Origin of the sequence: Actinomadura fibrosa (assembly GCF_900659615.1) — a bacterium.
In the GTDB taxonomy this organism is placed as follows: Bacteria; Actinomycetota; Actinomycetes; order Streptosporangiales; family Streptosporangiaceae; genus Spirillospora; species Spirillospora fibrosa.
Genome location: NZ_CAACUY010000007.1, coordinates 1 through 115343, shown reverse-complemented (window position 1 = coordinate 115343; position 115343 = coordinate 1). Strand labels below are relative to the sequence as shown.

Genomic DNA, 115343 nt, shown 5'->3' with positions numbered 1-115343 from the left:
TACACCACTTTCGCCTACAGCGACCTGCGCGCCGAGGTCGAGGGTGAAGGCGAGGACACTCTCGTGCGCGTCCGGCTCACTGTGGCCAACACTGGCTCGGCGGCGGGCAAGGAGGTCGTCCAGATATACGTGGACGACCTCGAATGCTCCCTCGACCGTCCGGTCCGCGAGCTCAAGGCATTCAGCAAGGTCGAACTCGCGCCGGGTGCGTCCACGACCGTCTCCTTCGACCTGCACGCACGCGACCTGTCGTTCTACAGCGCCGCCCGGAAGCGCTGGGTACTGGAGTCCGGCGACTTCGAGATCACCGTCGGCGCGTCGTCACGTGACCTGCGCCTGCGCACCACCGTGACGGTCACCTCCCCCGGAACCGCGCAGCCGCTCACCGAGGACTCCTCGGTCGGCGAGTGGCTGGCCCATCCGCTCGGCGGCCCCGCCCTCCTGCGCGCGATGAGCGAAGGCCAGGGTGTGGCGGTCGCAAGCGACCCGGAGATCCTCCGCATGGTCGAGTCGCTCCCGTTGAAGCGGCTGGCCTCGATGAGCGGTGGCCGCCTTGACCTCGGCGACGTCACCCGATTGATCGATCAGGACGGCTGATCCGCGAGACCGGTCGCCGGCCCGTCCATCGGGTCGAGGCCCAGCAGACGAGAGGCAATGATGGCATCCAGCGCGTCGACCGGCAGCACGGTCGTGAGTCCCGCCTTCCTCTGGGGGGCGGCCACTTCACCGCACCAGGTCGAGGGCAACAACATCGGCAGTGACTGGTGGGTGCGCGAGCAGCTCGTCCCCGGCATGCAGCCGAGCGGCGACGCCTGCGACAGCTACCACCGCTACCGCGAGGACATGCGGCTGCTCGCCGACGCCGGTCTGAACGCCTACCGGTTCGGCATCGAGTGGGCACGGATCGAACCGCGCCCCGGGCAGATCTCCCGCGCCGAGCTCGCCCACTACCGGCGCATGATCGATGCCGCCTTCGAGTACGGGCTGACCCCGGTCGTGACCCTCCACCACTTCTCCAACCCCCGCTGGTTCGCCGAGGAGGGCGGCTGGACGGGCGAGACCGCCGTCGGCCGCTTCGCCGCCTACGTCGAAGCGGCCACGCGCATCCTCGACGGCGTCGAGTGGGTGGCCACGATCAACGAGCCGAACATGATGGCGATGATGGCCATGCTCCAGGAGGCCATGCGCGACGGCGGCCTGAAGGAGTGGCAGAGCCCGACCGTCGACGGCGAGGCCGAACGTGAGCGCATCGCCGCCAACCTGCCGGTACCGAAACCCGAGTACGGGCACCGGTTCGTCGAAGCGCACCACGCGGTACGCGACATCGTCAAGCGGCGGACCGGGGCCAAGGTCGGATGGACCATCGCCAACCCCGCCCTGACCGCGACGCCGGGGAACGAGGGCAAGCTCACGGAAGTGCGCTACGCGGCGGAAGACCTGTACCTGGAGGGCTCGGCCGGTGACGACTTCGTCGGCGTGCAGGCGTACTCCTCGCAGGCGGTGGACGAGAACGGCCTCGTGCCGCATCCGGATCATCCCGGCAACACGCTGACCGGGGCCGCCTACCGGCCCGACGCGCTCGGCATCGCCGTCCGCCACGTCTGGGAGGTCACCCGCACGCCCATCCTGGTCACCGAGAACGGCATCGCCACCGCCGACGACGAGCGCCGCGTCCGCTACACCCGCGAAGCGCTCGGCGGCCTGATCGCCGCGATGCGGGACGGCGCCGACGTCCGCGGCTACCTCCATTGGAGCGCGCTGGACAACTACGAGTGGGGGCACTGGGAGCCGACCTTCGGGCTCATCGCGGTGGACCGCGAGACCTTCGAGCGCCGCCCCAAGCCCAGCCTCGGCTGGCTCGGCGACGTCGCCCGCTCCAATGGCGCGTCGCTCACCGCCACCGGCACGACCACAGACAAGGAGACCACGGATGCCCGCATCGACGCTTGACGACGACATTCGGACGCTGCTCAGCCGGTTGAGCCTTGAGCAGAAGGTGGCCCAGCTCGGCGGCCTGATGCTCCCAGATCTTCTCGCGCCCGCCAGCGACGGCGGTGAGGTCACGTACGGGATCGACATCGGCCGTCTGGACGTGCTGCGACCGCATGGGGTCGGGCACCTGTCCCTCGCCTGGTTCGCCGGAGGCGACGAGGCGTCGCTGCGGAGGAATCTCGCCGACGTCCAGACCGGTGTGCGCGAGCGGAGCGAGGGCATCGGGGCGATGGTCCACTTCGAAGCGGCCAACGGCCCCATGCACGACGCCGCCCCGCAGTTCCCGACCCCCTGGGCGCAGGCGGCCTCCTGGGATCCCGGCCTGATCCGGGCGATGAACGAGGTCACCGCCTCGTTCATGGAGTCCGTCGGCGTCCACGTCGTGTTCGCCCCGGTCATGGACGTCGCCCGCGATCCGCGGTGGGGCCGCACCCATGAGACCTACGGCGAGGACCCCGAACTCGTCGCCCGCTGCTCGATCGCCTTCGTGCGGGGCATCCAGGGCGACGACGACACCGCCCCGCTGCTGGCGACGGGGAAGCACTTCCTCGGATACGCGGTCACGGAAGGCGGCTTGAACCGGGCGGCGACGCAACTCGGACGGCGCGCGCTGGCCGACGAGTACGCCGAGCCGTTCCGGCGCGCCATCGCCGAAGCCGGGCTCGCGCTGGTCATGAACTCCTACAGCGAGATCGACGGCGTGCCCGCCGCGGCGAACCGGTGGCTGCTCACCGACCTGCTCCGGACGGAGCTGGGCTTCACCGGCACCGTGGTCAGCGACTACGACTCGGTGAAGATGCTCCAGACCGTCCATCGCACCGCGGCGACCACGGCCGAGGCGGCCGTGCAGGCGGTGACGGCCGGAGTCGACGTCGAGCTTCCCGGCTCGGAGACCTACCCGGCCCTCGCGCAGGAGGTGCGCGAGGGCCGGCTCGACGAAAGCGTCATCGACGAAGCCGCCGCCCGGGTGCTCCAGACCAAGGCACGGCTCGGGCTACTGCCGCCGCGGACGCCCTCGTCCGCGCCCTCACGGCCGGAACCCACGGTCGATCGGGAAGCCGCCGCGGCCGTGCGGCGCACGATGGCCGAACGTGCGGTGGTCCTGCTCACCAACGACGGCACCCTTCCCCTGACCGCCGGACGGCGGCGGATCGTCGTCACCGGTCCGGCCGCCGACGAGCTGCGCATCCATTTCGGCGCCTACAGCGCCGTCTCGACCGCCGAGATGCGGCTCGGAGCGACGGCCCTCCGCAGCGGGGAGATCCCGGGCATCGACCCGAAGAACTACGTCTTCACCGACATCTTCACCACACGGATGCCCGGCCTCGAACCGCGCTTCGAGGCCGAGGCGCGCCGCCTGCACCCGGAGGCGCCGACGCTGCTCGATGCGCTCCGCGACGAACAGGCTCACGTCACCCATCTTCCCTTCGGCGGCTTCGGTGACGACGCCGTACTGGACGCCGCGGCCGTCCGGGCCGAGGTGACGCCGGACGACCTCGTGATCGTCGCGGTCGGCGAGCGCACGGGCTGGGTCGGCCCCAACACCGCCGGGGAAGGGCAGTCGACGGCCGAGCCCCGGCTCCGCGGCGATCAAGAGGACCTCGTGCGCGTTCTGGCCGAGACGGGCGCGACGGTCGTCACCGTGGTCGTCTCCGGGCGCCCGCTGCTGCTCGGGCCCGTGGTGGAGGCGTCCAGCGCGGTCGTGCTCGCGCCGCTTCTCGGCGAGGAGGCCGCCGCCGCGGTCACGGCGGTGCTGTTCGGACGGGTGAACCCGAGCGGGAAACTGCCGAGCACGTTCCCCCGGAGCCACGGCCAGGTGCCGCTCTACCACGGTCAGCACCACGGCAGCGGTCTCGGCCACCATGCCGGCTACAACGACCTCGACCAGCAGACCCCCCTGTTCGCGTTCAGTCACGGCCTCTCGTACACCACGTTCGACCTGAAGCTCCACACCATGACGAGCACTTTCGACGCCAGCGGCCGCATCACCGCGACGGTGGACGTCAGCAACACCGGCTCCGTGGCCGGGAGCACGGTGGTGCAGTTGTACGCCAGGGACGAGGTCTCCCGCGTGGTCCGTCCCGCGCGCCAGTTGCTCGACTTCGCCCGCGTCACCCTCGAACCGGGCGCGTCGGCGACGGTCGAGCTCTCGGCACCGGCGGCCCGGCTGGCCTACACCGGCATCGACGATGTGCGGCGCGTCGAGGCAGGCGACGTGACGCTGATGGCCGGCTTCGCGTCCGACGACGTCCGCGCGGAGACCCGGATCACCATCAACGACGACGCGAAGGAGAAGGTGTCGTGACCGACCTCCTCCTCCCGCCGCCCGACCGGACCGGTCTCATCGCGGTCGGCCGCCTGCCCATGCGCGCGATCACCCGGGCCGCCGAGATCGACCTCGACGGCGACTGGGACTTCCAGCTCGCCGACGGCTGGGACGCCAAGCTCGGCTCCGACTGGCGACGCGTCCAGGTTCCGTCGCTGTGGACGATGAGTTCCGAGGTCGACCGGCCCCACTACACCAACGTGGCGATGCCGTTCCGCGAGACGCCGCCCGACGTCCCGGAGCACAACCCGGTGGGCGTCTACCGGCGGAGCGTCGACCTCGCACCGCAGCCGGATCGGCGGATCATCCTGCACGTCGGCGCGGCCGAGGGACACTTGCGCGCCGCCGTCAACGGCATGGTCGCCGGGACGAGCACCGACTCGCACCTGGCCGCCGAGTTCGACATCACCGGCCTCGTCCGAGCGGGAGGCAACGTCGTCGAGCTGGCGGTCGCCAAATGGTCCGCCGCCGCGTACATCGAGGACCAGGACCACTGGTGGCAGTCCGGGCTCAGCCGGTCCATATGGATCTACTCGCTCCCCGAGATCGCCCTGGCGGACGTGGTCGCCCACGCCGACTTCGACCCGGCGACGCGCCAGGGCACCCTGACCGTCACCGCCTCGACGACCGGACTCGACCAACTGGACGAGCACCGGCACACCGTCCGGGTCACCGTGCTCGACGAGGAGCACGAGGCACCGGTCAGCGCGCGAGCCGACCATCCCGTCATGCCGGAGAACGGCGGCGACCGCAGCCGTCGCCCCGAGCCCCAGATGCCCGAGGACTTCTGGGACTCGGTCGGCCTCACGGCCGCGGGCGCCCAGATCCCCGCCCGGTTCGCCGACCTCGCCCAGCGCCTGGCGGACGCCGTCCTCCCCGGCCCGGCCGCCGGCACCACCACCATCAGCCTGGACGGCCTCGATGTACCGCCCTGGTCGGCCGAGCGGCCGCATCTGACACGGATCCGGGTGCAGTTGCTCGACGGCGACGGAACCGTGGTCGACGAGACGGAGCCCCGTGTCGGCTTCCGCCGCGTCGAGGTCACCGGACGCGACCTGCTGGTCAACGGCGAGCGCGTCCTCATCCAGGGCGTCAACCGCCACGACTTCGACCCCCGCACCGGCCGGGTCATGTCCCGGCAGCGGATGCGGGACGAGGTCTCGCTGCTCAAGCGGTTCAACTTCAACGCCATCCGGACCTCGCACTACCCCAACGACCCCTACCTGCTGGACCTGTGCGACGAGATGGGCCTGTACGTCGTCGACGAGGCCGACGTGGAGGGCCACGGGTTCTCCTCGACCCTCGCCGACGACCCGCGGTTCCGGGAGCAGATCGTCGGGCGCGTCGCGCGGATGGTCCAGCGCGACCGCAACCACCCGTCCGTCATCGCCTGGTCGCTGGGCAACGAGACCGGGTACGGCGCGTCCCACGACGCCGCCGCCGCGTGGGTGCGCCGCGCCGATCCCACCCGTCCGCTGCACTACGAGGGCGCGATCATGTTCGACTGGCACGGCGGGCACGCGGCGACCGACATCGTCTGCCCGATGTACCCGTCGTTCCCGGCGCTGGAGGCCTTCGTGCGGGACGAGCGGGCCGACCGTCCGCTCATCGCCTGCGAGTACGCCTACTCCCAGGGCAACTCCACCGGCGGCCTCGCCGAGTACTGGAAGCTGTTCGAGAGCCGGCCCGGCCTTCAAGGCGGCTTCATCTGGGAGTTCATGGACCACACGCTGGATCCGAACGGAGACGGACGGTATCGCTACGGCGGCGACTTCGGCGACGAACCCAACGACGGCGCGACCGTCGCCAACGGCCTGGTCTTCCCCGACCTCACCCCGAAGCCGGCGATGTACGAAGCGCGCGGGATCTTCAGCCCCGTCCGCATCGTCTCGGACGCGACCGCCGCCTCGATCGGCCGGATCCGCCTGCGCAACCGCCGCCACTTCGCGGACCTGTCCGATCTCCGGCTGAAGGCGCGGGTCGAGACGCGCGACGGCGCGACCGACGCGGTTCCGCTCGCTCTCGCCGACCTCGGCCCGCAGTCGGAACGGACGATCGAGCTCCCCGCGGACATCGTCGACCGGCTACGCCGCACCGACGCGCTCGCGCTCTCCCTCGCCGTCACGACCGCCGAGGATTCACCCTGGGCACCGGCGGGCACGGAGCTCGCGGTTCACCAGGTCGTCCTGCCCCGGCCCTCGCGCGTACTGCCGGCCGTCTGGGGACGGGTCCGAGTGGACGACCACGGCGACCTCCGCCACCCGCTCCTCGCCGCGCCGCCACGGCTCGCGCTGTGGCGGGCGCTGACCGACAACGACGGCTCGTTCATGCTCGACCAGCGTTTCGTCCGGTCCGGCTTCTTCCATCTGGAAGTGAAGGACGTGCGGGTTCGGCAGCGCGACAGCGCCACCGCCGTCACGCTGCACTACCGCACGGCGTTCGACGAACCGGTCGAGCATCGCCGGACGATCACCGGCACCGGGGCAGGCCGCTACATGTTCACCGAACACGTCACGTTACCCGAAGGCACGAACGACGGCCTGCGTGTCGGCATGCGCCTCGATCTCGCCGAGGGCTTCGACCACGCGCAGTGGGTCGGACTCGGGCCCTGGGAGAACTACCCGGACCGCGATTCATCGGCCCTGCTCGGACGATGGTCGGCCGCGATCGACGACCTCGCCGTGCCCTATACGCTGCCGCAGGAGAACGGCACCCGCGGCGGCGTGGACACCCTCGAACTCGGCGGACCGGCCGGCACCGCGCGGTTCGACTCCCGGGAACCGCTGTTCGCCAACGTCTCCCGCTACACCGTCGACCAGCTGGAGGCGGCCGACCACTGGTGGCGGCTGCCCGCGAGCACGGCGACGATCGTCCACCTCGACATCGCCCACCGCGGTGCCGGCACCGCCAAGCTCGGGCCCGACACACGGCCCGCCCACCGGCTGACCGGCCGTACCTACTCCTGGACATGGCACATGGCCCTGGACCGACGCTCGCACATCGGCCGGCGGGCGGACCCGTGACCGCGCCCATCACCGGTCTCGCGCGCGCAACGGAGCCACTCGCAGTCACCCGGACGGCCGTGACCTGCACGCGGCGTACGATCGGCACGTGACCAGCGGGCGGAAGCGCGGTCCCTACCGCAAAGGTCTGGAACGCCGCGAGCAGATCCTCCAGACGGCCTTGGAGGTCTTCGCCGAGCAGGGCGACCGCGGAACCTCCTTCCAGGAGATCGCCGACCGGATCGGCGTCACGCAGCCGGCACTGCTGTACTACTTCGGCACTCGCGAAGAACTCCTTCTGGCGGTACTGCGGCGGCGCGACGAGATCGACAGGGCCCTGGCCGAGCAGGAGAGGGACCCGGTCACCGCCGTAACCGACGCCGTCAGGCACAACGCCGAGGTACCGGGACTGGTCAAGCTCCACGTCGCCCTCTCGGCGGCGGCGACCGACCCCGACCACCACGCGCACCAGTACTTCACCGACCGCTACCGGCGCTTCGGAAGGGAGATCGCCGAAGGGTTGGCCGAAGGGCAGCGCTCGGGCTGGATCCGTGACGACGAGTCCCCTGAGCGGCTGGCCCGCCTGCTCTTGGCGGCCATCGACGGCCTCCAGACCCAATGGCTCATGGACTCCTCGATCGACATGCCGAAGTTGGTGGAGACGTTCATCCGCCTCTGCATGCCTCCAAGCGACGCCCACTAAGGCGCTGATCAGTCACGTCCTCGACTTCAAGGTCTCGCTAAGCGGGGTGTCCGTCGACTCTGCGGGGCAGTCGCAGGGGGTTGTCCTCGCGTAGCTCGGGCGGGAGCAGGGCGTCGGGGGTGTTCTGGTAGACGACCGGGCGTAGCCAGCGCTCGACGGCCGTCTCGCCGACGGAGGTGGAGGTGGAGGTGGAGGCTGGATAGGGGCCGCCGTGGTGCTGGGCGGGGGCGACCGCGACCCCTGTCGGCCAGGCGTTGACGACCACGCGTCCGGCCAGCGCCGTCAGCCGTGGCAGCAGCCGTGCGGCCGTGCCCGCCACTTCCCGCGTGCCGGGCTCTGCCTCCTCGCGGGAGATCTGGAGGGTCGCGGTGAGGTTGCCGGGCAGGCGGGCCAGGATCGCGTCGACCTCCTCCGGGCCGGTGTACCGGACCACTACGGCGGCCGGGCCGAAGCACTCCTCGATCAGCAGGTCGTGCCCGTCGCCTTCGGCGAGCAGGGCGGCGGGCAGGCTGAGCAGACCGGCGCGCACCTCGTGGGCGCCGTCGGCGGCCGCGGGAACGTCCGCGTGGACGCCGGGCAGGGCTCCGCGGGCGGCCATGCCGTCCAGGTAGGCCCGCCGCATGCGCTCGTCGAGCAGGACACCGGACGGAACCTTCTCCAGAGCACCGGCCAAGGCGGTCACCAGGCGGTCACCATGCCTCCCGGCAGGGACGAGGACCAGACCCGGTTTGACGCAGAACTGGCCGTGGCCCAGGGACACGGACTGGGCGAGCGTGGTGCCGATCTCCTCGGCCCGCTCGGCCGCGGCGGCCTCGGTGACCACGACCGGGTTGAGGGAGCCGAGTTCGCCGTGGAAGGGAATGGGGGTCGGACGGGCCGCGGCCTCGTCGAACAGGGCTCGCCCGCCGCGGATGGATCCGGTGAACCCGGCGGCGGCGACGAGAGGGTGGCGGACGAGGTGCAGTCCGGCGTCGAAGCCGTGCACGAGCTGGACGACGTCCTCGGGCAGGCCAGCGCGCGGGGCGGCCCGGCGCAGCGCGGCGGCGGCGCGTTCGGAGGTGGCGGGATGGTCGGGATGGGCTTTGACCACGACGGGGCAGCCGGCGGCCAGGGCGCTGGCGGTGTCGCCGCCGGGAATCGAGAACGCGAAGGGGAAGTTCGAGGCGGCGTAGACGGCGACGACACCGATCGGGATCTTGTAGCGGCGCAGATCCGGCACCGGAGGCGTGACCGTGTCGTTCGGATGGTCGATGATGACGTCGAGGAAGCGGCCGGCGTCGACGGTGTCGGCGAACGCCCGCAGTTGCGTGACGGTGCGGGCCAGTTCGCCGTCCAGCCTGGTCGGCCCGAGGGCGGTCTCGGCGTCCGCGAGCGCGATCAGCTCGGCCCTGTCGTCCTCCAGCTCCGCGGCCGCGGCGCGCAGGAACGCCGCCCGCGCGGTCCGGTCCGCCAAGGCGCCGCGGACCGCCTCGGCGCTCCGCACCGCGGCGTCGACGTGCGCGGCCGTCGCTTCGACGGCGACCTGACCGCGGCGCGTGCCATCGCGCGGGTCCACGCTCCACACCGGTACCGCCGCCACGACCACTCCTCGTGTTCGAAATTTCGAACATAGTTCCAGAAACCGAACGATACGAGAAGATAGGTCCTCTCCAAGACGCGGTCAACCACGGCCGGACAAGGCGTCGGCCGAGGCCACGGCCGGACTTGACACCGGTTCACGGCGACCCTCCATACTGGTTTGGAATTTCGTACATCGTTCGATATTTCGAACAAGGAGGTTCCGGTTGCGCATCACGAGAGTGGAGCCGATCGTCGTCGGCACGCCGTGGCGGAACTTGACCTACGTGCTGGTCCACACCGACGAGGGCCTCACCGGGGTCGGCGAGACACGGATGCTGGGCCACACCGACGCGCTCCTCGGCTACCTGAAGGAGGCCGAGGTCAACCACATCCTCGGCTCCGACCCGTTCGCCGCCGAGGATCTGGTGCGCCGCATGAAGTACGGCGACTACGGGCGTGCGGGAGAGATCGTCATGTCCGGCATCGCGTGTGTCGAGACCGCGTGCTGGGACATCAAGGGCAAGGCGCTGGGCGTGCCGGTGTGGCAGCTGCTCGGCGGGAAGGTCACCGACCGCGTCAAGGCCTACGCCAACGGCTGGTACACCACCGAGCGCACGCCCGACGACTACGCCGCCGCCGCACGCGAGGTCGTCGCCCGCGGCTACCGGGCGCTCAAGATCGATCCGTTCGGCAGCGGGCACTTCGAGCTGTCCCACGCGGAGACGCTCTACTCCGTCTCGCTCATCGAGGCCGTGCGCGACGCCATCGGCCCGGACGTCGAGCTGATGCTGGAGATGCACGGCCGGTTCAGCCCGTCCACGGCGGTGCGCCTGGCCGCGGAGATGGCGCCGTTCCGCCCGGCGTGGATCGAGGAGCCCGTTCCGCCGGAGAACCTCAAGGCGCTGCGCAAGGTCGCCGGCAAGGTCGACGCGCCGATCGCCACCGGCGAGCGCATCCACGACCGGATCGAGTTCCGGGAGCTGTTCGAGACCCAGGCCGCCGACGTCATCCAGCCCGACCTCGGTCATATCGGCGGCATCGGGGAGACGCGCAAGCTGGCGGCCACCGCCGAGACCCACTACATGCTCGTCGCCCCGCACAACGTCGGCGGGCCGGTGCTGACCGCCGCCTCGCTCCAGGTCGGCTTCTGCACGCCCAACTTCAAGATCCTCGAACACTTCAACGACTTCGCCGACGCGCAGATCAAGGACGTCGTCAAGGGCGCCCCGCAGGTCGTCGACGGCCACTTCGCCCTCAGCGACGCGCCCGGGCTGGGAGTGGAGCTCGACCTCGACGCGGCGGCCGAGTTCCCCCAGCAGCAGGCACGCTTCGACCTGTGGGCGGACGGCTGGGAGAAGCGCGCGCCGAAGAGCACCGGCCCGTGAGCGGTCCCGGGTCGCAGGCGCTCGTGATCGACCGTCCCGGGACCTACCGCCTGGTCCCGCATCGGGAACGGCCGCCGGGGCCGGGCGAGGCCTTGGTCCGCGTGCACGCGGTCGGCGTGTGCGGCAGCGACCGCGAACTGCTGAACGGCACCCGTCCGGCGGGGTACGCGCGATATCCGGTCGTCCCCGGACACGAATGGTCCGGCACCGTCGAGGCGGTCGGCCCGGACGTGCCGGCGGCTCTGACCGGCCGCAAGGTGGTCGGCGAGGGATTCCGCAACTGCCAGGTGTGCGAACGCTGCCACACAGGTGAACCCACCCTGTGCACCGCCGGATACGAGGAGACCGGGTTCACCGTCCCCGGCGCCATGGCCCCCACCCTCACTCTGCCCTCCCGTCTGCTGCACCCTCTGCCGGAGGACGCCGATCTGACCGCGGCCGCACTGCTGGAACCGGCGGCGTGCGCCGCGGCGGCCGCGCTGCGCGCCGGAGCGCGTCCCGGGGACCGGGTCGCCGTGGTCGGTACCGGAGCCCTCGGCCTGCTCACGGCCCAGTTGCTCGCCGCCGTCTCGCCGCGCCTGCTGACGGTGATCGGCCGCCACCCGGAGCGCGCCGGGCAGGCCCGCGCCTGCGGCGCGCACGAGTACCGCACCAGCGACCGGCTGGACGGCACCGGCGGTTTCGACGTCGTCGTGGAGGCGGCAGGGGCACCGGACAGCGCCCGCACGGCCGCGGCCCTGCTGCGCCGCGGCGGACGGCTGGTACTCACCGGCATCCCCGCTCCCGGCGCCGCCGGGCCGGGCCCGGCGGAGCTGGTGGTCCGGCAACTGGACGTGCGGACCGTCTTCGGCGCCCCGCCGGCGGCCTGGGCGCACGCCGTGCGCGCGTTCGCTGCCGGGCTGCTCGACCCGCTGCCCCTGATCACCCACCGCCTCCCACTGACCGCCTTCGAGGAGGCGATCGCCCTCGTCCGCGACGATCCGGCCGTCGGCAAGGTGGTCCTGCACCCGGACGGTGTCCCCACCTGTCGGCCCGTTCTCGAACCCTGACTCGACCTCGCCCTGTCCCGCTTCGTTCCTGAGGAGTCCCATGTCCCCGTCCGTGCCCCTGCCCGACGGCACCGCGGTCCGGCGTCCCGGCGAACCGGCGCTCGCCCGGCTGGGCCTGGCCGCGCCGGCCTCCGACCCCGCCGACGCCTCTCCGCACGCGTTCCCCGACGGTGGCGCCTGGCGCACCGAGATCCCCTCGGTCGAAGGCCCCGAGGCACTGGAGGCGGTCCTGGACGAGGCACGGCGGCTCGACGTCCCCGTGCACCGGGTCAGCCAGGGCAGCGGCATATGGATGCTCACCGACGCCGAGATCGCCGACATGGCCGGCGCGTGCGCCGCGCGGAACGTCGAACTGTGCCTGTTCACCGGTCCGCGCGGCACCTGGGACATCGGTGCCGCCACCCGCACCGGCTCGGGCGGGGCCGGTCTGCGCGCCCGCGGCCATGACGGGCTCGCCGGCTGCGTCGAGGACGCCCTGCGCGCCGCGGAACTGGGCGTGCGCTGCCTGCTGGTCGCCGACGAGGGCGTGCTGTGGACGCTGCACCGGCTCCGCGCGGACGGCACGCTGCCCGCCGACACCACCTTCAAGGTCTCCGCGCTGATCGGCCCGGTCAACCCGGCCTCGTTCGCACTCTTCGAACGGCTGGGCGCCGACTCGGTGAACGTCCCGTCCGACCTGACGCCGCAGCACCTCACCGAGATCCGCCGGGTCAGCCGCGCCCCCATGGACCTGTACCTGGAGGCCCCCGACGACCTGGGCGGCTACGTGCGCATGTACGAGGCGGCCGAGCTCATCCGGCGCGGTGCCCCGCTGTATCTGAAGTTCGGCCTGCGCAACGCCCCCGCCGTCTACCCGTCCGGCCGCCATCTGCGCGAGACCGTCCTGGCGAGCGCCCGCGAGAGGGTGCGGCGCGGCCGCCTGGTCCTCGACCTGCTGGCCCGCCACGGCGCGGCCGGCGGCATGTCCCCGCTGGGCTCCCGCCTACCCGGACATCTGCGACGCTTCCCCCTGACAGAGGACGAGGGCACCGCTGTGGCGGCGGCAGCGTCCGCCTGACGCGTTGCCCGTCCCGACCGCTCGCCGCACTACGGCGGGCCGCGACACACGAAAGGAGACGCCGGATGAAACGGCTGGTGCCGGCGGTGACCAGGGCGATGGACATCCTGGAGCTCTTCCTCGATCGGGACGGCCCGCTGACCGCCCCGGACATCGTCCGCGAACTGGGCCTGCCGCGTACCACCGTGCATGAGCTGACGGCCACCCTGGTCGCTCGCGGCTACCTCGTCCCAGAACAGGTGGGCGGCTACCGGCTGGGGGTGCGCCTCTACCAGCTCGGCAGCCGCTATGCCGAGCAGCTCGACCTGGCCGCGGAGGGACGGGCCGTCGCCCAGCAGGTCGCGGCCAAGTGCCAGGAGACCGTGCACGTGGCCGTGCTGGAGGACACCGACGTCATCTACATCGCCAAGATCGACTCCACCCAGGCGGTCCGCCTGGTCTCCGCGGCCGGGCGCCGGCTGCCCGCGCACTGCACCGCGGTCGGCAAGATGCTGCTCGCCTCACTGCCCGAGGAGGAACTGCGCAGGCGCATCCCCGACGGCACCGCCCTGGCGGCGATGACCGCCCGCAGCATCACCGACACCGCCGCCCTCCGCACCGAGCTGGCCGCCACGCGCGAGCGCGGGACCGCGATCGAGGAGAGCGAGTCCAACGCCGATGTCGCCTGCGTCGCGGCGCCGGTCCGCGACCGCGCCGGGCAGGTCGTCGCGGCGCTGTCCATCTCGGTGCCCGGCATCCGGTGGAGCCCGGAGCGGCGCGCCGAACTGGAGGAGCTGGCCGCCGCGGGCGCCGCCGAACTGTCCGCCAGGCTCGGCCACCGGCGGGCGCGGGCATGACCGCCGTCCCGGAGCAGGCGGTCGCCGCCCGCGCCGAGCTGGGCGAAGGCCCGACCTGGGACCCGGATGCCCGGCGGCTGATCTGGGTGGACATCCTCGGTTCCCGGGTGCACACCCTCGACCCGGCCACCGGCACGCGCACCGAACTGGTCACCCCGCAGCACGTCGGGGCCGCCAAGCCGCGCGCGGGCGGCGGCCTGGTGGTCAACCTGCGAGACGGCATCGGACTGTACGACCGCGGCGGTGCCTTCAGCTGGCTGCACCACGACCCGGTGCCCGGCCGGCGCGGCAACGACGCCGTCGTCGCCCCCGACGGCTCCCTGTGGGCCGGGACGATGCGCTACGACGAGGCACCCGGCGGCGGCACCCTGTCGCGCATCGCCCCGGACGGCACCGTTCGGACGGTCCTCGACGACGTGGCGGTGAGCAACGGCACCGCTTTCAGTCCCGACGGCACCCGGATGTACTACGTCGACTCTCCCACCTGCCGCATCGATGTGTTCGACCACGACGCCGGGCAGGTACGCGACCGGCGCCCCTGGGCGGAGATCGAACCCGGCGCGGGCTGGCCGGACGGCATCACCGTCGACGCGGACGGCGCGGTATGGGTCGTCCTGTGGGACGGCGCCGCCGTACGCCGCTACTCCCCCGCCGGACGCCTCGACCGCGTCATCGACCTGCCGGTGCCAAGGCCCACCGCCTGTGCCTTCGGGGGAACGGAACTGGCGGACCTCTACATCACCACCGCCCGCACCGGCCTCGTCCGGCCGGACCCGCTCTCTGGGTCCCTGCTGGTCTTGCCCGGCCTCGGCCGCGGCCTTCCGCAACCGGCCTTCGCCGGCTGACACCCGCTCTCCGCGCCGGCGTAGGCACCGTCAGCTGGGAGTGCCCGTGCTTTCCCGAACAACCAGTTCGGGTTCGACGAGGTCGCGCCCGCGACAGCGGCCAAATCCCGGGGGGGCGATGCTGTCGAGCATCAGCATGAAGGCACGCCGTCCCACCTCGCCGAAGTCCTGCCGGACGGTGGTCAGGGGCGGGGAGAAGTAGGACGACTCGGGGACATCGTCGAAGCCGACCACGCTCACCTCCTCTGGGACGCGGCGCCCGGCCTCGTCCAGCGCGCGCAGCAGTCCCAGCGCCATGGTGTCGCTGGCGGCGAACACGGCGGTGACGGAGGGATCGCGGGCGATCCGCCTGCCCAGCTCGTAGCCGGAGCGGGCGGACCAGTCGCCCTGCAAGACCTCGGGTATCTCGCGTCCCTCGGCTGCGAGGGTCGCCCGCCACCCGCCGGCCCGGGTGCGGGCGCCCACCCAGCCGGCGGGGCCCGACACGTGCCAGACCGTGGGGTGCCCGAGACTCAGCAGGTACCGCGTCGCGCGCACGGCGCCGTCCTGCTGGTCGACCGCGGCGAGCGGGACCGGCAGGTCCTCGGCCGCGTCGACCACCACCACCGGCAGGTCCGGCGGCAGGTCGAGCAGGGCTTCGGCGACCGGCTCGTGCGGCGCCATGATGATGACTCCATCGACGTCCTGGCCGCGCAGCCGGTTCACGCCCTCGCTGATCGCCCCGCGCCCGAGGCCGCCGGAGCCGGCGATGCCGATCCGGTAGTCGTGCTCGCGGGCAGCGCGCTCGATCCCGGCCAGGATCGAGGCGGGGCCGTAGCGCGTGGTGTCGAGGCCGACCACGCCCAGCAGTCGCGAGCGCCCCGTAGCCAGGACGCGGGCGGCGAGGTTCGGGTGGTAGTCGAGCCGCCTCATCGCCGCCAGGACCCGGGCCCGCGTCGCGGGACGCACCCTGTCGGGGACGTTGAGCACGCGGGAGACCGTCATGGCCGAGACTCCGGCCAGTTCGGCCACGTCCGCCATGACCGTCGTGCGACGTCCGTCCTGGCGAGCGGGCCTGGTCTCGGCCGGGCCGGCGGAGTGCCGGGGGCTCACTCCAGTGCGGCGATGTCACTCGCCCGGACGGCGCGCAGGGCCATGAACTCCCTGCCGGGCAAGGTCACGCGGAGGAACCCGTCGCATGGCACCTCGCGCGGAGCTCCGCCGCTCGCACCGGACCCCAGGGTGGTCTTCACCGGCGCCCCGGCCGCGCCGCGACATCCTCCATCACCGGCCGCTCGTCCGCCGGGCTGGATGGAGGACGTCGCGGACCCCACATGATCTACTCCTTCGTGTCGGTCGACGTTCGTGCGATGGCCCTGTGGGCGGAGTGCGTCGTTCTGGTGGGCACCGGAGCGGATCGCTCAGCCGGTCCCGGAACCGACGTTCTGGATGATCGGCTGGAACTCGGTCCAGGTCGGTACGAGCGGGGTCGACTCCCAGGTCTTCTGGGCCATGACCCGGAGCCGCGGGAAGATCGACGCCGCGGCGTCGGCCTCGGTCCAGGTGCCGCCGCTGTTCCAGAGGTGGACCAGCGAGCCGCGGTTGCGCGGCTCGGCCGGATCGACCGTGTAGAAGGGCAGGCCGGAGCCCTGGTCGTCCCGGTAGCCGGGGCCGTGGAAGGTGTTGACCGTCCAGTTCTCGTAGGTCCACTGGATGGACGGCTTGACCGGGGGGCCCGATGGATAGTCGTAGGTGGGGAAGAAGCCGGCGTTGAGGACGGCGTGTCCCTGGTCCAGGACCTCCTGGGGCGGCTTCGGGTTGATCGGGCTCGGGTACGGGAAGTGCATGTCCGTCCACCACTCGACGATGACGTCGGGGTCGACCTGGACGGTGTTGCCGGGGGCGAGGTTGTCGTTCCAGATGCGCAGTGTCCTGCCGTGGGAGCGGACGTAGGCGTTCATCTCGTTGATCAGGCCGAGGACGCCGTCGACGGCCACGGCCTGGGGGCCGTACTTCTCCTTGGCGTAGCGCTCCAACTGCGGATAGTTGGCGTACTCCGGGTCGGGCAGGAACTCGTCGGTTCCCATGTGGAAGTAGCGGGCCGGGAAGAGTGGCAGGTACTCGGCGATGAGGTCGCGCAGCAGCTTCCGCGCTTCGGGGATCGTGTAGTCAATCCTGTTCGGGGCGGCGACGCCGTCCTTGTCCCTGAGCTGGAATTGCGGGTAGTGCGCCAGGAGCGCGCCCATGTGGCCGGGCATGTCGATCTCGGGCACGACCGTGACGTGGTAGCGCTTCCCGAGCTCGACGAGGCCGCGGACCTGCTTCTTGGTGAGGAACTGCTCGGACTGGACTCCGGTGCGGCTCTCGATGCGCCAGCCTTCGTCGTCGGTGAAGTGCAGGTGGAGATAGTTGAGCTTCAGGTAGGCCATGTCCCGGATGCGCGCGGCGAGCCATTCGTAGGTGAAGTGCATGCGTGCGGTGTCCACCATGAGCCCGCGTTCGGGGTAGCGAGGCCAGTCGCGGGCGACGCCCGCGGGGATCGAGGTGTCCTGGCGCAGCAGTTGGAGGAGGGTGCGGGTTCCGTAGAAGGCGCCCGCCTCGGCCCTCGCCTTGATCGAGACGGATGCCGGGTCGACGGTCAGGACGTAGCCCTCGTCGCCGATCCGCTCGTCGGCCGCACCGAGCGCCAGGACGACGTCGCCCTTGTGGGCGGCCCGGTCGGTGACCTCGACGCGGACGGCATGGCGGGACAGCGCGCGCAGGTCGGCGGCGAAGACCTCGGCGGTCCCGCGCAGCCTGCGGGCGTCCGCGGGGCGGAGGATGATCCGGCTCGCCGCGCCGAGCCGGAAGGCGCCCGATCCGGGCGACCATTCCCGCAGCGCGGGGATGGTCTGCGGCCGCGTGGGCGCGGGGGCGGTTTCGGCCGATGCCGGACCGGCGCAGGCGATCGGCGCCATGGCCAGGCCGCCGAGCGCGGCGGCCGTTCCGATGAAGGTCCGGCGGGACAGGGGGGTGGGGTTGGGCATGGTCATCTTCTCCTTGGGGGCGCTCATCCCTTCACACCGCCGGTGGCCAGGCCCGACTGCCAGTAGCGCTGGAGGAAGAGGAAAGCGATCATGAGGGGCACGATGGAGACGAGCGAGCCGGTGAGCACGGTGGAGAAGAGGACCTGGGAGCCGCCTCCGGCGGCCGCGGCGTTCTGCCAGTGCGCCAGGCCCACGGTGACCGGGAACAGCGACTCGGAGTTGAGCATGATCAGCGGAAGGAAGTAGTTGTTCCAGGTGGCCACGAGCTGGAACAGCAGGACGGTCACGATGCCGGGCACGAGCAGGCGCAGCGAGACCGTCTAGAAGATGCGGAACTCGCCCGCCCCGTCGATGCGGGCCGCCTCCAGAAGGCTGTCGTCGACGGCGTCGGCGGCGTAGACGCGCATGAGGTACACGCCGAACGGGCTGACCAGCGACGGCAGGACGACCGCGAACGGGGTGTCGGTGAGGTTGCCGGCCGCGAACAGCAGGTAGGTGGGGATGGCCAGCGCGGTGAGCGGGACCATGATGGAGCCGAGGATGATGGTGAAGACGGCGCCGGCGCCGCGGAAGGCGTACTTCGCGAGGGCGTAGCCGCACATCGTCGCCAGCAGTGCGGCTCCGATCGAGCCGATGAGCGCGTAGGCGATCGTGTTGGCGAGCCATCGGACGAAGATGCCGTCCTGGAACCGGAAGAGCGCTTCGATGTTGTGGAACAGCTGGAAGGAGTCGCCGAACCACAGTCCGAAGGAGCTGAACAGGCCGGCGTTGTCCTTGGTGGCCGACAGCACCAGCCAGACCAGCGGCACCAGGAAGTAGAGCACCGTCATCCAGATCATGACCGTGAGGACCCAGTTGCGCCGCTTGTCACGCGGGGGCCTGCGGCTCCGCCGGACGGGCCGCGTCGCGGCGGCCGGGGGCTTGGGCTCGGTGCTCAGAGAGGTCGCGGTCATGCCGGCCGTCCCTTCCGGTTGGCGGCGATCTGGACCGCGAACGAGACGATCATGATGACCATGCCGAGCAGGAACGCGATCGCGGCCGCGTAGTTGATCTCCTGGTTCTTGAAGGCGACGTTGTAGGCGTACAGGTTCGGGGTGAAGTCGGTGCCCACCGCGTCCGGTGCGATGTTGAACAGCAGGTTGGGCTCGTTGAAGAGCTGGAACGACCCGATGATCGAGAAGATCACGGTGAGGAGGATCGCCGGGCGCAGGGCGGGCAGCTTGATCCGCAGCGCGATCCGCCACTGCCCGGCCCCGTCGACCTCGGCGGCCTCGTAGATCTCGTTGGGGATCGTGCGCAGGGCCGCGTAGAGGACGATCATGTTGTAGCCGATGAACTCCCAGCAGACGATGTTCATCGTGGAGCCGAGAACGGTGTGCTCCGACAGGAGGTTCGGGGCGTCCAGCCCCGCCTTGTCGAACAGCTGGGTGATGAGCCCGTTGTCGACTCCGTAGAGGTAGCCCCACATCAGCGTCGCCACGACGCTGGGCACCGCGTACGGCACGAAGATCAGCATCCGGACGACCCTGCCGCCGCGCACCCGTCCGCTGTCGAGTGCCAGGGCGAGGGCGATGGAGAAGCCGAGCATGATCGGAACCTGCACGAGCAGGAATATCACCACGCGGCGCATGCCCGCCCAGAAGGCCGGGTCGTGGAGCGCCCGCGTGTAGTTGTCGAACCCGCTGAACACCTCGCCGCCGACCAGTTTCGAGGTGAACATGCTCAGGTAGGCCGAGTAGCCCAGCGGCACGATGAAGAACGCCGTGAAGACCACGAGGAACGGGATGACCAGGATCCACGCCGTCCGGGTCTGACCGGCGCGCACGCTGCTGCGGCGCCGGCGTGACGTCGCGGTGCGGGCTGTCGGCGCCGTAAGGCGCGTTGGTGAGGCTCTCATAGCTGCTCTCGCGGTGCGGTGGGTCGGCGGCGCCTACCCGGACGGCTACTTGACGGTGAATCCCTGCTGCTTGGCGTAGTCCACGAGCTTCTTCTGCCAGGCAGTCAGGGCCGCCTTCAGATCACCGTGGTCGGAGATCGCCTTGCCGAGCGTCTCGTCGAAGCTGGAGTTGGCGTAGTCCATGAACGGAAGCCACTGCTGGTTCTGGGCGACCGTGCCGGTGACGTCGGCGAAGAACTTGTTGACCTGCTGCCCGCCGTAGAAGGGGGCCTTCGCGTCGGTGAACTTCGGGTCGGCCAGGGTGGCCTTCGTGGTGGGGAACAGGAACTGGTCGTTGGCGAGCTTCAGCGTCGAGGCGGGGTCGCCGTTGATGAACTTGGCGAGCATGTAGGCCTGGATGGGGTGCTGCGAGCCGGCCATGACGGCGTCGGACGAACCGCCCCAGTTGGCGGAGACGTTCTGTCCGGCCGCCCACTGCGGGAGCCCGGCGACCGACCACTTCCCGCTGGTGTTCTTCGCGGTGCCCTGCAGGAACACCGGGCCCCAGGCCGCGGTGAGCCACGAGGCGTACTTGCCGCGGGAGAGCCCTTGGTACCAGGCGTCGGTGAAGTCGGGGTCGGTGGACACCAGACCCTTGGAGATCAGGTCCTGCCAGTACCCGACGACCTTCTGCGGGATCTCCGAGTCGACGCTCACGCCGACGGTCTGCTTGCCGTCGTAGGAGAAGGGCGAGGCTCCGGCCTGCGAGAAGTAGGCGAGGAGCTGGGGCATGTCGTTGCCGGGCAGGTTCGTGATGTATGCGCCGGTCTGCGACTTGATCTTCTGGGCGGCGGCGCCGAAGTTCGCCCACGTCTTCGGCGACTCGACGCCGGCCTTCTTGAAGATGTCGTTGCGGTAGAGCGTCGCGACCGGTCCGGAGTCCTGCGGGATCGCCCAGACTCCCCCGTTCTGCTCGACCTGGCTCCAGATGCCCTCGACGTACTGCGACTTCAGGTTCGCGCCGCCGTACGGGGTCAGATCGAGCAGGCTCTTGGTCTGGGTGAACGACGGGATGCGGTCGTAGCCGATCTGCGCGACGTCGGGGACGCCCTTACGGGCCTTCAGGGCGGCGCGCAGCTTGACGTACTGCTGGGACGCGTCGGCGTTGTTGATGACGTTGACCTTGATCTTCGGGTACTTCTGCTCGAAGAGCTTGATCTCGTCCTTGATCGGCACCCAGGTCCAGAAGTCGAGCGTGGTGGGCGTGTCCATCGCCGCGTCGATCTCCGCCTGCGAGACGGCCTTGGACGCGGCGGGCTTGTCGGTGTCCTTGGACGAACCGCACCCGGCGGCGACGAGGGTCACGCTGAGCGCCAGCGCTCCCGCTGCCATTGCGCTTGTGCGAAGCCTTCTCATTCGATTCCTTCGTTCTCTGAGGAGTGGGGATCTACCCGATCGGGTTGTCCTGGACCTCGAGCACGACTGCTGCGCGTGGCTCGAAGGGTATGGGGTCGCCCGCGGCGTAGCGGACGCCGGAGACCAGGTCGCAGGCCTTGGCCGGGGCGGTCACGCTGACCGGTTCGGCCGACCAGTTGGACAGGAACGCGATGGTCCGGCCGCCGGAGCGTCCGGTGGCGACGGTGACGGCCTCGGGCGCCCGCCAGCGCCGCTTGGCGGTCTCCGGGACGGCCCACCGGGCGATGCTGCGCGCGAGCGGTGTATTGGGGACGGTGCCGAGGTAGCTGATCCGGCCGACCTCGAACTTCCGCGTGGTGAGGGCGGCCGAGGCGCCCATCTCGGTGGGCGGATAGGTGGCGAGGACGTCCGCGCCGTCGACCTGGAGGACGTCCACCCATCGGGTTCCCGCCGAGCCGGGTTCGAGGCTGAGCGCGTCCGTGGTCGCCGACACCGGCAGCGGCCGGCTGAGGTTGTTGTACTCGTCGTAGTGGACGCCCGCTGGCTCGCCGAGTAGAGCCGGTGCCACCGCGGCGCGCGGACGGGCGAGGTCGTCGCCGTAGCCCGTGCGGATGCCGACGACGAGGTGGCCCCCCGCGGCGGCGTAGTCGCGCAACCTGGTCAGTACGGCGTCGCCCGCCACGTACAGCGCCGGAGCCACGAGAACGGGGAAGCGGCGCGCGAGATCCGCCGGGTCCGAGGTCAGGAACTGGCTCAGGTGCTGCACGCGGATCTGGGCGCCGGCTTCGAAGAAGCCACGGTAGAAGGCGTCGAAGATGTCCAGGTAAGCGTTGCTGTCCGGGGAGCCGTCCGGCCTGGCCAGCGGCGGCTCGACCTCGAAGGCCCACTTGGTGTCGGTGGAGTACAGCAGCAGGACGTCCGCGTCCGGCACGAAGTCGTCCACGGCGGACCCGAGGGCCTTGAGCGCGCCGCCCAGCTCGGCGACCTCCCGGTAGATGCGGCCGGGCCGCTGGCTGTGCGGGAGGACCCCGCCCCAGTAGGTCTCGCCGCCGAAGTGGAGCGTCTGCCAGTGCCAGTACTCCACCATCCGGCAGCCGCGGGCCAGGAGCGCGAACGCCGCCTGCTTGAGCTGCCCGGGGTAGGGCGGGTGGTTCTGCCAGGCGTCGCCGATGGACTGGGCGTTGGTCTCGGTGACCAGGTAGGGCGCCTGCGCCGAGGACCAGGCGCGGTCCCCCCACTGGAACAGCGCCCAGACGCCGGTGTGCCACCATTCCTGCTCTCGCGGGACCTCCTGGAACCAGTCCAGGCCGTCCTGCATCTTGTAGTACGGGTTGCCCGAGGCGACGTCCAACGACCGCACCAGCTCGTCGTCGGCGATCTGCGGCCGCGAGTAGGAGATGCAGGTGGTGACGAACTGGTCGTCGCGCGCGTACTCGCGCACCACCGCCGCCTGCCAGTCGATCAGCTCGTTCGCCAGCGTGGACTGGAAGCGCCGCCATTCCAGCTGGTACTGCGGCATCCGGTTGCCGTCCGGCCGCCACAGGTCCGCCCAGTCCGAGAGGCGGTGCGACCAGTACACGAGCCCCCATGCCTTGTTGACGGCCTCGACGGTGCCGTACCGGTCCTTGAGCCACTCCAGGAAGCGCTGGAAGGTGTGCTCGTTGTGGGGCAGCTGCTGGCCCGGCTCGTTGTCGACCTGGTAGCCGATCACGGCCGGGTGCCCGGCGTAGCGCGCCACGACCTTGCGCACGATCCGCTCGGCGTAGAAGCGGTAGGCCGGATGGCTCTGGTCCATCTCCTGCCGCCCGCCGAAACGGTTCGGCCGGCCGGTCTCCGGCTCCGCCGCGATCTCCGGGTGCAGACGCTGGAGCCACGGCGGCACCGCGTAGGTGGGCGTCCCGAGGATGACCCCGATGCCCCGCGCGTGCGCCCCGTCCAGCACCGGCTCAAGCCAATCGAGGTCGAACTCCCCCTCGCGGGGCTCCCACGTCGACCACACCGACTCCCCCACGCGGATGACGGTGAAGCCCGCCTCCCGCATCAGGTCAAGATCACGGTCGAGGCGATCGCCGACCTGGTACTCGGCGTAGTAGGCGGCACCGAACAGAACGCCGGAGAACCGGGGAGTGGCAACCATGAGTAGCTGAAAACCTCCGATGTTGTCGACAACATTTCGCCGAACGTATCGCCGGAGGTCGACACGGACAACCGAAACGTTGGTTACGTTCCGATAACGAGCCGCGTAGTGGAGGTGCGGGCGATGAGGTGCGGCGCGGCCGGAAGCGCGTCCTCGGGCACCGCCGTGCCCTCGATCCTGGCGAGGAGCTTCTCGATCAGGAAGCGGCCCTCGGCCTCGAAATCCATGGCGACCGTCGACAGGGCCGGGAGCACGTAGCGGGCCTCCGGCAGGTCGTCGGTTCCCACCACGCTGAGGTCGTCCGGGACCCGGACGCCCGAGTCGGCGGCGGCGGAGATCAACCCGATCGCCATGCTGTCGTTGGCCACGCCCACGGCCGTCACCGCCCGCTCAGCATCCTCCAGGGCGCTCCAGACGGCATGCCCGGAGGCCGCGGACCAGTCGCCCTGCCGGACCCAGACGACCCGGCCGCCCCGCTCGGCCACACGCCGGGTGAAGCCCGAGGTCCGTCCGCGGGCGGCGATCCACACCTCGGGTCCGGCCAGATATCCGATGTCGCGATGCCCGAGGTCGAGCAGGTGATCCGCCGCGCACCGGCCGGCCAGCTCGTTGACCGCGGGCCGGTCCGCCTCACCGCCGGGTTCCACGTCGATCACCAGCGGAGTGGCGGTCGCCTGCCGCCGCAGCTCCTCCAGGACGACGTCCGTCTGGGCGGTGGCGAGGATCCCGGCCACCTGATGCTCGATGATCGTGGCGAGCGAGGCGGCGACCGAACCCGCGCTGGTGCCGTCGGCGACGACCACGTCGAGGACGTATCCGCGCAGGTGCGCCAGCTCTCCGGCGCCGGTGAGGATGCGCGCCGGACCACTCTGGTCGATCCGGTCGGCGAGCACGCCGATGCGGTTCGTGCGCTGCGACCGCAGAAGCCGCGCCGCCGAGTTCGGCCGGTAGTCGAGCGCGGCGAGCGCCGCCTCGACACGCTGCCGGGTCTCCGGCCGGATGCCCTGGAAGCCCTTGAGGTAGCGGGTCACGGTCTGGTGGGAGACGCCCGCGTGCTTGGCGACGTCGTAGATTGTGGGAGGCTTCACAACCCCCCTTTCTATCGCTTCCCCGGGCCAGGGCAGGCAGGCGGCGGCGTGAGGGGGTTTGTCCGCCGGCCCGTGATGTCGTACGGTCCGCTAGCGCCCGGAAGCCAGACGGCGCCCCGAGGTCTCCCCCCGTCGTTCTACCGCGGAGCTTCCATGCTGATCGCCCAGAACCCCGTCATCCCCGGCTTCCACCCCGATCCCAGCATCTGCCGTGTCGGGTCCGAGTTCTACCTGGTCAACTCCAGCTTCGAATACGCGCCCGGCGTACCGATCTTCCGGTCGAGCGACCTGCGCCGCTGGTCCCCGGTCGGGCACGTACTCGACCGTCCGGACCAGCTCGACATCGTCGGCTGCCGGCACTCCGGGGGCGTCTACGCCCCCACACTGCGCTACCACCAGGGCCGCTTCTGGATGATCACGACCAACGTCAGCGACGGGCCGGGACAGCTGCTGGTGACCGCCAGCGATCCGGCCGGCCCCTGGTCCCGGCCGATCCGCGTCCCGGACGCGCACGGCATCGACCCCGATCTGGCCTGGGACGACGCCGGAACGTGCTGGCTGAGCTGGTCGGGTGAGCTGCCGCCGGGCAGACAGGGCATCCTTCAGGCCGCTCTCAACACTGAGACCGGCGCACTCCTGACCGAACCCGCCGTAATCTGGCGAGGCACCGGCGGCCAGTTCCCCGAAGGCCCCCACCTCGTCCAGCGGGGATCATCCTGGTACCTGTTCATCGCCGAAGGCGGCACCGAACGCGGCCACGCCGTCACCGTCGCCCGAGCCCCCCGGCCCAACGGCCCCTTTGAGCCCTGCCCGGACAACCCGCTGCTCACCGCACGCGGAACGGACTGGCCAACGCAGAACACCGGCCACGCCGACGTCGTGCAACGCCCGGACGGGAGCTGGGCGATGGTGTTCCTCGGCGTCCGACCGCGCGGCTCCACTCCCGCCTGGCACGTCCTCGGACGCGAGACCTTCGCCGCCGAGCTCGACTGGGAGGACGGATGGCCCCGCCTGGGCAGGCCGATCGAGGGGAGCGCGACCGGCCCGGTCGTCGAACATCTCACCGGTCCCGTGCCACCACATTCATGGGTGGCCCCATCGCATCACCGCGCGGACCTGCTCACCTTCGCGCCCGAAGGGCACTGGCGCCTGACCGCACCCTCGCGCGAGGAGGCGTTCGTCGGACGCCGTCAGGAGCACTTCTTCATCAGCGCGCGAGCCGAGGTCGACCCGGGCGCCGGGCGCGCCGGCCTGGAAGTCCGCATCGACCCCTTCCACCGCCTGACGCTGTCCATCGAGGACGGCCGGGTGCGCGCGAGCACGCGCATCGGTGACCTGCGGGTCGTTCTCGGCGAGATGGCCGTCGCCGCCCCACCGGTGCTGGAGCTGCGGACCCAGCCGTCCGAGGGGGCGGTAGGTACCCCGCACCAGGGGCCCGATCTGATCGTGGTGGGCGTGCGGGGGGCCACCGGCTTCCGGGAACTGGGCCGGCTGGACGGCCGCTACCTGTCCACCGAGGTGGCCGGTGGCTTCACCGGTCGCATGATCGGGCTGGTCGGCGAAGGCCCCGGCGCCGTCGTGAAGTCGTTTGTCTATCGCGGATGTGACGATCCGACCCGCTTGAACGATTAGGCGTGCACGGGCGGCGCGGTCGACTCCCGGACGGCGAGCACGAACTCGACCGGATGCAATCGGCGTCCCGTCGGGGTGGGCGCGGCGATCTCTTCGGCCAGCAACTCGACACCCTCCGTGGCCATGGCCTCGAAGTCCTGAGCGATCGTGGTGAGCGCTGGATTCAGGAAGCGGGCCGCGGGGATGTCGTCCATCCCGACGACGCTCACCTCGTCCGGTACCCGCCGGCCGGCTTCGTGCAGTGCACGGATCACCCCGATCGCCATGTCGTCGTTGGCGACGAAGACGGCGGTCATCCCGGCGTCCTGGGCGAGCCGGACTCCCGCGGCGTAACCGCTCTCGCACGACCAGTCGCCCTCCACCGGTTCCACCGGCGGCAGCCCCGCGCCGGTCAGCGCCGTCCGCCAGCCGTCGGCGCGGTCGCGCGCCGCCCACCAGCGCCGGGGCCCGGAAACGTGCCGGATCTCGGTGTGGCCCAGATCGATGAGGTGCCTGGTCGCCAGATACCCGCTGCGGTCGGCCCGTTCCGCGGCCTGGATGCGGCGCGTGGCCGTGACACCGTGGAAGCGGCCCATGGTCAGGACCGGAACGTCTATCGCGACCGGGATAGGGCCCTCGTCGATGTCCTCGGGCAGGACGAGGCCGTCGACTCCCTGATCGAGCAGCCGCTCGATCAGGCCGGCGAGGGAATGCCCGTCGTCCGGGCTGGTGTGCGCGACGCTCGTCGCGTAACCCAGCCGCCGCGCCGCCGTCTCCACCGCGATCAGCAGCGTCGTGGGGCCGTACAGTCCGGCGCCGTACGCGACCACTCCCAGACGGCCGGTCCGGCCGGACATCAGGCTGCGTGCCGCCGCGTTGGGCCGGTACCGGAGTTGCTCGGCGGCGCGGAGCACCTTCGCCCGCACCTCGGGACGGACATGCGGCTCACCCCTCATCACCCGCGACACCGTCTTCTGTGAAACGCCGGCCAGGCGAGCCACGTCGGTACTCGCAGGTCGCGGTGCCGGTTTCTCACCACCGGTGATCGTCACGGCTCCGGTTCCCCTTCCGCAGGCTTCGGCCTGAGCCCCCTGAGTACCGCCCAAGCTCATCGTACCGATGACTACGTAGTCAATCCGGATGAGGTCAGCGCGATGCAGGTGCCATTCGTACGCCGGACCGCTGCCCGGCCCGTCCTCTCCGCAGCGCTCGCCGTCGGCCTGGTCCTGACGGCTGTCTTCTCCGCTCGCGCCTCCACCACCGATCCCGAACCCGGACGGCTCGAACTCGCCAACTCCGCCCTGGCCAGGCGAGCCGCGAGCCAGGGCATGGTGCTGCTCGACAATCCCGGCGCCGCGCTGCCCATGGCCCGCTCCGGGAACGTGGCGCTGTTCGGCGTCGGCGCCTACAAGACCGTCAAGGGAGGCACCGGCTCCGGCGACGTCAACAACCGCTCCACCGTGACGGCGCGGCAGGGACTGGAGAACGCCGGCTACCGCGTCACCACTGGTTCGGCCTACTGGAAGGCGATGACGGCCGCCTACGACACCAAGTATCCGGAGACCGACGCCGGCTACTCGTTCGGCCCTGCCATCGACTATTCCTCGGTCGAGCAGTTGCTCACCGCAGATACCGTGCAGCCGACCGCGCCGACCGACACGGCCATCTACGTGGTGGCGCGCAACTCCGGCGAAGGCTTCGACCGCTCGCCCGGAGCGGGCGACTATCAGCTCACCGACACCGAGAAGGCCGACATCCGGCTCATCGGCCGTACCTACGTCCACGTCGTCATCGTGCTCAATGTCGGCGGGGTCATCGACACGTCGTTCTTCAAGGCGATCAACGCCTCGGCGAAGGATCCCTCCAACGGTCCGGCACTCGACTCGCTGCTCCTCATGAGCCAATCCGGGCAGCAGGGCGGCAACGCCCTGGTGGACGTGCTCAACGGCACCGTGAACCCATCGGGACATCTCACCGACACCTGGGCCTCGAAGTACTCCCACTACCCGGCGTCCGGAACGTTCGGCGGCAATGACGGCGACACCGGGACCGAGCCCTATCGCGAGGGCATCTACGTCGGTTACCGCTACTTCGACTCGTTCTACAAGACGATCGACCCCTCGAACCCGGCGAGCGTGGTGACCTACCCCTTCGGCTGGGGCTTGTCGTACACCGGCTTCAGGATCTCCGCCCCCTCCGTGCGGGCCACTGCCGCGAAGACCACGGTGAAGGTCAGGGTGACCAACACCGGTGCCCGCAGCGGCAAGGAGGTCGTGCAGGTCTACTTCTCCGCTCCGCAGACCGGAGTCGACAAGGCCTACCAGGAGCTCGCGGCGTTCGCGAAGACCGACGAGCTCCCACCGGGCGCGAGCCAGGACCTCACCATCTCCTACGACACGACGCAGATGTCCTCGTTCGACACGGCCCGATCGGCGTACGTCCTGGATCCCGGCACGTACGTCATCCGCGTCGGCGACTCCTCGCGCAGCACCCACGTCGCGGCGAAGCTGACCCTGTCCTCCAGGGTGACCACCGAGTCGGTCGATCACGAACTCGACGGGCGCACCCCGGACGGTGAGCTGGCCGGCGACCCGGCGAACTTCTATACCTACGCCGGTGAGGACCGCGAGATCGCCGCCGCTCCGTCCGTCGCGCTGAACCCCGCATCGTTCAGGAAGCTGTTCAAGGACTCCCGCTCCTCCTTCGAGCAGGACGTCCCGGTTCCCTCGACGTCGCCGTACTACGCGATCGACAAGAGCCCGATCTCCAGCACCACCGCCTACATCGACCCTAGGCAGACGAACTGGGAGGGCACCGGCGCACCCTACCCGCGCAAGACCGGCGAGACGCTGAACAAGGCCGCCCCCATCCGAGGCGCCACCCTCTACGACGTCGCCAAAGGCAAGATGCCGCTCACTCAGTTCGTCGCCGGCCTCAGTCTCGACCAGCTCGCCAACATCGTCGAAGGCAGCGCCACGCCGGGCTCGACTCCGGCCGCCGTCGGCGCCGGCGGGTACACGACCGGCAAGTACGAGAACATCGGCATCCCCGCCATGACACTCGCGGACGGCCCCGCGGGCCTGCGCATCACCCGGCGGCTCCCCACGACGCCACCGACCTACCAGTGGGCCACCGCCTGGCCCGTCGGCACGCTCCTCGCCCAGACCTGGGACAGCGACCTGGTCCTCCGGGTCGGCCGCGCCGTCGGCGAAGAGATGCTCTACTACGGCGCGACCCTGTGGCTGGCGCCGGGCATGAACATCCACCGCGACCCTCTCAACGGCCGCAACTTCGAGTACTACTCGGAGGATCCACTGCTCACCGGGATGACCGCGGTCGCGGCGACCCGGGGCGTCCAGTCCAAACCGGGCGTGGGCGTCACGCTCAAGCACCTCGCCGGGAACAACCAGGAGGCCAACCGCGACGGCGACGACGCCGTCGTCAGCGAGCGCGCGCTGCGCGAGATCGAGCTCAAGAGCTTCGAGTACGCGGTCAAGACCGGCCGTCCCATGGCCGTCATGAGCTCCTACAACAAGATTAACGGAACATGGTCCTCGAAGAACTACGACCTGCTCACCGACGTGCTGCGCGGCGAGTGGGGCTTCCAAGGCCTGGTCATGACCGACTGGGGCGGCGCGCACGGGGCGACCGACACCATGTACTCCGGCAACGACCTCATCGAGCCCGGAACGAACCCGGACGAGGTCGTCACCGCGAGCAAGAAGGTACTCCCGACCATCGACGTCGCGGGACTGCCCGCCTACACCAAGTACCAGGTCGACCTAGGCGGCGGCAGGCTCTACACGCTCCGGTACGCCTGGAAGAACGGCAGCCTCGTTCCGAGCCCCAGCGGAAGCGAATCCGTCACCACCACCGTGGACTCCCGGACGGACCTGTCCAAGACTCCTCTCTCGTCCGCTTCGATCCAGGTCCTGGCCACCGGGCAGACCAAGACGGTCGCGAATCCCCCGCTCCACTCCGTCGACGAAGCGTACAAAGCGATCACGGCGGTTCTGGCCGACGGCGCGGTCGACACCACGACCAAGGCGTCCATCGCCATCTCGAACGTCGTGCACGCCGTCCCGGGAGACAACGCCAGCCCGGTGACCGCCTACACCGTCACGCTCAAGGGCGACTACCAGGTCAACATGCGCCTCGGCGACCTGCAACGCAGCGCACGACGGATCCTCGCGACCATCATGCAAACCCAGCCGTTCGCCCAGCTGGCGAAGCTCAACCACGTGCGCGGCATCACCGTCCACCCCTACGGCAACCGCTTCGGGAAGCCACAGGACATCGTCGAGGTCGACAAGAACGAGATCCGAGGCCGATGAGGACGACGCCGAACAGGTACGGGTGAGATCCCGCGACGGGAGCCGCGCTGGATGCCGAGCACCACCTCGCTCGCCCGCTCACGGGATGTGACAGGAAGGTCTGCCACAATGTCCGTGCAGGGTGAGAGTGAGGTCGGGCATGGCATCCCCACGGCGCGTGGGCACCGAGACGTCGAAGACGCGGGATCTCCTGCTCGACTGCGTCGAGCGGCTGATGCTGGAGAAGGGCTACGCCGGCGTCACCTACCGCGCGATCGCGGCGAAGGCCGGGGTGACTCCGGGTCTGGTCCAGTACTACTTCCCGACCACGGACGAGGTGTTCGTCGCGGCAATCCGGCGCAGGTCGCAGCAGAATCTGGAGAGGCTGGCCGAGGCGCTGCGCTCCCGAGCCGACCAGCCGCTGCACGTTTTGTGGGACTACAGCCGGGACGAGTCCACGGCGGCTCTCACCACGGAGTTCCTGGCGCTGGGCAACCACCGCACGTCGATCCGGGCGGAGATCGCCGACTGGACCGAACGGGTGCGGCGGCTTCAGGTCGAGGCGCTCGACGCGGCGATCCGGCGGCGCCCGGTCGCCCTCGGGCCCCTGTCACCGGGCACGCTGCTGTTCCTGGTGACGGGGATTCCGAAGCTGGTCCGGCTGGAGGAGGGCGTCGGCATCGCGTCCGCGCACGCCGAGGTGGTCAAGGAGTTCGAGGAGTACCTCGACTCGGTGGAGCCGGAGGGCGGGCAGGGCTGAGCGCGCGTCCTCAGCGGGTGTGCTGGATGAGTTCGATCCGGACGCCGTCGGGGTCGGCGAGGAACAGCACGTCCATGGCGCCGTCGCGCATGGGGATGTGGCTGCGCATGCTCTCGATCGCGGTGGCTCCGAGCTTCAGGAGCCGTTCTTCGACGGCTCGCAGGTCGTCCACGTATACCGACAGGTGCGTGAAGCCGAGCCCTTCGGTGTAGGAGCGCAGGGAGCGGCCGAAGTCGGAGACGCACAGGCCGATGTGGGACACGGCCACGACGCTGCCGGTCGTCTGCCGGGACGTCATGGGTCACCTCTGGTCGATGATCGCGGGCATCGTGTCCCAGCCGCGGACCGTCGTGGTGGGCGAGCGGCGGGCGCCGGTCATGTCGATCTCCCATTCGGGGAAGCGGTTCAGCACCTCGTCGAGGGCGACGCGTCCCTCCATGCGGGCCAGCGCCGCGCCCAGGCAGTAGTGCGCGCCGTGGCCGAAGGTGACGTGCGTTCCTATGTCGCGGTGGATGTCGTAGCGGTCGGGGTCGGTGAAGCGGCGTTCGTCGTGGTTGGCCGAGGCGACCATGAGCAGCATCGCCGAACCGGCCGGCACCTTGGTGCCGTGGTACTCGACGTCCTCGGTGACGTAGCGGGCCACGTGCGGGCCGGGAGGTTCGTAGCGCAGCAGCTCCTCGATCGCGTTGGGGATGAGTGAGCGGTCGGCGGCCAGTTCGCGGCGCTGGCCGGGGTGCTCGGCGAGCACCTTGCCCATCCAGCCGAACAGCCGTCCGGTGGTCTCCACCCCGGCGCCGGTGATGACGGTCAGGAACGTGACGATCTCGTCGGTGGTCAGCCGGCGGACGGTGCCGTCCACGTCCTCGAACTCCACGGCCAGCAACTCGGTGATCAGGTCGTCGGAGGAGTTCTTCTTCCGCCAGTTGACGTACTCGGCGTACATGCCGCCGTCGAAGTACTGCTCCTTGTCGATCGGCAGGGGCCGGCCGGGCTGGTTGCGAAGGTTGCTTTGCGCGAAGTCGCGCACCTTGGGCTGCTCGGCGTCAGGGATGCCGACCAGCATGCCGATCGCGCGCATCGGCAGCTCGTCCCCGAGGTCGGTGACGAAGTCGAACCGGTCGGCGCCGGTGAAGGGGTCCAGGCATGCGACGCAGAAGGCGCGCACCTTCTCCTCCACCATCCGCATCCGCCGCGGGGTGAAGGCCCGCGAGACCAGGGCGCGGTGGACGGTGTGCTGCGGCGGGTCCTCGTGGATGAAGACTCCGGGCGGCATGACCGGGTCGGCCTTGACGACCTCCAGGATGTCGCCCTTGGCGGAGCTGAGCCGCTTGACGTCCTTGAGGGCGGCATCGACGTCGGCGAAGCGGCTCAGCCCCCAGAAGTCGAGGCGCTCGTTGTAGTACAGCGGCGCCTCGTCGCGCAGCCGCCGGTAGATCGGATACGGGTCGCGGTCGATCTCGATGTCGTAGGGGTCGTAGTACAGGCCGTTCCCGCTCACCGTTTCTCCTCGGGCCGGTGTTGTACGGTCGTATAGCGTGCTGCTATACGTTCGTATAGCACAGATGATCCGGCTCCGGGAAGGCCGGCCGATCGACCGGAGGATGTCTTGAGTCGTACAGCGGTGGTGACCGGCGGTGCCTCCGGGCTGGGGTTGGCGGTCTGTGAGCATCTCGCCCGCCAGGACCGGCACGTCGCCGTCCTCGACCTTGACGGCGACGCGGCCGAACGCCTGGCCGGCGATCTGCGGGCGAAGGGGCACCGGGCGGTCGCGGTCAAGGTCGACGTGGCGGACCGGGGGGCGGTCGACAGGGCCTTCGACGAGGTGCGCGCCGAACTGGGGCCGATCGAGGTCCTGGTCACCAGCGCGGCCGTCTCCGGATTCCTGCCCTTCGAGGACGTCGGTTCCGGCGACTGGGCCCGCACGATCGCCGTCAACCTCACCGGCACCTTCAACTGCCTCCAGTCGGCGATCCCGGACATGGTGGCCGCCCGCTGGGGACGGATCGTCACGATCTCGTCCGCGGCGGGCCAGACCGGTTCGCCGCGCCAGGCGCACTACGCGGCGTCCAAGGGCGGCGTCATCGCCCTGACCAAGACGGTCGCGCTCGAGTACGCCGCCAAGGGGATCACCGCCAACACCGTCCCGCCGTTCACCGTCGACACGCCGCTGCTGCGCGCCGCGCAGGAGGCGCGACTGCTGCCGGGCCCGGACGTGCTGGCCCGGATGATCCCGGCGCGGCGGCTCGGTACCGGTGATGACATCGCGGCGATGTGCGCGTTCCTGTGCTCGGACGAGGCCGGTTACGTCACCGGCCAGGTCATCGGCGTCAACGGAGGTGCGGTGACATGAGCGACCGGTTCCGCCTGGACGGCCGGGTGGCCCTCATCACCGGTGGAGGCACCGGCATCGGACGCGGCACGGCGCTGGTGCTCGCCGAGCACGGCGCCGACGTCGTGCTCGCGGCCCGGCGCCCGCAACCGCTGGAAGCCACCGCGAAGGAGATCCGGGCACTGGGCAGGCGTGCCCTCGCCGTACCGACCGACGTCAGCGACCCCGACCGGTGCTGGCGGCTCGTCGACACCGTCCTTCACGAGATGGGACGCCTCGACATCCTGGTCAACAATGCCGGCGGGGCGCAGACCAAGTCGCCGATGAAATGGACCGAGGAGGAGTGGCACCAGGTCCTGGCGCTCAATCTCGGCAGCGTGTTCTTCCTGTCCCGGGCCGCGGCCGAGCCCATGCTGGCCCAGGGCAAGGGGGCGATCGTGAACATCTCCTCGGGCGCGAGCCTGCTCGCCATGCCCCGGGCCGCACCGTACGGCGCCGCGAAGGCCGGGGTGAACAATCTCACCGGCTCCCTGGCCGCGGCCTGGACCCGCAAAGGGGTCCGCGTGAACACCATCGCCGTGGGAGCCGTCCGAGCGGCGACACTGCTGGACGAGGCCGAACGGCACGACCTCGACCCCGAGGCCATCGGCATGACCAACGGCTCGGGACGGCTCGGCGAGCCCGACGAGATCGGATACGGCGTCCTGTTCTTCGCCTCCGACGCCTCCAGCTTCTGCTCGGGCCAGACCCTCTACGTCCACGGAGGACCGGGGCCCGCCGGCATCTGACAAGAATCAACCTCTCTTGATAGATAAGTATCATTCTTATACGGTCGTATAAACAGCCTTGGAGGTGCGATGACCGCCGCGTTCACCCCGCTCAACCCGTTCGGCATCGAGATCACCGGCGCCTCCGGCGACCACCTGGTGCGCCCGGAAGCCGCGGACCGCTGCCAGGAACTGCTCGCCGAGCACGGAGTGGTGATCTACCGCGAGCTCAACATCGGCGACGACGACCTCGTCGCGTTCACCCGCCTGCTGGGCGAACCGGAGGTCGCCCGGACCAGCGAGCACCGCCATCCCGAGATCGACACCATCACACTCGATCCGGCCAAGACCAACGCCACCCTCGCGGTCTACCGGCGGGGGAACTTCCACTGGCACATCGACGGCGCCACCATCGAGGTCCCGCAGAAGGCCACCCTGCTCACCGCCCGGGAAGTCGACCCCGCCGGCGGCGACACCGAGTTCGCCAGCACCTTCCTGGCCTACCAGGCGCTGCCCGAGGAGGAGAAGGCGCGCCTGGAGGGGCTGACGGTGGTGCACAGCTTCGCCGCCGCGCAGGCGCGGGCCAATCCCGACGCCTCCGAAGAGGAACGCGCCGCCTGGGAGCGAGTGCCCTCCAGAGTTCACCCGCTCGTCTGGACGCGGCGCAACGGGCGCAAATCCCTGCTCGTGGGAGCCACCGCCGGCCAGGTCGTGGAACTCCCCGAAGACGAGGGCCGGACGCTGCTCGAACGGCTCCTGGAATGGGCGACCCAGCCGCGATTCGTGCTACGCCACCGGTGGCGACGCGGCGACCTGGTCATCTGGGACAACACCGGGATGCTGCACCGCGCCATGCCCTTCGAGCCCACGTCCCGCAGGCTGATGCACCGCACCACTCTCATCGGCGAAGAGGCGGTCGCCTGAGATGACCGCCGACGACCTCGACACCCTGCGGCGCGACGTCCGATACCTCAAGGACCGTGCCGACATCCTCGACTGCATCGCCCGCCACGCGCGCGGCTGCGACCGCCACGACGACGACCTGATCAGCGCCGCCTACCACCCCGACGCCACCGACGAGCACGGCTTCGCCACCAATTCCGGCGCCGACTACGCCGCCTGGGTCAATCCCGCGCACGCCGCGACGTCGCAGGTCCACACGCACAACGTCACGACCCACTCCTGCGACATCGACGGCGACACCGCCCACTGCGACAGCTACGTCATCGTCGTCCTGCTCGGCAAGGACGGGCGCACCGCCCAGTTCATCAGCGGCCGCTACCTCGACCGCCTCGAACGCCGCGACGGCCGCTGGCGGATCGCGCTGCGCCGCTCGACCGTCGAGGTGATGTTCACCGCCGACGCCTCGGTCATGACATCGTCGTTCTTCACCAAGCAGGGCTACCTGAAAGGCACCCGCGACACCGGCGACCTGACCTACCAGCGTCCCCTCGGCCTGGAGCAGACCGGATCCCGCTGGACGGCCCCGACACAGACCGGATCCCGATGAACGGTCGCAGCGCACTCGCCGCAGGCGGCTGCATCCTCCTCGGCATGACGACGGTGCCGGGCATGCCCGCATCGGCCGCGCCGTCACCGCAGTGCGTCCAACCGCAGCCCAATGGCCCCATGCAAGTCACGGCCGACTGCGACGACCCGCTCTACGGCCACCCCGTCATCGACGGCGAGAAGGACCCGACCACTCCCGTCCCGCACCACCAGGTGTCCGGCCATTTCGAAGGCACCGGCGTCAAGTTCACCCTCTACCTCCCGCCCGCGAGCCGATGGGACGGCAGATTCTTCCAGCTCGTCTACCCGCTGCAGACCGCGAACGCCGACCCGCAGTCCATCGCCTTCGGAGCCTCCAGCGGCGCCTACACCGTGCGGACCTCCGGAACCGAGGGCTACCGCGCCGACGCGGCCGCAGCCAAGTTCTCCCGCACCGTCGCCGCGAGGTACTACCGCTCCTCCCGCCGGATCCACGGCTACGTCTACGGCGGCAGCGGCGGCTCCTACATGACGATCGGCGCGATGGAGAACACCACCGGCGTATGGGACGGCGCCGTGCCGTTCATCCCCGGGGTGCCCACCTCCATCCCGACCAACTTCTTCGTCCGGGCCTTCGCCCGGCTGGTGCTGCGCGGCAGGGCACCGCAGATCGCCGACGCGGTGCGCCCCGGCGGTTCCGGAGACCCCTACGCGGACCTCACCGGCACGCAGAAGGCGGTGCTGCGCGAGGTCACCCGGATGGGCATCCCGCTGCGGACCTGGGAGAACTACTCCTACGTGCTCGGACTTGACGATCCCCGAGGCCTGCTCGGCTTCGCCGGCACCGTCCGCGCCATGGACCCGACCTACGCCGACGACTTCTGGAGCGAGCCCGGCTACCTGGGCACCGAGCGATCACCGCTCGGCGACCTGATCCGCGCCGCGCGGATCGACCAGACCTCCACCATCACCAGAGTCGAGCGGGACGCACAGAACGTCCCGACGAAGCTCGTCCTCGACAGGGCACCAGCGGACCCGGACAGGACCGGCTTCGACTTCACCGCGCACCGCCCCGACGGCTCGGCGATCGGCGCGCTCACCGGTTCGCTCGACCCCGCCACCAAGACCTTCACGATCGGCTCCGGCAACCCGTCCGAGACGCTGAACGCGCTCGGCGCGGACGGCAGGCTGCGCATCGACAACCGGTGGAACGTGGCGCTGCTGACCTACCACCGCCACCAGGTCCCCGCCCGGCCCGGCTTCACCTCCTGGGACCAGTTCCGCGACGCAGCCGGCGAGCCGATCCACCCGCAGCGCGGCATCGAGGTCGGCCCGGTCATCTCCACCGAGGTCAGCGGCGGGGGCACCCACACCGGCAAGATCACCGGCAAGGTCATCGAGGTCGCCAACCTGCTCGACGCCGACGCCTTCCCCTGGGACGCCGACTGGTACGCCCAGCAGGTGAAGCAGGCACTGGGCGCCCGCTACGACGACACCTTCCGCGTCCTGTACAACGACGCAGCCGACCACATCGGGGCGCACGAGCCCAACCTGCTCGACTACACCGGCATCCTCCAGCGGGCCCTGCGCGACGTCAGCGCCTGGGCCGAGAGGGGCGTCCCGCCCCCGCCATCGACCCGCTACGGCATCACCGGCGGCCAGGTCACCGTCCCGGCAACGGCGGCCCGGCGGCGCGGCGTCCAGCCCGTGGTGGACCTGGCCGTCGACGGCCGCCGCCGGATCGACGTCATCGCAGGCAAGCCCGTCACCTTCACCGCCGCCATCCGGATCCCACCCGGAACCGGGAAGATCGTCGCCACCGACTGGGACTTCACCGGAACCGGCACCTTCACCCCTTCGGCGTTCGGCTCCCCCCGGCCCAGCGTCCAGGTCCGGCGGACCTACGCCTACCGCACACCCGGCACCTACTTCCCCGCTCTGCGCGCCGCCTCCCAACGCGACGGCGACACCGCCTCCCCCTTCGCCAGGATTCCCGACCTCGGACGCGTACGGGTCGTCGTCCACTGACCGCTATCCGAGAGGAAATCCATGCGCATCGGCCTGACCGGCGGCGCGTCGACCCCCGACAAGATCGTCCAGCAAGCGCAGCGGGCCGAGGCCGACGGCTTCACCTCGCTCTGGTACGCCAGTACCGTCACCGGCGACCCGCTGACCCCCATGGCCCTCGCCGGCCGCCAGACCACGACGATCGAACTCGGCACCGCCGTCCTGCAGACCTACCCCTGCCACCCGCTCCTCCAGGCCAACCGTGCCGCCTCCGTCGCCGCCACCATGGGACGCCCAGGCCTCACGCTCGGCATCGGCCCCTCCCACGAGTCGATCGTCCGCGACGTCTACGGCATGTCCTACGACCGCCCCGGCCGCAGCACCGAGGAGTACACCCAGATTCTCACCGAACTCCTACGCGGTCACGACGTGGATTTCGAAGGCGAAAGACTGGACGGCCCGCAGCGCCGGCCGAATGGCCTCACTCCCCCACTCCATTCCCGTCCTGCTGTCGGCCCTCTCCCCCCGGATGCTGAGCATCGCAGGCCGGTACGCCGACGGCACGGTTCTGTGGATGGCACCGGCCAAGGCCATCGACACCCACATCGCCCCCCGCATCCACGCCGCCGCGTCCGCCGCCGACCGGCCGCCGCCCCGCATCGTCGCCGGCCTCCCCATCGTCGTCCATGACGACATCACCGAAGCCCGCGCAGCCGTGGCAGCGACGTCCATCTCGTACACCGGCATGCCCAACTACCAGCGCATCCTCGACATCGGCGGCGCCTCCACCCCGGCCGACGCCGCCATCGTCGGTGACGAGGCGTCCGTCCGAGCACAGCTCCGATCCCTCGTCGATGCCGGGACGACCGACTTCTGGGCCGCCATCGTCCCCGCCGGCCCCGATCCCGTCTCCTCTCGGAAGCGAACCCGAGAACTCCTCCGCGACCTCGCCACAACGCCGGCCCCCTAGCCGCCAAACCCCAGACAGAACGACGGCCTCTCCTCTCCGGAGGCGCAAGATGCCGCTCTGCTCGCGGCAACACCGACGGCGCAGGGGTCGGCCCGGTCAGCCTCGGATCTGGTCGCTGGGTGTGGCCGCCAGGTGGTCGATGATGTCGGCGAAGGCCGAGGCGACAGGGGCCAGGTCGGGCTTGTAGACCTTGTCGATGGTGTCGGCCTTGTCGTAGAGGTACAGGGGGCCGCTGATGAAGCTGATGGTGGGAACTCCGGCCTGGTAGACGAGGTCCGCGTCGGTGGGCAGCTCACCCATCAGCGGGACGAGCTTGTCGCTGGGCAGGCGGACGGTCCGCTGTAGATCGTGACTTGTGACGGCGTCCTCGATGACGTTCTTCAGGGGGACGCTGACGTTCTCGAAGACACCGCGGTATTCGGGCAGGTCGTGAAGCTGGAGCTGTCCGTCCGGACCGATCTCGGCTTGCCTGGCGATGTGCTCGAGGGTGACGTTGGCGACGATCCGGTGAGGGGTGGCCGGGCGGGTGATGAAGGTTTCGACGAAGTGCTCGTGGGCCTGGTAGCCGGTCCAGTGGCTGTCCATCAGGACGAACATCAGGGTCTTGGGCCGGTGCCGTTGCGGGATCTGGCTGTAGTAACTGGCCAGGGCCAGGACTTCGGCGGTGCCCGAGGCGTCTTCCACGCCGCCGTCCCATGCCGCGTCATGGTGGGACTGGATCATGATGGTGTCGGTACTGCCGCCGGGCAGGTACCCGATCACGGTGCGGGCGGTCGCGGGGACCCGCGAGCCTTCCAGCCGCATGGTCGCGAGGGCGGTGCCGGACGCGGTCAGGGCGCGGATCCGGGCACCGGCGGCCTTGGTGACCCACAGGCCGGGAATGGTGATGCCCTCGGCGTGTTCGGGGTGGATGTCGTGGGAGTCGAAATAGTCGGCCAGGACGCCGACGAAGCCGACCGCGCCCGCGTTGATCGCCCGTTCCAGGACGTCCTCGTAGTTGTTCACGTAGGGGTTGGCGGTGTCCAGGTCGGCCGCGTCCACGCTGTCGTGGGGATCGTAGACGAACTCGCCGCCGGCCAGGAGCAGGCTGCGAGGCATGAGAAAACGCAGGTTGAACAGCACGAGCTTGCCGCTGACGTCGACCCGGGCGAAGTCGTCCTCCTCGCCGTCCCCCACATCGGCGAGCAGTGTGGACAGGCCGTTCGGGCCGGTGGAGAACGGGCCGTTGGCGTCGTGGGTGTCGAAGGAGAACACCGCGGGCGAGTGCGGGATCGGCGTGGCGTCGACGGTCAGCTCGGAGCGGGAGGCGTGCCAGGCGAAGGACTCGGTCTCCTGCACCTGGACGTCGGTGAGCCCGAACTGGCGGAAGCGGTCGAGCAGGTAGTCGACGGACCGGCGGTCACCGGGGGCGTTGGTGCCACGCCTGCCGAAAGCCGCCAGGTCGCGCACCCACGAGAAGATCGCCTCGTTGTCCGGCATGGTCGCCTCCCAAGCCCGGTCGCCGGCCTGGACGTCCTGATTGCGCAAGGTCACTGCCCTCGTTCCTCGTCGAGCCGTCCCGTTGAGGACCGGCGGTGGTCGCGTGTCGCGCGGGCAGCCTTCGGCCCCGTTGCGACCGTGCGGCCGTCTCCTGTCGAGTCTTGATGTCGAGCACAATTTATAACATCTGTCATACAAAAACGGCCCTGGACGGAATCGCACCGCGGGCCGCCGTCAGCGCGTCCCCTCCCGAACACCACGGGCGAGTCCGGCGCCAGAGTCAGACGTGGATCCGGGCCGGTAGAGCCGCACGGGTCGGGCGGCACACTTGCGGGCCGTGGAGCACGTGCCCTATAAAGATGTGTGAAGTGTTATAAGACGATGACTATATAACCTTGTCCAAGGTCACGCCTCCGTGGCGGGCGTGCTGGACGCTGACGACGTCGCGTGAAGAGCTTCCAATCGGCAGGGGCCCGCCTCGGTCGTGATCACACGTTGGCAGCCGTCTGATGTCCCGGTTCCGGGCAGATGCCCGGCGCGTGCGAGAGAGGGTTCCCCATGCTCGAACAGCGGCGGCGGCCGGTGCGCCGAGTCCGCCTCACCCGGGTCGTCGAGCGCGGGCGTTGCCGGTGAGCAGCGTGGCGCCGGTCCGCGCGATCAGCATCGGCGTGGGCGCGGCCCTGGTGACGGGAGCCACGCTCGGCAACATCGGTTCGAACCTGATGCCCGTCCTGCTGCCGAGCATGGCCGACCGGTTCCACCTCTCCAACACCACCGCCGGGGTGGTCGCGACGGTGCAGTTGCTCGCCACGGCGCTGGCGGCACTCGCGCTCGCGCCCCAGGCGGCCCGTCCCGGCCGCACCACCATGGCCAGAGCCGGGCTCGTCGCCACCGTGGCGGGCTTCGCGCTGGCGTCGGTGGCGCCGGGCCTCGCGCTGCTCGTCGTCGGCAACGCGATCGCCGGCGTCGGTCTCGGCGCGGTCTACGCCGCGGGCATGGCGGCCATCGCCGCGACCGGCGATACCGACAAGGCCTCGACCGTCACGGTGCTGGGCGGGACCGTCGTCATCGCGACCCTCATCATCCTCATCCCCGAGGCCGATGACGCATGGGGCGGTGCCGCGGCCTTCGTGATCCTCGCCGCCCTGTGCCTTCCCGCGTACTGGCTGGTCCGCGCGCTGCCCGACGCGCCGGAACGCAGTCTCGGCCCATCCTCCGGCAGGCCGCTGCCACGCCTGTTCCTGCTCGCGCTGGTGCTCCTCGGAGCGGTCGAGCAGGGTGCCTGGTCCTACTGCGAGGTCATCGGCGAGGACTACGCGGGGATGTCGGCCGGCGCCGTCTCGATCGTGCTGTCGGTCGTCGCCGTGGTGTCGCTGGCGGGCGCGGTCCTGGGGCCGATCGCGTGCAACCGGTTCGGGCGGGTCACCGTCATGGCGGCGTTCTTCGGGGTCGAGGTCGTCGCGAAACTGGTGATCACTGTCGTGCCCTGGGCGGCCTCCTACACCGCCGCCGCGATCATCTGGCAGATCAGCTATATGGGCCTGCTCGTCCTGGTGCTCGCGGTGGCGGCGTCCGCCGACCCCAGCGGCCGGTGGATCGCCGCCACGTCCGGGGCGACGGCGATCGGCACCGGCCTGGGGTCGGCCCCCGTCGGCTGGATCCTGGACGTCTGGGGCGCCTCCGGGCTCGGCGCGGTCCTCGCCCTGGCCACCCTGCTGGCCGCGATCCCCATCATGCGCACGACCAGGACGGTGAGCACCGGTTTCGCCGAGCCGCTCGAACTCGCGGACGTCAGGACGTGACCAGCGCGGGCGAGAGGAAGGGGCATGACCGGCCACTCCAGGAGGCCGGCGTCTCGGGAACCAGGCAGCACGGCCGCTGGCTGGCGCTGTCGGTACTCGTTCTGGCCGTTCTCCTGGTGGCCGTCGACTCGACCGTCCTGAGCCTGGCGACGCCCTACATCAGTGAGGACCTGAAGCCGTCGGGCGCCGAGTTGCTGTGGATCGGCGACGTCTACTCCTTCGTCCTGGCCGGGCTCCTGGTGTCCATGGGCAGCCTGGGCGACCGCATCGGCCGCAAGCGCATCCTGCTGCTGGGCGCGGGGTGCTTCGGCGCGGTATCGGTGCTCAACGCCTATGCCTCGACGCCCGAGATGATGATCCTTGCGCGGGCGCTGCTCGGGGTCGCCGGTGCGCCCCTCATGCCCGCGACGCTCGCGCTGATCCGCAACCTCTTCGACGATCCGCGCGAGCGCAGCGTCGCCGTCGGCGTATGGGCCGCCACCGCTTCGGCGGGGATGGCGGTGGGCCCGATACTGGGCGGTTTCCTGCTGGAGCACTTCTGGTGGGGCTCGGTCTTCCTGATCAACCTGCCCGTGATGGCCGTGCTGATCGTCGTGGGCGCCAGGCTGCTGCCCGAGTCCCGCGACCCCGCTCCGGGCCCATGGGACCTGGTGAGCGTCGGCCTGTCCATGGCCGGGATGTTCGGTCTCGTGTACGCCCTCAAGAAGGCCGCCGCGGACGGCTTCGGCTGGACTCCGCTCGCCGCGGCGGTGCTGGGCACCGCCGCCCTCTACCTGTTCGTCCGCCGCCAGCGGACCCTCGCCGTCCCGCTGCTGGACGTGCGCCTGTTCCGCAACCGGGGCTTCAGCGGCGCCGTGCTGGCGGACCTGCTGACCATCCTCGGGCTGTCGGGCCTCATCTTCTTCCTCTCGCAGTTCCTCCAGCTCGTCCAGGGACGGGGACCATTCGAAGCCGGGCTCGCCGAGCTGCCCACCGCCGCGGGAGCGATCGCGGCCGGACTGGTCGCCGGACGCGTGGCACGCCGCTTCTCGGTCCGGGCCGCGGTCTCCGGCGGACTCGCCGTCATCGGCTTCGCGCTCGCGCTGCTCACCGTCATCGACGGGTCCACCGGCTATCCGCTGCTGTTCACCGCGCTGCTGCTGGTCGGCCTCGGCGCCGGATGCTCCTTCACCGTGACCGCCGACGTCATCCTGTCCAGCGTCCCGAAGCACCAGGCAGGCACCGCGTCCGGGGTCTCCGAGACCGCCTACGAGCTGGGCGCCGCCCTCGGCATCGCGCTGCTCGGCTCCATCGTGACGGGCGTCTACCAGGGCTTCGCGGCGCCCGCGGGAACGCCGGCCGCGGCGCACGAGTCCCTGGGCGGCGCGGTCGAGGTCGCCTCCCGGCTGCCTCCCGGCACCGCGGCCGCCCTTCTGGAGGCCGCCCGGAAGTCCTTCATCGACGGCATCGTCATCGCCTGCGCCGCGGGCGCGGTGATCCTGCTGGCTGCGGCCGTCGCCGCCTGGTTCCTGCTGCGCGGACACGAGCTCGACCGGCAAGGCGCCGAGCACTGACGAGGACCGCCCAGCCTGCCTCTGACAAGGGGCGGGCTCGGCGGTGCGCGGACTTCGGCCTGCTCCGGATCCTCAGCGGGCGGCGACCGGGAGGTCGATCAGGTTCATGAAGTGGTGCAGGGCCTGGGTCTGGCGTTCGGGGGTCCACAGATCGGGATGCTCGATCGTGGAGAGCACGACTCCGCTGGTCCACAGGCGGATCAGATCGACGGTGGCCTCAAGCCTGTGGCGGCCGATGAAGTCCTGGATGGCGGCCCTGATCAGCTCTCGCATCACCGGATCGATGAGGTCCAGATACTGCTGGATGGAGGGCTCGACTTCTCGATGGCTGGCCAGGGCGACGCGGGCGCGTTCGATGGCCAGTGCCTCTTCGTCGATGGGCAGGAAGTACCGCACGGCGGCCTCCAGCCGATCGTGCGGGTCCTCGATCGCCGCCAGCTCCTGCTGGGTCGAGCGAGCGTCCTCCAGCGTCAGTTCGAGCATCCTCACCAGCAGCGCTTCGCGGCTGGGAAAGTAGTGGGTGACCAGCGTGACCGACCCCCCGAGCCGGTCGCTGACCGCGCGGAGGGAGAAGTTGGCGAAACCGCGCTCCCCCAGGACCCTGATCGCCGCGTTCACGATCTTCTCGCGCCGCTCGTCGTGATCGACCTGGATCGGCACCCGCGCCTCCTCGCGAAACGTTATGCAACGGTAATTACATTCTAGAGGACAGGAAACCTCGGGTCTGCGCTCGGCGCTGCCCGGCTCCGGCCGGTGGCAGGGTCAGCTGTCGAACCCCAGGCCGAGGGTGTCCATGGTGCGGAGCCAGAGGTTGCGGCGCCCGCCGTCGCGGTCGGCGCGGGCCATCGAGCGACGCGTGAGCTCGATGCCGAGCCAGCGCAGAGGTTCGGGCGGGAACGGGACGGGCTTGCCGCGCACCATCGTGAGTCGGGTACGGGGAGTGTCCAGACCGTCGAGCCGGTCCAGGACGACCTGTGCGGCGAACCGGGTCGCGCCCACGCCCAGGCCGGTGAAGCCGAGGGCGTAGCCGACCCTGCCTTGCGCGGCCGTTCCGAAGAACGCCGAGAACCGGGTGCAGGTGTCGATCACCCCACCCCATGTGTGAGTGAACTGGACGCCCTCCAGCTGCGGAAAGGTGTGGAAGAAGTTGGCTGCCAGCTTCTGGAAGGTCGCCGGACGCTGGTCGAAGTCGCCCGACAGCCGCGAGCCGTAGTGGTAGACGGCGTCGTAGCCGCCCCACAGGATCCGGTCGTCAGCGGTGAGCCGGTAGTAGTGGAACTGGTTCCCGCTGTCGGACATGCCGTAGCGGTTGCGCCAACCGATGGAGTCCAGCCGCTCCCTGCTCAGCGGCTCGGTGACCATCGCGTAGTCGTAGACGGGGACGACGAACGGGCGGATCTTGCGCAGCAGCGGCGGGAAGGCGTTGGTGGCCAGCGCGACTCTGCGGGCCACCACGCGCCCGTAGCCCGTGGTGAGGACCATGCGCCCGCCACGAGTGCTCAGACCGCTCGCCGGGGTGCGCTCGTAGATCCGCACGCCGAGCCGGACGCAGGCGTCGCGCAGCCCCCAGGCGAGCTTGGCCGGGTGGACCAGTGCCGTACCCTGCCGGTCGAGGACTCCCGCAAGATAGGTCGGCGAGTCGACCTCGGCCCTGACCTCCTCGGCCCCGAGGAACTCGGCCGAGACGCCGAAGCGCGGTGCTACCTCAGCGTAAGCGCGCAGCTCGTCCACCTGGTGGGGCTGCGTGGCGACGTCGATCGCGCCGGTGCGCTCCCAGTCGCAGTCGATGCCATGCCGCCGCACCGCCTCCTCGATGCCGTCCAGGTTCTCCAAGCCGAGGTCTTCCAGCTCGGCGAGCTCGTCCGGCCACCTGGCCAGCCCGTTGCCGAAACCGTGCGTGAGCGAGGACGCGCAGAAACCGCCGTTGCGACCGGACGCCGCCCAGCCCACCTCCCGCGCCTCGATGAGAACGACGTCCCGGCCCGGGTCGCGCTCCTTGGCCAGCAACGCCGTCCACAGCCCGCAGTATCCGCCGCCCACCACCAGGAGGTCGCACTGCTCCTCCCCTGCCAGCGCCGGGAACGGCGCCGGCCGTGCCGAATCCTGCAACCAGAACGGCGCGGGCTCGGCATTGACCAGCGAACGTGTCGGATTGATCGTCGAAAACGAGGTCATGACCGCTCCCGGGCGCGCTCGACCGTGCCGCGCGGGAAAGCGAGGCTCCACCAGTCGGCGACCATCGCGGGACGGTCCTGGCCCTCGACGGTGAAGGTGCAGCGGCGCAGCACCTTGTAGCCGTTGTCCTTCGGCTCGACCGCGAGGATCTCGTAGGTCGACAGCACGCGCTGGCCCATGTGCACCGGCGCGATGAACCGCACGCGGTCCAGCCCGTAGTTGAGGCCCCACATCGTCGATGACGAGGCGGGCGATGCGAGTTTGGCGGCGGCGTCGAGCATGCTCAGCAGCAGGAAGCCCTCCACGAGGGTCTCCGGGAACTCGGGGATGTCGTCGAGATAGGCCTTGTCGAGCCAGGTGGCCTTGGCGAAGGCATCGAGTTCCTCCTCCCCCAGCGCGAAGGGGGCGCCCTGCGTGATGTGGCCCACCGATTGGGGGAGATCGTCGAACGTCATCTCGGTCATGCGGATCCTCCGGTGTGCTGGGTGCGGTCCCAGGCGTGGGTGGTGGTGTGCGCGCCGTCGACCATCAGTTCCTTCTTCGGGATGCGCTGGGAGGGCGTGCGGGGGAACGGGGTGGTGCGGTGCTCGATGTAGCGGGGCACCTTCGGGCCGGTCAGCCGCTCGGCGCAGAACCGCGCGAGCTCGGCTGGGGCGAACGTGGCGCCGGGGACGAGTTCGACGTAGGCCTTGATCTCCTCGCCCATCACCTCGTCCGGGACGGGCACCACCGCCGCGTCCAGGACATCGGGGTGGCGGCGCAGGACGGCTTCGACCTCGGCCGGTGCCACGTTGACCCCGCTGCGCCGGATGATCTCCTTGCGGCGCCCCTCGAAGTAGTAGACGCCGCGCTCGTCGCGGCGCATCAGGTCGCCGGTGCGCAGCCAGCCGTCGTGCAGGACCTCGGCGGTCGCCTCGGGAGCGTTGAGGTAGCCGCGGAAGGTGACCTCGCCGGCGAGTTCGAGTTCTCCCGAGCCGGGGCCGTCGACGACGCGACCGTCCAGGTCGACCAGCCGCGCCTGGACGTCGGGCAGCGGGATGCCCAGCGCGCCGGTGCCGAGGAACTCGTGGGCGACGTGCGGCGGCATGGAGATCGCGGGCCCGGACTCCGAGGAGCCGTAGGCCTCGGTCCAGGGGAAGCCGAAGCGGCGTTCGAGTTCGGCGTGCCGGTCGGGCGGGATGGCCAGCGCGACCGCGTGCCGGATCGAGTGCTCCCGGTCGGCCGGGCTCTCGGGCCTGCTGAGCAGCATCTGCGGGACCGACCCGATGGTAAAAATCGTGGTGGCGCCCGAGGAGCGGGCCACGTCCCAGAACCGGGTCGCGCTGAACCGGCGCATCAGGACGAGCGAGGCGCCCGAGCACATCGCCGCGAACAGGAAGGTCAGCGGGTCGCCGTAGTGCAGTTGCAGCGGCATCAGCATGCGCTCCGCCTCCGGGGAGGACCGCGAGCGACGCAGGTGCACGTCGATGTAGCGCAGGGTCTCGACGTGGTCGCCGGCCAGCGCCTTCGGCAGGCCGGTCGTACCGGACGTGTAGCCGATGTCGACCAGGTCGTCAAGGCGAGCTTCGACGTCGGCGAACCTGATCGGCTCGATCCCGTCCAGCAGGTGGTCGAAGCCCGCCGGTTCGGGCCCGTCGACCTTGATCGCCGCGCGCAGCGCCGGAGCCTGGTCCGCGAGGGCGGCGAGGACGTCGTGGGAGTCGTCATCGGTGATCGCCAGGACGCAGCCGGAGTCCTCGACCGCGTACCGGGCGTCGTCCGGCCCGATCCGCGGAGACAGCGAGACGATCACCGCGCGGTTGGCGAGGACGGCGAGGTAGGCGATGACGTACTCGGCGCGGTTGCCCACCGCGAGAGCGACCCGGTCGCCGACGCCGATGTGCCGGGCGAGCAGGCCCGCGAACCGCTCGGCCCGTCCGCGCAGCTGCCGTCCGGTGATCGTAAAGCCGTCCTCGAACAGCAGCACGGGCCGGTCTCCGTAGGTATCGATGCCGCGCCCGAGGACCGTCAGCAGCGGCTCGCGCGGGCAGCCCTCCCAGGTGCCGGGGAAGTCCTCGGGCCAGGTGACGGGCGTGGTGGACAGGACCGACATGCGTCTCCTCCGAGACAGGCGGGAAGGGCCCCGATCGGACGGATCGGACCTTACCACTGAAATATCTATAACGTTACACAACGTGCGTTACGTTAAAGTGACCACACCCGCGTCGACCGCGACCCTCCGCGAGTTCTTTGTATATGTTGTGTTACACGACGCGCGTCACACATACTCTCGGTCATCCACGACCTGGACCTCCTGGAGGCGGCATGCCGGACGACGAGCTGTACTGGAAGAGCGCCGCGGAGCTCGGCGAGCTGTATCGAAGCGGGGCCGTCTCGCCGGTCGAGGTGGTCGACGCCGTGCTCGACCGGATGAACCGAGTGGATCCGGCGCTTAACATCATGGTCACCGTCACCGCCGACCAGGCGCGGGCGGACGCCAAGGCGGCCGAGCAGAGGCTGCGGTCCGGGGAGGAGCTGCCGCCCCTGTTCGGCGTGCCGATGACGGTCAAGGACCTCGCGGAGACGGCCGGCGTGCGGACCACCTACGGGTGCACGGCCTTCGCCGAGTACGTGCCCGAAGAGGACGCGATCGGGTGGGGGCGGTTGAAGGAGCAGGGGGTCATCCTGCTCGGCAAGACCACCACGCCGGAATTCGGGCTGCTGGGCGTCACCGAGAGCAAGCTCACCGGGTCCACCAGTACTCCCTGGCGGCCGGGCTACAACGCGGGCGGTTCCAGCGGCGGCGCGGCCGCTGCGGTCGTCGCGGGCGTCGGCCCGGTCGCCTGGGGCTCGGACGGCGGCGGGTCCATCCGCGTGCCGTCGTCGCTGTGCGGCGCGGTGGGGATCAAGCCGTCCATCGGCAGGATCCCCACCGCCGAGAGCACCGACGGCGACTCCACCGACGGCCCCATCGCGCGTACCGTGCTGGACGCCGCGCTGGTGTTCGAGGCGACCAACGGTCACCACCCGTCCGACCGCTTCTCGGTGCCGCGCGACACCCGCAGCTACGTCGAGGCCGCCCAGGCGCCGGGCGATCTGACGGGCGTGCGGATCGCCGCCTGCTACGACCTGGGCCAGAAGGTCCTCGACCCGGACGTGCGCAGGTTGTTCACGCAGGCCCTGGAGGACATGCGCGCGGCGGGCGCCACCGTGACGGAGGTCGGGATCGAGCTGCCGGACACGTCGGTGTTCTTCGACCACATCAACGGTTACGAGTACCTGGCGGCCGTGGAGGAGGCACGGGCCTGGAACGTCGAGCTGTGGCCCATGATCGAGGAGATGGCCGAGCGCGCCAAGGGCGTCACCGGGCGGCAGGTGAACGCGGCCTTCCGGCAGGGCAAGACCGACATCTACAACGCCTTCGCGACCGCGATGACCGGCGCCGACGTCATGGTGACGCCGACGACGGCGGTCACGGCCTTCCCGCATGGCGGCGACCGCGGTCCCACCCGCCCGGTCGACGGCCAGGAGGTTCCCCCGCTGGGCATGCTCATCCACGCGATGACCGAGCCGCCCAGCCACGCCGGGCTCCCCGCGATCAGCGTGCCGGGCGGCTTCGACTCCGACGGGCTGCCGATCGGGCTCCAGTTCATCGGCCCCCTGTGGGCCGACGCCGATGTGGTGTCGGTGGCCGCGCGCTACCAGCGCGCGACCGACTGGCACACCCGCCACCCCGAGCTCTGAGCCTCCGTTCCGGCTCCAGGACCCCGGCAGGCCCGTCGATCCGATCGGCGGGCCTGCCCTGTTTCGGCTGATCGGACCGGAACCGTGTTTCCGTCCCGTAAATCCGGCCGACATGCATTGCATGTTTTATATCGGCGGTTATATCTTCACCGTCACACGTTGGCATGACGTGGGTCACAGGCCGCGCAGCGGCGCTTGACGGAGGAGAAACGTATGGAACTCGCCCCCAGGGCAGCGCGCGGACTGGCCTCGGCCGCCATCGCGCTGCTCGCGAGCAGCACCCTCGCGGCATGCAGCGGCGGAAACGGCAAGGGATCCACGCCGGTCGGCGCGTCCGACCTCGTCTCGGCACTGCCGGCGGCCAAGGCTGAGGTCGGCAAGGTCACCTGGAACGTCGGCGGTGAGCCCGACACCCTCGACCCGCGCAACGCCGTGAACTATGGCTCCGGCCAGATCGTGCGCAACATGTGCGAGGGCCTGCTGAAGATGGACGCCGCGTTCAACGTCACCCCGAACCTGGCGACCTACGAGCAGGTGTCGCCCACCGAGCTGAGGCTGACGGTCCGCGACGGCGTGAAATTCTGGGACGGCAAGCCCCTCACCGCCGCGGACGTCGTCTACAGCCTGCGGCGTTCGGCCGCCGAGGACTCGGTCGTCAGCTTCGGCTTCGTCTTCGTCAAGGACATCGAGGCCACCGGCGACCGTCAGGTCACCGTGACGTTCAGCAGGCCGGACTCGACGTTCGTGCAGGGCCTGGCGACCCTGTCCGGCGTCGTGGTCGAGAAGGCCTGGGCGGAGAAGACCGGGGACAAGGTCGGGACCTCGACCGGCGGCCTGATGTGCACCGGCCCCTACAAGTTCGCCTCGTGGCGATCCGGCAGCGGAATCACGATGACCCGGAATGACGGGTACTGGGACACCGCGCTGAAGCCCAAGGCCAAGCAGGTCGACTTCACGTTCGTCTCCGACGGCACGGCGCTGGCGCAGGCGCTGGAGGCCGGGGAGATCGACGGCTCGTACGAGGTGCCGGTGTCGGCGCTGGCGAAGCTGTCGAAGTCCAAGGCCGGCCGGCTGGTGTTCGGCCCGTCCACGCAGAGCACGATGATCGCCGTGGCGCGTCCGGACGGGCCGCTGAAGGACCAGAAGCTCCGGGACGCTTTCCAGCGGGCCGTCGACCGGGCGGCGATCGCCAAGATCGTCTTCAACGGCGCCGCGCAGCCCAACTACACCGTGCTGACGCCGGAGACCTGGCCCACCGCCGAGCGCGGCCTCTACCAGCCCGACTATGACAAATGGCGCAGCGCGCGGTCCTACGACGTCGAGGCCGCCAAGCACCTGGTCGAGCAGTCCTCGTACAAGGGGCAGGAACTGGTGCTGGCGATCCAGGCCGGTGACGAGGCGTCCTCGCGGATCGCCCAGCTGTTCCAGCAGCAGGCCAAGGCGATCGGTGTCAACGTCAAGATCCAGTCGATGCAGCCGCTGGTGTTCGACCAGGCCGGCTACGACGCGAGCAAGCGCAAGGGCATCGACCTGATCTACGACGCGAGCTTCAACTCCGGGCAGAACCCCCTCGAACCCCTCGGCTTCGACCTGCTGCCCGGCCAGCCCTACAACTACGACAACTACGACAACCCGCAGGTCACCAAGCTCCTGAACGACGCGCGATCCTCCTTCGACGCCAAGCAGCGCGCGCAGCTGATCGTCCAGGCGCAGCAGGTCTACGAGCCCCAGACCGGCACGATCTCGCTCGTCTCGACCAACACTGCGACCTTCCTCAACAACCGGCTGACCGGTGCCGTCACCTCGTTCGCCTACTGGTCGATGCCGCAGATGGCCTACATCGGCGCCGCCAAGTGAAGGACCCGGAACCTCGCCGCGGGCCTGTCCCACGCAAGGGTGCGGCCAGGCGGATCGTCACGACGGTGCTGGGGGCAGCCGCGACGATCCTGGCCGCCTCGTTCGTCATCTTCGCCGGCCTGTCGGCGGCACCGGGCGATCCCGTCGCGCAGATCCTGGGCGCGAAGGCCACCGACCAGGCGCGCGCGAGCATGCGACAGCGACTGGGGCTGGACGACCCGTTCCTGGAGCGATACTGGCACTGGCTCACAGGCGCCCTGCACGGCGACTTCGGAGTCTCGTTCACCTCGCGCCAGGACGTCACCGCGCTGATCGGGCCGCGTCTGGCGACGACGTTCCTGCTGGTGGCCATGGCGGCGCTGCTGGTCGTCGTGGTCGGCGTCGGGCTCGGTGTGGTCGGCGGCGTCAGCGCGCGCGGGCGGGCCGTGGTGTCCACGCTCGTCGGGCTGGGCGTCGCGGTGCCGGGCTTCGTGGCCGCCAACGCGCTGATCGGGATCTTCGCGGTCGAGCTCGGCTGGTTCCCCACCTACGGCAGCGGCCACGGCTTCGGCGACCGGGTGTGGCACCTGACGCTCCCGGCGATCGCCCTGTCGATCGGCTACGGCGCCTACGTGTCGCAACTGACGTCCGCCGCCGTCTCTGAGGAGTCGGAGAAGGAATACGTGATGACCGCGCGCGGACGCGGCGTGCCCAGCGGCATCGTGCTGCGCCACCACACCCTGCGCAACGCCGCCATGCCGGTGCTCACCGCCTCGGGCCTGGCGGTCGCCGGGCTGGTGGCCGGCACGGTGGTGGTCGAGCAGATCTTCGCCGTGGACGGCATCGGGGCGCTGCTGATCCGCAGCATCTCCAGCAAGGACTACCCGGTCGTGACGGCGGTCAGCCTCATCATCGTCACGGTGTTCGTGCTGGTCACCACCGTCATCGACCTGATCCAGACCGCCCTGGACCCGCGAGAGAGGGCCAAAGCCTGATGGCCGTCACCTGGGCAGCCGCCGGGATCGCCACCCGGCGCAGATTCGCCGCGATGGGCCGGCCCGCGCTGATCGCCTCCGCGGCGGCCGCGGGCGCGCTGGCGCTCGTCGCGGTCATCGGGCCGTGGATCGCCCCCTACGACCCGAACGCCACCGACGTGCTGGCGGCCGGGCAGGACCCGAGCGCCCAGCACCTGCTGGGGACCGACTCCCTCGGCCGCGACATCCTCTCGCGCGCCCTGGCCGGAGCCCGACTCAGCTTCGCCGGCCCCGCAATGATCGTCCTGATCAGCACCGTCCTCGGCACCGCATTGGCGATCTTCAGCGCCTGGCATGGCGGCTGGATCGATCGCATGGCCAACCGCCTGCTCAACGTCATGTTCGCGGTGCCCGGCGTGCTGGTCGCGGTCCTGTCCTCGGCCGTGTTCGGCGCGGGCTTCTGGGCTCCCGTCCTGGCCCTCGGCGTCGTGTACACGCCCTACATGGCGCGGGTCGTGCGCAGCATGGCGATCCGCGAACGCCACCAGGGCTATGTCGAGAGCCTCCAGCTCGCCGGGATGTCGTCCTGGCGGATCGGCGTGCGGCACCTGGCGCCCAACGTCATGCCGATCGTCGTCGCGCAGGCGACCTACGGGTTCGGCTCGGCGCTGGCGGACTTCGCCGCGGTGTCCTTCATCGGCCTCGGCATCCAGCCACCGCAGGCCGAGTGGGGCGTCATGGTCTCCGACGGCCGCTCGGAACTGCTCGACGGCGCCCCGCAGCAGACCCTCGTGGCCGGGACGCTGATCGTCGTCACGGTCATCGCCTTCAACATCCTCGGAGCGCAGCTGTCCACCCGATCCGGAGGCCGCCGATGACCCCGAAACCCGTCCTCGACCTCCAGGACCTGCACGTCAGCGTGCGTCACCGCGGCACACGACGCATACTCGTCCGCGACGTCTCCTTGAAGATCGGTGCCGCCGAGTCCGTCGGCCTCGTCGGCGAGTCCGGCTCGGGCAAGTCGATGACGATCAAGGCCGCGATGCGGCTGCTGCCGTCCAGCGCCACCGCCGAAGGCCACGTGCGGTTCGAGGACCGCGACGTCCTGGACTTCAACCGCCGCGACCTGGCCCGCTACCGGTCGCGCGAGGTGGGGCTGATCCATCAGGACCCCCGCGCGCACGTCAACCCCACCCGCACCATCGCCCAGTTCCTCGCCGAAGGCGTCGTGCACACCGGCCAGATGCCCCAGGACGAGGCGATCCGGCGAGCCTGCGACCTGATGGCCGACGTCGGCATCCCCGACGCCGAGCGGCGCCTGGGCCAGTTCCCGCACCAGCTCTCGGGTGGCCTGCTCCAGCGCGTCATGATCGTCGCCGCGCTGCTCCCGGAACCCCGACTGATCTTCGCCGACGAGCCCACGACCGCACTGGACGTCACCGTCTAGTCCGACGTCATGGCGATCCTCCTGGAGCAGATCCGCGACCGGAACGTGTCGATGCTGTTCGTGACGCACGACCTGGACCTCGCCGCCGCCGTCACCGACCGCCTCGCCGTCATGTACGCCGGGACGATCGTCGAGTCCGGGACGTCCGCCGAGATCTACCAGCGGCCCCTGCACCCCTACACCGCGGGCCTGCTGCAGTCGCGTCCCTCCACCGCCGAGGTCCGTCGTCCGATCGCGATCCCCGGACGGCCCATCGCCGCCTACGAGGCGGAGCAAGGCTGCCCCTTCGCACCCCGCTGCCCCTTCGCCGTCGACCGCTGCCGCGCCGAGCGGCCGGACCGCCGGACCGTCGAAGGCCGGTCGGTCGGCTGCCACCGCGTCGAGGAGATCGCGGACCAGCTGATGGAGCGCGCCACATGACCGCCGACACCCGCTCTGATCTCGTCCTGGACGTCAAGGGTCTGAGCAAGATCTTCCATAGCCGCACCGGCGGCGCACGGGAGGCGCTGCGCGACGTCAGCTTCTCGGTCGAGCGAGGCTCGTGCTTGGCGGTCGTCGGCGAATCCGGCTCCGGCAAGACCACCGCAGCCCGGATCGTCGCCGGGCTGGAGACGGCCTCGGGGGGCACCGTCGAGCTGAACGCCCCGCGGCCCGCGGGGGCGCGTCACCGCGGCGTGCAGATGGTCTTCCAGGACCCCTACGGCTCCCTCGACCCGCGCCAGGCGATCGGATCGGGCCTGCACGAACTGCTGAAACTGCACGGGATGCGCCGCAAGGCCGACCGCACGTCCCGGGTCACCGAGCTGCTGGAGTCGGTGGGCCTGGACGAACGGCACGCCGGCCAGCACCCCGAGTCCCTGTCGGGCGGGCAGCGCCAGCGCGTCGCCATCGCCCGCGCCCTCGCACTGGAACCCGCGCTGCTGATCCTCGACGAGGCCGTCTCCGCACTCGACGTCAGCGTCCAGGCCCAGGTCCTCAACCTGCTCGCCGACATCCGCGAGCAGACCGCGATCAGCTACCTGTTCGTCTCCCACGACCTGGGGGTCGTCCGCCAGGTCAGTGACACCTGCATCGTCCTCCAGGACGGACGCCTCGTCGAAGCCGGACGCACCGCCGACATCCTCGACTCACCCCAGCAGCCCTACACCCAGGCCCTGATCGACGCGGTCCCGCGACCCGGCTGGCGCCCGCGCCGCCGCACGGCCTGAACCGGCCGCCGATCGATTCCCTGCCTCCTCCGACACAAGGACCACTGATGACGCATATCGACGCCCGCTTGACGCCCCACCAGCAGTCACTGCGCGGCAAGACCATTCCCGACGCCCTCGACGCCGCCGCGGAGGCCTGGCCGGAGCACCTGGCGCTCCATGAGATCGAGGGGGCTCAGCGTTCGCTGACCTGGAGCGAGTTCCGGGCCGCCGTCACCGGACTGCGCTCCGGCCTGGAGTCGGCGGGCGTCCGGCCCGGCGACAAGGTCGGCGTGCTCATCCGCAACCAGATCGAGTTCCCGGTCGCCTGGCTCGCCATCGTCGAGGCCGGCGCGGCGATCGTCCCCCTCAACCCGAAGTACACCGCCCGCGAACTCGACTTCGTGCTCGGCGACGCTGGCGCCACCTGGCTCGTCGGCACTCACGACCTGATCGAGAACCACACCGGGAGCGGACGCGTCGGCCCCGTCGCCCTCGACCACGTCATCTCCATCGGAGGCGGCGAGCCGGCCACGCTCAGCTACGACAAGCTCCTGGCCACGCCCCCGACCCCCCGCCGCACCGACATCGACCCCCTCGAAGTCACCAACATCCAGTTCACCTCCGGTACGACGGGCCTGCCCAAAGGCTGCCTGCTGACCCACGAGTACTGGACGGAACTCGGCATCTACGGCGCGGCACTCGACCCCGAGGCCGTCCGGATCCTGGCCGACCACCCCTTCTACTACATGCAGAACCAGGCCTACCTGATGATGGCGCTGTTCAAGGGCGGCGCGCTGTTCATCACGCCGGGCCTCAGCCGCCGCAAGTTCATGGACTGGCTGCACGACCACCGCATCGACTTCGTCTGGATCGACGAGGACATCCTGCTGTTCCCCGAGGACTCGCGCGACACGTCGCTGGCCCTGCGGCGGGCGCCCGTCGCCGGCATGCCCGGCGAGGCGTACGCGCCGATCCTCGAAAGGTTCGGGATCCGGGCCCGCGAGTGCTACGCCAGCACCGAGATCGGCTCGGGCACCGCGGTCCCCTACGACCGCGACGACCTCGCGGGCACCGGGTCGATGGGATTCTGCTTCCCCAACCGCGAATCCAAGGTCGTCGACGAGCGGTTCAACGAGGTCCCGGCCGGCACGCCGGGCGAGCTGTGCTTCCGCGGCCCCGGGATGATGCTGGGCTACCACAACCGTCCCGATGTCAACGCCGAGCTGTTCCTTCCGGGCGGCTGGTTCCGGACCGGCGACATCGCCGTCAAGGACTCCGACGGCCAGCACTTCTACCGCGGCCGCCTCCGCGACATGATCCGCCGCAGCGGTGAGAACATCTCCGCCGCCGAGCTCGAACTCCACATCGGCGGCATGCCGGGCGTCTACGACATCGCCGCGGTCCCCGTGCCCGACCCCGACCGCGAGGAAGAGGTCAAGGTCATCATCGTCCCCGAGCCGGGCGCGAACCTCACCGCCGACCAGGTCACTGCCTGGGCCGGGGAAGGACTAGCTCCGTTCAAGGTTCCCCGGTACGTGGAGTTCCGCGATGAACTGCCCTACACCGCCAGCGGCAAGGTTCACAAAGCGGCGCTCAAGGACGAGCCCGAGCCGCTGCACCCGGGCGTCGTCGACACGAGATCCTGAGGCGCCGCTGCGGCGGACGGCAACGGCGCGTCCGCCGCGAGCACGGGCCGGTCCCGGCCCGTACCGTACGGCGTGGTCCCCCAGCACGTACCAACCACTCTCTACTATGTAACTACTGTTGTATAACGAGCCGCCGCAGGAGGGTGCAGTGCCGATCCACGTCGACCATGACGAGCGGCGCCAGAAGATCGTGAACGCGGCCGTCCGGGTGCTGGGGGACGCCGGCTTCGCCAACTTCACCCTCCGCGCGGTGAGCGACCGGCTCGGCGGCTCCGTGACAGTGGTCACCCACTACTTCCCCAGCCGCGAGGCGCTGCTCACCAGGATGATCGAGCAGACCCTGGAGGACGCCCGCACCGTCCAGACGGGGCTGACCGCGATCGAGGACCCGCACGACCGTCTCGAGGCCGTCGTCCGCTACTTCCTCCCCATCGACGACGAGGCGATGGCCATCGAGCGGGCCCGCGTCGCGCTGGTCAGCCACCGCAACGTCGAGCCGGCCATCGAGGAGTACCTGACGCGCATGGAGCCCGGCATGCGGAACCTCATCAGGACCGCCATCCGGGACTTCATCAGCCCGTACGAGATGGAGGCCACCGTGGATCTGATCCGCCTGTGGACGAGCGGAGTCGTCCTCTCCGCGATCGAGCACCCGGAGCTGTGGACTCCCGAACGGCAGACCGAGGCGCTGCACCACTTCATGAGACTGATGGAATTCCCGGTCACCGCCGCCTGACGCGTCCCGTCGTGCTCAGTAGTGGGCGCTCATGACGTGCTTGATCCGCGTGTAGTCGTCGAACCCGTAACCCGACAGGTCCTTGCCGTACCCGGAAGCACCGAATCCGCCGTGGGGCATCTCGGAGACGAACGGGATGTGGGTGTTGACCCATACGCAGCCGAAGTCCAGCTCGCGGGTCAGCCGGTCGGCCGTGCCGTGGTCGCGCGTCCACGCGCTCGCGGCGAGACCGTACGGCGGACGTCGGTGACGATCGTCGGAGCGAAGAAGCCCCGCGTCACCGTGGCGGCGGCCCCCGATGACGACCTCCGCGTGCTCGGGCAGGTCGGCGAAGAACGTTTCGACCTTGCGCAGGTGATTCGCGTTGTTCAGCGGCCCGTAGTCCGCTTCCGCGTCGAAAGGGCCGCCCGGCCGGGTGGCCGCACACCTCATCCGCCGTTCCGCGAGCTTCTTGTAGCAGATCAGAGCGGCGGCCAGGGTGAGGAAGGCGGTGAACAGGCGGCCGTGGCGTTCGTAACGGATGGTCAAGCGGCGGTAGCAGCGCAGCCAGGCCAGGATCCGCTCGATCTCCCACCTGTGTCGTCCCAGACATTCGCTGGACCGATGCCCGGGCCATGCGTGAGAAGCTGTTCAACCGGCACCGCGCCAAGAAGGCTGCCGGTCCGCGCGGTTTCGGCGACGAGCGCCGGATTGCGGACGCACACTGGGCCGGTGCGTATGCGTCTTGCGACGGCCGTCGACCAGGGTCAGGTCGCCCGACTGGTGGAGTCTCGCTGTGCCTGGATGGAGCGGCGTGGCCAGGCGACCTGGCGTGAGGCGGCTGATGATCTGGTCGCCCAGTGTCTGAACCCGGATGGCGACGTGTGGGTCTTGGACGATCCTGAACTCGGAGTGATCGGGCAGATGGTGGTTCAGGATGTCGGTCCGCCCTGGGGGTGGACCGACGCCGAGCGCGCCGAGGCCGCTTTGTACCTGTCGGGGTCGATTACCGATCCGGCGGTGCGGCACCGCCGGCCCGGAACGGCCATGGCGCTGTGGGCGGTCGATCGCGCCGCCCGGCTGGGGGTGCCCTGGGTGCGGCGCCACTGCCAGGTCGCCGAGGTGGCCCGCTACAACCTCACGCAAGGGTTCACGCTGGTGCGCAAGGAGCAGCGAAGCCATGCCCGGCTGTACATGATGGCGCGGCCGGCCGAGCGGCTGGATCTGTCGGCCTGGTTCGGGAACGCGGTCAGGCAAGGAACGCCCGGGCCGCCCGGTCGAGGGTGATGACCTCCAGCAGCTTGGAGTGGACGTCCTCCCGGTAGGAGGTGCTGTCCAGCTGTGCGGCTGCGATCTTGAGGCCGTCAGGATCCACAAGACCCTCCTCGATCAACGGCGATCCGTCTCGCAGGATGCGCTGCAACAGCGGCAGCCCGTTGACGGTGAGCGATTCCTCGACGAACTCGGCGAAGCTCTCCCGGACGGCCGGGTTGCAGGCGTCGCGGCTGAGCCCGAAGGAGGCCAAGTGACGACGCTGCAGTTGCTTGAGCTCGCGCCAATGGAACGGGAGCTGGTCACCCAGCTCGATCAGCGCTCGGTGCGTGAACGGATGCACCGGCCACTGTCGGGCGCGTAGCAGCGGCGGCGCGACCGTCTCGGCCGCCAGCAGAGTGATCCCTCCGGCCATGGCGGGCGGAGCGATCCCGACGTCGCCGTACTCGATCGCGGCCCGCGCCCGGGGTCCCAGCCACGGCAGGTCGAAGTTCTGGGCCTTGTCGAGGGCGGCCCGCGCCGATTCGGCCGATCCGACAGCGACCATCTCGTCCCCGCCCAACCCGGTGATGACCGTGTTCGCGCCCAGTGCGGCGATCTGCGCGTTCAGCTCGCTGAACAGCTCGTACAGGGGCTCGTCGTAGGGGCTGACCAGCTCACCGCGGACGCGGTCGCAGCCCGGTCCGAACAGCAGCCGCTCGCCGATGTCCAAGGCGAGATCGCGGGGGCCGAAGGGGATCTGTTCGCGCATCTCGTCGCGGCGTCTGATCTGGTGCGGGCGTCCTGGCCCGGTCACGATCAGCGTGGCGGTGTTGAGCTGCCCCGGCCAGCGGTAGGCGGCACGTGCCCCGATCGAGCCGGAGTCCAATCCACCGGTCAGGTGACAGACGGTCGCGGCGGGATCGATCGGCCGGGCGTCCAGTGCGGTGTCGATGCCGGCGACGAACGCGGCGAGCACGTCCGCCCCATTGGCGTCGCCTCGTGCTAGGTCGCGGGGTTCGGCGTGGACGACCGGATCGGGGTAGGAGATGACCAGGTCGCCGCCGAAGCTGGCGGTGGCGCGTTCGGTGAGTCGGCGTATGCCTGTGAACGGGGTGTCGGTGCTGTAGCGGGGCCGGTAGATCAGCAGGCGGGTGGCCTCCAGCGGATCGATGCCGCCGGCGTGCGGGGTCAGGTCCGCCATGTCCCACGATCCGTGCAGGACACCGTCGTGGTGGGCCAGGAACAGCGGGCTCGATCGGACGGCTCCGGCGGTGACCCGTACCGGGCGGTGCGGGATGAGTTCGATCAGGGCGTAGTCGACGGGCCACCGCCGCGCTTGAGCGATGATGGCATCGAGGTCACATGCCGTGACAGGTTCGGCGGGGGTGCGGGCGCGACCGGGCACGCGTTCGCGGACGATGATGACGGTGCGGGTGCCGTCGGTCGCGGCGAGCTGCTCCACCATCGGGTGCGGGTAGGGGGTCACCCGGCTGGCACCGTCGTCGGTCACCCAACAGGCGCCATCCCATCGCCACGTCGCAGAGGTGTACGGGTCGATCTGCAGGGTCAACACAACAGACTCCTTTCACCGCGAGGGAGCTCATGAAGGGCCCGGCCGTCGGCGGCCGGGCCCGGGTCGGTGTGGGCTCCAGCGGGTCAGGTGGCGGTGGTGTCGTAGGTCCTGGCGCCGTCCGACGAACCGGACGCCTTCTTGTAGTCGTTACGGACCGGCGGCGTCTGCACGATGTAGCGGGCCTCGCCGTCGAACAGCCCGGCGATGTCCGGTACCAGTTCCGGCGGCGCCCAGAACGCCGCGAGCGGAGACGGAACGCGGTCGGCCGCGGTGACGGTCATGGTGGGTTCCCTTCCTTGCATGGGGTGCCGATGGCTTCACCGTCTCCCGCTGCCAAGCCACCGCCCAGCAGGGCGTGCAGGTCTGGCACACGGTGTGCGATTCATGCACGCGGCCTCGCCTCACGCCGATGCCTGTGGTTGCGTAAGACGGTTGGGCGGCTCAGCGGATGCGGCAGCGAGCGGCCAGCCCGCGCAGCTGCGCGGAGGTTCGACCGGACACCAGCAACTGCGACACCATCTCCCGGACGGCGGGCCGGGCGCGGGTCTCATCGGGCGCGATGCGCTCGGCGGCCAGCAGCGCCTGCAAGCACTGGTCCCGGCGCTCCCACATGCCATAGGCGCGGGCCAGGTCGGTGTAGTAGCGGGCCTGCCGCTCCACCGTCGGCAGCGACCGCGGCGACAACGCGCGGGCGGCAGCGACCGCGGCCGCGGGGTCCCCGGCGGTGTACTCGGCAGAGATCAGATGCAACTGCACCGCGGCCGGGCCGAACCCGCCGCCGTGCTCGCGCAGCAGCACCCGCTCCCCCAACCCGGCGGCGATCGCGGCAGCCTGCCTGGTCAGCTCACGCATCCCCGCACGGTCGCCGGCGTGCGCCGCAGTGTAGGCCGCCGACATCACCAGCAGCCCACGCTCGGCGGACCGCCCCGGGTCATCCCCGTGCAGCATCTCGTCCTCGGCGGCACTGACCGCGACCTGCGCCGCCTGGTCGTGCCAGCCCGCACGGCGTGCCAGCACCGCCAGATTCCGTGCGGCCTCCCCCGCCGCCAGCGCGGCACCGGTGGTCTCGGCCAGAGCACGGGCACGGTCGGCGGCGACCCAGCCCAGCCGCTCATCCCCAAGCTTGATCATGATGCGGGTCACCAGGTTGTAGGCCTCGGCCAGCGTGACGGCCCCCACCTCCCCGAGCGCGTGCCCAGCGCCGATGACGCCAGGCAGGGTGTCGGCGAGCCGGTCATACCTGCAGGCGTCATAGTCCTTCACCGCACGAACCAGCGCCGCCCGCATCCCGGCAGGCGGTGGCACAGTGCCGACGGGACCGGTACCGAGCATGGCGTCCCGGAGCCGACCCACCAGCAGCACGCTCGGCAAGTGCAGCCCCTCGGCCGCCCCAACAGGCCGGACGGGCACAGCAGCGGCCGCCGCAGTGACGGCGAGACTGCTCAACAGCTGGCGACGCCGCACATCATCTCCCACCTGGATCCCACCAGCCACCGTAGCCGCGATGCCCAGCTCCTCAGGAGCGACCCGCAGAGCAGCCGCCACCCTCCGCAACGTCGACACATCCACCGCTTGCCGGACGCCGGTCTCCAGACGCGACACCGTCGAGGGCGAGCAATGCAAACGGTCCGCCAACTGCCGCTGCGTCCAGCCCCGAGCGACCCGAGCCGTCCGCACCACCTGACCTACCGCGCTGCTCGGCTGCTCCGCCAACACCTTCTCCACGACGATGCCTCACCAGCACGAGGAAACGGGGCCTCCCAGCATGCACCCACGAACAACCGAGGCTGTAGACCGGTTGAGGAACGTGTCCGCGGAGTGCTGCGAGTCTCTCAGCAAGATAAGGTCGCGCTTCCTGAAGGGCGTGACCTCGTCGTGGGAGCCGGGCATCTGCGCGAGAATGACACTTCGTCCCCGTTCCAGTACGCCTATTACCTCGGTGCTCACATGGGGGTTCAGAATGCTGCTGCGGCATCCCGCTGGGGCCGTTCGAAGGGACGTCCATCGAGGCGTATGCCACCAGGAGTTCGACCGCCCGGCTGCACGCTCGGCATTCCAACGAGTACCGGCATCCCGCCTAACCTGCCCGAACGAGGTTTTCAGCAGGGGCAGGGCTCAGCGCGGCGACGGCCGATGTCGTTGGTCGAGTCCATGACGATGCCCAAGCCGGCTCCTCGCAAGCGCATGAGGTGACGGCCAGGACTCCTACCGTGAACGGCCCAGAGGTTCTCTGCTCCGCACCGCGAGGCCTTGCGCAGGCCAGCTACCAGCGGCACGTCGCCATCGAACGACCATTTCGGACGGGATACCTATAGCCCCTTCGAAGGATCTTCGGACCACCTTGCCCCATTGCGTCGTTCTTCCGCATGAAGGCGTCATCCCTCGCTCTAGGCTTGACGCCGCTCCCGCATGTCATCACGAGCTCCCTTGCGGACTCGGCAGGTGGCTACTTGTCATCCGCACTCGGCTTGGGAGTCGACGTTGTTCATCTCCGAGATCCAGATCAAGAATTTCCGATCATTTGTGGACGTCCGAGTACCGCTCCGCCCTTATGTCACCGTCCTGACGGGGGAGAACAACGCCGGGAAGACGACTGTGATGGAGGCGCTGCGCCATCTCACCGAACCTCTTGACGGACGTCGCCCCGCCCCGGTTGAGGAGACCGACCGGAACCGCTTCGCCGCTGACGACGATGTGCACCTGACGGCCCGGCTGGAGGACATCTTGCCCGGGCAGGCTGGCACTTATCTCCAGGGGCTTCTTGAGGGCGCCTCCGAGGAGGGCGCACGGGCCGCATCCTGGTCCCTGACTTCAGAGCCGCCGCTGCTGGGACGGCGGCGCGGCCGGATCAGCTGGACGGCCGGTGCGGGACGGGAACTGGCGGGAGAACCGGACTTCCGTCAGGCGGTCCGTCATGTCCACATGCCTGCCCTGCGAGATGCCGTACGGGAGCTTGGCGAGGGCGCCGGTACCCGGCTACGGGTGATCCTGGAGGCCCTGCTCGGGAGCAAGGAGAAGGTCGCGGAGTTCGTCGAGCGCGTCCACGGGCACTTGGCGCCGGTTATCGAGGACGCCGCACTGGTCTCGATGCGCGACCACGTGACCGGGCCGCTCAGCGACATCACCGCCGGGGCGCATCGCCAGCGGACAGAGTTGGTGCCCAGCGATTCCAACCTGGCGTCGATCGCCCGCTCGCTGCGGATGCTTCTGGGCGACGCCAGGGCACAGGAGTTGAATCCGGTGCGCTCGTCCGGGCTCGGTTACGCCAACGTACTGTTCATCGCGACCGTGCTGGCCGAGTTGGAGACCGCTGCCGAGGCCGATCTCACTTTGCTTCTGGTCGAGGAGCCTGAAGCGCACCTGCATCCTCAACTGCAGACCCTGCTTCTGCGGTACTTGAAGCGCCGGGCGGACATGTCCCGCGCTGCCAATCCCGATCCAGCGCTTCCGGCCGGCCACATCCAGGCCGTCATCACCACGCACTCACCGGTGCTGTCGGCGGCGGTCAGTGTGGAGGACGTCGTGGTGATGACGCGTCAGCGAGCGACCGCAGCGGCGGTATGGGCAGGGAAGGCAGTTCCTATTGCCAAGCTCGGGCTGCAGCGCAAGCAGGTGCGCGAACTCGATCGCTACCTGGACGTCACGAAGAACACCCTGTTGTTCGGGCCCCGCGCCATGCTGGTGGAGGGGATGTCTGAGGCCCTGCTCCTGCCAGCTCTGGCCGAGTTCCTCCTAACGCCCGAAGAAGGTGCGGACGAAGAGGATGCACGACATGCCCGCGAGGCGATCGAACGGTTCCACGGAACGACGCTCATCCAGGTGGACGGGGTGAACTTCGACCCTTACCTGAAGGTTCTGATCAAGCCCGTTGAGGGCGTTCGGGTGGCCCGGCGGGTCGCGGTCATCACCGACACTGACCTAGCACCGGGAGCAGGTGAGCCGTCACGCATCAGCGAAGCGCGCCAGATGGCCAAGGATGCAGGCATGACCGATTTCGGGGTTTTCGCCGCCGCCCCCACGCTTGAGCCGGCGCTGGTGCTGCCCGGAAACGAGGAACTCCTCAAGCATGCCTTCCTGGAATGCGCCCCCCATTCCAGCGGTCGCTGGGACGAAGTCCGGCAGACCCCGGACGCTGAGCGGCCTACCGCGTTCGGCCAGTTGTTCAGCCAGAAGGCCAAAGGCTCCACGATCTCGAAGCCGGAATTTGCGCACGCACTGGCCGACCTGCTGGTCCCCGGCTGTGGTTTCGTCGTGCCCGACTACCTGGTCAAGGCGATCGAGTTCATCACCGGGCCGGACGCAGACGACGAGGGCGCCCGATGACTGGGGAGCAGCAGGCGGCCCAGGTCCAGCAGGAAAGAGCGATCACTGCGCTGGCTCCGCTGTACGTCCCGGCATGCCCTGGAGCCGGCAAGACCCACGTGATCGTCTCCCGGCACTTCGCGCTTCCCTCCGGGACGCTGCGGCAAGGACGAGCCTTGATCTCGTTCACCCGGACGGCCCGCGATCAGATGGCCGAACGCTGCCGTGCCGAGGGACGCCCCGACCTGGTGGGCTTCCCTCACTTCATCGGGACGATGGACGCCTTCATCTGGGACTTCCTCGTGTGCCCGTACCTTGCCGCCGATCGAGCCTGGCAGCTGTCCGACTCCTGGTCGGCGGTACGCGCTACGGTCGAACTGGATCGGAAGGTGCCGCTCGATGCCTTCGTCTTCACCTTCGATCCCAGCACCGGAGTAGAGAGCATCCCCGAACACGCGCTCGATCGTTCAACACAGCGGATGCTCTCTGGCTCCAAGAAGCCATGGCGGCACTGGGAGAACGAGGCGAAGCGGGTCCGGAACCAGCTCAAGACCCAGGGCTACCTCACCTGCCATGAGAGCCGCGTCCTTGCATGGCAGCACCTACAGAAACGCCCGGATGACGTTCTGGTTCCGTTGCGTTCCCGGTTCTCTGAGATCGTGGTCGATGAGGCACAGGACTGCTCCACCACCGAGATCGCGATCCTGGACGTCCTCCACACGGCCGGATTGAAGCTCACCGTGGTCGGCGATCCCGACCAAATGATCTACGGGTGGCGAGACGCGGACCCGCAGGCCCTCGCCGACTTCACCGCCAAATTCGACACCACGGTCCAGCTCACCGGCAACCGCCGGAGCACACCGACGATCTGCGCCCTCGCAGCTACGCTTCGGACGGGCGCGCGTCCACCGGATGTGTCCGTCGCCGGGCACCATGACAACCCACCTGTGCTCATCCTCCCGACCGCGTTCAGCACAGGCGCCAAGGCCCTCCACACCAGCGGCGTCCCCACCGCAATGGTCTTCTGCGAGCACGCGAACCAGATCGGCATACCGGCCACGTCCTGCCTGCTCACGGCCCGGCGCCGGTCGACGCTGCCCATCCCTTCCTCAGAGCGCGGTGGTAACCCCATCACCCGTCTTGCCAGGGCTCATCAGGTGATCGCCTCCGGCACCGCGGACGCCGACAAGCTCGACCAGGCTTGCCGCGTGGCCGCCTCCACCCTGCTCGCCTACTGGTTTCCGCACTCGGCGGGCAGCGTTTCGACCATCTGCAAGGCACACGATCTTTATGTCGGCACCCTTCTCCGAAAGAGCTACGCCTTTCTGGCCGCACTCCCCCACCCCCATCCGAAGTGGAGCAGCGACGTCAACGCGGCCATGAAGAACCTGCCCCGACCAGCGAGCGCTGCTCCTGAGGGTACTCGCGGCTACCTCCGTGGGGCACCGTCCGTCCCGAGAAGGCACCACCCGCAGGAGACCGGCTTGAGAATGGACAACGTCCACCAGGTCAAGGGCGATCAAGCCGACGCCGTCCTCCTGATGCTTCCTGAGCCGGGTACCGCCACCCGGTGGCACCGCGGGGACCCCGCGAAGGACGAGGAACTCCGGATCATGTACGTCGCGGTCACCCGCGCGCGGCGACTACTGGGACTGGCCATCCGCGAGGACGAGACCGACCAGATCACCGCTCTGCTGACGCAGTTCAAGATCAGCCACAACGTGATCAGCTAGGGCGATGTAATGCCCGTCCTCGGGGCGGTGTCCCTGCCGAAGACCTCGTCCGTCCAGGTCAAGCGCCATGCTCGTACTCGTTGAGGCTACTGAAGCGCCCCGGGTCGAATTGAGGCTCTGGAAGGCCTTCAGGGGTGCCTGTCGGAGCATGGTCCAGCATTGCGGCCCTGGGTCGTCCGCTGGGAAGCCGCCCCAACGCCTTCGACATCCACTTCGACGGACGCCTGTCGCCGGACGCATCTGAACCGTACGACAACCCCGGTTACACGACTTTCCCGCAGCATCGTCCACCAGCGTGAGCCTGGAGCCTCGGGAGGAAGCTACGCTCCCCGTGCCCGCCACCGGGCTCAGCGCAGTATGGCGGAGGTGGCCACGTGGAAGACGATGACTGGGGAACCCGGCCGGAGCCGACACCCCTTTCGCAGGAGTGTCGGCCCGGTAGCGGGGGCGTGTCACACGTCCTGTTCAAGCATGCCAAAAACGGTCGTCACCTGCGCGCGGTTCGTCCACCATTGTCCGGGACCCGCCAGGGACACCACGAAACGCAGTTGAGTCGGAGCCGTTCCATCCGATCGCGAGCCCGGCCGGTCACCCGCTCCCCCACCACCCGGGAGCACACTCCATGCGCAGCCACCTGCACCACTACCGCACCATCCTCACGCGGCTCACCCGCGAGGTCGTGCCCAGCGCCGTAGTCAGCGGCACCGCCGCCGGTACCTCCGGCTGGCTGCTCACCCCTCCTGCTCCGCCACCTGTAAGCACCACCAAGGCTCGGTGCAGGTGTGTCTCGTCGGATGCACCGGCACCCCCGGATCACCCCTGCCGATCGCCGCGGCCGTCTGGCACGTGCCGCGCGAGGGGGGGCTGGAGGCGGGCACGTCCGGCGACGATGACTTCGTCGGGGCGATGGAGGAAGCGGTCAAGGAACCGGCGGTGGCCGCTGGCCGCAGCCCGGTTCCAAGGAGCTACCTCATTGCAGGTCTTCCCAGGACCAGCGCGCGGTTGCCCGCCCATCGGTGTCACGCCCGAATCGGAATCGTTGTCCCCGGTCGACGTTCTCGATGAACTGAGGGAACAGACCAGCCGCAGGCAGCCGTTCGGTGAGCGCGACGACCTGTTTATCGGCCTTCACCGCGCGCAGGCCATCCAGCAACCACGCTGCGTCGGAGGGATGGTTGAGGGGGCTGTGTGCGGCGGGGTCGCGGGCCAGCAGCACGGCGATCTGCTCGTCCGCTCCCACCTCGCGCAGCCCGTGCAGCAACTCCGCTACATCGCACGGGTTGTCGAGGGGAATGTGCGCGGCGATGCGTGCGGCGAGCTTAAGGAGTTGTTCGTCCGCTTTCACCTTGCGCAGCCTGTTCAGCAGATCCGTCACATCGCGCAGGTTGTCCAGGGGGATGTGTGCGGCGGGGACGCGGGCCAGTAGAACGGCGAGTTGCTCGTCCGCCCCTGCCTCGTGCAGCAATTGCAGCAGGAACGCCGTGCCGCGCGGGTCGTTCAGGGGGGCATGTGCGGCAGCGCGCTCGGCCAGTATGGAGAAGTGTCCGCCCATCCCCGCATCGCGCAGCGCCTCCAGCAGGGACCACAGGCCGATCGAGTCGTTGAGGGGGACGTGCACGGCGGCGCGCTGGGCGAGCGCGAGGACTTGGTCGTCCGCCCCCAGCGTGCGGAGTTGGTACAGCAGGAACCCTACGCCGTGAGGGTCACCGAGGGCGACGTGCGCGGCGGGGTCGCGGCCCAGCAGCACGGCGATCTGTTCGTCCGCTCCTGCCTCGCGCAGCCTGCACAGCAGGACCTCCAGGTCCCTTGCGTTGTCGAGGGGGATGTGCGCGGCGGCGTGCTCGGCCAACGCGACGACCTGCTCGTCCGCCCCCACCTCGCGCAGCTGGTACAGCAAGATCGCCACTTGGTCGGGGCTGTCGAGACAGATCTGCTTGGTGACCCGCTCGGCAAGCGTGCCGACCTGTTGCTTCATCCCCAGCCGGCGTAGCCCTTTCAGCAGGTTCATGATGTGGCGCGAGTCGTTGAGGGGGACGTGTGCAGCGGCGCGTCCGGCCAGCGCGACGACCTGCTCGTCCGCCCCCACCTCGCGCAGCCCGCGTAGCAGCGAGACCAGGCCGAGCGGGCCGTGGATGGGGGCGTGTGCGGCGGGGTCGCGGGCCAGCAGCACCGCGATCTGCTCCCGTGCCCCCACCTCCCGCAGCTCCCCCAGCAGGGCCGCCACTCCGAACGGGTCGTCGAGATCGGCGTGCGCGGTGCCTCGCTCGGCCAGTGCGAAAACTTGCTTCTCCACCTCGACATGGCCGTCAGCCCTCACCTGACCCAGACCGCTCAGTAACCTCGCCACGGCGTGCGGGCCGTGGATGGGGGCGTGTGCGGCGGGGTCGCGGGCCAGCAGCACCGCGATCTGCTCCCGTGCCCCCACCTCCCGCAGCTCCCCCAGCAGGATCGCCACGGCGTACGGATCGTCGATGGGGACGTGTGCGGCGGGATCGCGGGCCAGCAGCATGGTGATCTGCTCCTTCGCCCCCACTCCTCGTAGCACTCTCAGCAGGTCCGCTACGCCGCGCGGATCGTCAACGGGTACGTGCGCGACGACCCGCTTGGCAAAGGCGCCGACCTGCTCGTCCAACCCCATCTGGTGCAGATCATTCAGCAGGTGCGCCACGCCGCGCGGGTCGTCGAGGGCGGTGTGCGCGGCGGCGAGGTCGGCGGGGCGGGAATCGGTCGGGTGGATCTGGCGTAAGAGCTCGACCAGGTCTGCAGCGGCGGCGTGGTCCCCGTGCTGGGTGGCGTTCTTCCAGAGTTGGGCGGCGTGGCGGTACAGGCCGCGGTTGTGGGCGGCTTGGCCGAGGGGGTGGAGATCCGTGGGGTGGGCGTGGGTGGCGGCGGCGGTCCAGAAACTGTCCGGGGGGATCTGGTCAGCGCGGGTGGTGCGGGCGTGCTGGTCGAGGTAGTCGGCCAGCTGGTAGCCGGTGATGGCGCCCATGGTCATGCCGTCGCCGGTGGGGGCCAGGGCTGCTGCGGCGCCCGCCAGCGGCTGCGTGACGTAGTCAAGCGCCTCCTCGAACCAGTTCACCGGCGCCTGCGCCCGCTCGACCCGGCTGCAGTAGCCAGGGGCTGCGGCGCGCAGGAACTCTACCGGCAGCGGGGAGCAGACACCGAACCGAGCACCGAACCGGCCATCGAACCGAGCACCAAGCCGGCCACCGAGCCAGGCACCGAGCCGGGCGGCGTCGGCTGCGGCCATTAAGAGCGCGCGAGTGTAGGGGGTGCCGTTGCGCCAGCGGTCCAGTAGTTGCGGTGCGGCCGCGATGATCTGGGTCAGCCCTGCGTCGGTTGAGCGCAGCGCCGCCCGCAGCCACGGGTCCCCGGCCCCGCCGTTGACGGTGTCGGCTAGACGGCGGGCGTGGTCGGTCTCGCCTGGACTGCACCGCTCGGCCAGATGGATGCGGTGAGCGAGCTTGAGCAACGTCCGCTCGAACCGGTACCGGTCGGCTCGGCTGATGCCATCACCGGTGATGTTCTGCAGGACCGGAGCGGACGCGGTCAGGTGGGCGTCATGGTAGGCGGGCCACACGGTGGCCACCAGAACCGCTCCGGCCTGAATGAGCCGATCCGCGGTGGCAGCGGTCAGGCCGTCGGCGCCGCCCAGGTAGTTCTGCAGTTCGTCCAGCCAGATCACCAGCCGGCCGGGCGGCTGGTCGGCCAGCGTGTGTAGCTCCGCGGTGTCGCGCGGGTGCAGCAGCCACCAGTCCGGCAGCACATCCTGGACGGCGGCAAGCAGGCAGCGGGTCTTACCGGTGGACGAGCCACCGACCAGCACCACCATCCCGCCGCGGCCAGCGGCGGCGCGCAGCCAGGAACGCAGCCCCGTGCCAGGCCGCTCGTCGATATCGCGCGGCACATAGGTGGGCAGGGCATCGGGGTCGGCGCCGGGCACCTCGATCGGCACATGCACCCCCAGCGCCCGCCAGCTGGCGTCGCGGACCCGAACCGCGCCGGGCACCGGCGCAGTCGCGGTTCGGGTGCGCTCCCAGGCCGCCAGCCAACGTTCATGCTGATCGCGCGGCACCCCGCACACCGCCAGGAACGTCTCCAAAGTCTCGCGTTCGCAGCGGCCCTTGGTGACCAGACCGCCCACCGTGCTGCGCGGCAACGCCCTACCGCCCGGCAGCGTCTGCGCCGCGCCGCCGAGCTCGGCGTAGGTACGGCGACCACGTAGCGCGTTCAGTGCCACGGCCAGCTCCGCAGCGGTCTGCACCCGCTCCGGATTCGCGCTCGCCGCGCCATCACCGCTCGCCCCCGCCACCCCGCCTCCTCCCGACCACGGCTCCACGACGCCACTTCGGAGTCCCTCAGACTCCAAGACCCGATAAGGCACGTCTACGGTTCAGCCTGCCCGCCAAGCTCGGACCCGCGCGGTGTTTGTCCGAATCGCTCCGCGACTCCGGCCGGATCCGGCCGCCACCGGCAGCCTCAAATCACCACATCCGCACGCGGGCCCGGCCGGCCACCCGCTCCCCAAACCGGAAGCACACCATGCGCAAGCACCTGCTTCAGTACCGCATCACCCTCGCGCGGCTCGCCCGCAAAGTCCTGCGCCAGATCCTGCCCGGCGCCATCGTCAGCGGCGCCAGCGCCGGCGCCACCGGCTGGCTGCTCACTCTCGTGCTCCACCACCTATAGGAGCACCACCGGCACCGGCTACGTCACCTGCGGCTTTACTGCACGGTTCTTGACGCGTGCACGTGGCGGCGGTGGTCGGCGCCGACACCGGCCAGGCGCAGCAGCACCCTCGTGCAGCCGTTCGGGGCCGCCGTCGCCGCTCGCCACGATCTGGCCGTCCCGGCCGACCACTGTGGCGACCAGGGCGTCCGGCGTCGACTCGTGGGCCGCTACATCCGCCTGATTTCTACCGAGTACTCGGCGGCCCCGACTCTTTCACTGAGCGCGGCGAAGGCGTCCGTCCGGTGAGTTGTGGTGGCCGGCTTGCATTCGGTTGCATTCGGGATCCGGGCGCACCCAGCTGATCGGCGTACTAGAGCTAGTCGCCGACCGCGTGTTTTGGGCGATGCCGCCCCGCCGAGCAAAGCGGCGCGGGAGCAGGCCGCTCTGCTCGATCCGGGGGCGGTGATCGACACGCTGCCGGAGCGGGAGAAACAGCGGGTCCAGGAGATGGAAGGCCATCTCCTGGAAGCCACGACCGGCTACCGGGCAGGACGGGCGCTCTGAGCTGGGAATGCCTCAGCATCCGAACGTGCCGATTGCGTCATCAGATGCAACTCCGCTCGTTCCTCCCCTGGCCGCATGCCGGTCAGGTAGGCGCAGACGATGAACGCCGCCGTCTTCAGGTGGCGTATCAGCGTGTGCGCCTCGTTGTAGTTCAGCCGGTCCCGCCAGGGCCGCGTCCAGCCCGTCCATCACGACGACCTCCGCGCCCAGCTTGGCCAGCACGCCCAGCTTCGCCGCGCTCGTCATCGTGGCCCTCGCCTCGTGCCTCCGCGCGACCAACCGCGGCACCAGCCGCCGCCCGAGGATCCCGGCCTCACTCGGCAACGAAAGCCCGCATGACCCTTCACCTTCTCGCCTCTCGAACCCTTCTCTGCCCCTGAGACGAGGCAGCCGAGCGCACTGTGGCATCCCGGCCGGGAGGTGCCTGTGACAGGCCTTGCTTCAGCGTCTGAACCGGCGCTGCGAGATCTGGCGGTCCTGACCCATGACCTCACGCACCAAGGCCCTGCTGATGTCGTGCCGCCCTTGGCGGTAGCGGATATGCCGGTAAACATCCGCCGCTTTGGCTCCGGGGGAAAGCTTCGCGGCGACATCGCGGATGTATTGGACCTTGGCGTCGTCGAGGCCGGCTTTTCCCCCTCGGGTACGGCGTGGGATCGGCAGATACATGCGCCGGCCCGGTTTTTCGGAAATCATGCGGACCTCCAAGCATCCGATTACTCGACGCTAGGAATGAGAAGCACCGCAGGTCCATGACGAATGGTGCGGAACCATGACCGCCCAACGACAGGTTCCTGTCGACCTAAGCTGTCGGCTGCCGTTCCAGCCAGAAGCCGATAGTCACAGGGAGGTGCGGGTGACCGTTCATGTCGCGGTCGTGGACCCCGTGCCACTGTTCCGGCATGGCGTCGTGGCTGCTCTGTCCAGCGCCGGTCACCTTGTCGAAGAACCCGCCGACGCGTTGGCGTGGGTGCGCGAACGGCCGGGTGGAACGGTACTGCTGACCCTGGATTCAGCCGAGGAACTCGACCGGTTGACCGCGATGTGCCGGGTGCGGCCCCGGCCGCTCATCGTCGCGCTGCTCACCGGCGCGAACTCGTCGCTCGGGGCGCAGGCGGTGCGGGCCGGTGCCCGGTCGGTGGTGGCTCGGACGGCGACGGTGACGACGCTGCGACGGGCGGTGGACGCCACACTCGACGGCGAGGCGGTGATGCCGGCCGGGGTCGCCGACCTCCTCGTGACCGGCCGGGGCGGGCAGCCGCCGCGTCGACCGGCTCCCTCCGCGCAACAGGTCGCCTGGCTGCGGCAACTGGCCGAGGGCTGGACTGTCGCCCGCCTGGCCGCCGAGGCAGGCTACTCCGAGCGAGCGATGTACCGGATGCTCAAGCAGCTCTACCGGCAGCTCGGCGCCGCCACCCGACTGGAAGCCATGATCCTGGCTCACGAGGAGGGCTGGTTCCAGACCTAGCGGGCACGGCCCGGTCTGATTCGTGCCAGCTCGGTGAGCACGGGCTCCAACCTGGGGTCGCCGTCGGCGAGCGTCTCCACCAGGAACCTCAAGCGGTCGTCAAGCCCCGGTGTCGGATCGGCCTCTCCCTCCGGCCGTGCACGACGGAACGCGGCAAGCGCCTCTCCTGGCTCGGCGTCACCGAGGAGGACCGAGTGACACAGAGCGATCCCCTTGTAATCCCACGCGGTGAGATCGTTCTCGTCTGCCCCGAGGCGTTTGCTCGTCTCGTCGTGAAGCTGCTTGAACAGGTCTCTTGCGGCGGCCGGGAGGTCGCGACGGTGCGCGATGACGCCCCGCAGCGCCAGCTCGACGGTTTCCCGGCCGGCCACCCGGTAGCGAGCCGACTCTTCGATCGCCTTCCGGGCCGCCGGGAAGTCGTTCACGTGCACGTAGGCGAGGGCCAGCGTGGTGAGCGACCGCCGCAGATTGTCGGGGTCGCGGTGGGTGCGTGCGGTCTCGACCGCTTGTTGCGCCTTCCTCAGGGCCCCCTCGTACAGCCCTTGGTAGAGGTCGAGCTCGGCGGTCGCGTCGTCCAGTTCCCCTTGCACCGAGGGAGCAGGGTGGGTGTAGACGAGGTCGGCGCATTCGGCCAGCATCATCCTCGCGTCGGGGAGCCGGTCCAGTTCCCCGTACCACCGGACGAGGCGCAGCGCGGCCTCAGACGCGAGCCCAGAGTCGATTCCGCGCAGAATGCGGTAGGCCTCCCAAGTGTCCTCGATCGCGCCGCCCCACCCGCCGTGCTGTTGTCCACAGTCGGCCAGTCCCATCAGCGCGGTGGCGCGGACACGGCCGTCCTCCTCGTCCTCACCGGCCAGTGCGAGCGCCGAGCGGTAGTGATCCACGGCCTTCGCGAGGTGGTTGTGCTCCCAGAACATGGAGCCCATGAGGACGTGGATCCGGCGGATCGCCTCGCGATTATGGTCCTTCTTGGCGCGGTCGAGCGCGGCCTCGTAGGCCACTCGCGCCGAGGGGAGATCGCCGCTATGGGAGTAAATGTCCCCGAGGGCGGCGAGGTTCTTCATCTCGCCGTCCGGATCGTCGTGGAGTCGCCCTCGCACGGCCTCCCGCTGGCTGCGCAGCTCGACGCCGCTGCCCCAGAGGCGCACCAGGTGGTCCATCGAATCGATCTGGTCGTGCGCGTCCTCATACATCTCGGCCCGCAGCCAGGCGTCGACGCGCGCGAAGTGCATGTCGAGGTCGGCGATCCCCTGAACGTCCTCATCGCTCTTCTGCATCGCCCGCAAAGCCTCGTCCGCCCGCAACACCAGGTCGAGGCGGGTCGGCGACTCACCCGCGGCCGCCAGTCGCTCACCAGCGGCGAGGCGCCCGAAGATCGCGTCGACCTCGTTCTTCCGTAGGTATCTGCGGCCGTCCTCGCGCTCCAGGACGAGGCGGGCCACGACGAGCGCGCGCAGGGCGGGCTCGACCCACTCCCTTCCCACGTACGGCTCCAGGACGCTGATGACCGCGTCGGTCTCAACCGGGATGCCGAACGCCGCGAGCGCCTCAGCCGCTCGCTGCTGTTCGGCGGGCAGATGGTCGACGAAGAGGCGCACCAGGCTTTGGTGCACCTCGCCCGTCGTGGCGGTCAGCCACGGTGCGACCTCGCGAGGCAGGAGCGCGGGCGGGTCGCCGCTGAGGCACGCATTGAGAAGCTCGGCGAGCCGGGGGTTGCCCGCCAGACAGCCGTGAATGCTCCGCAGATGGTCCTCTGGAAGATCCGCAAGGCCGTATCGATTGCCGGGGTCGAGCCTGGCGAAATACTCGCGCAAGGACGGCGGCTCCAGGCCGTCGAGACCGAGAAGGAGCGCCGCTTTCGTCCACGTCACGCTCGTGGTCGCCGTGGGTGCGTGCTGCGTCACGAAGACGATCTTGACGACGGGTCGCGGTCGGCTTTGCACGGCGTCCAGTGCCAGATCGAGCTGCGAGTCACGCAGGAGATGCCCTTCTTTGAGCAGGTTCTCCGCCGAGTCCAGCACGATCACCGGCCGCATCCCGCCGCCCTGCCCAAGTCGGTCCAGAGCGAGCTCCAGGCGTGCGGCCGCGGACGGGCCTGGCACCTGGCCCCACCCGGGCGGCTCGATGTCCTTGATGAGCGCCTGCACCCCGATCTCGCCGTAACGAGTGGCATCGTGCCAGCGCACCGGCGAGGTCTCCTCGTCGGGATCGCCCAGGCCCAGGTCGGCGAGGACCTCGCGTACCAGCGCGGTCTTGCCGATCCCGGGCGGTCCGCTCACTACGATGACGGAGGTGAGCTGATCCTCCAGCGCCGCGCGAAGGCGACCGCGCTGCCCCTCCCGGTCGATGAAGACCGACCCGGTCCTCGTCGGTGACCGGGCCGGCGTGACCGTCCCGGTCACCGACGATCCGGCCTGATCGAAACTCTCCCCGGCGTCGAAACGCAGCGTCGTGCCCGCCCGCGGGTCCACCGGCGCCAGCTCCCTGGCGAGCCGGCCCGCCAGCCGAGAGCACCACTGGGCAGCGCTCGCCGTGCTGGCGGCGTAGGCGGTGTGCAGCATCGCCTGCGCGAGCAGAGACACCCTCAGCTGCTTGTGCCACTCCGACTCAAAGCCCTTCTTGCGCGCGAACTCCGACGTCGGCTCGCGGATCACATCGATGACGCGCCGTACGTGGGGCGTCATGCCGTCGTCAAGGGATTCGTCGCGGCGGCCAGACTCCAGATACGCCAGAAACGTGTCGCGACCGGACGGGCTGGAAGCCCCGATCTCGCGGGAGCAGAGCGAGAGCAGCAGTTCGGCGGCATCCCGGCTCAAGGGCCCTTGCCGGTCGTAGGTGGCCAGGTCGATGAGCCGGAACTCGTCCGGGAACACCCGGCCGTCCTGCATCGGTACGAGGACGTTGTCTCCGTGCAGGTCACCATGGGTCCGGCCGACCAGATAGTGGATCTTCTTCTGGTCGGCGGGGACGTCACCGCCGAGGATCCGCCATGGGTTCGGCAGCGGCTTTTCCTCACCCGGCAGTTCCAGGAGGGCGGGCACGAGCAGGCCACGCGCTTCCGCCCACTCGTAGATCCAGGTACGAATCGCATCGTTGTGGCCCAACTCGCTCTCCAGCAGGCCGGCTACCGTCGTTTCCTTGCGTTCGAACGTGTCGCTGGTACATGCCCATTCACGAAGAATTTTTCCCCACACCTGCCCGCAGACCTTCGCGAGCTCACTTAGCTCCACCTTCGCGAGCGGTTCGCCGTCCGCCATTGACAGGCCCAACACGAAATCGCCCCCGGTACAGCGAATGGGCGCAAAGGCGGTGTCCACAAGATGGTCTTCGCGAAACTCCGGGGGCGCATCGTCAAGGGCCTTTCTGTGCCGCTCGCTTTCCTGCCTCTTCGCCCCCAAGTCTTTCGGTCGACGGCTCGCCACCTCCGGCGGGCAATACTTGATCACACATGGGCGGGGGTCGGGGCTCCGCTCGCTGAGGTTGGCCAGCGTCACCATGGCCAGCCGGGCCCCGGAATAGCCCTCTCGGACGGTCGTCACGTCCCTGATCTCGACCCGGTTCGCGAGCAGCGTCTCGATGATCTCCAAGGCGACCGCTGGATCGCGGAGAACGTCGGCCAGTTCGTCCGAGACCGTCATGACCGGGGGTGCTCCGATTCCAGTAGTTGCCTCCTGACCTCGAAGTCGGCCTCGTCCTGGTCGTGATATTCGTCGAAGAACCAACTCGGCAGGCGCGGCTGGAGTTGGCGTACGTGAAAGAGCGTGTCCTGCACTTGGCGGGCGAAGAGCGTCCGCGCGGCGGGTCTTGAGATCACTTCTGACGAGGGCTCCTCCATGGCGGCGCGCACCAGGTCCAGTACGCGCATCCGTTCCCGGATGCTCCCCATCTGTGTTCGATACATCTCCAGACACACGAGCAGCAGACCGAGCGAAGGCAGGAACCACCGGGTGAGCAGCCGGCTCACGGTCGCGCCTGTGGCGAGTGTGAACACGATTCCCGCCACGGACCACAGCACCAGGACGCCGAGCATCACCTGGGCGAAGCGGAGCCGGATGCGCGAACCCCAGGCCAGATTCTGCTCCAGGCAGAAGAAAACGTCATAGGGCTCTGCGACGTTGGCCACGATGTAGTAGCTCGGCAGCCTCTCCTCGTTGCCGCGAAAGCGGCGGCTGAGCCGACTCACCTCGTCGTCGCCGATGCGCTTCCCGACCGTGACGCCGTTCCAGGGCAATCCGAGCACTTCCGCGTCGTACATCTCCTGAAGCGTCGCGGCGGTCCGTAGATACCGTTCGGCCAAGGGCACAAGAGCGGCCTTGTAGAGCGCGGCCCACATCGCGCCGACGAGGGTGGCCGCGGCTCTGTACCGCGACCCCGATCCGCCTAGGAGGCCTGTTATGGCCAGGACCGTCGAGACGGCCAGGCTCAAGGCGTGCACACGCTGGTTGTAGAGGTGGGTCACGCGGACGGCCTTGAGCAGCCGTACGGCCGTGGCGCTGGCCTGCCTTTCGGCGATCGGGGTGGTGGTCGCCAATGCCCCTCCCACGCGAGCGAGCCGCTTCACTGAGTGACACAAGCTCGGCTTCACCGCGTTACCGCAGTTTCTCTCACGCGCATCAAGGTGTCCACGGGTAACAGGGTGGTCACTTCCGGCCACCGGTCACGCTCGCGACCGTCAGCGCCGCCCGATCGGCCACAATCCCGCCGCGCGTTCCCGCTCCAGCCGCTCCAGCGCGGCGACTCCTTCCGAACCACCGTCGGATTGCTTCCGGTGCCGCTCGTCTCGCCGTCTGCCCTGTCACCCACAGGCCGAAGCTACGGACCGAGCCATATGCTTCACCCGCCCCCCGGGCGATTGCCCACATCCGGGGTCCGTCCCGAACCGGACAACGACGAGTTCTTCTCGGGAACCCTTGCCCGGGCGCTACACCCGTTCTCAGCTACCAAGGCGGATACACGAAGTGCCCGTGAATGCTTCTGTCAGACCCTCGTGTTCTACTCACACAGAGATGATCGGTTCCAGTTAGGGGGGCAAGTGCAATCTTCCGGACAGATTAGGGGAAAGCTCGCAGACCTCGCCAAAGAGCGCGCGAAGCACGAAGGGAAACTGGCCACAGCCCAGTCCAAGCAGCAAAAGAAGCTCACTGAGGCCAACTCCTACCAGGAGCGCGCCCGCAAAGCGTCTTCGCCGTCCCGGGCCTCGTCGTACCAGCGCAACGCCGACAGCGCCAACAAGGCAGCGCTCTCGGAGGGCAAGAAGATCGAGACCGAGCGCAAGGCCATCGCCAAGTGCGCGGACAAAGAAGCCACCCTCAACAAGGACCTGCAGGCGGCCCTGGCCCGTGAGGCCAAGGACGACCAGCGCCAGCGTGAGCGGCAGCACAAGGAGCAAGAGCGCCGCCGGCAGCAACTGGCGGCCGCCGAACGCACCCGCACCGAAGCGCTCGTCGCGGCCAGCGAGGAAAGAATGTCCGTGGTCATCAGCAGGCTGCAGCCCCCCAAGGTCGAGCCGTTGCGGATCCTCTACCTGACCGCCGCCGCAGCCGGTGACCTGCGGGTGGGGGAAGAGATCCGCCGCGTCAAGGCGGCGGTGCGTGCAGCCACGCTCCGCGACCTGGTCCAAATCGAGCACATGTCCTCGGCGACGGCCTCCGACCTGCTGGATGGACTGACCCGATTCCGGCCTCACGTCGTTCACTTCTCCGGGCACGCCAACAAGGACTTCCTGGAGTTCGACTCCGGGCTCACCCAACGAGGCCCAGGACAGACCGTCGCCGCTGCAGCGTTCGCCGAGGCGATCGACGCCGTCGATCTGAAGCCGAAGATGATCGTGCTGAACGCCTGCCACTCCCACGCCCATGTCGATGGCCTGCTGGACGTCGTCCCGCTGGCCGTCGGGATGACCGACCGGATCGGCGACATCGATGCCATCACGTTCGCCACGCGCTTCTATGCGGCCGTCGCCGAAGGGCAGTCGGTCGAGGCGGCCTGCAAGCTCGCCAAGGCAGAGATGAGGCTCACCGGCCTTCCCGACGCCGACCTGCCGGTCCTCTCCCACATCCCCGAGGTGGATCCCTCAGCCACCATGCTGATCATCCCGCCGCAGCAGCCCTGAGAGGTGCTGCTAGTCGAACGCAAGTTCGACTTCAAGGGCTGACGTGGTCGCCATGGAAGTGATCGTTCGTATCGCACCGGGCGGGGGGTGAACACCATGGAGACCAACATCCAGCAGATGGCCGCCTGGCTCGCAGCGGCCTGGGTCCGCAGCGCCGCCTACACCTGGCTGCTCCGCCAGGGAGTCGCGCACTGGCTCGCGCACGGCCTGGCCCTCATCGCCGGCGGCGCCGCCCAGCGCGCCATCGCCACCGCGTAGGACAAACGCTCCGAGCGGATCCCGGGGCCCCCGCGATTCCCGGGATCCAGCACCCCTCGGCAGCCGACGACCTCGCCGCAGCCATGGACGCGCTGCAGGCCGTCTCGGGAATCTTCATCCCGTGCGCGGTGCTCATCTGGATCGCGATCGGGACCGCTGGTGCCGCGAGCACCGCGCTGGCACTTCTTCTCCCGGCGGCCGGGATGCCCTTAGGAGTCGGCGTAGGGGTGACCGGCCTGCTGCACGCCTTCTACACCGGACTAAGTGAGCCCCTGCAGCGGTCCCGCTCCCGGCCCGGACCGACCGCACGGGACGCCCATCCTCCTGGTACTCCAAGTCGTGCCGGCAGCGGCCTACCGCGCGCCGCGCCCGGTCCCGCTGCGCAGCGGCCGCGCCCACGACCTGCGTCCGCGTTCGGCCACCATCTTCCCAAGTCCTGCGGCGAGGCGGCTGCGCGCCTCTAATTAGCGTCGCGGTCGTGGAGAACGAACTCCAGACCGTGACCGCGCGCCTGGTCGCCGAGACCGTCGGGACCTTGTGGGAAGTTCTCTACTACAGCCACGCGCCCACCGATTAGGGATGGCCTCGGATGCTGCTCTATCGGCTCACCGATACCCAAGACACCCTCGGCATGCTCGTCGGCTTCCATGCTGCTCACGGTGCACCAGGCAGGCTTCGAGGCCGAAGCGCTCACCAAGTACATACAGATCAAGCAGCAGCGCGACCGTGCTGAGCTGCCGCAGCAACAAGACGTCGACTTCCTCGACGGCCTCCTAGGCTGGCCTGCCGGAGAATCACGGTCAGACTGGTATGCCCACGGCAAGTCACACCGCACCCACGGCAAATGCGCCCCCACCAGGAGTGGACGCTCGCCTGCATCCACGCCCTGCACGCATATACCTGCGAGGACGCGGACGAACCCAGTCGTCGACGTCGAGGACCAGGGCGGCCCCTTCCCGCGCCCCGGCGGGGTGGCCGTCTACCTGTACGGGCCGGACCCCGTCCTCCAGCCCGCCGAAGGAGACGGCAAGCGAAACGACGGAAGGCCGACGGGGCCGGGGAGGCCGACACCGGTGTAACTGCGGCACCGGCGGCCGACCGGACGGCCGACCTTGATTGCGGGCCTTTGCGGATCAGGATCGTCGCCGATTCGGTGGCCTGTCCCGCCGTCGCCGACCGCCTTGCGAAGGTCCTGATCGTCCAACGGAGCAGCAGGGCCGTGCCGCGCCGCAACGGACTCGGCGTGACGCTCTATCTGACCGCCCGGCTTCCGCTCCTCACCCGCGGCCCTCAAGGAGGTGCTTCGTGACGACGCCTGACAGCTCGACCGGCAACTCGACCGGGGACTCTAAGCCCGTCGGCGGCGGCTTGGAGGTGGTGTCGCTGGCTGACCTGGTGGCACGTGCCGCGCGCTGGACCGCTGGCACCCGTCGCGCTGCCGCGCAGCGCACGGTCGTCGCCGACGTCTGGGACCGGATGGAGTGGGCCGACATCCGCGCCAATCTGGAGGAGGTCGGTGACCTGATCGAGGACCTGGCGGCCGAGCACGACTACGCAGACGACCTGATCGCCGACCTGTGGACCGTCCTGTTCCAGGACACGCCCGTCCAGCTCGACCGGGACCGGGTGACGCCGTCGCGGTGGGTCAACCACCAGATTGTCGCGTCGCTGCTGGGCTGCCCGCAGTTCATGCGCCTGCGCGCCGCCACCGTCGGCGACGCCTTCATGGCCGCGCACGCCCTGACCGGCCAGTTTGTCCGCCTGGACGACCTGCTGTGGGCGGCGACCGCCGCCCAGCAGGACGCCGCCCAGGCCGACCGCGCTCACGCCGCTGCCGCTCGCGCCGCCGACCAGGTCCTGCACGCGGTCTGGGAGGCCGCCGACAGCACCGACGACCACGACCACCTTCCCGCCGATGCCCTGGCGGCGGCTCAGGCCGCCATCACCGCCGCTGAGAACGCCGACACCCTCGCCGCCGCCGCGGCGGCCGCCGCCGACCGCGCCCTGGACCAGGCCGCCCGCAGCGGCCTCGCCCGGGGCGTCTGGACCTTGGTGACGGAAGCGGTCGACCGGCTGGAGGCCCAGCAGCGGCTGCTGGATGTGTGGGGCATCGGCGCCGACCAGCTGCGGCGCATGGACGCCGCTGACCGGGCAGTACTGGCCGAGCGGCTGCGCGGCAACCGGATGAGCGAGTTCGCCGACCTCATCGGACGCTTCCGGGCCTTCGCCCACGCCGAAGCCGCCCAGAAGATCATTGGCGGGCACGGGGAACTCGTCGGCACCACCCTGGGCAGCGACATCGCCCGCGCCATCCCTCCGAAATCGCCGCCCTCGGCGTCCCGGCGCTGCGCCCGGTGTTCCTGGCCCGCCTCGCCGAGGGACGCCTGCTGTCCTACGAAACGCGCGGCGAGGAACACCTCGGCCGCGGCCCCCTGATCATCTGCCTGGACGCCTCTCCCTCCATGTGGGAAACCGTCGCTGGCCACCACGCCTCCCAAGCAGCGTCGGCCGTCGACCCGACCCGGGAGACATGGGCCAAGGCCGTCACGCTGGTTCTGCTGGATCACACCGCCAACGCCGTCCCGCCGCGCCAGGTCACCGTCGTGCGGTTCTCCGTCGACATCGACAGCACCCACCACTTCCCCGCCGGCCGACCTCCCGCGCCTGATGAGATCCTCGCGCTCGCCGGAGCCTGGAAGGCCGAGGGCGGCACCGACTACTGGCCACCGCTGCACAACGCCCTGACCCTCATCGCCGACGCCCGGCACCACCCGCGCCAGGACGGCGCCGCCGACGTCGTCTTCCTCACCGACGGTGAACACCACGGCCACACCGCCTGGCTGAAGACCTTCCGGGCGCGCAAAGCCGAGCTCGGCTTCCGGGTGTTCGGCGTCGCGATCGCCGGCCAACCCAGCCCGGAGCTGACGGCCATCAGCGACACCGTCCACACCATCGACGATCTCACCGATCCCAGCGACGCCCGCGCCCTGTTCCGCCTCTGAGTTCCGCCTCTGAGTTCCGCCTCCGAGTTCCGCTGACCCTCAGCCGCTGTTCCCGGCCGTCTACACCGCCGCACCTCCAGGAGTGAACGCCCATGACGAAGGCCCAGCAGCAGGCCCTCGCCACCTGGCAGGCCCTCCCCGCACAGCACGCCACCTGCCTGACGGTGATCTACCGGGCCGACCAGGCCGCCGAGGCCGAACAGCGCGGGGCCTGGACCACCGGGGGCCGCACCGAGAAGGCGTCGGTCTGGCGCTGGCGTCCCTACCGGCCCGTCCGCACCCCGCCCGCCGACAGCCTCGCCGCCCAGCTCCGTGCGCACGGCCTGAACCACGCCGCGGCCCTCGCCGCGTTCACCGCCCTGGACGACCACGGTCTCATCGAGGTGCGCCCCTGCGGCACCCAAGGCCGGGACATCAAGCTCACCACCGCGGGCCGCAAGGTCGCCCGCGCCGGCGGCGTCGACCCCGCCCACACCGGCACCAAAGACCTGCTCAGCGAAGGTCTGTGGGAGATGCTCGTCTCGGTCTGGCAAGCCCACCCCGACGCCTACCCCGCCAGCGACTCTGGCGCCTGGGACCGGCTCCTGCACGCAGACCCCAACCCCCTCGTCCGCGTCGCCGACACCCCCTACCGCCTCGACCAGTACCGCCTCCGGCGCGCCATGCTGCTCACCGACGCCGGAGCCGACCACTACCGCCGCAACTGGCACACCTACGCCCGCGCCTACCCCGACGTCAACGCCCCCCACCCCGATGCCGCCACCGTGGCGTGGCCACCGCACGTCGACGAAACCCTCGCCCGCCTGCGCCACCAGTGCCAGCAGCTCCGCGACCTGATCACCGCCCTCCCCGCAGCGGCCGACGCGCTCTCCTCACCCGCCGCCGCACCGCCGCCCCCGATCGAACTCCCCCACCTGCCACCTGCCGGCACCGCCCCCGCCGACCTGGCCTCCAGCCTGGAGCGCCTCCACCGGGCCGCCAGGCACACCCAGGCCGCGATCGACCGCGCAACCGCCCGCTACAACGGCGCGATCCGCGACGCCCTCACCGGCTACGCCGCCGTCCTGGCCGACCACACCGCCGACGCCCACACCCCCTACCGCGACGCCTGCCTGCACTACGCCCACACCGCCGCCGCCGTCCTCGACGCCGCCGTCACCGGCCACGACCCGGACCGGGCCCTGCGCACCCAGCCGCCCGCCGACGCCGACTGGCCGTGGGCCCCACCGCCATCACCGGCTACCGGTCTGCCCGATCTGGACGCCAAACTCCGCACCGCCCACCAGGCCGCCACCCCGCCCCGGCGCCGCACCACCGGCGACCCCGACCTGCTCACCACCGCGGCTCTCCTCACCGACTACGCCGACACCCTCACCACCCTCCTGGCCGACGGGCACCTCCTGCGGCTCCTGCTTCGCCGAGCCCCCGCCACCGAACAGTCCTAGCCACCACAAGGGCACAACGCGACGCTGGGCAGGAGGCGCCGGGGCGGCTGTCTGAGACACTCTGGTGGTGTCCGGCCCGGGTCATCCCCCCGTTTCGGGAAGGCAGGAGCTGCCCCGTGCATCCGGTAGAGGCGCTGCTACGCGACCATGCGGCAGCACGCGAGCGGGTCGTCGACGACCACATGTTCAGCGTGGCGACCGGCTTCGCGCTCCCCGCCACGTTCCGCCTGCAGGTCTTCACCGCCCCGGACGCGCTGCCGGTGATGGTCGCCATCCAGGCCACCGGCGAAGGCCCGTCCCTGACGAACGCGGCGGAGAAGTACTTCACCGCCGCCTGGCGTCAGACCTGCCCCGACGAGCAGCGCCCACCTATCTGGATCCAGCGGCAGATCCTGCCCAGCGGCCGCTTCGACTCCTTCAACCTGGTGACCTTCAAGGACGCCACCCCCTACACCGGGACCGAACCGGCATGGTCGCGCATCACCGACGCGGCACTCGCCCGCCTGGTCGGCGCCCCGGTCGACCGCAGCCGCGGCGAGGGCTACGCGCCACGGCCGACCGAACCGGAGCCGGTGGAGCAGTTCCGGCTGATCTGGGCGGCGCGCCTGCCACGTCCGCACCCATTCCGCCAGAACGCCTGCATGCCGCAAGGAATCAGCTGGAGCCGCCGCCTGCTCCGCCAGGTCCGCCCGGACCGCACTGCGCGGAGCTGCTGCTGGTATCACGGCGGAGACTGGGCGGCCGCCACCCGCCACGCCGCCGCCCTCGTGCGCCAGGCCGAAGCCGAGGACGTCCCCGCCGACGAGCTCGCCGGCCGAGTGATCACGCTCGCCGCCAAGATCCAAGCGCTACCCGCATGGCAGCGCGAAGCGATCGGAGCGCTGGTGATGGACCCGATCATCGTGGAGCGCGATGGTCGCGGCTACGTCAACGGCCAGCACCGCGCCCAAGCCCTGCTGGACCAGGGCGCCCGCCGCGTCCTGGTGCTGAGGTACCTCGACCCGCCGAACCAGACCGAGGCCAAGGCCGCCCTGGCGGCGTGGGCGGCCCAACATGCGCCCAGGGAACCATGACCACTTGTTCTCTACCTAGGGGCTAGGTAGAGTTATTGCATGGTTAGGCGCAAGCGGGAGGCCTCCGGGCCCCGGATGACGTTGCCGACGCAGCTGGTGCTGCGGGCGCTGCTGGCGGAGCCGACGCACGAGTTCTACGGGTTGCAGATCGGCCAGCAGGCGGGACTGCCCTCGGGCACGGTGCACCCCATCCTCGCCCGGCTGGAGGGACTGGGCTGGCTGGAGTCGCGCTGGGAGGAGGTCGACCCCGCCCAGCAGGGCCGGCCCCGCCGCCGCTACTACCACCTGACCAACGACGGCGCCGAGCGCGCCCGAATCGCCCTGGCCCAAGCCCGCACCCAGGTCACCGACCTGCCAGTACTCCGACCCCGCCCGGCGGGCGGCACCGCATGACCACCCCGCCCCCCGACCCCGCCGCCGCACTGACTCAGTCCGATCACCTCCTCACGTATCTTGACCGCATCCTCGTCCGCGTCCGCAACCTCGACCGCGATCTTGACCGCATCCTCGCCCGCGCCCGCGACCTTGACCGCGATCTCGTCCGCTCCCACGTCGTCGACTTCGACCTCGACCTCGACCTCGTCAGCGATCTCGTCCGCGATTTCGTCCGCGCCCTCGACCTCGACCACGCTCTTCACCGCGACCTCGACCGCGCCTTCAAGCTCAACCGCGGCCTTTCTCGCGCTCTCGTCCGCTCCCTCGCCCGCGTCCGCTTTCGCGTCCTCGTCCGCGACCTTGACCGCGCCCTCAGCCTCGACCTCGACCTCGACCTCGTCCACGTCTGCCTTGGTAAGTTGACTAGGGCGGTGGCGCAAGCGCGTGAGCGGCTGGCGGAAGTGCAGGAGGCTCTGCCGTCGGTCACGAACGCAGCTGTCGGCCGATCGGGGAAACGGGCGGGCGCGCTGCTGGCGAGCACGGCGGTGCGGGCGGCGGGGTGGGCGGTGCGGATGCTGCCGTCCGCCGACCGGCCCCGGTACGCCGAGGAGTTCCGCAGCGAGCTGTGGGAGCTGGCCGCGGCCGACGCTGGCCGCTGGCGCCAGGTCCGCCATGCCGTCCGGCTGCTCGTCCGCGCTCCGCTGCTGCGCCGCGAACTCACCCGCCCTCGTGCCCGGCGGGCGCTGTCATGAGGCCGCCCGCCAAGGCCGCGGCGAAACTGGCCGCAGCGGTGAGCATGATGTCGGTGCTGGCGTCGGCCATGGCGATGGCGGGCGGCCCTGCCGCGGCCGGGCTGGCCGCGATGCTCGGCGTGCCGCTGGCCGCGCTGTGCTGGGTGCTCAACGACCCCGGCCGATCAGAACGCCTGGTCCAGGTGATCCACGCCATCCGCGCCACCACCCCACCGCCACCCGGCGACTCCGATCAACACGCCATTTCGCCCGCCTCTCGGTCACGCAGCACCGCATGACCGGAGCCGATCACCGGCCGTTGTGACCCGCGCCGTCCAGTTCCCTCCCCCGCTCTCGTTTGCGGCGGGTGGCGTCTCCGGTAGACGGGCCTACGATGGCAGGGTGACTGCACAACCGATCGAGGAAGACGACCCGCTCGACCCGGAGCGGATCCTGAACGATCTTCCGGAGCGTGAGCGCGGAGCCTTCCTCGACGCCTACCGGGCGGCCCTCGCGGATGCCCGCGACCCGGCCGGGTGGAAGAACCTGCGCCGAACGCTGCGGCTGTGGAGCCTCATGGCAATCGCCACCAACCGGCCCGGTCACTACCATGCGCGCGAACGCGCCCGCGCCGGCACCGGTGAGGGGATGCTCCTGGACGACGCGGTCAAGCGCTTTCGCACCGCGTGAGCTACCGGCCCTGGCTAGACGGCGGAGTCCTACGCCGGATGCAGGGGCTTCCCCCCGAAGCCCTCGATCTGCTCGTCCGCCTAATGGTGCGGGTCTGCGAAGACCCCTTCGACCGGGTGATCAGCCTCCCGACCGGCAAAGACCCACACGAGCGGATGGCCGAACTCGGCGAGGCCGGATTCGTCACCTTCATCGTTGATGAAGACGCAGGCCTCGTCCGCGTCTACGACCTGGTGTGGATCGGCTGATCTTCTGGCGAGGCCCTTGGCGAGATGAACGTCTTCTTCACGACGCTCAGTGTCGTGCCCTCGGTCACGAGTTCGTTGGGGACTGTCGGACGGGGATCGGGCTCACAGGCAGGGACCCCCGTCCGGTGAGGGAGACGACCTTGTCGCGCCTCGTCCAAGAGGCAGATCAGCCTATTGACCTGGGGAAGTGCGTTACGAAAAGCGCGTCAGTGGACATGAGGCTCTGACCAGGCTAAACGTGGGTCGCAGTATGCTACGATCGCACTCAGATCGGGCCGTAGTGTGCCCCGACGACAGGAGCCCTTGATTCCCTTGCGGGAGTCGAGGGCTTTTTTGTTTGTCGTTTCGATCGCCCCACCTCAGACGGTCCCACCAGATGGTGGGGCCGTTTTTCGTTCCCTGGGAGAGAGACACGATGCCCCTCGAAAGCCCAGAGTCGCCCCTACTACCTTCTTGGTGGCCGGTGCTTGGACTCGGCGCATGGTTGATCATCCGCATGGTCACCGAAGCCATGCGCTACCTGATCGCCAAGGCGGCGATAAACAAGACCGACGCACGTGACCTGCACAAAGTCCTCCACGCCCTCGCGCCGTGGCTTGCCCGTACAGCACGATCGGACGAGCTGCCTCGGCCGGTGCCCAACCAACTTGCCGATCCTGCGGCGTCGGCAGTGCAGCCGCCGCAAGATGGCGACCAGACACCTCGCAGCGAAGGGGGGACACAATGAGCCGGCGCCGCCGCGGCGAGTTCCGCGACCCGACGCCCCGCCTGGCCGTCCATGAAGATCACCTTCTATGGAAGGCCCTTGAGAGCATGCCTCAGCTCGAAAGGGAAGTCCTCATGGCTCGATACGGTCTCGCTGACGGTGAACCCAAGACGCTGTCCGAGATCGCCCGGCTGTTCGGAGTCAGCCGCGGACACGCCGAGCATCTGCTTCTCACGGCATACGACGATTTCACGGACTGGCCCATCATGATGGTGGATGACGGCCGTGACGATGAGGACTACGAAGACCGGTACTTCGACGTCATCGACGTCCGCAAGCGGACTGTCGTTCCCCCAGACGAACAGCTCGGAATCATCCGGTGCGGCTTCTGCCGACGTCGCTTCCAGCCTGCTCCCAAGGGGCGCCCCCCAACGTTCTGCGCTGGCAAATGCCGTCAAGCCGCCCACCGGCTCCGCAATAGACGAGCCAGAAGCCAGGAACAGGACCGGCCGCCGTCCTGACGCAGCAACGCCACTGGCCAGTCATCCCGCAGACCCGGGGCGGGGCAAGTCAACTGCAGGGCGGGTTTGGGGTCGTGCCAGGCTGCCAAGGCGCGGGCCTCCCGGTTCGCCCCAACGGGTGCAGCCCGCCGGCCAGGTCGTCGACGTCCTCCTCGACGAGGTCACGGGCGAGGTCACTGACTTCGGCGAAGGCCCCAGCTGTCGTTTTCCGAAGTCGTCTGCACGAATCTCTGAAGCCCTCTGCACTGCCCCCGCGCCGGGGTGAGTGGTGGGTCCGAGGCGGGCCCGGCCGGTGCGCGGTGAGCCGGGCCCGCCGCTTGGGGTTAGTTGGTGATGTGGTCGAGCAGCCAGCTGGTGATCGCGTGGGCGGCTCCAGCGAGCGTGCCGCGGAGGACGGCTGCGGCCAGGAGGAGCCGTTCGGTGCGGGTCAGAGCGGGTGTGTGCGCCATCGCGTGTCTCCGCGTATCAGGTCGGGGGTGTGTGCCGGCCGGCTGATATCCAGCGTGTGACCGCCTTGGAGCCCGGTGCCGAGTTGCGATGAGTACGCCGCTACGCCCTGGCGTGTGGGCATTTCAGCACACGCGGTGGCCAGGTGGCGTGATGATGGTCTGCGATGAGTGGCGACGACAAAGGCCGGCCGGTCACCAGGAGACCGCGCCTGATCGCGCGTCCCCAGGTCCCGCCGGGGCCGCTGCAGGATCTCAAAGCGTTGATCTATGAGCTGTATGTGGAGGCCGGGGCTCCTTCTCTGGAGACGATGGCCGCCGTGGTCGCCGCCGACGATGATCTGCCGGGGGCTCCGGAGAAGGACACGATCCACCGGATCATCCGAGACACCGCACTGCCGCCTTCGCAGGCCGATGTCGTCGCGGTGGTCACCGTGCTGGCCCGCGCCACCACCACGTGGGACAGCCATGACGCGGCGCAACGGGCCCGGGACCTGTGGGTCGCCGCGCGGATGAGCTCGGCGGTGGGTGTGCCACTGGGCGAGGCGAGCGACCCGTTCGTGCTGGAGGTGCACCGGCCGATCGCCGCGGAGCAGGCGGGCACCCTCCCACCGTTGCCGCCCTATCTACCCCGGCCTCACGACCAGCAGCTCGCCGCGGTCGTCCAGCGGGCCGCCGAGGGTGCCAGCATGATGACGGTGCTGGTGGCGGGGTCGTCGGCGGGCAAGACCCGCGCCTGCTGGCAGGCCCTGGAGCCACTGCGCAAGGCGGGCGGGTGGCGGCTGTGGCACCCCTTCGACCCGACCCGCCCGCAGGCGGCCCTGCAGGACCTGGACCGGGTCGGGCCACGCACCGTGGTGTGGTTAAACGAAACCCAGGACTACCTGGGCGGCGGGGAGGCCGGCGAGCGGGTCGCCGCCGGGCTGCGCACCCTGCTGGCCGACCGGGCGCGGGCCCCGGTGCTGGTGCTGGGCACGCTGTGGCCCGAGCATCACACCGACCTGACCCGGCGGCCCGAGTCACAGGTGCGGCAACTGCTGGACGGCACGATCATCGAGGTGCCCGAAACCTTCACCGGCACCGACCCGGCCGTCCTGCGGCAGGCCGCCACCACCGACCCGCGGCTGGCCGAGGCGATCGAGCACGCCGAGGACGGGCAGATCACCCAGTACCTGGCCGGCGGACCGGAGCTCCTGGCCCGGTTCACCGCCGCGGAGCCGGCGGCCAAGGCGATGATCTGGGCGGCGATGGACGCTCGCCGGATGGGACACCGCAACGCCCTGCCGTTGTCGCTGCTAGAGGAAGCCGTACCGGCCTACCTGACCGCCACCCAGTACGACCAGCTGGGCGAGGACTGGCTGGAACGCGCACTGGCCTACACCGCCCAACCCTGCAAAGGAGCCCGGGGGCCGGTCACCCGCATCCGCGCCGAACGTCCCCACCGCGGCCGCAGGCGCCACACACCCCACGCATCAGGCCACGACGGTGGGCCGGTGTACCAGCTGGCCGACTACCTCGACCAGCACGGCCGCGCAACCCGCGCCGACCAGATCCCACCGATCGGTTTCTGGGAGGCAGCAGCCGCTCACGCCCACCCCTCTGACCAGCGTGCTCTCGGCGATGCCGCTTGGAACCGCGGCCTGTACCGCGACGCCACCCAGCTACACAAGAACGCCACCACCCACGGCGACCCGTGGGCTGCTCGATCACTCGTCGCCCACCTGCACCGACTCCACCCCACCGACCATCGACCCGCCGCCCACGCCGCCGCCCACATCGCCCTCGACAACCCGTACGGCGTCGCCGCCCTGTTGGGCGGGTTGCGGGAGGCCGGGGCCGGTGACCAGGTGACCGCACTGGCCGACCGGGCCACTGCCCACGCCGCTCTCGACGACCCGGCCGGCGTCGCCGCCCTGCTGGACCGGTTGCGGGCGGCCGGGGCCGACGACCAGGTGACCGCACTGGCCGACCGGGCCGCAGCCCAGGTCGCTCTCGACGACCCGCGCGGCGTCGCCGTCCTGCTGGACCGGTTGCGGGCGGCCGGGGCCGGTGACCAGGTGACCGCGCTGCTGGCCCGCAATCCCGCCGCACACGCCGCTCTCGACGACCCGCGCGGCGTCGCCGTCCTGCTGCGCGGGTTGCGGGAGGCCGGGGCCGACGACCAGGTGACCGCACTGGCCGACCGGGCCACTGCCCACGCCGCTCTCGACGACCCGCGCGGCGTCGCCGTCCTGCTGCCCGGGTTGCGGGCGGCCGGGGCCGACGACCAGGTGACCGCACTGGCCGACCGGGCCACTGCCCACGCCGCTCTCGACGACCCGTTCGGCCTCGCCGCCCTGCTGGACCGGTTGCGGGCGGCCGGGGCCGACGACCAGGTGACCGCACTGCTGGCCCGCAATCCCGCCGCCCACGCCGCTCTCGACGACCTGGGCGGCGTCGCCGTCCTGCTGCGCGGGTTGCGGGAGGCCGGGGCCGGTGACCAGGTGACCGCACTGGCCGACCGGTTGCCGGCTGCCGGCATGTTCGATCAGTTTCTGCAGTTCGCTGATCATAGGGAGCGGTACCGATTCGGGCGGGAACCGGAGGGACATCCCGCCGACTGGTGGCGCTGGGAGGACCTGTTAGATCTGGGGTGACCAGCCGGTACAGGCATTCCCCCTTCCGCAGGGCCACACGGCAGATCGCGCCGCCCCGTCAACCACGACCGCTGCAAAACCTCGCGTCCCGCCGCATCCACCCAGGCAGACGCACTCCGCAACTCGGACAAACAACGCCCATCGGTCACCGGCACACCACCACCATGCCCGCACCCGGTGACCCGCCACCACCCGCGCAGCTGGCCTGCGCCACCTAACTCGACATATCTCGTGGACGACTGATATCGTCTAAGACATGGCACCAATCAGGATGACCGCCAGCACGATCAAGGTGTTGGAGGTGCTGATGGACGCCGATGGGGATGACGATAGGGCCGTGTATGGGCTCGACGTCGTTCGCAGGAGTGGCCTCGGCACAGGAACCGCATACCCGATCTTGGCCAAGCTGGAGCGCATCGGCTGGGCCAAATCCCACTGGGATGACAGCGACACTCCTGGTGCACGTCGTAGGTACTACGTCCTGACGGGTGAGGGCAGGGCGGGCATCCTTGAAGCGTTCGCCGCCAGGCCGAACCTCGTTGCGCGAAGGTTCGCAACATGAGTCGGGGCGAGTTCCGCACGCGCATCCTCGAACGCTATGACCGCGACAACATCGCTTCTGCGATGAGCAAGGCGGCCCGTTGGGAAAAGTGGTGTGTTCACGGCGGAACGATCATCGCTCTTGCAGGGGCGCCGTTCTTTGTCCTGAACGGCTTTCATTTCACGGGCGGTTTCCTTGGTGGTCTTCCCTCGCTCCTCTTTCCGCTGGGCGCGTTGTTGTCGGTTGCCGTCGAAACACGAGTACAGGTCAGGCTAGGACCGCGACGAGCGCAGGGATTGGCGGGGGCAGGCCTGTTGTGCCAACTCGGCGCTCTCTTGGCCGTTGAGCCGGGGCGATCCGATGAGTGGCGGGAACATCTTCTTGTCCTCCGCAGTGAGGGGCGTCGAGCCGTACTGCTAGCCGGATGCGGACAGGTGAAGGCCGGCCTAATCAGCCGCCTTGGGTGGCTCTGGCGCGATGTTGGGCTGCAGGCGGTCCGCTGGGTCCTCCGGTCGAACAAGCGGACATGGTCCGTCGTCACCTGCACGATCGCTTGGATCGTCGCGGACCTGCTCGGTCAGAGCGTCGGATCCGGACTGCTAGCGCTCATCGGCCTGGCATGGACGTCCACCCAGGCGGTGCCGTGGCTCCGGGATCGCCTCGATGCGCACCCGCCGAAAGCTAAGCAAGGAACGGGTGGCGACCGATCCTAGATGATGCGCCTGAGGTTCCAGCGGGCCAGCCATGCGGCACGACACCTCGGAGGATGTGCGCCACCGGCTGCCCCGACTCGGATTACTCTAGGGAAGTTGGAGACAGCGTGGAAGAGATAACGAGCCCGTCAGAAAAGATCCAGAGACTGGCAGGGGAAAAAGACTCAGTCATCCGGGCCAAAGGTTCCGCTCCTCCGAGTTGATCTCCCAAGTTCAGAAGGACATGGCGGAGTTGTCCCAAATCCGACGCGAGGCAGTGCGGGACCTCATCAACCAGGACCTGTTCTACAACGAGATCGCCAGGGAGGTGGGGGTCAGCCCCGCTCGGGTGAGCACAGCCGGGTGATCCTGACCTACGGCTCGCTCGGGGGCGGCGGCTCCCACGGCCCCACCACGCCCTGCGCGTCCATCCGGATCCGGGGATGTCCTCGTAGTGCGCGGACGGCTCCACAGGCCGAAGGGAGTCTCCGCGCACCTCGGAGACCAAGCGGGTGGCCACCGGCGGGTCCGTTCTTGTCGTGGGCACGACGCGGAGCGTACCTGGTCAGCTATTCGGCCAGATCCCGACCACGTCGACGTCGTCCTGCACGACACGGTAGAAGATCCGCACCATGCCCCGGTGCAGGCGGAAGGTGTCGGGGATCTCCTCGTCCGGGACGGCATCGTCCGGAAACGGGTCGACCATCAGCCCGGCGGCGGCCGCGAGACCCTCCTTGTAGAGCGCGTCGGGCAGCGCGAGAAGCTGCGCCCAGGCGGTGGGCAGCCAGCGGACGGACTGGGGCATCAGTCGGCGCCGCGGACCCGCTGCGCTGCGCGGTCGGCGTCGGCGGCGGCGATCATCTCGGCAGGGTCGGTGAACACGCGGAGCGGGACTTCGCCGGCGTCGATCTGGTTGATCCCGTCGTATGCCTGGCGTCGCTGGGCGAGCAGCCGCAACTCCTCCAGCTCCTTGTACGCGGCGGGGGAGATGACGACGCCCTCGTTGCCCTCGTGGTCGCGTACGAGCTTCGGGTGGCCGCTGTGGGCGTCACGGATCGCCGCGGTGATCTCCTCACCGTCGATGCGCACTGCGTCGTCCATACCGCGATGATAGGACACTCGCGTCCACCCCGTCGGCCGCCGGCGACGCACAGGTCGGCCACCCTGAGCGCCTCGCTCCCGACCGGGTTCTGGCGGATCGGCCCCCTCGTACTTTCGGGGCCCTTCCTGCTGTGCGAGGGGTGATTGCCGCACGGCGACACATCCGAATCCCTCGGCCGAGGCGAGTAGTGCTTGCTCCTGGCGCCGGGCGGACGGAGCACTTTGGGCGGGCCGGTCAGTGAGGCAGGTTGGGATCGTGCCAGGCGGCCAGGGCGCGGGCGGCGGCGGTGCGGGTGCGCCACAGGTCGAAGTCAGAGCCGCGATCGGGGTCGTCGGTGTCGGGGGTGACGGCGGTCATCGGCATCTGGATGCGGGTGCGCTGGGCGGGGTCGCCAGCGTCGGCGCGCCATTCGGTGCGTGCGCCGTAGGTGAGGCGGGTGATGGTCCCGGCGATCTCGCCGTCCGGGGCCATCAGCCTCCAGTGGTGCTCGTCGTGCTCGGTGAGGGTCTGGGTGAGGCGCCACGCGTCGGGCAGCCCGTCCACGCCGGTGTCGGTGTGCGGGGTGCGTTCGCGAAGTGCGCGTTCGGACTCGGCGGCCAGTGCGCGCAGCGCCTTGACCCTGGAGGGGTAGCGGTTCTTGGGCCCGGCGCCGGCGGTGACGTTGCGGTCGGTGATGTGCCGGGCTTGCCAGCCGCTGCCCGGCCACGCCTTCACCACTCCGCCGACTCGGGTCGTGCCGCGCCACCACAGCACGTCATCGTCGTCGGTGGCCCAGCCCTCGTCGAGTCCCGTCACCGCGCGCAGCGCACCAACCGGCATCGGCCCGGCCGCCGACTGCTCGTCCCGGCTCGTCTCGGCGGCCGCGGCCTCGTCGTCGACCAGGTCGCCGACGTCCTCATCGAGGTCACTGGTGAGGTCGCTGGATTCGGCGAAGGCCTCAGCGCCGGTGCGATCGGTCCCGAGCGGGATGGCTGGAAAGGCGACTGGTGTGGCGGTCTCGGCGTCATCGGCGGGCAGCTCGATGGCGCGGGGGCGGGCCTTGGCCTCGGGGAGGTACTTGTAGAGCGTGGCGCGGGAGATGCCCAGCAGCCGGGCGATGGAGGAGATCGACTCCTCGGGCCGGGTGAGCAGCGCGCGGGCTTGGCGGATCTGCTCGGCGTCCATCGCCGGCGGGCGGCCCAGCCGCACTCCGCGGGCGCGGGCGGCCCCCACCCCTTCGTGGGTGCCTTCCACGATGAGTTCGCGGATGAACTCGGCCAGGGCGGCGAACACGTGGAACACTAGTCGGCCGCCCGGGGTGGTGGTGTCGAGCGCCTCGCGCAGCGAGGCGAACCCGACGCCGCGCAGCCGCAGCTCGGCGACGATCTCGATCAGGTCCTTCAGCGACCGGCTGAGCCGGTCCAGGGACGGCACCACCAGAGTGTCACCGGGCCGCAGGTAGTCCATCTGTCGGTTCTCGAAGTCGTCTGCACGGATGTTCGTAGTGCTCTGCACGGACCGTGCTGGGGTCGAGCTCTGGCCTCAGTAGCGCGCTGGTGGTTCGGGACGAGACGGGTTCCGGGAGTGCGGTCTTGGTTGAGATCGGCTGTGTGGATGTCGGTGTCTTGTGCATGGCCGTTGAGCCGTGCCTTCGCGACCGTTTTGTGTGGCTGCTGCGAGTTCTTGGGGTGGCCGGGTCTGGTCTGGGGTCCCGGGTTATCGCGGGGTTGGTGGGCGGTGTGGCTTGGCAGGATGAGGGCTCCAAGTCGGGTCGTGCGCGGGGGTGAGGTGGATGTCGTTGATCGGGTTGGCGGAGGCGATCGAGCAGCTGCGGGTGGAGTTGGGGGCGGCGCAGGATGCGGGGGCTGATCAGCAGTTGCGGTTCAAGGTGACGGAGGTGGAGATGGAGTTGCTGGTCGAGTTGCGTAAGGAGGGTGGGGCCAAGGCTTCGTTCGGGGTGCTGTCGGTGGGCGCCGAGGGCAAGGTCAGCAAGGGCAACACGCATCGGTTGAAGTTGAAGCTGGAGGTCAAGGACGAGGCGCTGGGCGGGGCCGCCGCCGAGGTCGGCGACGATGATGAGGGGTCGTTCGACGACTGATGTCCGAGCAGGTGCGGCAGGAAGCCGATGTGCGGCGGCTGGCCGATGTACGGGCCGGCGCCGGACAGAGCGTGAAGTGCAGTGGGACGGGCTATTTGGTCGGGCCCAGCCTGGTGCTGACCTGTCGGCACGTGCTGGTGAACGCCTGCGCCGAGCATGCAGAGCGAGCCGGGACCTCGCAGGGGTGCGGGCAGTGCGACATCTGGCCGCAGTTGCAGGTGCGGATCGGGCAGCCCGTCGACGAGCCCGCTGGTGAGGCGGGCGGGGGCGGTCCGGAGCCGGTGCGGGTGGGGGCGTGGCTTCTGTGGGAGCACCCGTCGCAGGATGTGGCGTTGCTGCGGCTGGCGTCGCCGGTGCCGGGGGCGCGGGAGTGGTCGCCGGTGCGGTGGGGCCGGTTGGTGACCGGCGCGACGCAGCGCTACAACGGCCTGGGGTTTCCGCGGCTGGCCCGGTATGCCGACAAGACCCGGTTCATCGAGCCCCTGGCGGGCGAGGTCAACCAGCTCTCACGCGACCCGGACGGGTTCGCGCTCAATCAGACGCACGGTCCCCGTGATGACCCGTCGGCGGCCTCGCCGTGGGTGGGAGTGTCGGGCGCGGCGGTATTCGTCGAGTCGTGGTTGCTGGCCGTGGTGACCGTCGATGATCGACGGTCCCACAACCGTCTTCGCGCTATCCCTGTCACGCGTTGCCTGCAGGACCCGGAGTTCGTCCGGCTGGTGGCAGCCGACGGCGGGTTCGAGCCGGTGCCCGAGCCGGTGGAGCTGGCCGAGGTGCTGCAGGCACGACCGGCGGCGCGGGCGGCGACGCCGGGGTCGCTGCTGGCGGCGGCCGCTGAAGCGGTGCCTTTCCAGGGCCGCGTCGACCATCTGCGGGGGCTGGCGCTCTGGCGCGACGGCGGCCCGGCGGACGCGGTCGGCGGCGGGGCTGCGGGGGTGTCGGTGCGGTTGGTGACCGGTGAGGGCGGGCAGGGCAAGACCCGGCTGGCCCGCCGGTTCGCCGCCGACAGCCGCGCGGCCGGCTGGGTGGCGGGCTTCACCGTCACCGCGCCCCGGGCGGCCAGTGACGCCCAGCAGCAGGCCGGCGCCGAGCAGCTGGCGGCACTGTTGCGGGCGTGTATCGAACCGGTGTTGGTGGTGTGCGACTACGCCGAAACCTCCCCGCTGTTCGTCGAGACGTTGCTGACCCGCCTGCAGGAGCGGCCGCCGGCCCGGCCGGTGCGGGTGCTGCTGTTGGCCCGGGCGAGCGGGGCGTGGTGGCAGGACCTGCAGGACATGCTCGGCGACCAGGCGGCGCGGCTGGTCACGCTGCCGCCGCTGGGCGACGATCCCGGAGTGCGGCGGGAGGGCTATCTGGCCGCGGTGCGGGGGCTGGCTGCGGGCTTGTCGCGGTTGCCCGAGCCTGCGGTCCCCGATGCCGCGGCCGAGCGGTGGCCCGTCCTGGCCGGGGAACTGGCGCAGTCGCCACCGGATCTGTCGCCGGAGTTCGGGAACGCGCTGACCTTGCAGATGACCGCGCTGCTGGACCTGCTCCAGCTGGCGACCGGGCACGCTGTGCCCGCGCACCGCGACACCGGCCGCCGGCCCGAGCAGCAGCTGGCCCAGCATGAACGCGACTACCACCGCCGGGTCGCGGCCGGCAACGGGCTGCTGGAACGCGACGTGCTCTCGCCGACGGTCGCTCGCAGAACCCGCGAACGGCACGCCATGACGCTGCTGAACCGGGCCCTGGCCGGCCTGATCATGCTGGGGCCGTGCGACAGCGCCCTGGCCGCCGGCATCGGCGCCCTGGCCGGCGCGAACCGGGTCGCCGACGTCGTGGAGTGGCTGACCGCGCTCTACCCGCCGCCCCCGCACCAAGGAGACGGGCACCGGGCCATCGCCGTCGGCGAGGTCCAGCCTGACCGGCTCGCCGAGATCCTGCTGGGAGACATCCTGTCCACCGTGGACGACCCCAGCACCGGCCCGCCGACGGCCCTGTCGTCCGAAGCGGGCGCCGAACAGCTGCTCGGCCAGATCGCCGCGCTGGTACATGACCTGCGCGCCGCCCAGCAGGCGTTGTTCGCGCTGGTGCGCACCGCCGCTCATCCCCAATTCCGTGACGCGCTCAGCGAGCAGACCATCGACCTGATCGCGACCCATCCCGATCCGTTCGCCGCCGCCGCTCCCTTCCTGGCCGCCATCCCCGCTCACCGCGACATCCTGCTGGCCGGCCTGCACCGGCTGGGCGACCGCGATCCAGACTCCCTGACCACCCAAGCGGGACGCACCAGCGCCCTGCTCCCCAAAACCTCGGTCAGCCTGGCCCACCTCAGCGCGGCCATTACCGGCATCCTCACCGACCTGTTCCGCACCCTCGCCCGCACCAACCGCGATGTCTACCTGCCCGACCTGGCGATGTCGTTGAACAACTACGCCGTGCGGCTGGCGGAGACCGGTCGGCGGGCCGAGGCGGTTCCGGTGTCGGAGGAAGCTGTCCGGCTCCGCCGCGAGCTGACCGGCCTCAACCGCGACGCCTACCTGCCCAACCTGGCGATGTCGTTGAACAACTACGCCGCACTGCTGGCGGAGACCGGTCGGCGGGCCGAGGCGGTCCCGGTGTCGGAGGAAGCCGTCGCCATCTACCGCGGAAAAGATCGTGCTGCGGCGGGATCCGCGCGACATCTCCCGGATCTGGGCGCTGGACCCGGGCGGCGACTCTTATCTGCCGGTGCCGTACCGGACGTTGTCGCGGCCGCCGATCAGCCTGTGGGAGCAGAAGGCCGCGATCCACGGCTTGAGCCCATCGCAGAAGTACTGGACGTGGTCGAGGGTGAATCCGGTGCGGGTCAGCGTCCGCCGCTCCACCGGCAGGAAGTCCACCAGGAACGCCGTCTCGTTCGCCACCGTCGCGGGCCGGCCACCCTCGGCGACGCCCTGCTCCCAGCGCCCGGCCGGGGTCTGCTTCAGCGTGCCGTGAACCTCGCCGTGGTAGACCGCCACCGCCAGCGCCAGCCACCGCTGCAGCTCCGTCAACGTCAGCGCCGCGGCTGCCCGGCTGTCGTAGGCGCCCTTCTCAGCCGGATTGGAGAACGTGGTGCCCGGCAGCTCGTGGACCATCTGCATCACCGTGCCAATGAGCCGCTCGATGATCCCGCCGAAGTGCGGCTGCCCCGGCGGCCGGTAAGACTGGATGATCCCGTGCTGCTCACAACCCCGCCGCAACGCCTCGCTCTTGAACTCCGCCGCGTTGTCCACGTAGATCTCGCGCGGCTTTCCCAACCATGTCGGCCTCACCGTTGTGAACACGAGTACGAACGAACCGACGGTAGTGCACAGAGGTACGGGAATCAGGAGTTCCCGAAGGCCTGTGCAACCAACCGCATCACGCCAAGTCGCCAGTGAACATGACTTCGGGAATCGACACCGTGCGGGGTCGTCAATAAACGAAGGTTTCTTGACGACCCCCACCCGCCGACCCTTCCCGAGGTACTCGCCGAACTGCAGGATGAGCTGAGGGTGGCGGTGCTGGCCTTCACCAGCAACCCAACGGCCGGGATCCTCCAGGCCTACGTCGGGCACCCCGAACTCAACGGTGATCGGCTCGATTACCACGGCAGGATCGAGATGCTCGATGTCACCACCCCTCCGCAGAGCGGGGACGGTGGGACCTTCCTGAGCCAGCCCCGCGGTTCGGGGCCCAAGCCGTCCAACCCGCGGTTCGGCCGGGGCGCCGAGCCGGACATCCCGATCGTGCCGAAGACGCGTCCGGCCGCGCCGCCTACCGAGGCGGAGGGGTCGACCTCTAACATCCAGAACGATGAATGACGATCACCGCTTGGAACTCTTCTCTCAGTCGGCCCTGACGCCTGGTCAGGCGTCCCGGAACTTCGATCCGGGACGCCTGACCCAAGCGCGGCTTCGAGCTGGGCTGACCAAGCGGGCCGTGGCCGAACACTTGGGAGTCTCTCCTGCTGCGGTCGGTCAGTACGAGGCAGGGATTACCAAGCCGCGCCCGGATCTCGTGTCCAAGCTCAGCGAACTCTTCGGCGTTCCGCTGCGGTACTTCCTACCAGGACGTCCGAAGGTCAACCTCGATACCTCGATGGCGCACTTCCGCAGCCTCCGCAAGACACCACTGCACCTGCGGACCAAGGCCGTCGCCCATGTCGAGGAACTGTGGGAAGTCGTCCACGCCCTGGAGCGCCGCGTTCACCTACCTCCAGTGGGCCTGCCCGGCTTCGCCAGCGGGGAACTACCGTCCGAGGTCCTCCCCTCCGACGCGATCGGCGCGGCCAAGGAGCTTCGCGCCCGCTGGGACCTGGGGACCGGCCCGATCCCCTATCTCGTCCGGTTACTCGAGTCGCAGGGCATCGTGATCGCGTTCCTCCCGCTCAACCCGAGAGAGGACGCCTGCGTCGATGCGTTCTCGGTGTCCCATCTACAACGACCCATCATCGCCATGGCCGCCGAACGCACCAACGACGTCCACCGCTACCGGTTCAGCGCGGCCCACGAACTCGGACACCTGGTCCTACACGGCAACGTCCACCCTGGAGACACCCAGCAGGAACGAGAAGCCAACCAGTTCGCTGCCGAATTCCTCACCCCGAGCGCCTCCATCACACCACGGCTCCCCCAACGCGTGGACTTCGCTGCCCTCGCCGAACTCCAGAACGAGTGGGGTGTCTCCGTCAAGTCCCTCATCAACCGATATCGCGAACTGGGGCGCATCTCCGGAGCTACGGTCAGCCGCAACTATCAGCGTTGGAACAACCTCCACGCCCAGGGCGCCTTCGGTAACGACCCCGTCCAGAACCACCCCAGCGAGCAACCCATCATGCTGCAACGCGCCTTCGATATCGCCACCGACCACGGCCTCACCATGACCGACCTCGCAGACGAACTCGCCCTACCCCCCGAACGCATCCGTTCCTACCTCTGCGTACAGGACAACAGGCCCCGCCTCACTCTCCTATCGAATCCGCACCACGAACCGGAACCCCTCACGGATAAATCGAAAGCCGTACCCCGCTGACCACTCACAACGCATCGACATCAACTACGCCGGGATTCCGATTTCATCGACGTCCGCCTCGCTCAATCAGCGCCCGACCTGCGAGCACAGGAAGCCGGCACAGGTGGTGGCGGAACGCTCGGGTGCCGGATCGACGCTGACGTCCTTGAGAGACGGTGGAGGCGACCATTTGACGCCGAGCACCAGCAGACTCACCGCGCACGCGCCGGTAGCCCCAACTTGGGTTCTCCCGCACCAGGCGAAGTACCAGCAGCCGGATGGAACGGACGCTCGGTGGTCATCGCCCCGGCCGCTGGGTGGCTACGACGTTCGTGAATAGGATTTTCCCACATTCCGGACGCTATGAGTGATCTCGACCTTCTCGCAGGCCCGCGTGTTTGCCCATCACGGTGGAGGCTCCATCGGGGGCCTGTCCGGCAGCCAAGCGCCTTGTACCGGTGCCGCTCATGCGGTTCATTTGCATGGTGGATCGTATGGACGGTCATTGAGGTGGTCATCCCATTCGAAACGTGTAATGGGTTGTCCGGCAGTCGCGCAAATCTTGGCGGCGGCTTGTTCGGGGTCGGTGGTCCATATCCGCAGGGTCGCATCTCGGCCTGCGGTGACCAGCAGGGGGCGCCTGGCGTCGAAGGTGTTGGTGAACTGCGGGCCGACTGGCCCGGTCAGGAAGGCGTATGCGCGCGGCTTGTGGCGCTGGGTAAGGCCCCAGAGCCAGGTGCTGCCATCGCCACCGGATGCCGCCAGTTGTCGGCCACCAAGCCCGAATGCGACTGAATAGATGTAGCCGCTAGGGCCAGTCAGAGGTGTTCCAAGTAGCGCAGGAAGTCGGCGGTCACTGACATCCCACAGCCGTACCTTGCTGTCAGTTCCGGCCGTCGCCAGAGTCCTGCCGTCTGGGCTAAACACGACGCTGAACACATAGGAGTCACCAGCGAGTTGTCGGCTCAGCGCGGTCGGGCGGGAAGGGTCGGTCACATCCCACAGGTAGTAGTAGCGGTCGGCGCTGCCAGCGGCAAGGGTTCGCCCGTCTGGGCTGAAGGCTGGCTGGTAGACATAATCTGCCGGGCCGGTCAGCAAGGCCGCCCGGATCGGCCTCCGGGGATCGGTTACATCCCAAAGAGAGACGGTTTTGTCGCTGCTGGCCACGGCCATTAGACTGCCATTGGGACTGAACGTGATCCCTTCAATTAGCGCGGTAGATGCAGTCAAACGGTTCAGGCGTTTTGGGTGATCAGGGGCGGATACATCCCACAATTGTACGGCGCCTTTGCTGCCGCCGGCGGCCAAGAACCGCCCGTCCGGACTCAATGCACTCGCTCCCGAGGACTTACCTGCGCCCGCCGTGTTCCGGATCACGCCCTTCAGCGCAGGGGGTTGGCGGGGATCAGCCAGACTCAAAAGCCGCGCTGTGCCGTCTCCGGACATAGTGGCCAGAATGTGGTCGCGTGAACTGAAGGTGGCGGAGAGGATCTCGCGCCCGTCCTTACCGGCGGGAGGGTCGGCCAGGTCCCATATCCGAGCCATCCCGTCGGCGCCGCTGGTGGCGAGGGACCGGTTGCTGAGGAAAACGACCGCAGTCGCCGGTGCTGGCTGGGGCAGTGAGGTGATGCTTCTGTGGGTGGTGAGGTTCCAGATTCTTACTTGGGCGTCCATGCCAGCTGCCGCCAGGCCATGACCGTCGGGAGTGAAGGCCACCGAGGTGACCGAGCCCTGCGCGCCGGTCAGCGGTGCGCCCAGCGATCGCGGGTGGGCGCGATCGGCTAGATCCCACAGCCGTACGGTGCCGTCGGCGCCGCCAGCGGCCAAGGTGCGGCCATCGGGGCTAAATGCCACCGACAGAACGGATTTGGCAGCACCGGTTAGTGGCGCGCTCAACGATCGCGGGTGGGCGCGATCGGCTAGATCCCACAGCCGTACGGTGCCGTCGGCGCCGCCAGCGGCCAAGGTGCGGCCATCGGGGCTAAATGCCACCGACTGCACCGGCCCAGTGAAGCCGGTGAGCGACGTACTGGCCGCGACGGACTGGTTTGATTCGTTGAGACTCCACAGGCGCACTGTTTGATCCGCGCTGGCCGCAGCGACCGTGCGCCCGTCGGGACTGAACGCCACTGCGTACACGGCGCCGTGCGTGCCAGGCAGGACATGGTCCGAGCTACCGGCCGTTGACCACAAACGCACGACACCGTCGCCGCCTCCACTGACCAAAAGCCGACCGTCAGGACTGAACGCGACGGAGTTGACGGTGCCGTGGTGTCCGTGTAGCGGTTGTCCAAGCGCAGTGGGGTGCCCTCGGTTGGCGGTGTTCCACAACCGGATCGTCCCCTGGGCGCCACCTGTGGCCATTTCCCTGCCGTTTCGCGTGAATGCCACGGTCTGCAAGGGCCCACCTGAGCCGGGGATGCGGGTAACGCCGGGTTGAGCGGCGGCCTGCAGCAGCGCCGATCGTGCTTCGGTTGTGGGTGAGATCCGGTAGGCCGCCAACGCGAGTTGGGCGGCGAGGTTCACATCGCGAGATCTGAGCTGGGTAGCCTGCGCGGCCAACTGGCGGGACTCGGCCAGCTTACGCTGCCGCTGCGCACTCTCGCCCTCCCGCAAGGCGAAGTTGACAGCAAGGGCTGCCATCAAGACGAGAAGCGCCAGGATCGCGATCAGAGCTAGGCGTCGGCGTTGCGCCCTTCTGTGCAGTCTGCGTGACGCATGGAGGAAGACGGGCACCGCGGGTGGAAGGCCGACGGTCTCGTCGAGATCGGCGATGACGGTGTTGAGGCGCGGTCCGGCGTATAGCAGTGCTGGGTCCCGGTCCTCTCGCTGCCATGCTTGGGCGTCGTCGGTCACTCGGCCGAGCGCGCGGAGTCGGTCCCGATCATCAGAGATCCAGGCCGTCAGCCGAGGCCAGGCGACCAGCAGCGCATCATGAGCGATTTCAGCGGTGTCGCCATCGACAACGATCAGTCGCCTATGCGTGAAAACGTCTAGCACGATGCGCGCTGCAGCCAGACCCTCCAGATCAGCGAGGTGAACACGACGCCGAGCCGGTCCGTCAGAAGTGAGGCTTACCATCCTCAACAGCAATTCTCGCGCGGTAGTCTGCTGGGCTGGAGTCAAGGCGGCGTAGGCTGCTTCGGCAGTTGCCTGGATCCCGCCCGTTACCGTTCCGGCTTTGACATAAGCGCGGCGCGTCAGGACGTTTCCTTCACGGTGTTCCCAGGTTTGCCGCAGTGTGTGCGCAAGAAACGGCAACACACCCGGGCCGGTAGGAAGGTCGTCCATAATCGTCTCGACCAGGTCGGCTTCTAGGTCGAGACCAGCCGCAGCCGCCGGGCCGGTGATCGCCAGCCGAAGTTTGCTGTCTGTCATCGGTCCAACTACGAACGAGTTCTCAAGTGCCGCGGTCAGAGCCGGATAGTTCGCGCACTCGGCGAAGAAGTCACTGCGCACCGACACGATCACCACTGCTGGCCCAGCAGCGTCATTCGTCCCTGCCATTGCGGTGAGTGCGGTGATGAACGTACGCCGTTCGGTCTCGTCGCCAGTGAGGGTGAACAGTTCCTCGAACTGGTCGACCACCACCACCAGACGGCGCACTCCGGAAAAGTCGTCACCGGTGGGGACAGCAACTCCGGCGCTGTGGAGTCCCTCTAGAACGTGATGCTGAGCACTGGCCGGGTCCTCGGCCAGAGCCTCGCGAACCGCGATTGTGTTGGCGCCGGTCAGCGCGGCCAAGGAGCCCGCCAACGCTGTCAACGGCGTCGATCCAGGCCTCATGGTCACATGAGGCCAAGTAGCCGATCCTGGCGGCTTGTCTGCGCTCAAGGCCGGCAGCAGACCAGCATGCACGAGCGAGGACTTGCCAGTGCCCGATGCGCCGATCACAGCGAGCAGAGCGGCGGTAGGAAGACGATCGCTGAGACGCTGGATAAGCTCTTCGCGGCCGTAAAAGACCTCGGCGTGGTCGGCATCGAACGCCGCTAATCCAGGATAGGGGCATACGCCCAACCACCGGCCCGCAGGGACAGCAGTGTCTCGCTGCCGTAGGTAAGCCACGCGCGACCAGGCCCACCGCCAGGTCTCCCGGTCAGGGATGGCGACTTTGTAGGCCGCCAGCAGAGCCTCCACCATCTCCAGTGGAGGCAATCGATCGGTTCTTCGGAGCGCGTCGGCCAGCGTGCTGCGCGCCAGCGCATGCCCTGCCTCTCGGGCCCGGCTGCAGAGCACACGCAAGGAAGGGTTGCCACTGCGCACGCGCAGCTCCAGCAACGCCAGATGGAACTCGTGCGCGGACGAGATCGAGTCGACTTGCGGAGCTCCCAGATCGCGCGGTTCGACCATGCGATCTGGAGGCTTCGCCGACTTCTTAGCGGCGGAGTGGTTGTCCCCTTGGATTAAGCCGCCGGCCGCCTCCCACTGCGCTCGCCAAGCTCGCGGATCTTCACCGCAGGCAGCAAGGTAGGCTTGGGCGACCTCCCACGAAGGCAGAACTCGCCCGGAAGCTGCCTTGCTGACCGACCCGGTCGCGATGTGCGCCTGCTGCGCCAGCTGCGCGACTGTCAACCCCTTACGCTCGCGCAGCTGACGCAGCCGCTCGGCGAACTCGGCCACCGCCCCATTGCGGTAGTCGATGGGATTTGAGGGACGGCCGACCGGCCGTTTCTCGCCCATAACCCGGCAGCGGACGGGTCAGAGACGATGGTCGTCGAGTCGATCATTCAGCTCAGCTGCAACCAGGAGGGTCGCAGCAAGGGCGCTGACGGCCGCAGCGTGCCCGCAGCACACTGAAATGATCACCACTATGAAGACAACGACGATCACGAGCTTCGTCGAGATGGAGCGGCCGACAGGTACAACACACCCCATCACCCCCCGTAGCGCAGGCATCATCACTCGACCTCCTGGTCGATGCTGGTCCAGGCGTCCACCACACGAAACGGCGCCGTTTGCCCTCAGCACCGCTCCAAGAACGCTGCCCCCATGGTCTTGGGCGACGTTCAGGAAATCTACAGCTAAGCCAGAAAAGGCATCGGTGACACCCAAACGTGAACAAGTGAGACCCCCCGCATCGAGCCCGAATCCGCCTGGACAAAAACGTGAATATCTGGCCATCGATGACCGGTGTCCCGGACGGCGTCAGAGACAACTGTGAACAACTCTGCTGTTTGCGCAGGTCAACGCACCAGAGATTGTTCACGCGTCCTGTTCGGTCCGAGGCCGTCCATACGGCTTGGCAGAGCAGGCCCCCACGGGTGATAGTCGAGCAAGCGGGGGAGCGATCCCCTCCGAGCAGGCATGCGCTGGTCCAGGCCAACCTGCTTCGAAGGCCCTCTGTTGCCCCAGGGGGCCTTCCTATTGAGTGGCGAACAGCCCGGGGCCGTCCGCGTAAGCGCAGGCGGCCCCGCGGGCTCCCCGTCAGGGTGGCCCGGTCCGCGGCTCGTGGCCGCGGCGACGGAGACGCTCTTGCCAGTTCTTGGGCTGGATGGCGTTCATCGCCTCGACTTCTCTTGTGCCAGAGCACCCGCTGCTCCAGCGGGGTGGGGTAGGTCCAGGCGCGTGAAAACGCTGCCGGAGCTGCGTGCAGTGATCCGCCGCGGTGCGAAGGCGGCGCGGGCGATCCGCCCAGACCGCTGCAGCACCGCGCGTTGATCCCCGTTGTCGTAACGGGTCTGGTAGCAGCCGCCCGAGCGCAGCGCCTCCATGATCTGCGCGATGATCTCCATCGCCGCCACCTCGCCCGCGGCCGGTTCGATGTCCTCCTCACCCACGTCGTGGACGGTAACTCGCGACTCCGATCGGCCTAGACGTGCGAAGTCCCCAGTGCCTTCATCGAGGGCCCGGGACTTCGGTGATGCGTCTCAGTGAGCTCGGCGCGGCCGCCGCAACGGTTCAGCGGCCAGGATCGGGGGGTGGGGCTCAGGCCTGCGGATGCAAGCGCTGGCGGAGGGCGCCGCCCTCGGTGTGCTTTGCAGGATCCGAGCCAGCTCGGCGAAGGGAGTGCCGGATCCAGCAGGGCGGACGCGACGGAGGCGAAGCGGCTGCGACGGCGTTTGAGGGCGGGGCCGCGGCGCTTGATCGGATTCCAACGGCGGTGGCGCGTAGCTTGGCGGCTTCGGCGTCGACGGCGTGGATGCCGGTCCCGGCGGGCGGAGCCAGGTGCGGGTCGTCCCAGCCGTCGTCATCGCCCGCAGGAGGCTGGACGCGGGTCGGCGCCGGCGACGGCCGCGTTGAACACCGCCAGGGCCGCGGCGGCGTAGCCGCGAGCGGCAGGGTGGCACGCTGGTCAAGGTCGTCGGTGTGCGCGGCCGCCAGGTCGGCGCGCTACCGGGCGATGTCGGTCCACAGGGCGTGGCGGGCGCTGATCTGTCGGCGACCGGCGCAGGCAGCACGTCCGCGACCGCCGGGGCGTCGGCGGCGGCCTCCTTTTCGGCCTGCTGGTGAGCAGCGTGGGCTTCCCGCCACGCCTCGCACAGGGCCCTCCGGAGCCGGTCCTGTTCGGAGAGGAACTCAACGGCACGAGGCGGCCAGGGGTCGGCGCACGCGCCGTCGGGGTACGCGGCGGCGTGCGCGTCGGCCAGGTCCTGCAGGGTGTCCGCGAAGGACCTTCCGGGGACGTCGTCCTCGTCGGCCAGGACGTCCTGAGGGATCCCCGGCACGGTTCTGGCGTCCAGGGCGTCCTCGATGGCGTCGAACAGCTCGTCGACGTCCACACCGGCGTCACCGGCGCCCGGCACCAAGGGTTGCGTCCACAGAGGTGGTGTACGAGTCTGACCTAGTCAGAGGGCGTGGGTCGTGACGTGAGACGGCCATCGCGTCAACGTCGAAGCTGTCGATCACCGAAGTCGGCTGCACGGATGGCTCGGACCAGCACGCGGAGTCCGAGTCTTCAGCAGGTTCAGAGCGCGAGCAGCAACCGACCGGGGAGCCCACACGCCTCCTGCATGTTCGCGGTCACTGACTCAGAACGGGACCTTGATGGAGAAGGTGCTGGGCCGTCCTCGCCGAGCTGTGACCTCGGATGCCCTCTTCCTTATGTCGTCGAGGTTCGTGTCATAGATCAAGGAAAGGGCGCGGTCCAAGAACTCGACTCCCTCCAGGACGTCAGGGACGCGGAGAACGTCCTCGTGGCTGCCCACGTTGCCGATCCACTTGACGGCCAGGAGCAGTTCAGCGGCGTCCGCATGCTGCGGCAGCGCTGTCTTGAAACTTGCAATCCGTTTGTCAAGGCTAAGCCTGACGACCTTCCCCTCACGATTGGGCTGCGTACGGATTACATTCCGGTCGTCCATCAGGGCCTCGACCGCTGCCCGGATCCTGTTCGCAGCAGCGTTGGGGTCGAGCCAAAGGATCTTGGCTGCGGCGTCCACTCGCTCCCCAACCTCTGGGGGGCACAGGGCGCGGCTTTCGAGAAGAGGCAGAGCCGGAAAGAACATGGTCGGCGTCAAGTACTGCTCGTACTGGATGTCATGCCGGCCTGCGCAGCCGACGGTCATCTCGCCGATGACGCGCACGTGATCGCAGGTCTCTTTCCTGCACGTAAGCACGCAGTGGAAGTCACCCTGGATCCACTCGGGCTCCCACGCCTCGTTGTCGTGCAAGGACCTACTAGTGACTGACTCCTCTGCCACGAACGTGTCAGGGATGGGGAGCAAACTGCCTCGCGTGCAGGTAGGGCACGGGATGTGGGGCCAGTCGTTCAAGCTCTCGGGGAAGCCCTCAGCGATTCCCCGTAGATCTTTTATCAAGAAGTTCGCCATAGTGTCGTATCTTGCCAGCGATAACGACCCTGCGGGGAAGGGTTTCTTGGGTACGTCGGAAGCGGTTCGCCGGGTGGCGGCTGAGCCGCAAGGGCATGACCGCTCTCATCGGGCATTGTCCGTACCGCGACTACTCAGGCCAGGGAGTCCCTCACGAGATCACCGCCGTCTGCGGCTCGTGACACGATTCTCACCGGCACTCCACTAGGGTGCAGAACTTATTGACCGAGGCGAACCCGGTCTGGCCGGTGCAGGGTACGCAGGGTGATGGTCCAGTTGGTGGTGGCGTGCTGGGCGGCGGCGGCCAGTGTCACCATCCCGTCGCAGACAGCGCGATACAAGGTGAACTCGACGTCGTCGTTGGGCTTGGGCAGGCGCTGGTCTCGGGCCACCGGTCGCGAGAGTCGGAAGGCGCCAAGCCGAGGCTGAGCGGGCAGAAAGTGATCTTCCTCGTAAGATGGGATGAGTGGTTGCTGCAGCCGTACCGGCGGATCTAGACGATTTGAGGTGGTCGGTGTAGGCGACGGGCGGCCAGATGTCCTGGTGTGCCCGGTCCGGCACACCGTGGTGTTGATCGTCACCTGGCGATGGCGGGGTTGGCCGCACCCGGTCTGCATGCCGGGTCGGACCGGGTGGTCGCGCGGACAGTGCTGGTGGTGTGGCAGGACCCGGCGGACCGGTTGGGAACCGACTACGGCGTCCCGACGCCACACTGGCCGGCGCCGCAGGTAAGCGCGACGCTTTGATAGCGCCGACGATGCGCTTGCCGACAATCCCGTCCATGCTGGTCGAGCGAGGTTGCCCGGCAAGCAGCCACACATCCCACACGCCTATGTCGGCTCGTTGTCGGCTCGGCGGTTTCGAAACGGACTGGCACGGAGCGGGATGTGGCGGCACTTTTAATCCGTAGGTTGTGGGTTCGAGTCCCACGCGACCCACCCCACCTGACCAGGGCGGACACGCACACCGCCGGGCGTGGTCGATCATGCCTGAGGCCGGGATGAGGCCCGCCTGGGGACGAACCCCACGCCGGAGAACCTCGCACGGACAGGCCCCCTCCAGTTCCTCAACCTGGGCAGGTCGAACCACGCATCGGCCGCCCCGGCCGATGCGGCTTCACTATGCGGTTTGCCCTCTCCGGTGTTCGGGTTCGGGGGCAGGGAGCCGGAGCTCTGAGTTACGGTGCGGCGCCGAGGCAGACCTCCGGGACTCAGCCCGGTGGTCGAGCCCGAGGCCGGGACGGCCTATGACCCTTCGCCCTGCCGAGGTGCCGACGCGGCAGCCGGGCCCGTCCGCCGCGCGGGGCACGCCGTCGGCGGCGGACCGGACCCTTGCCGCGGCGACGGTTGGTGCCGGGCACGATCCCGGCGGCATGCAATAGCAGCGCGGCGGTCTTCTCCGCCGCGGTCCGGGCGACCTGAGGGAGCACGCTGGTGTAGGTGTCAGCGGTCAGCACGATGCTGGAATGACCCAGCATCTCCTGCACCACCTTCAACTCCACCCCCGCCGCCAACGCCAGCGTCGCCGCGCCGTGCCGCAGGTCATGCAGCCGGATCGGCGGCATCTCCTGTTCGACGATCAGCCGCTGGAACTGGTGGGTGAGCCAGCCCGGCGAGACGGGCTCGCCGTTGAGGTTGGTGAACACATGCCCGCTGTCGCAGTACCCGTCGCCGTGGGCGTCCTGCTCGGCCAGCTGCCTGGTGCGGTGTGCGCGCAGCGCCGCGACGGTGGTGTGGTCCAGTGCGATGACCCGCTTGCTGTGCGGTGTCTTCGGCGCACACACCACCAGCTCGCCGTCCCGGCGCTGCACCTGCCGGCAGATCACCGCGGTCCCCTCGTCCAGGTCGACCTCGCACCACCGCAACCCAGCCGCCTCACCACGCCGCACCCCCCGCAAAGCGATCAGGTGATAGGCGGCGTACAAGCGATGGGAACGGATGCCGTTGAGGAACTGGGCGGTCAATGCGACGGTCCACACCGCCACCGCAGGACGCTCCCCCGTCCGCCGCCACTGCTCAACACGGCCCGCCGTCCACACCACCGCCCGCGGCCGCCGCCCCGGCGCCAACACCACCAACGACGCCGGATTCTCCTCAATCAACCCCGCCCGCAACGCGGCGTTCAACGCCGCACGCAACGTCGCCCGAATCCGAGACAACGTCGCCGCCGTCAGCGAGCGCCCCTTCTGCTTGTGGTCATGGACGATCGTGGCCAGCATCTGCTCCACGTGACTCACCGTCACCTCCGCGACCAGCAGATCGCCCAGCAGCGGCGTCAGATAGCGGCGCACGTGATCGGCGTAACCCGCCACCGTCGATACCGCACCCGGATGCTGCTCCAACCACCGCGCCAGCCACTCTCCCACCGTCAATGGACTGCCCGTTGGCCCACGCAACCGACGCAGTTCCTCCTCAGCCGCCTTCCGGGTGGGGAACCCGCCCCGCCGGACCCGCCGACGGATCCCACCCGGACCGCGGCCCAATTCCAACCGCAGGTACCAGCTGCCGTGACTCCGCTCAGCCGCCAACCGCGGGCACCTGCTGCCCACCGCCCGACCAGCGAACGGGTCCTCGCAACCGCACCGCCGGTATACCCCACCGGTACTTCGGACACCTTCCATACAGCCATGATGCCGCCGCACCGAGAGGACGGCTCGAGCCGACCACGCCTGCGCGGATTAGATGATCGGTGACAAGGCGTCCTCCCTCGTACCGAACGCCAGCGTCAGAGCCCGCCTTCACCTTGGAAGGACCGCCCCGTGATCACAGGTGTGCTCTGCTGGCAGTCGATCCGCAGGGATTGAAGCACTGTGCAGCGGTGAGGCGCCCATTCGTCGACCGGTGGCCATGGGTTCCCTCGGCGAAAGCAGAGCGCCTCACCCCTGCTGTCAGCGGGTCCTGTCTTCTCGGCTCTCCTGGTCATGCCTGTCGGAGGATCTGGCCGGTTCCTGTGCGAGGGCACGGAGGGTTACAAAGATCACCGCGCCGACGTTGAGCGAAAAGCCGAGCGTGGGGTACACGATGGCCACGACAGCGGCGCTGATGGCACCGCTGATGATCAAGGTCGACTTGGCGGCGCGGCTCGATCGCCAGGTGATCTGGGTGCCGTCGCCGTGGAGGCGTAGTCTGCTCATGTGGATGCTCCAGGTCCTTCGTTCGCAGTACTGAGGCTGGAATCCGCAGGCGGCCCTCCTGTTGGCGCAGGTGGGCCGCCACTTCCGTAGGTGAGCTCTCCGGCACCTCCCTTGCCCGTCGGCCTGATCCGCAGGCGCTCGTCTGACTTGCTAGATGTCGTAGTCCCTCTGGTACTTCTCGAGGATCTGCTGGGTTCGTCCCTGCATCCGCTGTGCGGCGCGGGACCTTGCGATGATCCCGATCTCCGCCGGGGTATAGCCGAGGCTGCGAAGCAGGTTCAACGCGACGCTGATGACATCGGTTGCTTCCCGCGCCGCAGCCTCGCGATCGCCGGCTGCCAGGTGCTCAGCGAGTTCTTCGAACTGGATCTCGGCCGCACGTTGGAAGTGAGAGAGAGGCTTGTCGAGCAGCTCGTCGCGAACGTCCTCCCAGGCGTCCCACATGTCTTGGAACGGCCCGAGTTCGGGTTCTGTGATCATCTGTTCCATGGCCTCTCTGCTCCCGCCGTGCTGTTCAGATGAGCGAGATCTGCCGCAGCGCCTCAAGATCATGAAGCACGATCCTCCTCCGCCCGGTGGTGACCAGCCCTTGGTCCCGGAACCGTCGCAGCTCAATGGCGACTGCGTCTCGGGACGCGCCGATCCTCCCGGCGAAGTCCTGCTGGGACAAGGTGGCACCGATCGCCCATCCGTCCTCGACAGGCTCGCCGACCTCGTCAGCGAGCTCCAGCAGCCAACGCGCCAACCGGCTCTTGACGTCCAGCCGCGCCAGCATGGCCCGCTGGTCGGACTGGCGGCGGCGGCGTACTGCAGCCCGATACATCACGACCCACAGACGGTGCTGGTCGACGAAACACAACAGGTCGTCGGCACCGATGTCCAGACCACTCACCGGCGTGATCGTTGTCACGGTGGCTGACCGAGGCTCGCCCATGAGAACGCCTTCCTCGCCCATGATCTCGTTCTCACCACGGACAGCAAGGATGACCTCGTTGCCGCCGGCGTCGGTGCGGGTCACCTTGAGATGTCCCTCTTGAATGATCAGTACCGAATGAGAAGGTTGCCCTTCCCAGAAGATCGTGCACTCGGCCGGGAACTTGACAGGTTCACCCAGAGCCTCCAGAGCCACACGCTGTTCCTCGGTCAGAACGTCCATGATGCGGATCGAAGTGTCCTCCACCATGCCGCAGAGTGTAATTTTCAGCAGAGCAGCCTGGCTAGCTCAACATATAACAACGTAACGTTCAGGTAAGGTAAGCCGAGAAAGCATCTCTTAGATGTTCAGAGATCCGCGGTTCGCCTGGCTCCAGAGAAGACATCGGCGAGATACCTGAGTTGTTGACGCCGAGAGCGTGCAAGCCCAGGGCGCTTGAGCGAGCTTCTCCGCTGGCGCCCATTGCGGGTTTCAAGTCGATCTCGAAGGTGGCCTTGTAGCACACGGTGAACTACCGTTGTCGAGGAGCATTCGAGCAGCACCGTGGAGGGTGCATGGACCTGCGCATCTCGATCACGGAGAACGATCAAGCATCCACGCTCGAATCACTTGCCGACTGGCTTAGAGGGGAGCCAGACCTGGCGGGCCGGGCCCGGTTGGAAGCGCCTCCGCCGCGCCCCGGCGAGATGGGTTCGGCGGTCGACGCCCTGATGGTGGCGGTCGGGTCAGGCGGTGTTGTGTCGGTCCTTGCGTCCTCGCTTAAGGTGTGGCTGGCTCAGCCGCGCCGTTCTGACATCCGGCTGCTCGTCCAAAGTGAGCCGGGCCAAAAGATCGAGATTGAGGCGAAGCGCGTGAGCCGTGAAGACATTGAGGGTCTCCTCCGGCATGCGCTTAACGCGGAGCGGCCGGAGTAGTTGATGCGGCTACCCGATCCCGACCGGTCACGCCTCGTCCTGATAGGCACCACGCACTACGCCGACGAGCGCCTGCCGGACCTGCCCGCCGTCGAACGATCGTTGGCAGACCTGGCCCGGGTGTTCACCGATCCGCAGAAGGGGATCGTCCCCGCCGGCAACTGCACCACGATCGTGGACGAGGGTGACATCCGTCGGCTCGGCCGCACTCTCAGGTCCTCGATGTCCCAAGCCGAGGATCTACTTCTCGTCTACTACGCCGGGCACGGTCTCGTCGGCGGAAAGCGCCATGAGCTGTATCTTGCACTGCCGGACAGCGAGTGGGACTCGCCCGAGTTCAGCGCCCTCGAATATGAGAAACTGCGCAGTGCGATCCTTGACAGCCCGGCCTCCAATAAGGTCGTCATCCTAGACTGCTGTTTCTCTGGTCGGGTGTTAGCTGACCTCATGTCAGACTCGGCCACCTCGGTGCTCGGACAGATCGATGTCCACGGGACGTATGTGCTCACCTCCGCTCAGCGCGACCAGGTCGCCCTCGCCCTCCCTGGTGAAGAGCACACAGCCTTCACCGGACGGCTCCTCAACCTGCTCGAGACAGGCATCGAGGATGGAGGCGAGTTCCTCACGATCGAATCTGTCTACCAACGCCTCCGCCTCGTCATGAGATCCGAGGGTCTTCCCACACCCGAGAAACGCGCGACCCGGACGGCTGAACTCATCGCGCTCACCCGAAACCGTCAGCTCCCAGCGACCGAGGCATCACTCCCCCGTAGCCCTGAAGCGGTGAAGTCTCACGAGACGGTAGAGGTCTGGGATCCGTTCCGTCAGAGTCGCGGCAACGCCGAGAACGAGTACCTGTCATTCGAGGCGCATCGGCGGCTCTACTGGATCAACACCGCGCTGTCGGGGGTCCTTGGAGCCGGCCTGATCATCGGGGCGTTACTCCCGGAGACCGCACTCGGTTGGAGAGTCGTGCTCGCAGTAGTCGGCGCCCTGGTGTTGCTATTCTGCGTCGGCATCTTCGGTATGGCCAGGAGGCCGCTGCGGCTGGAGATCGGGCGGCAGGGCGTTCAGCTCTTCGCGCGAAGCGGCACGTCGTGGCTGCCTTGGGCGGTTCTCGACGCGGTGACCATCGAGCGTATCGGCGGTGCTCATCATGTCGTCGCCACCTTGACTGAGGCTGAGATCTTTCCCGACTTCGACATCTTCGGAGGCGGCCCACGTTTCCTTGAGCGGACCAGGAGACTCGACGTCTGCTCGATCAGCGTCCTTCGTGCCGGTCGCCACGAGATCGCTCGCGCTCTGCTCTCTTACAGCGGCGGACGTTTCGGCGCCGGCATCTCGCCCCGTCCACCGATCGACATGTCCAGTGAGCACTGGGACGACGTCATCGCCACAGCGGAAGCGGTCGAGCAAGATCGCCTCCAGCGTCCAGTCGACCGGCGCTTCAGCAACCCTGAGCAGGCAGCCGTGGCCAGAGACGCCTTGATCCGCCAGTTGCGTGTCGAATCTGGCAAAAAGGAGACGGCACCACATGTCCGCCCCTGGGTCTGGACTCCACGTTCCGGTGGTGCACCACTCACGGAACATGGACGCGAGACAGGTGTCGAATTGCGCCTGTCATACTATACGAATCACTAGATCCGCAGACGTTTGGTGCCATTCGACGCTGTGCTTACCGAAAACTACATCCGTACAGGTGAGAAGCACAGGGGCGGCGAGCTAGCGGCCCGGGTTCTAATCGAACAATCTTAGGGACAGGCTACGGCGGGCTGGTTGCCGCGAGTCGGGCGCTGCTTACAATGTTGCTACACCCGATCGCCATCCAAAGGTATCGTGGCGAATGCGGCTACTGGTGCGGCCGTCGACAGTGCTGCGCTGGCACCGGAGGCTGGAAAGAGCTCCTTCTACAACGAGCATCACCCGCATCAGGGCATCGCCAACGCCCGCCCGTTCAAGCCGCTGCCTCCGCCTATCAGCGAATCAGCCCAGATCGCCCACCTGAATGTCCGAAGAAGGCAACGGCCGGGCGGAATCCTAAACGAGTACCGGCATGCAGCTTGACCTGCACGGACGAGGTTCCCGGCAGGGGCAGGATTCAACTGGGACAGGTGTGCTGGTATGTGCTGGACGGCGCGTATTGGGACCATTGTGCCGGTGTCAGATCAGTGTGGAGGACGTTGCAGATCCTGTACCGCTCGATTATTGAGTTGGGTGGCTTGAGCTGGGGTTATGCGGCGTGTCGGTATTCGTTGATCACGCCGGTGACGACGGGTCTTCGCCGGATGGATCGCAGGTCGTTGGGTTCAGCCGGGGTCC

95 protein-coding genes, 1 tRNA gene and 2 pseudogenes (1 of these 98 running past the window's edge) are annotated in these 115343 nt (G+C 69.4%); 60 read left to right on the top strand and 38 right to left on the bottom strand.

Features of this window, described 5'->3' with window-relative positions; all coding sequences use genetic code 11:
• From E1300_RS05080 to E1300_RS05060, 5 genes are all read left to right on the top strand, one after another.
• On the top strand, nt 1-597 hold the 3' end of the coding sequence (locus E1300_RS05080; RefSeq protein ID WP_207399488.1) for a glycoside hydrolase family 3 C-terminal domain-containing protein. It extends 1761 nt beyond the left edge of the window; only the last 597 of its 2358 coding nucleotides appear in the window; the start codon falls outside the window, past its left edge; its stop codon occupies nt 595-597.
• A gap of 57 nt (nt 598-654) precedes the next feature.
• Nucleotides 655-1950: a glycoside hydrolase family 1 protein gene (locus E1300_RS05075; RefSeq protein WP_242618949.1), complete on the top strand. Its 1296-nt coding sequence runs from the start codon at nt 655-657 to the stop codon at nt 1948-1950.
• On the top strand, nt 1931-4297 hold the full coding sequence (locus tag E1300_RS05070) for a beta-glucosidase family protein (protein WP_131755693.1): 2367 nt from the start codon (nt 1931-1933) through the stop codon (nt 4295-4297). Before E1300_RS05075 ends, E1300_RS05070 begins: the two co-directional genes overlap by 20 nt.
• A complete protein-coding gene (locus E1300_RS05065) occupies nt 4294-7341 on the top strand; it encodes a glycoside hydrolase family 2 TIM barrel-domain containing protein (RefSeq protein WP_207399487.1) in 3048 nt (1015 codons plus the stop codon). The genes E1300_RS05070 and E1300_RS05065 overlap by 4 nt, the downstream gene beginning before the upstream one ends.
• Nucleotides 7342-7429: 88 nt before the next feature.
• Nucleotides 7430-8023, top strand: coding sequence for a TetR/AcrR family transcriptional regulator (locus E1300_RS05060; RefSeq protein WP_131755692.1), 594 nt, complete (start codon nt 7430-7432; stop codon nt 8021-8023).
• Nucleotides 8024-8060: 37 nt separating this feature from the next.
• Here E1300_RS05060 and E1300_RS05055 read toward each other — a convergent pair whose 3' ends face one another.
• Nucleotides 8061-9602 (bottom strand): aldehyde dehydrogenase family protein, encoded by a 1542-nt coding sequence (locus tag E1300_RS05055; protein WP_131755691.1) that lies wholly within the window; start codon nt 9600-9602, stop codon nt 8061-8063.
• Nucleotides 9603-9807: 205 nt separating this feature from the next.
• On the opposite strand from E1300_RS05055, the gene E1300_RS05050 reads away from it, so the two are divergent.
• The 5 genes from E1300_RS05050 (at nt 9808) to E1300_RS05030 (ending at nt 14755) form a co-directional block, all read left to right on the top strand.
• Nucleotides 9808-10968 carry a mandelate racemase/muconate lactonizing enzyme family protein gene (locus E1300_RS05050; RefSeq protein WP_131755690.1) on the top strand — a complete coding sequence of 387 codons (1161 nt, stop codon included), beginning with the start codon at nt 9808-9810 and terminating at the stop codon, nt 10966-10968.
• The gene (locus E1300_RS05045; RefSeq protein ID WP_207399486.1) at nt 10965-12017 is read left to right on the top strand and encodes a zinc-dependent alcohol dehydrogenase; all 1053 of its coding nucleotides are present in this window, start codon (nt 10965-10967) and stop codon (nt 12015-12017) included. The genes E1300_RS05050 and E1300_RS05045 overlap by 4 nt, the downstream gene beginning before the upstream one ends.
• Before the next feature lie 40 nt (nt 12018-12057).
• Nucleotides 12058-13074 carry a hypothetical protein gene (locus tag E1300_RS05040; protein WP_131755688.1) on the top strand — a complete coding sequence of 339 codons (1017 nt, stop codon included), beginning with the start codon at nt 12058-12060 and terminating at the stop codon, nt 13072-13074.
• 65 nt (nt 13075-13139) lie between these two features.
• Nucleotides 13140-13910, top strand: coding sequence for an IclR family transcriptional regulator (locus E1300_RS05035; RefSeq protein ID WP_131755687.1), 771 nt, complete (start codon nt 13140-13142; stop codon nt 13908-13910).
• The gene (locus E1300_RS05030; protein ID WP_131755686.1) at nt 13907-14755 is read left to right on the top strand and encodes an SMP-30/gluconolactonase/LRE family protein; all 849 of its coding nucleotides are present in this window, start codon (nt 13907-13909) and stop codon (nt 14753-14755) included. The genes E1300_RS05035 and E1300_RS05030 overlap by 4 nt, the downstream gene beginning before the upstream one ends.
• Nucleotides 14756-14785: 30 nt before the next feature.
• Here E1300_RS05030 and E1300_RS05025 read toward each other — a convergent pair whose 3' ends face one another.
• The 8 genes from E1300_RS05025 to E1300_RS04995 all read right to left on the bottom strand — a co-directional run bounded on the left by E1300_RS05025 (nt 14786) and on the right by E1300_RS04995 (nt 24277).
• Complete coding sequence (locus E1300_RS05025) at nt 14786-15775, bottom strand: LacI family DNA-binding transcriptional regulator (RefSeq protein WP_131755685.1); 990 nt, start codon at nt 15773-15775, stop codon at nt 14786-14788.
• A gap of 380 nt (nt 15776-16155) precedes the next feature.
• The gene (locus tag E1300_RS05020) at nt 16156-17787 is read right to left on the bottom strand and encodes a beta-N-acetylhexosaminidase (protein WP_131755684.1); all 1632 of its coding nucleotides are present in this window, start codon (nt 17785-17787) and stop codon (nt 16156-16158) included.
• Complete coding sequence (locus tag E1300_RS51300) at nt 17784-18059, bottom strand: ABC transporter permease family protein (RefSeq protein WP_207399485.1); 276 nt, start codon at nt 18057-18059, stop codon at nt 17784-17786. Before E1300_RS51300 ends, E1300_RS05020 begins: the two co-directional genes overlap by 4 nt.
• 21 nt (nt 18060-18080) lie before the next feature.
• Nucleotides 18081-18713, bottom strand: coding sequence for a carbohydrate ABC transporter permease (locus E1300_RS05015; RefSeq protein WP_207399484.1), 633 nt, complete (start codon nt 18711-18713; stop codon nt 18081-18083).
• Nucleotides 18710-19585 carry a carbohydrate ABC transporter permease gene (locus E1300_RS05010; RefSeq protein ID WP_242618948.1) on the bottom strand — a complete coding sequence of 292 codons (876 nt, stop codon included), beginning with the start codon at nt 19583-19585 and terminating at the stop codon, nt 18710-18712. Before E1300_RS05010 ends, E1300_RS05015 begins: the two co-directional genes overlap by 4 nt.
• 117 nt (nt 19586-19702) lie before the next feature.
• Nucleotides 19703-21028: an ABC transporter substrate-binding protein gene (locus E1300_RS05005; protein ID WP_131755682.1), complete on the bottom strand. Its 1326-nt coding sequence runs from the start codon at nt 21026-21028 to the stop codon at nt 19703-19705.
• A 55-nt stretch (nt 21029-21083) separates the two neighbouring features.
• Nucleotides 21084-23189 (bottom strand): beta-galactosidase, encoded by a 2106-nt coding sequence (locus E1300_RS05000; protein ID WP_131755681.1) that lies wholly within the window; start codon nt 23187-23189, stop codon nt 21084-21086.
• Nucleotides 23190-23272: 83 nt separating this feature from the next.
• Nucleotides 23273-24277: a LacI family DNA-binding transcriptional regulator gene (locus E1300_RS04995; RefSeq protein ID WP_131755680.1), complete on the bottom strand. Its 1005-nt coding sequence runs from the start codon at nt 24275-24277 to the stop codon at nt 23273-23275.
• Between the two features lie 153 nt (nt 24278-24430).
• Between E1300_RS04995 and E1300_RS04990 the strand changes: the two genes are divergently transcribed.
• Nucleotides 24431-25909: a glycoside hydrolase family 43 protein gene (locus tag E1300_RS04990; protein WP_131755679.1), complete on the top strand. Its 1479-nt coding sequence runs from the start codon at nt 24431-24433 to the stop codon at nt 25907-25909.
• Here the strand turns inward: E1300_RS04990 and E1300_RS04985 are convergent.
• Nucleotides 25906-27000, bottom strand: coding sequence for a LacI family DNA-binding transcriptional regulator (locus E1300_RS04985; RefSeq protein ID WP_131755678.1), 1095 nt, complete (start codon nt 26998-27000; stop codon nt 25906-25908). The genes E1300_RS04990 and E1300_RS04985 overlap by 4 nt on opposite strands.
• A 42-nt stretch (nt 27001-27042) precedes the next feature.
• Here E1300_RS04985 and E1300_RS04980 point away from each other — a divergent pair, with 42 nt between their 5' ends.
• Together E1300_RS04980 and E1300_RS04975 are read left to right on the top strand one after the other, a co-directional pair.
• Nucleotides 27043-30222, top strand: a complete 3180-nt coding sequence (locus tag E1300_RS04980; protein ID WP_131755677.1) for a glycoside hydrolase family 3 protein — start codon at nt 27043-27045, stop codon at nt 30220-30222.
• A gap of 139 nt (nt 30223-30361) precedes the next feature.
• On the top strand, nt 30362-30961 hold the full coding sequence (locus tag E1300_RS04975; RefSeq protein WP_131755676.1) for a TetR/AcrR family transcriptional regulator: 600 nt from the start codon (nt 30362-30364) through the stop codon (nt 30959-30961).
• A 10-nt stretch (nt 30962-30971) separates the two neighbouring features.
• Here E1300_RS04975 and E1300_RS04970 read toward each other — a convergent pair whose 3' ends face one another.
• Together E1300_RS04970 and E1300_RS04965 are read right to left on the bottom strand one after the other, a co-directional pair.
• Nucleotides 30972-31259 (bottom strand): VOC family protein, encoded by a 288-nt coding sequence (locus E1300_RS04970; RefSeq protein ID WP_131755675.1) that lies wholly within the window; start codon nt 31257-31259, stop codon nt 30972-30974.
• 3 nt (nt 31260-31262) lie between these two features.
• Nucleotides 31263-32459, bottom strand: a complete 1197-nt coding sequence (locus tag E1300_RS04965; RefSeq protein WP_131755674.1) for a cytochrome P450 — start codon at nt 32457-32459, stop codon at nt 31263-31265.
• A gap of 108 nt (nt 32460-32567) precedes the next feature.
• On the opposite strand from E1300_RS04965, the gene E1300_RS04960 reads away from it, so the two are divergent.
• The 7 genes and pseudogenes from E1300_RS04960 (at nt 32568) to E1300_RS52165 (ending at nt 38522) form a co-directional block, all read left to right on the top strand.
• Nucleotides 32568-33311 carry an SDR family NAD(P)-dependent oxidoreductase gene (locus E1300_RS04960; RefSeq protein WP_131755673.1) on the top strand — a complete coding sequence of 248 codons (744 nt, stop codon included), beginning with the start codon at nt 32568-32570 and terminating at the stop codon, nt 33309-33311.
• Nucleotides 33308-34078: an SDR family NAD(P)-dependent oxidoreductase gene (locus E1300_RS04955; RefSeq protein WP_131755672.1), complete on the top strand. Its 771-nt coding sequence runs from the start codon at nt 33308-33310 to the stop codon at nt 34076-34078. Before E1300_RS04960 ends, E1300_RS04955 begins: the two co-directional genes overlap by 4 nt.
• Nucleotides 34079-34147: 69 nt before the next feature.
• On the top strand, nt 34148-34981 hold the full coding sequence (locus E1300_RS04950; RefSeq protein ID WP_131755671.1) for a TauD/TfdA dioxygenase family protein: 834 nt from the start codon (nt 34148-34150) through the stop codon (nt 34979-34981).
• 1 nt (nt 34982) lies between these two features.
• Nucleotides 34983-35567 (top strand): nuclear transport factor 2 family protein, encoded by a 585-nt coding sequence (locus E1300_RS04945; RefSeq protein WP_131755670.1) that lies wholly within the window; start codon nt 34983-34985, stop codon nt 35565-35567.
• Nucleotides 35568-35686: 119 nt separating this feature from the next.
• On the top strand, nt 35687-37573 hold the full coding sequence (locus E1300_RS04940) for a PKD domain-containing protein (RefSeq protein ID WP_207399482.1): 1887 nt from the start codon (nt 35687-35689) through the stop codon (nt 37571-37573).
• Between the two features lie 21 nt (nt 37574-37594).
• A pseudogene (locus E1300_RS53825) lies at nt 37595-37972 on the top strand (LLM class flavin-dependent oxidoreductase); the annotation flags it as partial.
• Nucleotides 37973-38027: 55 nt separating this feature from the next.
• A complete protein-coding gene (locus E1300_RS52165) occupies nt 38028-38522 on the top strand; it encodes an LLM class flavin-dependent oxidoreductase (RefSeq protein ID WP_242618946.1) in 495 nt (164 codons plus the stop codon).
• A gap of 96 nt (nt 38523-38618) precedes the next feature.
• Here the strand turns inward: E1300_RS52165 and E1300_RS04930 are convergent, their stop codons facing one another.
• Entirely contained in the window at nt 38619-40055 is a 1437-nt protein-coding gene (locus tag E1300_RS04930; RefSeq protein WP_131755668.1) for a M28 family peptidase, read from the bottom strand.
• Nucleotides 40056-40630: 575 nt separating this feature from the next.
• Here E1300_RS04930 and E1300_RS04925 point away from each other — a divergent pair.
• Both E1300_RS04925 and E1300_RS04920 read left to right on the top strand, forming a co-directional pair.
• Nucleotides 40631-41803: an MFS transporter gene (locus E1300_RS04925; protein ID WP_165502680.1), complete on the top strand. Its 1173-nt coding sequence runs from the start codon at nt 40631-40633 to the stop codon at nt 41801-41803.
• Nucleotides 41800-43356, top strand: coding sequence for an MFS transporter (locus E1300_RS04920; protein WP_131755666.1), 1557 nt, complete (start codon nt 41800-41802; stop codon nt 43354-43356). The genes E1300_RS04925 and E1300_RS04920 overlap by 4 nt, the downstream gene beginning before the upstream one ends.
• 72 nt (nt 43357-43428) lie before the next feature.
• Here E1300_RS04920 and E1300_RS04915 read toward each other — a convergent pair whose 3' ends face one another.
• The 4 genes from E1300_RS04915 to E1300_RS04900 form a co-directional block, all read right to left on the bottom strand.
• Nucleotides 43429-44016 (bottom strand): TetR/AcrR family transcriptional regulator, encoded by a 588-nt coding sequence (locus tag E1300_RS04915; RefSeq protein ID WP_131755665.1) that lies wholly within the window; start codon nt 44014-44016, stop codon nt 43429-43431.
• Between the two features lie 102 nt (nt 44017-44118).
• A complete protein-coding gene (locus E1300_RS04910; RefSeq protein WP_131755664.1) occupies nt 44119-45531 on the bottom strand; it encodes an NAD(P)/FAD-dependent oxidoreductase in 1413 nt (470 codons plus the stop codon).
• Nucleotides 45528-45995, bottom strand: a complete 468-nt coding sequence (locus tag E1300_RS04905; protein WP_131755663.1) for a hotdog family protein — start codon at nt 45993-45995, stop codon at nt 45528-45530. The genes E1300_RS04910 and E1300_RS04905 overlap by 4 nt, the downstream gene beginning before the upstream one ends.
• Nucleotides 45992-47623 (bottom strand): class I adenylate-forming enzyme family protein, encoded by a 1632-nt coding sequence (locus E1300_RS04900; RefSeq protein WP_131755662.1) that lies wholly within the window; start codon nt 47621-47623, stop codon nt 45992-45994. Before E1300_RS04900 ends, E1300_RS04905 begins: the two co-directional genes overlap by 4 nt.
• Nucleotides 47624-47835: 212 nt before the next feature.
• On the opposite strand from E1300_RS04900, the gene E1300_RS04895 reads away from it, so the two are divergent.
• From E1300_RS04895 to E1300_RS04860, 9 genes are all read left to right on the top strand, one after another.
• The gene (locus tag E1300_RS04895; protein WP_131755661.1) at nt 47836-49254 is read left to right on the top strand and encodes an amidase; all 1419 of its coding nucleotides are present in this window, start codon (nt 47836-47838) and stop codon (nt 49252-49254) included.
• A 213-nt stretch (nt 49255-49467) separates the two neighbouring features.
• Nucleotides 49468-51111 (top strand): ABC transporter substrate-binding protein, encoded by a 1644-nt coding sequence (locus E1300_RS04890; RefSeq protein ID WP_131755660.1) that lies wholly within the window; start codon nt 49468-49470, stop codon nt 51109-51111.
• Nucleotides 51108-52085, top strand: a complete 978-nt coding sequence (locus E1300_RS04885) for an ABC transporter permease (RefSeq protein ID WP_278045341.1) — start codon at nt 51108-51110, stop codon at nt 52083-52085. The genes E1300_RS04890 and E1300_RS04885 overlap by 4 nt, the downstream gene beginning before the upstream one ends.
• A complete protein-coding gene (locus E1300_RS04880) occupies nt 52085-52942 on the top strand; it encodes an ABC transporter permease (RefSeq protein ID WP_207399479.1) in 858 nt (285 codons plus the stop codon). Before E1300_RS04885 ends, E1300_RS04880 begins: the two co-directional genes overlap by 1 nt.
• Nucleotides 52939-53511 (top strand): ATP-binding cassette domain-containing protein, encoded by a 573-nt coding sequence (locus tag E1300_RS51295; protein ID WP_207399478.1) that lies wholly within the window; start codon nt 52939-52941, stop codon nt 53509-53511. Before E1300_RS04880 ends, E1300_RS51295 begins: the two co-directional genes overlap by 4 nt.
• 9 nt (nt 53512-53520) lie before the next feature.
• Nucleotides 53521-53931, top strand: coding sequence for an oligopeptide/dipeptide ABC transporter ATP-binding protein (locus E1300_RS51290; RefSeq protein ID WP_207399477.1), 411 nt, complete (start codon nt 53521-53523; stop codon nt 53929-53931).
• Entirely contained in the window at nt 53928-54719 is a 792-nt protein-coding gene (locus E1300_RS04870) for an ABC transporter ATP-binding protein (protein WP_131755658.1), read from the top strand. The genes E1300_RS51290 and E1300_RS04870 overlap by 4 nt, the downstream gene beginning before the upstream one ends.
• A gap of 47 nt (nt 54720-54766) precedes the next feature.
• Nucleotides 54767-56347 carry a class I adenylate-forming enzyme family protein gene (locus tag E1300_RS04865; RefSeq protein WP_131755657.1) on the top strand — a complete coding sequence of 527 codons (1581 nt, stop codon included), beginning with the start codon at nt 54767-54769 and terminating at the stop codon, nt 56345-56347.
• A gap of 148 nt (nt 56348-56495) precedes the next feature.
• Nucleotides 56496-57083 carry a TetR/AcrR family transcriptional regulator gene (locus tag E1300_RS04860; protein WP_131755656.1) on the top strand — a complete coding sequence of 196 codons (588 nt, stop codon included), beginning with the start codon at nt 56496-56498 and terminating at the stop codon, nt 57081-57083.
• A 15-nt stretch (nt 57084-57098) separates the two neighbouring features.
• On the opposite strand, the gene E1300_RS04855 is transcribed toward E1300_RS04860, so the two are convergent.
• Nucleotides 57099-57611 carry an aldehyde dehydrogenase family protein gene (locus tag E1300_RS04855; protein WP_370784398.1) on the bottom strand — a complete coding sequence of 171 codons (513 nt, stop codon included), beginning with the start codon at nt 57609-57611 and terminating at the stop codon, nt 57099-57101.
• A 189-nt stretch (nt 57612-57800) separates the two neighbouring features.
• On the opposite strand from E1300_RS04855, the gene E1300_RS04850 reads away from it, so the two are divergent.
• Nucleotides 57801-58349, top strand: a complete 549-nt coding sequence (locus E1300_RS04850) for a GNAT family protein (RefSeq protein ID WP_131755698.1) — start codon at nt 57801-57803, stop codon at nt 58347-58349.
• Here E1300_RS04850 and E1300_RS04845 read toward each other — a convergent pair.
• The 3 genes from E1300_RS04845 to E1300_RS04835 all read right to left on the bottom strand — a co-directional run bounded on the left by E1300_RS04845 (nt 58312) and on the right by E1300_RS04835 (nt 61614).
• Nucleotides 58312-59826: an asparagine synthase gene (locus tag E1300_RS04845; RefSeq protein ID WP_242618945.1), complete on the bottom strand. Its 1515-nt coding sequence runs from the start codon at nt 59824-59826 to the stop codon at nt 58312-58314. The genes E1300_RS04850 and E1300_RS04845 overlap by 38 nt on opposite strands.
• A 146-nt stretch (nt 59827-59972) precedes the next feature.
• Nucleotides 59973-60170 (bottom strand): hypothetical protein, encoded by a 198-nt coding sequence (locus tag E1300_RS04840; RefSeq protein ID WP_131755654.1) that lies wholly within the window; start codon nt 60168-60170, stop codon nt 59973-59975.
• A 160-nt stretch (nt 60171-60330) separates the two neighbouring features.
• Nucleotides 60331-61614 carry a helix-turn-helix domain-containing protein gene (locus E1300_RS04835; protein ID WP_131755653.1) on the bottom strand — a complete coding sequence of 428 codons (1284 nt, stop codon included), beginning with the start codon at nt 61612-61614 and terminating at the stop codon, nt 60331-60333.
• 756 nt (nt 61615-62370) lie between these two features.
• On the opposite strand from E1300_RS04835, the gene E1300_RS04830 reads away from it, so the two are divergent.
• Together E1300_RS04830 and E1300_RS04825 are read left to right on the top strand one after the other, a co-directional pair.
• Nucleotides 62371-64212: an ATP-dependent nuclease gene (locus tag E1300_RS04830; protein WP_165502679.1), complete on the top strand. Its 1842-nt coding sequence runs from the start codon at nt 62371-62373 to the stop codon at nt 64210-64212.
• Nucleotides 64209-65924, top strand: coding sequence for an ATP-dependent helicase (locus E1300_RS04825; protein WP_131755651.1), 1716 nt, complete (start codon nt 64209-64211; stop codon nt 65922-65924). The genes E1300_RS04830 and E1300_RS04825 overlap by 4 nt, the downstream gene beginning before the upstream one ends.
• A 970-nt stretch (nt 65925-66894) precedes the next feature.
• Here E1300_RS04825 and E1300_RS04820 read toward each other — a convergent pair.
• On the bottom strand, nt 66895-70236 hold the full coding sequence (locus tag E1300_RS04820; protein ID WP_131755650.1) for a hypothetical protein: 3342 nt from the start codon (nt 70234-70236) through the stop codon (nt 66895-66897).
• Nucleotides 70237-70466: 230 nt separating this feature from the next.
• On the opposite strand from E1300_RS04820, the gene E1300_RS49820 reads away from it, so the two are divergent.
• Together E1300_RS49820 and E1300_RS51285 are read left to right on the top strand one after the other, a co-directional pair.
• The gene (locus E1300_RS49820) at nt 70467-70613 is read left to right on the top strand and encodes a hypothetical protein (RefSeq protein WP_165502678.1); all 147 of its coding nucleotides are present in this window, start codon (nt 70467-70469) and stop codon (nt 70611-70613) included.
• Nucleotides 70614-70991: 378 nt separating this feature from the next.
• Nucleotides 70992-71159: a hypothetical protein gene (locus E1300_RS51285; RefSeq protein WP_207399476.1), complete on the top strand. Its 168-nt coding sequence runs from the start codon at nt 70992-70994 to the stop codon at nt 71157-71159.
• 441 nt (nt 71160-71600) lie between these two features.
• On the opposite strand, the gene E1300_RS04810 is transcribed toward E1300_RS51285, so the two are convergent.
• The gene (locus tag E1300_RS04810) at nt 71601-71855 is read right to left on the bottom strand and encodes a hypothetical protein (protein WP_131755649.1); all 255 of its coding nucleotides are present in this window, start codon (nt 71853-71855) and stop codon (nt 71601-71603) included.
• 160 nt (nt 71856-72015) lie between these two features.
• On the opposite strand from E1300_RS04810, the gene E1300_RS04805 reads away from it, so the two are divergent.
• Nucleotides 72016-72627, top strand: a complete 612-nt coding sequence (locus tag E1300_RS04805) for a helix-turn-helix domain-containing protein (protein ID WP_131755648.1) — start codon at nt 72016-72018, stop codon at nt 72625-72627.
• Here E1300_RS04805 and E1300_RS04800 read toward each other — a convergent pair.
• Together E1300_RS04800 and E1300_RS04795 are read right to left on the bottom strand one after the other, a co-directional pair.
• Nucleotides 72624-76265 (bottom strand): tetratricopeptide repeat protein, encoded by a 3642-nt coding sequence (locus E1300_RS04800; protein WP_131755647.1) that lies wholly within the window; start codon nt 76263-76265, stop codon nt 72624-72626. The two genes, E1300_RS04805 and E1300_RS04800, sit on opposite strands and share 4 nt — an antisense overlap.
• Nucleotides 76262-77158 (bottom strand): S-4TM family putative pore-forming effector, encoded by an 897-nt coding sequence (locus E1300_RS04795; protein ID WP_131755646.1) that lies wholly within the window; start codon nt 77156-77158, stop codon nt 76262-76264. Before E1300_RS04795 ends, E1300_RS04800 begins: the two co-directional genes overlap by 4 nt.
• Nucleotides 77159-77659: 501 nt before the next feature.
• Here E1300_RS04795 and E1300_RS04790 point away from each other — a divergent pair.
• From E1300_RS04790 to E1300_RS04725, 13 genes are all read left to right on the top strand, one after another.
• Entirely contained in the window at nt 77660-78739 is a 1080-nt protein-coding gene (locus E1300_RS04790) for a CHAT domain-containing protein (RefSeq protein ID WP_131755645.1), read from the top strand.
• Nucleotides 78740-78835: 96 nt separating this feature from the next.
• Entirely contained in the window at nt 78836-78997 is a 162-nt protein-coding gene (locus tag E1300_RS49815; protein ID WP_165502677.1) for a hypothetical protein, read from the top strand.
• Nucleotides 78998-80302: 1305 nt separating this feature from the next.
• On the top strand, nt 80303-81433 hold the full coding sequence (locus E1300_RS04780) for a hypothetical protein (RefSeq protein ID WP_131755643.1): 1131 nt from the start codon (nt 80303-80305) through the stop codon (nt 81431-81433).
• Nucleotides 81352-81999, top strand: coding sequence for a vWA domain-containing protein (locus tag E1300_RS04775; protein ID WP_131755642.1), 648 nt, complete (start codon nt 81352-81354; stop codon nt 81997-81999). Before E1300_RS04780 ends, E1300_RS04775 begins: the two co-directional genes overlap by 82 nt.
• A 92-nt stretch (nt 82000-82091) precedes the next feature.
• Entirely contained in the window at nt 82092-83444 is a 1353-nt protein-coding gene (locus tag E1300_RS04770) for a hypothetical protein (protein ID WP_131755641.1), read from the top strand.
• Nucleotides 83445-83560: 116 nt separating this feature from the next.
• Nucleotides 83561-84517 carry a ParB N-terminal domain-containing protein gene (locus E1300_RS04765; RefSeq protein WP_131755640.1) on the top strand — a complete coding sequence of 319 codons (957 nt, stop codon included), beginning with the start codon at nt 83561-83563 and terminating at the stop codon, nt 84515-84517.
• 39 nt (nt 84518-84556) lie between these two features.
• Nucleotides 84557-84910: a PadR family transcriptional regulator gene (locus E1300_RS04760; RefSeq protein WP_242618944.1), complete on the top strand. Its 354-nt coding sequence runs from the start codon at nt 84557-84559 to the stop codon at nt 84908-84910.
• Nucleotides 84907-85644 carry a hypothetical protein gene (locus E1300_RS51280; protein ID WP_207399475.1) on the top strand — a complete coding sequence of 246 codons (738 nt, stop codon included), beginning with the start codon at nt 84907-84909 and terminating at the stop codon, nt 85642-85644. The genes E1300_RS04760 and E1300_RS51280 overlap by 4 nt, the downstream gene beginning before the upstream one ends.
• Nucleotides 85641-85922 (top strand): hypothetical protein, encoded by a 282-nt coding sequence (locus E1300_RS04745; RefSeq protein WP_131755639.1) that lies wholly within the window; start codon nt 85641-85643, stop codon nt 85920-85922. The genes E1300_RS51280 and E1300_RS04745 overlap by 4 nt, the downstream gene beginning before the upstream one ends.
• 103 nt (nt 85923-86025) lie before the next feature.
• The gene (locus E1300_RS04740; RefSeq protein WP_131755638.1) at nt 86026-86313 is read left to right on the top strand and encodes a DUF6247 family protein; all 288 of its coding nucleotides are present in this window, start codon (nt 86026-86028) and stop codon (nt 86311-86313) included.
• A 38-nt stretch (nt 86314-86351) separates the two neighbouring features.
• Nucleotides 86352-86561, top strand: coding sequence for a hypothetical protein (locus E1300_RS04735; protein WP_131755637.1), 210 nt, complete (start codon nt 86352-86354; stop codon nt 86559-86561).
• Nucleotides 86562-87057: 496 nt separating this feature from the next.
• Nucleotides 87058-87288 (top strand): hypothetical protein, encoded by a 231-nt coding sequence (locus E1300_RS04730; RefSeq protein ID WP_131755636.1) that lies wholly within the window; start codon nt 87058-87060, stop codon nt 87286-87288.
• A complete protein-coding gene (locus E1300_RS04725) occupies nt 87285-87788 on the top strand; it encodes a sigma factor-like helix-turn-helix DNA-binding protein (RefSeq protein ID WP_131755635.1) in 504 nt (167 codons plus the stop codon). The genes E1300_RS04730 and E1300_RS04725 overlap by 4 nt, the downstream gene beginning before the upstream one ends.
• A 323-nt stretch (nt 87789-88111) precedes the next feature.
• On the opposite strand, the gene E1300_RS53315 is transcribed toward E1300_RS04725, so the two are convergent.
• Nucleotides 88112-88237 (bottom strand): hypothetical protein, encoded by a 126-nt coding sequence (locus E1300_RS53315; protein WP_278045340.1) that lies wholly within the window; start codon nt 88235-88237, stop codon nt 88112-88114.
• 260 nt (nt 88238-88497) lie between these two features.
• Here E1300_RS53315 and E1300_RS04720 point away from each other — a divergent pair, with 260 nt between their 5' ends.
• The 3 genes from E1300_RS04720 to E1300_RS04710 all read left to right on the top strand — a co-directional run bounded on the left by E1300_RS04720 (nt 88498) and on the right by E1300_RS04710 (nt 92124).
• Nucleotides 88498-90870, top strand: a complete 2373-nt coding sequence (locus E1300_RS04720; RefSeq protein ID WP_131755634.1) for a hypothetical protein — start codon at nt 88498-88500, stop codon at nt 90868-90870.
• A gap of 256 nt (nt 90871-91126) precedes the next feature.
• A complete protein-coding gene (locus tag E1300_RS04715; protein ID WP_131755633.1) occupies nt 91127-91432 on the top strand; it encodes a PadR family transcriptional regulator in 306 nt (101 codons plus the stop codon).
• Nucleotides 91429-92124, top strand: coding sequence for a hypothetical protein (locus E1300_RS04710; RefSeq protein ID WP_131755632.1), 696 nt, complete (start codon nt 91429-91431; stop codon nt 92122-92124). The genes E1300_RS04715 and E1300_RS04710 overlap by 4 nt, the downstream gene beginning before the upstream one ends.
• A 544-nt stretch (nt 92125-92668) precedes the next feature.
• Here the strand turns inward: E1300_RS04710 and E1300_RS04705 are convergent.
• From E1300_RS04705 to E1300_RS04695, 3 genes are all read right to left on the bottom strand, one after another.
• Nucleotides 92669-92908 carry a type II toxin-antitoxin system RelE family toxin gene (locus E1300_RS04705; RefSeq protein ID WP_131755631.1) on the bottom strand — a complete coding sequence of 80 codons (240 nt, stop codon included), beginning with the start codon at nt 92906-92908 and terminating at the stop codon, nt 92669-92671.
• Nucleotides 92908-93204 (bottom strand): hypothetical protein, encoded by a 297-nt coding sequence (locus tag E1300_RS04700; protein WP_131755630.1) that lies wholly within the window; start codon nt 93202-93204, stop codon nt 92908-92910. Before E1300_RS04700 ends, E1300_RS04705 begins: the two co-directional genes overlap by 1 nt.
• 235 nt (nt 93205-93439) lie before the next feature.
• Nucleotides 93440-94651, bottom strand: coding sequence for a recombinase family protein (locus tag E1300_RS04695; protein WP_131755629.1), 1212 nt, complete (start codon nt 94649-94651; stop codon nt 93440-93442).
• A 325-nt stretch (nt 94652-94976) separates the two neighbouring features.
• Here E1300_RS04695 and E1300_RS04690 point away from each other — a divergent pair, with 325 nt between their 5' ends.
• Both E1300_RS04690 and E1300_RS49810 read left to right on the top strand, forming a co-directional pair.
• Nucleotides 94977-95282 (top strand): trypco2 family protein, encoded by a 306-nt coding sequence (locus E1300_RS04690; protein WP_131755628.1) that lies wholly within the window; start codon nt 94977-94979, stop codon nt 95280-95282.
• Nucleotides 95282-97897 (top strand): annotated as a pseudogene (locus E1300_RS49810) (tetratricopeptide repeat protein); the annotation flags it as partial. The gene E1300_RS04690 and the pseudogene E1300_RS49810, both read left to right, overlap by 1 nt.
• 84 nt (nt 97898-97981) lie before the next feature.
• Here E1300_RS49810 and E1300_RS54320 read toward each other — a convergent pair.
• Complete coding sequence (locus tag E1300_RS54320) at nt 97982-98518, bottom strand: TnsB C-terminal domain-containing protein (RefSeq protein ID WP_503104927.1); 537 nt, start codon at nt 98516-98518, stop codon at nt 97982-97984.
• Between the two features lie 261 nt (nt 98519-98779).
• On the opposite strand from E1300_RS54320, the gene E1300_RS04670 reads away from it, so the two are divergent.
• Together E1300_RS04670 and E1300_RS04665 are read left to right on the top strand one after the other, a co-directional pair.
• Complete coding sequence (locus E1300_RS04670; RefSeq protein ID WP_131755627.1) at nt 98780-99088, top strand: hypothetical protein; 309 nt, start codon at nt 98780-98782, stop codon at nt 99086-99088.
• Entirely contained in the window at nt 99081-100298 is a 1218-nt protein-coding gene (locus E1300_RS04665) for a helix-turn-helix domain-containing protein (protein ID WP_131755626.1), read from the top strand. Before E1300_RS04670 ends, E1300_RS04665 begins: the two co-directional genes overlap by 8 nt.
• A gap of 453 nt (nt 100299-100751) precedes the next feature.
• Here E1300_RS04665 and E1300_RS04655 read toward each other — a convergent pair whose 3' ends face one another.
• The 4 genes from E1300_RS04655 to E1300_RS49805 form a co-directional block, all read right to left on the bottom strand.
• On the bottom strand, nt 100752-104957 hold the full coding sequence (locus tag E1300_RS04655; RefSeq protein WP_131755625.1) for an nSTAND1 domain-containing NTPase: 4206 nt from the start codon (nt 104955-104957) through the stop codon (nt 100752-100754).
• Between the two features lie 818 nt (nt 104958-105775).
• Nucleotides 105776-106054 (bottom strand): hypothetical protein, encoded by a 279-nt coding sequence (locus tag E1300_RS04650; RefSeq protein WP_131755624.1) that lies wholly within the window; start codon nt 106052-106054, stop codon nt 105776-105778.
• 1191 nt (nt 106055-107245) lie between these two features.
• Nucleotides 107246-108043: a DUF8608 domain-containing protein gene (locus tag E1300_RS04645; protein ID WP_131755623.1), complete on the bottom strand. Its 798-nt coding sequence runs from the start codon at nt 108041-108043 to the stop codon at nt 107246-107248.
• Between the two features lie 218 nt (nt 108044-108261).
• Nucleotides 108262-108624 (bottom strand): hypothetical protein, encoded by a 363-nt coding sequence (locus tag E1300_RS49805; RefSeq protein ID WP_165502673.1) that lies wholly within the window; start codon nt 108622-108624, stop codon nt 108262-108264.
• 289 nt (nt 108625-108913) lie between these two features.
• Here E1300_RS49805 and E1300_RS49800 point away from each other — a divergent pair.
• Nucleotides 108914-108981 (top strand) — tRNA-Lys (locus tag E1300_RS49800).
• Nucleotides 108982-109253: 272 nt separating this feature from the next.
• Here E1300_RS49800 and E1300_RS04640 read toward each other — a convergent pair.
• From E1300_RS04640 to E1300_RS04625, 4 genes are all read right to left on the bottom strand, one after another.
• A complete protein-coding gene (locus E1300_RS04640) occupies nt 109254-110408 on the bottom strand; it encodes a tyrosine-type recombinase/integrase (protein ID WP_131755622.1) in 1155 nt (384 codons plus the stop codon).
• A 522-nt stretch (nt 110409-110930) separates the two neighbouring features.
• Nucleotides 110931-111176, bottom strand: coding sequence for a hypothetical protein (locus tag E1300_RS04635; RefSeq protein WP_131755621.1), 246 nt, complete (start codon nt 111174-111176; stop codon nt 110931-110933).
• Nucleotides 111177-111326: 150 nt separating this feature from the next.
• Complete coding sequence (locus tag E1300_RS04630; protein WP_131755620.1) at nt 111327-111665, bottom strand: hypothetical protein; 339 nt, start codon at nt 111663-111665, stop codon at nt 111327-111329.
• Between the two features lie 25 nt (nt 111666-111690).
• Complete coding sequence (locus tag E1300_RS04625) at nt 111691-112359, bottom strand: Crp/Fnr family transcriptional regulator (protein ID WP_131755619.1); 669 nt, start codon at nt 112357-112359, stop codon at nt 111691-111693.
• A 305-nt stretch (nt 112360-112664) separates the two neighbouring features.
• On the opposite strand from E1300_RS04625, the gene E1300_RS04620 reads away from it, so the two are divergent.
• Both E1300_RS04620 and E1300_RS04615 read left to right on the top strand, forming a co-directional pair.
• A complete protein-coding gene (locus E1300_RS04620; RefSeq protein WP_131755618.1) occupies nt 112665-113024 on the top strand; it encodes an effector-associated constant component EACC1 in 360 nt (119 codons plus the stop codon).
• A gap of 3 nt (nt 113025-113027) precedes the next feature.
• Nucleotides 113028-114665 carry a caspase family protein gene (locus E1300_RS04615; protein ID WP_131755617.1) on the top strand — a complete coding sequence of 546 codons (1638 nt, stop codon included), beginning with the start codon at nt 113028-113030 and terminating at the stop codon, nt 114663-114665.
• The last annotated feature ends 678 nt before the right edge of the window (nt 114666-115343 follow it).

What these genes read in the sequence shown, in the direction of transcription:
- E1300_RS05075 (WP_242618949.1), top strand. Translation starts at nt 655, where the DNA reads ATGATGGCATCCAGCGCGTCGACCGGCAGCACGGTCGTGAGTCCCGCC.
- E1300_RS05070 (WP_131755693.1), top strand. Translation starts at nt 1,931, where the DNA reads ATGCCCGCATCGACGCTTGACGACGACATTCGGACGCTGCTCAGCCGG.
- E1300_RS05040 (WP_131755688.1), top strand. Translation starts at nt 12,058, where the DNA reads ATGTCCCCGTCCGTGCCCCTGCCCGACGGCACCGCGGTCCGGCGTCCC.
- E1300_RS05035 (WP_131755687.1), top strand. Translation starts at nt 13,140, where the DNA reads ATGAAACGGCTGGTGCCGGCGGTGACCAGGGCGATGGACATCCTGGAG.
- E1300_RS05030 (WP_131755686.1), top strand. Translation starts at nt 13,907, where the DNA reads ATGACCGCCGTCCCGGAGCAGGCGGTCGCCGCCCGCGCCGAGCTGGGC.
- E1300_RS05025 (WP_131755685.1), bottom strand. Translation starts at nt 15,775, where the DNA reads ATGGCGGACGTGGCCGAACTGGCCGGAGTCTCGGCCATGACGGTCTCC.
- E1300_RS05020 (WP_131755684.1), bottom strand. Translation starts at nt 17,787, where the DNA reads ATGAGCGCCCCCAAGGAGAAGATGACCATGCCCAACCCCACCCCCCTG.
- E1300_RS05015 (WP_207399484.1), bottom strand. Translation starts at nt 18,713, where the DNA reads ATGACCGCGACCTCTCTGAGCACCGAGCCCAAGCCCCCGGCCGCCGCG.
- E1300_RS05005 (WP_131755682.1), bottom strand. Translation starts at nt 21,028, where the DNA reads ATGGCAGCGGGAGCGCTGGCGCTCAGCGTGACCCTCGTCGCCGCCGGG.
- E1300_RS05000 (WP_131755681.1), bottom strand. Translation starts at nt 23,189, where the DNA reads ATGGTTGCCACTCCCCGGTTCTCCGGCGTTCTGTTCGGTGCCGCCTAC.
- E1300_RS04990 (WP_131755679.1), top strand. Translation starts at nt 24,431, where the DNA reads ATGCTGATCGCCCAGAACCCCGTCATCCCCGGCTTCCACCCCGATCCC.
- E1300_RS04985 (WP_131755678.1), bottom strand. Translation starts at nt 27,000, where the DNA reads ATGAGCTTGGGCGGTACTCAGGGGGCTCAGGCCGAAGCCTGCGGAAGG.
- E1300_RS04980 (WP_131755677.1), top strand. Translation starts at nt 27,043, where the DNA reads ATGCAGGTGCCATTCGTACGCCGGACCGCTGCCCGGCCCGTCCTCTCC.
- E1300_RS04975 (WP_131755676.1), top strand. Translation starts at nt 30,362, where the DNA reads ATGGCATCCCCACGGCGCGTGGGCACCGAGACGTCGAAGACGCGGGAT.
- E1300_RS04970 (WP_131755675.1), bottom strand. Translation starts at nt 31,259, where the DNA reads ATGACGTCCCGGCAGACGACCGGCAGCGTCGTGGCCGTGTCCCACATC.
- E1300_RS04955 (WP_131755672.1), top strand. Translation starts at nt 33,308, where the DNA reads ATGAGCGACCGGTTCCGCCTGGACGGCCGGGTGGCCCTCATCACCGGT.
- E1300_RS04950 (WP_131755671.1), top strand. Translation starts at nt 34,148, where the DNA reads ATGACCGCCGCGTTCACCCCGCTCAACCCGTTCGGCATCGAGATCACC.
- E1300_RS04945 (WP_131755670.1), top strand. Translation starts at nt 34,983, where the DNA reads ATGACCGCCGACGACCTCGACACCCTGCGGCGCGACGTCCGATACCTC.
- E1300_RS04940 (WP_207399482.1), top strand. Translation starts at nt 35,687, where the DNA reads ATGCAAGTCACGGCCGACTGCGACGACCCGCTCTACGGCCACCCCGTC.
- E1300_RS52165 (WP_242618946.1), top strand. Translation starts at nt 38,028, where the DNA reads ATGGCCTCACTCCCCCACTCCATTCCCGTCCTGCTGTCGGCCCTCTCC.
- E1300_RS04910 (WP_131755664.1), bottom strand. Translation starts at nt 45,531, where the DNA reads ATGACCTCGTTTTCGACGATCAATCCGACACGTTCGCTGGTCAATGCC.
- E1300_RS04905 (WP_131755663.1), bottom strand. Translation starts at nt 45,995, where the DNA reads ATGACCGAGATGACGTTCGACGATCTCCCCCAATCGGTGGGCCACATC.
- E1300_RS04900 (WP_131755662.1), bottom strand. Translation starts at nt 47,623, where the DNA reads ATGTCGGTCCTGTCCACCACGCCCGTCACCTGGCCCGAGGACTTCCCC.
- E1300_RS04895 (WP_131755661.1), top strand. Translation starts at nt 47,836, where the DNA reads ATGCCGGACGACGAGCTGTACTGGAAGAGCGCCGCGGAGCTCGGCGAG.
- E1300_RS04890 (WP_131755660.1), top strand. Translation starts at nt 49,468, where the DNA reads ATGGAACTCGCCCCCAGGGCAGCGCGCGGACTGGCCTCGGCCGCCATC.
- E1300_RS04880 (WP_207399479.1), top strand. Translation starts at nt 52,085, where the DNA reads ATGGCCGTCACCTGGGCAGCCGCCGGGATCGCCACCCGGCGCAGATTC.
- E1300_RS51295 (WP_207399478.1), top strand. Translation starts at nt 52,939, where the DNA reads ATGACCCCGAAACCCGTCCTCGACCTCCAGGACCTGCACGTCAGCGTG.
- E1300_RS51290 (WP_207399477.1), top strand. Translation starts at nt 53,521, where the DNA reads ATGGCGATCCTCCTGGAGCAGATCCGCGACCGGAACGTGTCGATGCTG.
- E1300_RS04870 (WP_131755658.1), top strand. Translation starts at nt 53,928, where the DNA reads ATGACCGCCGACACCCGCTCTGATCTCGTCCTGGACGTCAAGGGTCTG.
- E1300_RS04865 (WP_131755657.1), top strand. Translation starts at nt 54,767, where the DNA reads ATGACGCATATCGACGCCCGCTTGACGCCCCACCAGCAGTCACTGCGC.
- E1300_RS04850 (WP_131755698.1), top strand. Translation starts at nt 57,801, where the DNA reads ATGCGTCTTGCGACGGCCGTCGACCAGGGTCAGGTCGCCCGACTGGTG.
- E1300_RS04840 (WP_131755654.1), bottom strand. Translation starts at nt 60,170, where the DNA reads ATGACCGTCACCGCGGCCGACCGCGTTCCGTCTCCGCTCGCGGCGTTC.
- E1300_RS04825 (WP_131755651.1), top strand. Translation starts at nt 64,209, where the DNA reads ATGACTGGGGAGCAGCAGGCGGCCCAGGTCCAGCAGGAAAGAGCGATC.
- E1300_RS49820 (WP_165502678.1), top strand. Translation starts at nt 70,467, where the DNA reads ATGCGCAAGCACCTGCTTCAGTACCGCATCACCCTCGCGCGGCTCGCC.
- E1300_RS04810 (WP_131755649.1), bottom strand. Translation starts at nt 71,855, where the DNA reads ATGATTTCCGAAAAACCGGGCCGGCGCATGTATCTGCCGATCCCACGC.
- E1300_RS04800 (WP_131755647.1), bottom strand. Translation starts at nt 76,265, where the DNA reads ATGACGGTCTCGGACGAACTGGCCGACGTTCTCCGCGATCCAGCGGTC.
- E1300_RS49815 (WP_165502677.1), top strand. Translation starts at nt 78,836, where the DNA reads ATGGAGACCAACATCCAGCAGATGGCCGCCTGGCTCGCAGCGGCCTGG.
- E1300_RS04770 (WP_131755641.1), top strand. Translation starts at nt 82,092, where the DNA reads ATGACGAAGGCCCAGCAGCAGGCCCTCGCCACCTGGCAGGCCCTCCCC.
- E1300_RS04760 (WP_242618944.1), top strand. Translation starts at nt 84,557, where the DNA reads ATGGTTAGGCGCAAGCGGGAGGCCTCCGGGCCCCGGATGACGTTGCCG.
- E1300_RS51280 (WP_207399475.1), top strand. Translation starts at nt 84,907, where the DNA reads ATGACCACCCCGCCCCCCGACCCCGCCGCCGCACTGACTCAGTCCGAT.
- E1300_RS04745 (WP_131755639.1), top strand. Translation starts at nt 85,641, where the DNA reads ATGAGGCCGCCCGCCAAGGCCGCGGCGAAACTGGCCGCAGCGGTGAGC.
- E1300_RS04735 (WP_131755637.1), top strand. Translation starts at nt 86,352, where the DNA reads ATGCAGGGGCTTCCCCCCGAAGCCCTCGATCTGCTCGTCCGCCTAATG.
- E1300_RS04730 (WP_131755636.1), top strand. Translation starts at nt 87,058, where the DNA reads ATGGTCACCGAAGCCATGCGCTACCTGATCGCCAAGGCGGCGATAAAC.
- E1300_RS04725 (WP_131755635.1), top strand. Translation starts at nt 87,285, where the DNA reads ATGAGCCGGCGCCGCCGCGGCGAGTTCCGCGACCCGACGCCCCGCCTG.
- E1300_RS53315 (WP_278045340.1), bottom strand. Translation starts at nt 88,237, where the DNA reads ATGGCGCACACACCCGCTCTGACCCGCACCGAACGGCTCCTCCTGGCC.
- E1300_RS04715 (WP_131755633.1), top strand. Translation starts at nt 91,127, where the DNA reads ATGGCACCAATCAGGATGACCGCCAGCACGATCAAGGTGTTGGAGGTG.
- E1300_RS04710 (WP_131755632.1), top strand. Translation starts at nt 91,429, where the DNA reads ATGAGTCGGGGCGAGTTCCGCACGCGCATCCTCGAACGCTATGACCGC.
- E1300_RS04705 (WP_131755631.1), bottom strand. Translation starts at nt 92,908, where the DNA reads ATGCCCCAGTCCGTCCGCTGGCTGCCCACCGCCTGGGCGCAGCTTCTC.
- E1300_RS04700 (WP_131755630.1), bottom strand. Translation starts at nt 93,204, where the DNA reads ATGGACGACGCAGTGCGCATCGACGGTGAGGAGATCACCGCGGCGATC.
- E1300_RS04695 (WP_131755629.1), bottom strand. Translation starts at nt 94,651, where the DNA reads ATGGACTACCTGCGGCCCGGTGACACTCTGGTGGTGCCGTCCCTGGAC.
- E1300_RS04690 (WP_131755628.1), top strand. Translation starts at nt 94,977, where the DNA reads ATGTCGTTGATCGGGTTGGCGGAGGCGATCGAGCAGCTGCGGGTGGAG.
- E1300_RS04665 (WP_131755626.1), top strand. Translation starts at nt 99,081, where the DNA reads ATGAATGACGATCACCGCTTGGAACTCTTCTCTCAGTCGGCCCTGACG.
- E1300_RS04655 (WP_131755625.1), bottom strand. Translation starts at nt 104,957, where the DNA reads ATGGGCGAGAAACGGCCGGTCGGCCGTCCCTCAAATCCCATCGACTAC.
- E1300_RS04645 (WP_131755623.1), bottom strand. Translation starts at nt 108,043, where the DNA reads ATGGCGAACTTCTTGATAAAAGATCTACGGGGAATCGCTGAGGGCTTC.
- E1300_RS04635 (WP_131755621.1), bottom strand. Translation starts at nt 111,176, where the DNA reads ATGAGCAGACTACGCCTCCACGGCGACGGCACCCAGATCACCTGGCGA.
- E1300_RS04630 (WP_131755620.1), bottom strand. Translation starts at nt 111,665, where the DNA reads ATGGAACAGATGATCACAGAACCCGAACTCGGGCCGTTCCAAGACATG.
- E1300_RS04625 (WP_131755619.1), bottom strand. Translation starts at nt 112,359, where the DNA reads ATGGTGGAGGACACTTCGATCCGCATCATGGACGTTCTGACCGAGGAA.
- E1300_RS04620 (WP_131755618.1), top strand. Translation starts at nt 112,665, where the DNA reads ATGGACCTGCGCATCTCGATCACGGAGAACGATCAAGCATCCACGCTC.
- E1300_RS04615 (WP_131755617.1), top strand. Translation starts at nt 113,028, where the DNA reads ATGCGGCTACCCGATCCCGACCGGTCACGCCTCGTCCTGATAGGCACC.